The organism is Pseudarthrobacter arbutini (assembly GCF_054510915.1).
Map to the genome: position 1 here is coordinate 53,111 of NZ_JBTNDQ010000006.1, position 113,229 is coordinate 166,339.

Annotated in this window: 107 protein-coding genes, 2 pseudogenes and 1 riboswitch (2 of these 110 only partly in view); of the genes and pseudogenes, 44 read left to right on the forward strand and 65 right to left on the reverse strand. The window is 63.6% G+C overall.

Translation table 11 applies throughout. From position 1 onward, the window contains the following. On the forward strand, positions 1-328 hold the 3' portion of the coding sequence (locus ACX80V_RS08355; protein WP_485842757.1) for a nuclear transport factor 2 family protein. Its footprint begins 110 nt before the window's first position; the window shows 328 of its 438 coding nt (coding positions 111-438); the start codon falls outside the window, past its left edge; the stop codon is at positions 326-328. A 116-nt stretch (positions 329-444) separates the two neighbouring features. Continuing rightward, positions 445-600, forward strand: a pseudogene (locus ACX80V_RS08360) (IS4 family transposase); the annotation flags it as partial. 33 nt (positions 601-633) lie between these two features. On the opposite strand, the pseudogene ACX80V_RS08365 reads toward ACX80V_RS08360, so the two are convergent. Further along, positions 634-879: pseudogene (locus ACX80V_RS08365) on the reverse strand (helix-turn-helix domain-containing protein); the annotation flags it as partial. Between ACX80V_RS08365 and ACX80V_RS08370 the strand changes: the two are divergent. Next, positions 771-1,133 carry a hypothetical protein gene (locus tag ACX80V_RS08370; protein ID WP_485842924.1) on the forward strand — a complete coding sequence of 121 codons (363 nt, stop codon included), beginning with the start codon at positions 771-773 and terminating at the stop codon, positions 1,131-1,133. The pseudogene ACX80V_RS08365 and the gene ACX80V_RS08370 sit on opposite strands and share 109 nt — an antisense overlap. 14 nt (positions 1,134-1,147) lie before the next feature. Here the strand turns inward: ACX80V_RS08370 and ACX80V_RS08375 are convergent, their stop codons facing one another. Genes ACX80V_RS08375 through ACX80V_RS08385 form a run of 3 tightly spaced genes read right to left on the reverse strand, consistent with a single transcriptional unit; the run spans position 1,148 to position 4,925 of the window. After that, positions 1,148-2,596, reverse strand: coding sequence for a dihydrolipoamide acetyltransferase family protein (locus ACX80V_RS08375; protein ID WP_485842758.1), 1,449 nt, complete (start codon positions 2,594-2,596; stop codon positions 1,148-1,150). 2 nt (positions 2,597-2,598) lie between these two features. Continuing rightward, on the reverse strand, positions 2,599-3,711 hold the full coding sequence (locus ACX80V_RS08380; protein WP_485842759.1) for an alpha-ketoacid dehydrogenase subunit beta: 1,113 nt from the start codon (positions 3,709-3,711) through the stop codon (positions 2,599-2,601). Then, positions 3,708-4,925 (reverse strand): thiamine pyrophosphate-dependent dehydrogenase E1 component subunit alpha, encoded by a 1,218-nt coding sequence (locus ACX80V_RS08385; protein ID WP_485842760.1) that lies wholly within the window; start codon positions 4,923-4,925, stop codon positions 3,708-3,710. Before ACX80V_RS08385 ends, ACX80V_RS08380 begins: the two co-directional genes overlap by 4 nt. Before the next feature lie 159 nt (positions 4,926-5,084). Here ACX80V_RS08385 and ACX80V_RS08390 point away from each other — a divergent pair, with 159 nt between their 5' ends. Next, positions 5,085-5,549, forward strand: coding sequence for an Lrp/AsnC family transcriptional regulator (locus ACX80V_RS08390; RefSeq protein ID WP_141141390.1), 465 nt, complete (start codon positions 5,085-5,087; stop codon positions 5,547-5,549). A 43-nt stretch (positions 5,550-5,592) separates the two neighbouring features. On the opposite strand, the gene ACX80V_RS08395 is transcribed toward ACX80V_RS08390, so the two are convergent. From ACX80V_RS08395 to ACX80V_RS08425, 7 genes are all read right to left on the reverse strand, one after another. Then, positions 5,593-6,390 carry an SGNH/GDSL hydrolase family protein gene (locus ACX80V_RS08395; RefSeq protein WP_485842761.1) on the reverse strand — a complete coding sequence of 266 codons (798 nt, stop codon included), beginning with the start codon at positions 6,388-6,390 and terminating at the stop codon, positions 5,593-5,595. Between the two features lie 69 nt (positions 6,391-6,459). Then, positions 6,460-7,644, reverse strand: coding sequence for an acyltransferase family protein (locus ACX80V_RS08400; RefSeq protein WP_485842762.1), 1,185 nt, complete (start codon positions 7,642-7,644; stop codon positions 6,460-6,462). A 143-nt stretch (positions 7,645-7,787) separates the two neighbouring features. Continuing rightward, the gene (locus ACX80V_RS08405) at positions 7,788-7,970 is read right to left on the reverse strand and encodes a hypothetical protein (RefSeq protein ID WP_485842763.1); all 183 of its coding nucleotides are present in this window, start codon (positions 7,968-7,970) and stop codon (positions 7,788-7,790) included. Positions 7,971-7,986: 16 nt separating this feature from the next. Beyond that, positions 7,987-8,619 (reverse strand): hypothetical protein, encoded by a 633-nt coding sequence (locus ACX80V_RS08410; RefSeq protein ID WP_485842764.1) that lies wholly within the window; start codon positions 8,617-8,619, stop codon positions 7,987-7,989. Further along, complete coding sequence (locus tag ACX80V_RS08415; protein WP_485842765.1) at positions 8,616-9,392, reverse strand: WXG100 family type VII secretion target; 777 nt, start codon at positions 9,390-9,392, stop codon at positions 8,616-8,618. Before ACX80V_RS08415 ends, ACX80V_RS08410 begins: the two co-directional genes overlap by 4 nt. A gap of 508 nt (positions 9,393-9,900) precedes the next feature. Then, the gene (locus ACX80V_RS08420; protein WP_485842766.1) at positions 9,901-10,341 is read right to left on the reverse strand and encodes an acyltransferase family protein; all 441 of its coding nucleotides are present in this window, start codon (positions 10,339-10,341) and stop codon (positions 9,901-9,903) included. A 5-nt stretch (positions 10,342-10,346) separates the two neighbouring features. Further along, positions 10,347-11,132 (reverse strand): acyltransferase family protein, encoded by a 786-nt coding sequence (locus tag ACX80V_RS08425; protein WP_485842767.1) that lies wholly within the window; start codon positions 11,130-11,132, stop codon positions 10,347-10,349. A 195-nt stretch (positions 11,133-11,327) separates the two neighbouring features. On the opposite strand from ACX80V_RS08425, the gene ACX80V_RS08430 reads away from it, so the two are divergent. Further along, positions 11,328-11,777: a hypothetical protein gene (locus tag ACX80V_RS08430; protein WP_485842768.1), complete on the forward strand. Its 450-nt coding sequence runs from the start codon at positions 11,328-11,330 to the stop codon at positions 11,775-11,777. A gap of 230 nt (positions 11,778-12,007) precedes the next feature. On the opposite strand, the gene ACX80V_RS08435 is transcribed toward ACX80V_RS08430, so the two are convergent. From ACX80V_RS08435 to ACX80V_RS08455, 5 genes are all read right to left on the reverse strand, one after another. Then, positions 12,008-12,496, reverse strand: coding sequence for a hypothetical protein (locus ACX80V_RS08435; RefSeq protein ID WP_485842769.1), 489 nt, complete (start codon positions 12,494-12,496; stop codon positions 12,008-12,010). A 98-nt stretch (positions 12,497-12,594) separates the two neighbouring features. Further along, positions 12,595-14,169, reverse strand: a complete 1,575-nt coding sequence (locus ACX80V_RS08440) for a hypothetical protein (protein WP_485842770.1) — start codon at positions 14,167-14,169, stop codon at positions 12,595-12,597. 224 nt (positions 14,170-14,393) lie between these two features. After that, complete coding sequence (locus ACX80V_RS08445) at positions 14,394-14,519, reverse strand: hypothetical protein (protein WP_485842771.1); 126 nt, start codon at positions 14,517-14,519, stop codon at positions 14,394-14,396. Further along, the gene (locus tag ACX80V_RS08450; RefSeq protein WP_485842918.1) at positions 14,471-14,785 is read right to left on the reverse strand and encodes a hypothetical protein; all 315 of its coding nucleotides are present in this window, start codon (positions 14,783-14,785) and stop codon (positions 14,471-14,473) included. The genes ACX80V_RS08445 and ACX80V_RS08450 overlap by 49 nt, the downstream gene beginning before the upstream one ends. Positions 14,786-14,984: 199 nt before the next feature. Further along, a complete protein-coding gene (locus ACX80V_RS08455; protein WP_485842772.1) occupies positions 14,985-16,511 on the reverse strand; it encodes a tyrosine-protein kinase domain-containing protein in 1,527 nt (508 codons plus the stop codon). A gap of 543 nt (positions 16,512-17,054) precedes the next feature. Here ACX80V_RS08455 and ACX80V_RS08460 point away from each other — a divergent pair. The 3 genes from ACX80V_RS08460 to ACX80V_RS08470 all read left to right on the forward strand — a co-directional run bounded on the left by ACX80V_RS08460 (position 17,055) and on the right by ACX80V_RS08470 (position 20,735). Next, on the forward strand, positions 17,055-18,506 hold the full coding sequence (locus ACX80V_RS08460; RefSeq protein WP_485842773.1) for a hypothetical protein: 1,452 nt from the start codon (positions 17,055-17,057) through the stop codon (positions 18,504-18,506). Between the two features lie 392 nt (positions 18,507-18,898). Continuing rightward, positions 18,899-20,026 carry an acyltransferase family protein gene (locus ACX80V_RS08465; protein ID WP_485842774.1) on the forward strand — a complete coding sequence of 376 codons (1,128 nt, stop codon included), beginning with the start codon at positions 18,899-18,901 and terminating at the stop codon, positions 20,024-20,026. A 496-nt stretch (positions 20,027-20,522) separates the two neighbouring features. Next, the gene (locus ACX80V_RS08470) at positions 20,523-20,735 is read left to right on the forward strand and encodes a hypothetical protein (RefSeq protein WP_485842775.1); all 213 of its coding nucleotides are present in this window, start codon (positions 20,523-20,525) and stop codon (positions 20,733-20,735) included. Between the two features lie 26 nt (positions 20,736-20,761). Here ACX80V_RS08470 and ACX80V_RS08475 read toward each other — a convergent pair whose 3' ends face one another. From ACX80V_RS08475 to ACX80V_RS08500, 6 genes are read right to left on the reverse strand one after another with little or no spacing between them, the layout of a single operon-like run. Continuing rightward, positions 20,762-22,099: a hypothetical protein gene (locus ACX80V_RS08475; protein ID WP_485842776.1), complete on the reverse strand. Its 1,338-nt coding sequence runs from the start codon at positions 22,097-22,099 to the stop codon at positions 20,762-20,764. 43 nt (positions 22,100-22,142) lie between these two features. After that, complete coding sequence (locus ACX80V_RS08480; protein ID WP_485842777.1) at positions 22,143-23,228, reverse strand: glycosyltransferase; 1,086 nt, start codon at positions 23,226-23,228, stop codon at positions 22,143-22,145. Next, complete coding sequence (locus ACX80V_RS08485) at positions 23,228-23,782, reverse strand: serine O-acetyltransferase (protein WP_485842778.1); 555 nt, start codon at positions 23,780-23,782, stop codon at positions 23,228-23,230. The genes ACX80V_RS08480 and ACX80V_RS08485 overlap by 1 nt, the downstream gene beginning before the upstream one ends. Before the next feature lie 58 nt (positions 23,783-23,840). Beyond that, entirely contained in the window at positions 23,841-24,785 is a 945-nt protein-coding gene (locus ACX80V_RS08490; RefSeq protein WP_485842779.1) for an NAD-dependent epimerase/dehydratase family protein, read from the reverse strand. Beyond that, positions 24,782-25,576 (reverse strand): WecB/TagA/CpsF family glycosyltransferase, encoded by a 795-nt coding sequence (locus ACX80V_RS08495; RefSeq protein WP_485842780.1) that lies wholly within the window; start codon positions 25,574-25,576, stop codon positions 24,782-24,784. The genes ACX80V_RS08490 and ACX80V_RS08495 overlap by 4 nt, the downstream gene beginning before the upstream one ends. Next, on the reverse strand, positions 25,576-26,703 hold the full coding sequence (locus tag ACX80V_RS08500; protein WP_485842781.1) for a glycosyltransferase: 1,128 nt from the start codon (positions 26,701-26,703) through the stop codon (positions 25,576-25,578). Before ACX80V_RS08500 ends, ACX80V_RS08495 begins: the two co-directional genes overlap by 1 nt. Before the next feature lie 515 nt (positions 26,704-27,218). Here ACX80V_RS08500 and ACX80V_RS08505 point away from each other — a divergent pair. The 5 genes from ACX80V_RS08505 to ACX80V_RS08525 all read left to right on the forward strand — a co-directional run bounded on the left by ACX80V_RS08505 (position 27,219) and on the right by ACX80V_RS08525 (position 33,404). Next, positions 27,219-28,655, forward strand: coding sequence for a sugar transferase (locus ACX80V_RS08505; RefSeq protein WP_485842782.1), 1,437 nt, complete (start codon positions 27,219-27,221; stop codon positions 28,653-28,655). Between the two features lie 47 nt (positions 28,656-28,702). Then, a complete protein-coding gene (locus ACX80V_RS08510) occupies positions 28,703-30,016 on the forward strand; it encodes a UDP-glucose dehydrogenase family protein (RefSeq protein ID WP_485842783.1) in 1,314 nt (437 codons plus the stop codon). Between the two features lie 111 nt (positions 30,017-30,127). Then, positions 30,128-31,891 (forward strand): DUF4012 domain-containing protein, encoded by a 1,764-nt coding sequence (locus ACX80V_RS08515; protein WP_485842784.1) that lies wholly within the window; start codon positions 30,128-30,130, stop codon positions 31,889-31,891. Positions 31,892-32,067: 176 nt separating this feature from the next. Then, a complete protein-coding gene (locus ACX80V_RS08520) occupies positions 32,068-32,679 on the forward strand; it encodes an LPXTG cell wall anchor domain-containing protein (protein ID WP_485842785.1) in 612 nt (203 codons plus the stop codon). Positions 32,680-32,999: 320 nt separating this feature from the next. Further along, complete coding sequence (locus tag ACX80V_RS08525; protein WP_485842786.1) at positions 33,000-33,404, forward strand: VanZ family protein; 405 nt, start codon at positions 33,000-33,002, stop codon at positions 33,402-33,404. 22 nt (positions 33,405-33,426) lie between these two features. Here ACX80V_RS08525 and galU read toward each other — a convergent pair whose 3' ends face one another. The 8 genes from galU to ACX80V_RS08565 form a co-directional block, all read right to left on the reverse strand. Then, on the reverse strand, positions 33,427-34,317 hold the full coding sequence (gene galU / locus ACX80V_RS08530) for a UTP--glucose-1-phosphate uridylyltransferase GalU (protein ID WP_485842787.1): 891 nt from the start codon (positions 34,315-34,317) through the stop codon (positions 33,427-33,429). Positions 34,318-34,401: 84 nt separating this feature from the next. Then, positions 34,402-35,184, reverse strand: a complete 783-nt coding sequence (locus ACX80V_RS08535; RefSeq protein ID WP_485842788.1) for an enoyl-CoA hydratase/isomerase family protein — start codon at positions 35,182-35,184, stop codon at positions 34,402-34,404. 7 nt (positions 35,185-35,191) lie between these two features. Continuing rightward, positions 35,192-36,433: a 1,2-phenylacetyl-CoA epoxidase subunit PaaE gene (paaE, locus tag ACX80V_RS08540; RefSeq protein WP_485842789.1), complete on the reverse strand. Its 1,242-nt coding sequence runs from the start codon at positions 36,431-36,433 to the stop codon at positions 35,192-35,194. A 9-nt stretch (positions 36,434-36,442) separates the two neighbouring features. Further along, positions 36,443-36,964 (reverse strand): 1,2-phenylacetyl-CoA epoxidase subunit PaaD, encoded by a 522-nt coding sequence (paaD, locus tag ACX80V_RS08545; protein WP_485842790.1) that lies wholly within the window; start codon positions 36,962-36,964, stop codon positions 36,443-36,445. Then, positions 36,961-37,797: a 1,2-phenylacetyl-CoA epoxidase subunit PaaC gene (gene paaC / locus ACX80V_RS08550; protein ID WP_485842919.1), complete on the reverse strand. Its 837-nt coding sequence runs from the start codon at positions 37,795-37,797 to the stop codon at positions 36,961-36,963. The genes paaD and paaC overlap by 4 nt, the downstream gene beginning before the upstream one ends. A gap of 11 nt (positions 37,798-37,808) precedes the next feature. Next, entirely contained in the window at positions 37,809-38,135 is a 327-nt protein-coding gene (paaB, locus tag ACX80V_RS08555) for a 1,2-phenylacetyl-CoA epoxidase subunit PaaB (RefSeq protein WP_485842791.1), read from the reverse strand. After that, complete coding sequence (gene paaA / locus ACX80V_RS08560) at positions 38,132-39,124, reverse strand: 1,2-phenylacetyl-CoA epoxidase subunit PaaA (protein ID WP_485842792.1); 993 nt, start codon at positions 39,122-39,124, stop codon at positions 38,132-38,134. Before paaA ends, paaB begins: the two co-directional genes overlap by 4 nt. Before the next feature lie 283 nt (positions 39,125-39,407). Next, positions 39,408-41,858 carry an ice-binding family protein gene (locus ACX80V_RS08565; RefSeq protein WP_485842920.1) on the reverse strand — a complete coding sequence of 817 codons (2,451 nt, stop codon included), beginning with the start codon at positions 41,856-41,858 and terminating at the stop codon, positions 39,408-39,410. Positions 41,859-42,382: 524 nt separating this feature from the next. Between ACX80V_RS08565 and ACX80V_RS08570 the strand changes: the two genes are divergently transcribed. The 3 genes from ACX80V_RS08570 to ACX80V_RS08580 all read left to right on the forward strand — a co-directional run bounded on the left by ACX80V_RS08570 (position 42,383) and on the right by ACX80V_RS08580 (position 46,202). Further along, positions 42,383-42,898, forward strand: coding sequence for a hypothetical protein (locus ACX80V_RS08570; RefSeq protein WP_485842793.1), 516 nt, complete (start codon positions 42,383-42,385; stop codon positions 42,896-42,898). A 116-nt stretch (positions 42,899-43,014) separates the two neighbouring features. Further along, a complete protein-coding gene (locus ACX80V_RS08575; protein ID WP_485842794.1) occupies positions 43,015-44,040 on the forward strand; it encodes a COG1361 family protein in 1,026 nt (341 codons plus the stop codon). 65 nt (positions 44,041-44,105) lie between these two features. Then, positions 44,106-46,202: a sensor domain-containing protein gene (locus ACX80V_RS08580; protein ID WP_485842795.1), complete on the forward strand. Its 2,097-nt coding sequence runs from the start codon at positions 44,106-44,108 to the stop codon at positions 46,200-46,202. Positions 46,203-46,238: 36 nt separating this feature from the next. Here the strand turns inward: ACX80V_RS08580 and ACX80V_RS08585 are convergent, their stop codons facing one another. Next, entirely contained in the window at positions 46,239-46,799 is a 561-nt protein-coding gene (locus ACX80V_RS08585) for a WxL domain-containing protein (RefSeq protein WP_485842796.1), read from the reverse strand. A gap of 751 nt (positions 46,800-47,550) precedes the next feature. Between ACX80V_RS08585 and ACX80V_RS08590 the strand changes: the two genes are divergently transcribed. Then, the gene (locus tag ACX80V_RS08590; protein WP_485842797.1) at positions 47,551-48,117 is read left to right on the forward strand and encodes a hypothetical protein; all 567 of its coding nucleotides are present in this window, start codon (positions 47,551-47,553) and stop codon (positions 48,115-48,117) included. A gap of 24 nt (positions 48,118-48,141) precedes the next feature. Here the strand turns inward: ACX80V_RS08590 and ACX80V_RS08595 are convergent, their stop codons facing one another. From ACX80V_RS08595 to ACX80V_RS08605, 3 genes are all read right to left on the reverse strand, one after another. After that, the gene (locus ACX80V_RS08595) at positions 48,142-49,026 is read right to left on the reverse strand and encodes a HepT-like ribonuclease domain-containing protein (protein ID WP_485842798.1); all 885 of its coding nucleotides are present in this window, start codon (positions 49,024-49,026) and stop codon (positions 48,142-48,144) included. 73 nt (positions 49,027-49,099) lie between these two features. After that, the gene (locus ACX80V_RS08600; RefSeq protein ID WP_485842799.1) at positions 49,100-51,634 is read right to left on the reverse strand and encodes an AMP-binding protein; all 2,535 of its coding nucleotides are present in this window, start codon (positions 51,632-51,634) and stop codon (positions 49,100-49,102) included. A 202-nt stretch (positions 51,635-51,836) separates the two neighbouring features. Continuing rightward, positions 51,837-52,235, reverse strand: coding sequence for a nuclear transport factor 2 family protein (locus ACX80V_RS08605; protein WP_485842800.1), 399 nt, complete (start codon positions 52,233-52,235; stop codon positions 51,837-51,839). 156 nt (positions 52,236-52,391) lie between these two features. Between ACX80V_RS08605 and ACX80V_RS08610 the strand changes: the two genes are divergently transcribed. The 4 genes from ACX80V_RS08610 (at position 52,392) to ACX80V_RS08625 (ending at position 54,714) form a co-directional block, all read left to right on the forward strand. Then, positions 52,392-52,532, forward strand: a complete 141-nt coding sequence (locus tag ACX80V_RS08610) for a hypothetical protein (protein WP_485842801.1) — start codon at positions 52,392-52,394, stop codon at positions 52,530-52,532. 129 nt (positions 52,533-52,661) lie between these two features. Beyond that, on the forward strand, positions 52,662-53,087 hold the full coding sequence (locus ACX80V_RS08615) for a helix-turn-helix transcriptional regulator (protein ID WP_485842802.1): 426 nt from the start codon (positions 52,662-52,664) through the stop codon (positions 53,085-53,087). Positions 53,088-53,109: 22 nt separating this feature from the next. Beyond that, the gene (locus tag ACX80V_RS08620; RefSeq protein ID WP_141141424.1) at positions 53,110-53,511 is read left to right on the forward strand and encodes a VOC family protein; all 402 of its coding nucleotides are present in this window, start codon (positions 53,110-53,112) and stop codon (positions 53,509-53,511) included. A gap of 228 nt (positions 53,512-53,739) precedes the next feature. Then, the gene (locus ACX80V_RS08625; RefSeq protein WP_485842803.1) at positions 53,740-54,714 is read left to right on the forward strand and encodes a hypothetical protein; all 975 of its coding nucleotides are present in this window, start codon (positions 53,740-53,742) and stop codon (positions 54,712-54,714) included. Positions 54,715-54,814: 100 nt separating this feature from the next. Here the strand turns inward: ACX80V_RS08625 and ppsA are convergent, their stop codons facing one another. Continuing rightward, positions 54,815-57,214 carry a phosphoenolpyruvate synthase gene (gene ppsA, locus ACX80V_RS08630; protein WP_485842804.1) on the reverse strand — a complete coding sequence of 800 codons (2,400 nt, stop codon included), beginning with the start codon at positions 57,212-57,214 and terminating at the stop codon, positions 54,815-54,817. 153 nt (positions 57,215-57,367) lie between these two features. After that, positions 57,368-58,186, reverse strand: a complete 819-nt coding sequence (locus ACX80V_RS08635) for a pyruvate, water dikinase regulatory protein (RefSeq protein ID WP_252598632.1) — start codon at positions 58,184-58,186, stop codon at positions 57,368-57,370. A gap of 156 nt (positions 58,187-58,342) precedes the next feature. On the opposite strand from ACX80V_RS08635, the gene ACX80V_RS08640 reads away from it, so the two are divergent. Further along, the gene (locus ACX80V_RS08640; protein WP_485842805.1) at positions 58,343-58,543 is read left to right on the forward strand and encodes a hypothetical protein; all 201 of its coding nucleotides are present in this window, start codon (positions 58,343-58,345) and stop codon (positions 58,541-58,543) included. Between the two features lie 93 nt (positions 58,544-58,636). Here ACX80V_RS08640 and ACX80V_RS08645 read toward each other — a convergent pair whose 3' ends face one another. Further along, on the reverse strand, positions 58,637-59,332 hold the full coding sequence (locus ACX80V_RS08645) for a FadR/GntR family transcriptional regulator (RefSeq protein ID WP_485842806.1): 696 nt from the start codon (positions 59,330-59,332) through the stop codon (positions 58,637-58,639). Positions 59,333-59,475: 143 nt separating this feature from the next. On the opposite strand from ACX80V_RS08645, the gene ACX80V_RS08650 reads away from it, so the two are divergent. The 4 genes from ACX80V_RS08650 (at position 59,476) to ACX80V_RS08665 (ending at position 64,371) form a co-directional block, all read left to right on the forward strand. Beyond that, positions 59,476-60,741: an Nramp family divalent metal transporter gene (locus tag ACX80V_RS08650; protein ID WP_485842807.1), complete on the forward strand. Its 1,266-nt coding sequence runs from the start codon at positions 59,476-59,478 to the stop codon at positions 60,739-60,741. A 49-nt stretch (positions 60,742-60,790) separates the two neighbouring features. Next, a complete protein-coding gene (locus ACX80V_RS08655) occupies positions 60,791-62,599 on the forward strand; it encodes a gamma-glutamyltransferase family protein (protein WP_485842808.1) in 1,809 nt (602 codons plus the stop codon). Positions 62,600-62,601: 2 nt separating this feature from the next. Further along, positions 62,602-63,333, forward strand: coding sequence for a YoaK family protein (locus ACX80V_RS08660; protein WP_485842809.1), 732 nt, complete (start codon positions 62,602-62,604; stop codon positions 63,331-63,333). 303 nt (positions 63,334-63,636) lie between these two features. Then, positions 63,637-64,371 (forward strand): GAF and ANTAR domain-containing protein, encoded by a 735-nt coding sequence (locus ACX80V_RS08665; protein WP_485842810.1) that lies wholly within the window; start codon positions 63,637-63,639, stop codon positions 64,369-64,371. Positions 64,372-64,408: 37 nt separating this feature from the next. Here ACX80V_RS08665 and ACX80V_RS08670 read toward each other — a convergent pair whose 3' ends face one another. Both ACX80V_RS08670 and ACX80V_RS08675 read right to left on the reverse strand, forming a co-directional pair. Then, entirely contained in the window at positions 64,409-64,672 is a 264-nt protein-coding gene (locus ACX80V_RS08670) for a type II toxin-antitoxin system RelE family toxin (RefSeq protein WP_252574598.1), read from the reverse strand. Positions 64,673-64,674: 2 nt separating this feature from the next. Further along, entirely contained in the window at positions 64,675-64,932 is a 258-nt protein-coding gene (locus tag ACX80V_RS08675; RefSeq protein ID WP_058932986.1) for a type II toxin-antitoxin system Phd/YefM family antitoxin, read from the reverse strand. A 163-nt stretch (positions 64,933-65,095) separates the two neighbouring features. Here ACX80V_RS08675 and ACX80V_RS08680 point away from each other — a divergent pair, with 163 nt between their 5' ends. Further along, positions 65,096-65,836: a GAF and ANTAR domain-containing protein gene (locus tag ACX80V_RS08680; RefSeq protein WP_485842811.1), complete on the forward strand. Its 741-nt coding sequence runs from the start codon at positions 65,096-65,098 to the stop codon at positions 65,834-65,836. 30 nt (positions 65,837-65,866) lie between these two features. Here the strand turns inward: ACX80V_RS08680 and purU are convergent, their stop codons facing one another. From purU to gcvP, 9 genes are all read right to left on the reverse strand, one after another. Then, on the reverse strand, positions 65,867-66,721 hold the full coding sequence (gene purU, locus ACX80V_RS08685; protein WP_485842812.1) for a formyltetrahydrofolate deformylase: 855 nt from the start codon (positions 66,719-66,721) through the stop codon (positions 65,867-65,869). Beyond that, positions 66,722-68,215: a D-serine/D-alanine/glycine transporter gene (gene cycA, locus ACX80V_RS08690; protein ID WP_498049671.1), complete on the reverse strand. Its 1,494-nt coding sequence runs from the start codon at positions 68,213-68,215 to the stop codon at positions 66,722-66,724. Next, on the reverse strand, positions 68,205-69,035 hold the full coding sequence (locus tag ACX80V_RS08695; RefSeq protein WP_485842814.1) for a methylenetetrahydrofolate reductase: 831 nt from the start codon (positions 69,033-69,035) through the stop codon (positions 68,205-68,207). The genes cycA and ACX80V_RS08695 overlap by 11 nt, the downstream gene beginning before the upstream one ends. A gap of 41 nt (positions 69,036-69,076) precedes the next feature. Then, positions 69,077-70,087, reverse strand: coding sequence for a lipoyl synthase (gene lipA, locus ACX80V_RS08700; protein ID WP_485842815.1), 1,011 nt, complete (start codon positions 70,085-70,087; stop codon positions 69,077-69,079). Positions 70,088-70,100: 13 nt separating this feature from the next. Next, entirely contained in the window at positions 70,101-71,498 is a 1,398-nt protein-coding gene (locus tag ACX80V_RS08705) for an L-serine ammonia-lyase (protein ID WP_485842816.1), read from the reverse strand. Between the two features lie 149 nt (positions 71,499-71,647). After that, positions 71,648-72,973 carry a serine hydroxymethyltransferase gene (gene glyA, locus ACX80V_RS08710; protein ID WP_485842817.1) on the reverse strand — a complete coding sequence of 442 codons (1,326 nt, stop codon included), beginning with the start codon at positions 72,971-72,973 and terminating at the stop codon, positions 71,648-71,650. Continuing rightward, entirely contained in the window at positions 72,970-73,353 is a 384-nt protein-coding gene (gene gcvH / locus ACX80V_RS08715; protein ID WP_058931449.1) for a glycine cleavage system protein GcvH, read from the reverse strand. Before gcvH ends, glyA begins: the two co-directional genes overlap by 4 nt. A 268-nt stretch (positions 73,354-73,621) precedes the next feature. Next, entirely contained in the window at positions 73,622-74,734 is a 1,113-nt protein-coding gene (gene gcvT, locus ACX80V_RS08720) for a glycine cleavage system aminomethyltransferase GcvT (protein ID WP_485842818.1), read from the reverse strand. A 43-nt stretch (positions 74,735-74,777) separates the two neighbouring features. Then, on the reverse strand, positions 74,778-77,630 hold the full coding sequence (gene gcvP, locus ACX80V_RS08725; protein WP_485842819.1) for an aminomethyl-transferring glycine dehydrogenase: 2,853 nt from the start codon (positions 77,628-77,630) through the stop codon (positions 74,778-74,780). Between the two features lie 161 nt (positions 77,631-77,791). Beyond that, positions 77,792-77,889, reverse strand: a riboswitch (glycine riboswitch). Between the two features lie 510 nt (positions 77,890-78,399). On the opposite strand from gcvP, the gene ACX80V_RS08730 reads away from it, so the two are divergent. After that, entirely contained in the window at positions 78,400-80,895 is a 2,496-nt protein-coding gene (locus tag ACX80V_RS08730) for an ATP-dependent Clp protease ATP-binding subunit (RefSeq protein WP_485842820.1), read from the forward strand. Positions 80,896-81,131: 236 nt separating this feature from the next. On the opposite strand, the gene ACX80V_RS08735 is transcribed toward ACX80V_RS08730, so the two are convergent. The 6 genes from ACX80V_RS08735 to ACX80V_RS08760 form a co-directional block, all read right to left on the reverse strand. Further along, positions 81,132-81,800, reverse strand: coding sequence for a DsbA family protein (locus ACX80V_RS08735; RefSeq protein WP_485842821.1), 669 nt, complete (start codon positions 81,798-81,800; stop codon positions 81,132-81,134). A 203-nt stretch (positions 81,801-82,003) separates the two neighbouring features. Beyond that, entirely contained in the window at positions 82,004-82,771 is a 768-nt protein-coding gene (locus ACX80V_RS08740; protein ID WP_058932985.1) for an amino acid ABC transporter ATP-binding protein, read from the reverse strand. A gap of 17 nt (positions 82,772-82,788) precedes the next feature. After that, positions 82,789-83,754, reverse strand: a complete 966-nt coding sequence (locus tag ACX80V_RS08745) for an amino acid ABC transporter permease (RefSeq protein ID WP_485842822.1) — start codon at positions 83,752-83,754, stop codon at positions 82,789-82,791. Continuing rightward, a complete protein-coding gene (locus ACX80V_RS08750; RefSeq protein ID WP_485842823.1) occupies positions 83,751-84,542 on the reverse strand; it encodes an ABC transporter substrate-binding protein in 792 nt (263 codons plus the stop codon). The genes ACX80V_RS08745 and ACX80V_RS08750 overlap by 4 nt, the downstream gene beginning before the upstream one ends. A gap of 274 nt (positions 84,543-84,816) precedes the next feature. After that, positions 84,817-85,548: an SDR family NAD(P)-dependent oxidoreductase gene (locus tag ACX80V_RS08755; protein ID WP_485842824.1), complete on the reverse strand. Its 732-nt coding sequence runs from the start codon at positions 85,546-85,548 to the stop codon at positions 84,817-84,819. Then, positions 85,545-86,951, reverse strand: a complete 1,407-nt coding sequence (locus ACX80V_RS08760; protein WP_485842825.1) for a DUF6421 family protein — start codon at positions 86,949-86,951, stop codon at positions 85,545-85,547. The genes ACX80V_RS08755 and ACX80V_RS08760 overlap by 4 nt, the downstream gene beginning before the upstream one ends. Before the next feature lie 232 nt (positions 86,952-87,183). Here ACX80V_RS08760 and ACX80V_RS08765 point away from each other — a divergent pair, with 232 nt between their 5' ends. The 7 genes from ACX80V_RS08765 (at position 87,184) to ACX80V_RS08795 (ending at position 93,780) form a co-directional block, all read left to right on the forward strand. Further along, entirely contained in the window at positions 87,184-88,413 is a 1,230-nt protein-coding gene (locus tag ACX80V_RS08765) for an MFS transporter (RefSeq protein WP_485842826.1), read from the forward strand. 4 nt (positions 88,414-88,417) lie between these two features. Next, positions 88,418-88,777 (forward strand): ArsR/SmtB family transcription factor, encoded by a 360-nt coding sequence (locus ACX80V_RS08770; RefSeq protein ID WP_058931441.1) that lies wholly within the window; start codon positions 88,418-88,420, stop codon positions 88,775-88,777. 160 nt (positions 88,778-88,937) lie between these two features. Further along, the gene (locus tag ACX80V_RS08775) at positions 88,938-89,252 is read left to right on the forward strand and encodes a heavy-metal-associated domain-containing protein (RefSeq protein WP_485842827.1); all 315 of its coding nucleotides are present in this window, start codon (positions 88,938-88,940) and stop codon (positions 89,250-89,252) included. Positions 89,253-89,320: 68 nt separating this feature from the next. Continuing rightward, positions 89,321-91,474, forward strand: a complete 2,154-nt coding sequence (locus tag ACX80V_RS08780; protein ID WP_485842828.1) for a heavy metal translocating P-type ATPase — start codon at positions 89,321-89,323, stop codon at positions 91,472-91,474. 77 nt (positions 91,475-91,551) lie between these two features. Continuing rightward, entirely contained in the window at positions 91,552-92,025 is a 474-nt protein-coding gene (locus ACX80V_RS08785; RefSeq protein WP_485842829.1) for a hypothetical protein, read from the forward strand. Positions 92,026-92,181: 156 nt separating this feature from the next. Then, positions 92,182-92,802: a DUF305 domain-containing protein gene (locus tag ACX80V_RS08790; RefSeq protein ID WP_485842830.1), complete on the forward strand. Its 621-nt coding sequence runs from the start codon at positions 92,182-92,184 to the stop codon at positions 92,800-92,802. An 81-nt stretch (positions 92,803-92,883) separates the two neighbouring features. Beyond that, positions 92,884-93,780 carry a F510_1955 family glycosylhydrolase gene (locus tag ACX80V_RS08795; RefSeq protein ID WP_485842831.1) on the forward strand — a complete coding sequence of 299 codons (897 nt, stop codon included), beginning with the start codon at positions 92,884-92,886 and terminating at the stop codon, positions 93,778-93,780. 141 nt (positions 93,781-93,921) lie between these two features. Here ACX80V_RS08795 and ACX80V_RS08800 read toward each other — a convergent pair whose 3' ends face one another. After that, on the reverse strand, positions 93,922-94,620 hold the full coding sequence (locus ACX80V_RS08800; protein ID WP_485842832.1) for a hypothetical protein: 699 nt from the start codon (positions 94,618-94,620) through the stop codon (positions 93,922-93,924). 202 nt (positions 94,621-94,822) lie between these two features. On the opposite strand from ACX80V_RS08800, the gene ACX80V_RS08805 reads away from it, so the two are divergent. Further along, complete coding sequence (locus tag ACX80V_RS08805) at positions 94,823-95,464, forward strand: arsenate reductase/protein-tyrosine-phosphatase family protein (RefSeq protein WP_485842833.1); 642 nt, start codon at positions 94,823-94,825, stop codon at positions 95,462-95,464. Between the two features lie 21 nt (positions 95,465-95,485). Here ACX80V_RS08805 and ACX80V_RS08810 read toward each other — a convergent pair whose 3' ends face one another. After that, positions 95,486-95,887 carry a hypothetical protein gene (locus ACX80V_RS08810; RefSeq protein WP_485842834.1) on the reverse strand — a complete coding sequence of 134 codons (402 nt, stop codon included), beginning with the start codon at positions 95,885-95,887 and terminating at the stop codon, positions 95,486-95,488. A gap of 148 nt (positions 95,888-96,035) precedes the next feature. On the opposite strand from ACX80V_RS08810, the gene ACX80V_RS08815 reads away from it, so the two are divergent. Then, on the forward strand, positions 96,036-97,145 hold the full coding sequence (locus ACX80V_RS08815) for an LCP family protein (RefSeq protein WP_485842835.1): 1,110 nt from the start codon (positions 96,036-96,038) through the stop codon (positions 97,143-97,145). A 427-nt stretch (positions 97,146-97,572) separates the two neighbouring features. Here the strand turns inward: ACX80V_RS08815 and ACX80V_RS08820 are convergent, their stop codons facing one another. After that, positions 97,573-97,950: a hypothetical protein gene (locus ACX80V_RS08820; protein WP_485842836.1), complete on the reverse strand. Its 378-nt coding sequence runs from the start codon at positions 97,948-97,950 to the stop codon at positions 97,573-97,575. A 506-nt stretch (positions 97,951-98,456) separates the two neighbouring features. Here ACX80V_RS08820 and ACX80V_RS08825 point away from each other — a divergent pair. Beyond that, positions 98,457-100,697, forward strand: coding sequence for a S9 family peptidase (locus ACX80V_RS08825; protein ID WP_485842837.1), 2,241 nt, complete (start codon positions 98,457-98,459; stop codon positions 100,695-100,697). A 128-nt stretch (positions 100,698-100,825) separates the two neighbouring features. Here the strand turns inward: ACX80V_RS08825 and ACX80V_RS08830 are convergent, their stop codons facing one another. From ACX80V_RS08830 to ACX80V_RS08850, 5 genes are all read right to left on the reverse strand, one after another. Continuing rightward, complete coding sequence (locus ACX80V_RS08830; RefSeq protein WP_485842838.1) at positions 100,826-101,293, reverse strand: SRPBCC family protein; 468 nt, start codon at positions 101,291-101,293, stop codon at positions 100,826-100,828. A 106-nt stretch (positions 101,294-101,399) separates the two neighbouring features. Next, positions 101,400-101,957 carry a GNAT family N-acetyltransferase gene (locus tag ACX80V_RS08835; RefSeq protein ID WP_485842839.1) on the reverse strand — a complete coding sequence of 186 codons (558 nt, stop codon included), beginning with the start codon at positions 101,955-101,957 and terminating at the stop codon, positions 101,400-101,402. Between the two features lie 9 nt (positions 101,958-101,966). Next, entirely contained in the window at positions 101,967-103,133 is a 1,167-nt protein-coding gene (locus ACX80V_RS08840) for an acetate kinase (protein WP_485842840.1), read from the reverse strand. Between the two features lie 101 nt (positions 103,134-103,234). Next, positions 103,235-103,540 (reverse strand): winged helix-turn-helix domain-containing protein, encoded by a 306-nt coding sequence (locus ACX80V_RS08845; RefSeq protein ID WP_485842841.1) that lies wholly within the window; start codon positions 103,538-103,540, stop codon positions 103,235-103,237. After that, positions 103,537-103,980: an MFS transporter gene (locus tag ACX80V_RS08850; protein ID WP_485842842.1), complete on the reverse strand. Its 444-nt coding sequence runs from the start codon at positions 103,978-103,980 to the stop codon at positions 103,537-103,539. The genes ACX80V_RS08845 and ACX80V_RS08850 overlap by 4 nt, the downstream gene beginning before the upstream one ends. Positions 103,981-104,130: 150 nt before the next feature. On the opposite strand from ACX80V_RS08850, the gene ACX80V_RS08855 reads away from it, so the two are divergent. From ACX80V_RS08855 to ACX80V_RS08865, 3 genes are all read left to right on the forward strand, one after another. Beyond that, positions 104,131-105,246 (forward strand): GTP-binding protein, encoded by a 1,116-nt coding sequence (locus ACX80V_RS08855; RefSeq protein ID WP_485842843.1) that lies wholly within the window; start codon positions 104,131-104,133, stop codon positions 105,244-105,246. Between the two features lie 69 nt (positions 105,247-105,315). Further along, positions 105,316-105,438, forward strand: coding sequence for a type B 50S ribosomal protein L36 (gene ykgO / locus ACX80V_RS08860; RefSeq protein WP_058931424.1), 123 nt, complete (start codon positions 105,316-105,318; stop codon positions 105,436-105,438). Positions 105,439-105,534: 96 nt separating this feature from the next. Continuing rightward, on the forward strand, positions 105,535-105,786 hold the full coding sequence (locus ACX80V_RS08865; protein WP_485842844.1) for a hypothetical protein: 252 nt from the start codon (positions 105,535-105,537) through the stop codon (positions 105,784-105,786). Between the two features lie 56 nt (positions 105,787-105,842). On the opposite strand, the gene pta is transcribed toward ACX80V_RS08865, so the two are convergent. Continuing rightward, positions 105,843-107,927: a phosphate acetyltransferase gene (pta, locus tag ACX80V_RS08870; protein ID WP_485842845.1), complete on the reverse strand. Its 2,085-nt coding sequence runs from the start codon at positions 107,925-107,927 to the stop codon at positions 105,843-105,845. Between the two features lie 165 nt (positions 107,928-108,092). Here pta and ACX80V_RS08875 point away from each other — a divergent pair, with 165 nt between their 5' ends. The 3 genes from ACX80V_RS08875 to ACX80V_RS08885 all read left to right on the forward strand — a co-directional run bounded on the left by ACX80V_RS08875 (position 108,093) and on the right by ACX80V_RS08885 (position 110,627). Further along, entirely contained in the window at positions 108,093-108,578 is a 486-nt protein-coding gene (locus ACX80V_RS08875; protein ID WP_485842846.1) for a hotdog fold thioesterase, read from the forward strand. A 6-nt stretch (positions 108,579-108,584) separates the two neighbouring features. Continuing rightward, the gene (paaK, locus tag ACX80V_RS08880) at positions 108,585-109,949 is read left to right on the forward strand and encodes a phenylacetate--CoA ligase PaaK (RefSeq protein WP_485842847.1); all 1,365 of its coding nucleotides are present in this window, start codon (positions 108,585-108,587) and stop codon (positions 109,947-109,949) included. A gap of 72 nt (positions 109,950-110,021) precedes the next feature. Continuing rightward, on the forward strand, positions 110,022-110,627 hold the full coding sequence (locus ACX80V_RS08885) for a TetR/AcrR family transcriptional regulator (RefSeq protein ID WP_056346431.1): 606 nt from the start codon (positions 110,022-110,024) through the stop codon (positions 110,625-110,627). Positions 110,628-110,666: 39 nt separating this feature from the next. Here the strand turns inward: ACX80V_RS08885 and ACX80V_RS08890 are convergent, their stop codons facing one another. Together ACX80V_RS08890 and paaZ are read right to left on the reverse strand one after the other, a co-directional pair. Beyond that, the gene (locus ACX80V_RS08890; protein WP_485842848.1) at positions 110,667-111,062 is read right to left on the reverse strand and encodes a VOC family protein; all 396 of its coding nucleotides are present in this window, start codon (positions 111,060-111,062) and stop codon (positions 110,667-110,669) included. Between the two features lie 401 nt (positions 111,063-111,463). Continuing rightward, on the reverse strand, positions 111,464-113,229 hold the 3' portion of the coding sequence (gene paaZ / locus ACX80V_RS08895; RefSeq protein ID WP_485842849.1) for a phenylacetic acid degradation bifunctional protein PaaZ. 337 nt of this gene lie beyond the right edge of the window; only the last 1,766 of its 2,103 coding nucleotides appear in the window; its start codon lies beyond the right edge, outside the window; the stop codon is at positions 111,464-111,466.

Below are 113,229 nucleotides of genomic sequence, written 5' to 3' on the forward strand. Positions count from 1 at the left end.
CCGAGCCTTTGTTGGACGTGCTCAAATGCATGCCAACTGGCAAGCGATGTTCGCGGGCATTCCCGATTTCCGCGCAGAATTGATCCGTTCGGTGGATGACGGCGACATGACCTGGAGCGAGTGGTCCTGGTCTGGAAATCGCGTTGACGGCGAGAATTTCCAGGTCCGCGGAGTGACGCTCTTTGAGATTAGGAACGGCCAAATCACTGGCGGCAGGCTCTACTTGGAGGATGTCGAGCGTGCAGACGTAAGTATCGAGGAGGCCGTAGAAAGTTTGTCGGGACGCCGACCGGATCGCGACCAGCGGCCGGCGAAGTTGGACGGCTGACCTTCGAGCTCCCTGGAGGCTCCGCGGATCATGAAGCCTGCGTCGGCGCCGACCGACCCGCTCTTCTTCGCACCCTTGGCACCAATGGTCCGCGGCCCCCTTGCTTGTTCACAACGGTCCTGCAGGAAATCTACGGATACCTCTGCGTGTACTACGCGATCCGATCCCTCATCGGCGGCGTCGCCCAACACTTCGAGGAAGGCCCCCTCCGGTTCTCCTTCACACGCACCCGCCGGGCAGCACGGCGTTCCCTCGCCGCGCGCCCGGCTTTTTCCCTGTCCGTCCTGTCCGTCCAGGGTGTCCAGGGGCAGCCGCAGCAGCTCCGAGAGAAGCCGCAGGCGCTTGCTCACGGTGTTGCGGTGGATATAGAGGTCTCGGGATGTGTCGGACGGCTGCGCGTTATGTTCCAGGTAGGTTCTCAGGTCTGCAGGAGCGCGCTGTTGTGGTTGCGGTCGTATGCGACCACTGGAGCCAGCAGCTTGTGGGCGGGCGCACGGGCGCCGCCGCCGGCAAGCTTGAGGCCGGCGACATCGTTCCCGTGGGTCAGGCACAGGCAACCGCCACCGAGGGGCAGGGCGTCTTCGTCACCGCCTGGGTTGCCATCGCGCTGGTCTACATCGCACTGAACTGGAAGAAGCCTCACCTCGTCCCGGACATCCGGCCGGCAAAGTTGAAGGCCGTCAGCCCTGGGGCCATTGCCTGGGTGTACTACGGCGCCTACAAGCTCTCCCCGCCGCAGTTCATTGACGCCTCGCAGACCCTCGATGCTAAAGAAGAGGAATTGGATCCAGCCATCACTGATTAGCCACCCGCGCGATCTCAGATGTCAGCCAGCACCGATGCCGGGTTCTCAATCGCGTCAGCTACGAACCGCAGGAATCCGGCTGCTGTGCCGCCGTCGCACACGCGGTGATCGAACGTGAGCGTCAGTTCGGTGACCTTGCGGACCGCGAGTTCCCCGTCCACCACCCACGGCTTGTCAATGATGCGCCCGACACCCAGGATCGCCACCTCGGGGTGGTTGATGATGGCTGCGGAACCGTCCACCCCGAAAACGCCGTAGTTGTTCAGGGTGAAAGTGCCGCTGCCCAGTTGCTCCGGCGTCGCCTTGCCCTCGCGTACGACGGCGGTGAGCCGGCGGATCTCCACGTCCAGTTCGCGGGCACTGAGTTTGTCCGCGTTGCGGATCGAGGGGACCATCAGCCCGCGGTCCGTCTGGGCCGCGAAGCCCAGGTTGATGCCGGCAAAGCCAACGATCTCCTGGGCGCCGTCGGCAGCAGTTTCGATGCGGGTGTTCAGGTCCGGGAATCGTTTTAACCCGGCCGTGACAAAACGTGCGATGAACGCGAGGAGCCCCGGCGTATTGTGCGGATCAGACTTCTTGAGGCCAGCCCGGAGTTCCACCAGAGCCGTGGCATCCACGTCCACCCAGACGGTGGCCTCGGGGATCTCCGCACGGCTGCGGGACATGTTCGCGGCCACGGCCTTCCGGACACCTTTGACGGGTGTCCGGGAGGAAATTCCCAGCCCTGTGCGCGCGTCCACGCCGCCGGTGGTTGAGCCTGTCGAAACCTCCGGTGATCGAGCCTGTCGAGATTCCGGGCGTTCGGTGGTTGAGCCTGTCGAAACCTCAACCGCCGGATGGATGACCGCTTCAACGTCCCGGCGCATAATCAGCCCGCTGTCACCGGAGCCGTGAATGTCGCCAAGGTCCACGCCGTGTTCCCTGGCCATCCGCCGGACGAGCGGTGAAATGACGGCACCCAGTTTCCCGGGGACCCTAGTCCGGAGCAGCAGCAGGTCATCCGCCGCCTTCTGGGCGTCAGGCTCAATCACCGGCTTGTCGTTGGTTGAGCTTGTCGAAACCACTGTTCGGGGAGCTCTGGTTCGCCGGGCAGCGCCACCGCCGCCGGGCGTTCCATACCCGATCAGCACATTTCCGGACCCGGCCTTCTCCTCTTCGCGGTAGGCATCCGCTGCACCGGTTTCCGCAGGCTTGGTTTCGACAGGCTCAACCACCGAGCCCACCGGAAGCACGGAAATCAGCGGCTTGCCCACGTCCAGCGTCTGGCCGGGCTCGCCGTGGAGCACCGTCACGGTGCCGGCGTACGGCGACGGGACTTCCACCATGGACTTGGCCGTCTCCACTTCGGCGATGGGCTGGTCCACGCGGATCTCGTCCCCCACGGACACGAGCCAGTTGACCAGTTCGGCTTCGGTCAGGCCTTCGCCGAGGTCGGGCAGCAGGAATACTTTCGGTTCACTCATGGTCAGTTCTCCCACTGGAGGTCGTCGACGGCGTCGAGGATGCGGTCCACGCCGGGCAGGTAGTAGTGCTCGAGCTTCGGTGCGGGGTACGGGACGTCGAATCCCGTCACACGGCGGATGGGAGCGGCGAGGTAGTGGAAGCAGCGTTCCTGGACCCGCGCCACGATCTCGGAGGACACGGACGCAAATCCATGCGCCTCGGCGATCACCACAGCCCGGCCGGTCTTACGGACGGAGGCACACACAGTCTCATCGTCGAAGGGAACAATGGAGCGGACGTCGATGACTTCCAGCGAGCGCCCCTCCTCCGCCGCAGCAGCAGCTGCCGCCAGCGCCGTAGGCACGGACGGTCCGTAGGCAATGAGAGTTGCGTCGGTCCCGGCACGGGCGACGGCGGCACGCCCTTCCGAGGACCTGCCCGCCTCGACGTTAAGTGAGTGCTGTGCCCGCAGGTCCCCAAGGTCCACCAGGTCCTTGGACCAGTAGAGCTTCTTGGGTTCCATAAACATGACGGGGTCGTCCGAATCGATGGCTTCGCGGAGCATCCGGTACGAGTCGGCCACGGTGGCGGGCGTGAACACCTTCAGGCCCGCGGTGTGGGCGTAGTAGGACTCGGAGGAGTCGCAATGGTGCTCCACTCCCCCGATCCCGCCGGCGTAGGGAACCCGGATCACCATGGGCAGCTTCACCAAGCCCCGCGTGCGGTTGTGCATCTTGGCCACGTGGCTGACGATCTGCTGGAACGCCGGATACGCGAAGGCATCGAACTGCATCTCCACCACCGGCCGCATCCCGTTCATGGCCATCCCCACGGCCATGCCGACAATGCCGGACTCGGCCAGCGGGGTATCGAAGCAGCGCTGCTCCCCGAAGGTCTTGGTGAGGCCGTCCGTGATGCGGAAGACCCCGCCCAGGAGGCCCACGTCCTCGCCGAAGACCAGGACGGACGGATCGGCGTGCATCGCATCAGCCAAAGCAGTATTGAGAGCTTTGGCCATGGTGACAGCCTGCGGTCCGGAAGCTTCAGCCACAGAAGCGGCGGACGCGGCAGCCCGGGCCGTTGCTGCGCTGACGTTGCCGTTCGCCTCGGACGATGTGGTGATGGTCGGACTCATTTCGGCGACTCCTCTGACGACACTTCACGGGCAAGTTCGTCGGCCAGCATGGCGGACTGTTCCTTCAGCTGTGGTGTGGGCACCGAGAACACGTGTCGGAAGAGTTCCTGGGGGTCCACCGGAACATCCTCACCCAGCCCCTCACGAAGTTGAGTGGCAACGTCCTCAGCGTGAGCAGCGATCCGCGCGGCGCCGTCGTCGTCCAGCAGTCCGCGCCCGGTGAGGTACGTCTTCATCCGGCTGATGGGATCCTTGGCCAGCCACTCGGCCACCTCGCTGTCCTGGCGGTAGCGGGTGGCGTCGTCGGCGTTGGTGTGTGCCTGCATCCGGTACGTGTGTGCCTCCACCAGGAGCGGCCCGGAGCCTTCGCGTGCCAGCTTCACGGCCCGGTCCAGCACGGCGAGGAGGGCAACCACGTCGTTGCCGTCCACGCGTTCGCCGGCCATGCCATAGCCCACTGCCTTATGGGCGAGCGACGGCGCCACGGACTGGTGCGCCAGCGGAACCGAGATGGCGTACTTGTTGTTCTGGACGAAGAAGACAACGGGCAGGTGGAAGACAGCGGCGAAGTTCAGGGCCTCATGGAAGTCACCCTCGCTGGTGGCGCCGTCCCCGCACATCGCCAGGACAACGGTGTCCTCGCCGCGGAGCTTTGCCGCGTGCGCAACACCCACGCCGTGCAGCAGCTGGGTGGTGAGCGGCGTGCACTGGATGCCCACCTTGTGCCTGGCCGGATCGTAGCCGCTGTGCCAGTCACCCCGGAAGATGGTCATGGTCTCCACGGGATCAACTCCCCGGGCCATGACCGCCACGGCATCCCGGTAGGTGGGGAACAGCCAGTCGCCGTCGGAGAGGCAGAGCGCGGCTGCCACCTGGCAGGCTTCCTGGCCGTGGCTGGACGGATACACCGCCATGCGGCCCTGGCGGACGAGCGCCGAGTTCTGGTCGTTGACGCGGCGTCCGACGACGAGCTGCTCGTAAGCGGCCAGCAGTTCCTCATCGGCGGGCAGGGGATACTCGTGGCCGGGTTCCGTGCCCTGCTCACTTTCTGCCATGAGCCGTCCCTCCGGGTCCACCATCTGGATCTGGTGGCGGGCGGGCAGCATGTAGTCCTCCACCGTGATGCCGAACTTCCGCACCGCTTCGGATACTGCATCTTCAGCCGGCAAGCGCTGGGCCTGGTCCGGCGCAGGGTGGTCCGCGGAGATCGTCATTGGTCCGTCCTTCTGTAGCCACTAGTCGGTTCCAGTATGGCCCTCGAGGAAGTTTCGTATCCAGTAGTTCGCCAAATCGTGGAAGGTTCCGCCGGATGGACCTACTCTGGAAGACGAATTGAAATGTGATCTGGACAACGAGCGGGAGCGGTGGACGAATTGGCACGACTTGAAGGAGAGTCCGGGGAGGTGCCGCTAGACGACGTCGACCGCCGGATCATCGCCGAACTCACCCGGGACGGGAGGATGTCCGTGACGCAGGTGGCCGAGAACGTCCACATCTCCCGGGCCCACGCGTACACCCGCATTGCCAGGCTGACCGGCGAAGGGGTGCTGACCAAATTCACGGCCCTGGTGGACCCCATCAAGGCCGGGCTGAAGTCCTCCGCCTACGTGACTTTGAAGGTGAGCCAGCATTCGTGGCGGGAACTGCGCGAGCAGCTGCGCGCGATCCCGGAGGTCCATCACATCGCCCTTGTGGGAGGCGATTTTGATGTGATCCTGCTCGTGCGCGCCATCGACAACACCGACCTGCGGCGCGTGATTTTCGACCAGTTGCAGGCCATGCCGGGCGTCCAGGACACGCAGACTTTTCTGGTGTTTGAGGATGTTGATACGCGTTAGTAGATGGTGTCCAAGAGGCATCGCCGCGTCCGCAGGAGGCGGCTCACTGAGTCAGCGTGGCCCAGGACTCCAGGAACTTCTCGGCAAGATGCGCGTGGCCGGCGGTGTTCGGGTGCGCGCCGTCAAAGTCGAATCCAGGGCTGTTGGCGCCCGTGAACCAGCCGGCCTCGTAGGCGTCGATGAACGGAGCACCGGCGGCTGCGGCCCCGGCGCGGACGGCGCTGTTCGCACCTTGCAGTTCCTCCGCTAACGGCTGGGGGGCCGAGGGCCCAAGAACAATTACCTGGACGCCGGGCCACAACCTGCGGGCCGCCTCGATGGTCTGCGCCGTGGCGGTTTGGATTTCATCAGGGCTGGTGACCAGGGCGTCGTTCTGGCCGCCCTGCAGTATGAGGACGTTGGGGACGAAGCGCGGATCCTCAGCGGCTTCCCGCAACCGGACTTCGTACTCACGGGCCTGGTTGCCCTGCGGACCACCGCCCCACGCGAAGCCGGTTCCGCCCTCACCGTCGATGTTGGTGGGGAATCCGAGTGCGTTGGCAACAACGTACGCCCACCCCTGGCCTGGCTGGTCCGCGCCCTCACCGGCAGTGTACGAATCGCCAAGAATCAGGAGGACGGGCTGGGCGGGAAGCTGGATTTTCAGCTGTTGGGCCGTTGCGGTGGGTGTGGGTGCCGGGGTTGCCGTAGCAGTCGGCGTGGCCACCGGAGAGCTTGCCGTCACAGGGCTGACGGCTTCGCCCGGGCCGCGCGGATTCGTCAGGGCGATTCCTGCTACCCCGAAGGCAACGACGGCCAGCAGAAAGAGTGCACCGTACTTGAGCCAGTCCTGCTTGGTCATGTTGGGTCCCCACCGTTTCTCGTCACCCGGCACATCATACCGGCGTCGGCGCGGAGAAACTCAGTTCGTTCAGGTACGGCCGGCCAGCTCCAGCTCCCGAGCGGGCTCCGGTACTGGCTCCGGGGCGGGACGGACGACGGCGGGTTCCAGCCTTCTGGAAGCCCAGCGGCGGATGGGTGTTTCCACAAATCGGAACGATCCGTAAGCCATCAGCACGGTCAGGGCTGCCGTCAGCGGTACGCGGACGGCCAGTGACGGGACCAGCGGAATCAGCAGGATAAAGACCGGCAAGTGCCAAAGGTACATTCCATAGGACAGGTCCCGGCCCGGGCGGGAAAGCCAGCGGTGGCCCAGGATCCTTGAGACGAGGCCTTCTGGCAGCAGGACAAGCCACCCGATGGCCAGCCCGGCCAGTATTGCCAAGGCAGTTGGACCGGCGGTCCAGAAGATATCAAACCAGGCACCGGATTCGGTGGGCTCTTTGAGCATGAAAACGGCCAGCACCAGGGCGAGCCCCGCTAACGGACCGAACCGGCGCACACCGGCCTGCAGCGAGCCGTGGAGCCGGGAACCCGGGCTGATGGACGACAACACCAGAGCCACCGCGCACCCCAGCAGCAACTCGTCAGCCCGTGTATCCGGTCCGTTGTAAATCCGGGCCAGCGATGCCCCGCCGGAGACCAGGAAGAAGCGTGAAACCAGGAACGCCGCCGCCAGGACGGCCGTGATCCAGGCGACGGTGCGGACCTTCCAGAACCGCAGCATCACCAGTAGGAGCACTGGCCAGATCAGGTAGAACTGCTCCTCGACGGCAAGCGTCCAGGTGGGGCTCAGCGCGTTGCCGCCGGTCGAGGAACCGAAGGCTCCGAAGTTGGACAGGTTCATCACGTAGCCGGCCGCCGGTATGGCATCGGCTGCCTGGCCGCCCCACCCCGACGACGGAAAGACCAGGCCGACCACTACGACGACGGCGCAAAGAACCAGCAACGCCGGCCAGAGCCGGGCGAGCCGTTTGGCGTAGAAGACTCCAACGCGCAGCCGGCCCGTGGAGCGGTACTCCTTCATGATCAGAAGAGTGATGACAAAGCCACTGAGCGTGAAGAAAACATCCACGCCAATGGATCCACCGGGGGCAAACCCGGTTAACGTGTGGAAGAGGAAAACGCCGGCCACCGCGACGGTGCGCAGGCCATCGAGTGAGTGCTGCCGCCCGGACACCAGTCCGGATGCGGGCGCCACCGGGCGTTCTTTCATGTTCGGGATTCCGCTACTTGACCAAAAATTCACCCATCGAGCATATATAACGTTTCTGTAACCCCGCTGAGTGTCCGCTGGATGAAACCTTGCCTCGACGCGGTGGCAACCCCGCAGACCGCCGTCGTGGGACTGCTCGATTCTTAGAGGTGCTTGGAGGTCACGTACGAAACACAGTCGTCTTGGTTCCTGAATCCGTAGGTCAGGTATCCGCCCTTTTCACAGTCCTTCTTGGACGTCGGGGACTGCGCCGGCGGAGCAGGGTTAGGTGCTTCGGTGGTGTCCTGGGCGGACTGGCAGCCGGGATCAGCCGGGTTTAGAGTCACGCAATACGACAATTTCCTAAACTGGGATTTGGGTCTGGTTCAGGAGACGAATGATCCAACCTATGTCCCACTGTTCTGCGTCTCGGGCGCCCACCACGGGACCACCAGCCTTCGGAGCAACACCATGGCTTAGGCGACCGGGCCGGACAACAGATATCGGAAGATCCGGAGCGACCGGAGCGCCGACGTAAACTACCAGGTCCGAAGGATCATCGTCGCCATGAGGTGACCGAAAGACCGATTCCGCGAATATCTGCAGGAGCTGGATCGCACGAGACTTGCTCAGGCCGAGCAGCTCTCGCTGGCCTGTCGCGCGAACAACTTCGACAATGCAGTCCTCACCATCCGGATACAGGTAGATTGCTCCCCCGGCAATTTCGGCAACGTCTTCAGCCGTGCCGACAAATGCGGACACCCCAGGCGAGGAAAACACCGGCCTGAGGCCTCGGATCAACCGCGAGTCGATCGCGATGCGACCGCTGTCCACGTCGGCGAGTCCGCGGGAAATGAGGGAGCGGGTACCGTCCAACACGAATTCCTGGAGAAGTTCCTGGTTTCCGTAATCCAGGCCAATTACCGCGGCGGGCCAGATTTTCCCGGAGTGCGCAGCGAGCGCAACAACCTCGGGGCCGCTCAGTTCAAGTCTCATCGGCTAAACAACCCTAATTTTGCGGGCCAAACATCCATAACGAGATTTGGGAGGAAATTCATTTCTGCTTCTACTACAGCATCTAAGGCATCCCACGGGTTTTGGGTAGCGTAGTCCACTACTTGAAGTCTTGCTTCCTCGGACCAATCGGCCTTGCTGGCTTCGTTGACCACATCAGTCCACACGGAAATGTTCGCGCCGACAAGGTAACCGACGGGACCGAAGTTCTTTATCGTGTCGCCGGCGGTCTTGGTGAGGACACTGGCCGCATCGCCCCACTCGCCGTGGCTGACCGCATCGACCAGATCGGCGGCGTCCACCACATATCCGGCCTTCTCAAGGAAACCACCGCCTATGATTTTCCCGACCATTACCGCCTCATCGGAAATGGTGAGGCCGCCAAGCTTTAGCTGCCTCAAATCGTGGTACATCTCTATCACGGCCCGCTCATCAATCACGCCACCTTGGCTATCGCCGGGCGCACCGGAAGCGGTCATCGACGTCTGGCTACCACCAGGAACAGAACCATGTGAGGATGCGCCGTTGGCTGCGCTGGCTTGTTGCTGTTCCTCGGCATTCCGGGCCAGCGCTGATGCTCCTTCATTGAGAGCTTCTGCGGAACGCATCACCGCGAGCCTGTCGCGTTCGTTCCAGTTGGAGCGGAAGCGTTCGGCGTCAGGCCCCCGCCAAGCATCCGTGGCGTTGATGTAATGGTCCAAAGTTCTGATGACATTCAGCAAGTTGGAACCAGACGTTTCGAAATTCTTCGCCAAGGACCGAAGCTGTTCTACGTCTGCCCCATACATTCCAGCAACCAAAACAATCCTCCTAAATTCGATTCAGGCCTCATTTGTTGTCCGGCCACTATGCGAGAGGACAACAAATGAAAAGAGACACAATTAGCGGCAGGCGCTTCCTACTCCATGGCGTTCTGTTGAGCTTCTTGTGAAGCACTATCACGTAGCTGCATCGTAGTATGCAGATCTACCTAAGACCCACCGCCTCGGCAACAATTTATCCGCATCTGTCACAAATCTTGAGGGGGAGATCTACCCTGCCCGCGCTTAGTCCTGCAAAGCGAAAAAGAGTGGCGCCGTGGAGTTCGGGCAGGCCTTAAGACGCCGCGGGTGGCGCAGCAGAAAGGCAGTGTTTACCCTCCTGAAACTTTGTTCTGCGTACTATTTGCCTATGGGGACAAAACAGCACACGACCTTCTGCGCGCTCTGCGCCAAGGCAACCAACCACGTGACGGTGTATCAAAAGACCGACGACGGCGGCCAGTTAATTGCGACTGTGTGGTGCGCTGAGCACTCGGGTGAAGCCGCCTGAGCTAACTCCGGCGGGCTCCGTGACGGGACGAACGACGTCGGGCGCCAGCCTTCGGGAGGCCCAGCGCCGGATGGGCCGCTCCACAAATCGGAATGACCCGTACGCCAACAGCACGGTCAGGGCCGCTGTCAGGGGCACACGGACTGCCAGTGATGGAACAAGGGGAATCAGCAGGATATAGACCGGCAGGTGCCAGAGGTACATTCCATAGGAGAGGTCCCGGCCCTGGCGGGAAAGCCTGCGGTAGCCGAGGGTCCTGGAGATGAGGCCGTCGGTCAAAAGGACAAGCCAGCCGATGACCAGCCCGGCCAGCAGTGCCAAGGCAGTGGGGCCCACGGTCCAGAAGATATCAAACCAGGCCCCGGGCGTGGTCGGCTCTTTGAGCGTGAACACGGCGATCACCAAGGCGAGCCCAGCGAACGGACCGCCCCGCCGGACTCCGGCCTGCAGCGAGACATGGAGCCTAGAGCCCGGGCTGATGGACGACAACACCAGAGCCACGGCGCACCCAGCAGCAACTCGTCAGCCCGTGCATCCGGCCCGTTGTAAATCCGGGCCAGCGATGCCCCTCCGGAGACCAGGAAGAACCGTGAAACCAGGAACCCAGCCGCCAGGACGGCCGTGATCCAGGCGACGGTGCGGACCTTCCAGAACCGCAGCATCAACAGAAGGAGCACCGGCCAGACCAGGTAGAACTGCTCCTCGACCGCGAGCGTCCAGGTGGGGCTCAGCGCGCCGCCGCCGGTCGAGGAACCGAAGGCTCCGAAGTTGGACAGGTTCATCAGGTAGCCAGCCGCCGGGATGGCATCGGCTGCCTGGCCGCCCCACCCCGACGACGGAAAGATCAGGCCGACCATAACGACGACGGCGCAAAGAACCAGCAGCGCCGGCCAGAGCCGGGCGAGCCGTTTGGCGTAGAAGACTCCAACGCGCAGCCGGCCCGTGGAGCGGTACTCCTTCATGATCAGAAGAGTGATGACAAAGCCGCTGAGCGTGAAGAAAACGTCCACGCCAATGGATCCACCGGGGGCGAACCCCGTGACGGTGTGGAACAGAAAAACGCCGGCCACCGCGATGGTGCGCAGGCCATCGAGTGAGTGCTGCCCCCCGGACAGCAGTCCGGATTCGGGCGCCAACGGGCGTTCCATCATGGTCAGGTGTCGCGTACTTGGCCGAAAATTCACCTATCAAGCATGGATAAGGTTCGATAAGCCCGGCTGACTGCCGGCTGGACGCCAGTTGGACGCGGCGGGATCAACCCTCTACCAAGACAGCCGTGGGCCGCTGGTTGCGACCGACCGGTATCCAGAGCAGGCATCTGCCTTCACCCAGGCGCCGCCGAAGCAGGGAGATGCCCGTCCGGGGCTGGCTGGGGCTGGGTGGCCGGCGGCGCGGGCGTGGTGGCGGTCATCGCCGTTGCAGGTGACGGCGTTCAACGGCCTCGCGGGCGGCAGCAAAGAGCCCGACGCCATTCCCTCCTCCAGCGTCAGCAAATCCGCGGCGCCGGAAGCGACAGCCTCGGCGGCGCCCATTGCCAGTCCTGGTCCAAGAAAACAGTCAAGGAGGGTATGACCAACTACACGAACTCCACAACATACGTCCTTCTGCGCGAGGGCAACAAGGACATCCAACTGCAGGAAGCACTGCTCCGCTTCAAGAAGGACAAAGACGTGGACGTCACCTACCGGATAACCGTGCGCACCACCAACGGCAACATCGGACTCATAGAACTGACTTTGGCATGCCCCGGCAGCCGTGCAACGACGGTAACCAACGGAGGACGTCGCCGGCAATTGCGAGCGGCCCGGTGTGCTGAACACACGGAATGACCCATTTAGCCGTCAAGCGCAGCATGGAAGCAGTCTTCCGCTTTACGACCTACAGTCCGCAATCCCCCGTGCTGACCCCAGACTATGGCCTGCGTGCGGGGAAACCTATAAACTCCCGTCGCGGTCCGCCGACGGTCGATCAACGCGGCGACTTCGCTGCCGTCAGACCGATGGCTGCAACGCAACGTAAGGCCACTAACGAAGAGACCCGGTGCTCTTGTGTCCCGGAGCTAACTTCTCTCTGGATTGTAGGACAGCCACGATCCATCTGGTTGTTGCTCCTGCAAATCGTATTTGTGAACCTGTTTCGCGGCCATTCGCTTAGACGCCTCCCAGGGCGCAACTTCGTAATCGACTGTGAATTCGTCCAAGGCAGCGCCGCTATGCAGATCAAGAATTCTATAATTGCGAACTAAATGTGTTGTGCTCTTGATATGCTCGGTGAGCGCCTTTCTAACGGCGATGACAGCGGCCTCGGCGGCCATCGCATCCTTGAAGTGGGTGGCTCGCAACCCACCGTTGTTCATGGCGGCGGCCATGCCCGCTTCTGCGGCCATTATGTCCGCTAGTGCGCGATCTTCTTGTTCTAGCACGCCTAACAGCCTGCGTGTCTCTTCATTGTGCCTGTCGTGCTCTTCGGATGCCCTCATGGCCACATCGTAACGAACGCAGGACAGATGGTGCGGAAGTTCAACGACACGAATGAATGGAACGGCCATGTCACGCTAATACATGTGTCCATGAGCCACCCAGTTCTCAGCCAGCAACGACCCTAGCGTTCCTTGGGGGTCAGAACTTTGATGTTTGACTTGAGTTTTCAGGCTGCATTTACCATTCTTGCATCGTCAATGTAGCTGCGGACGTGACGGTCGATAGTTGCCAGGGCCTGGCGTAGTGGTGCCGGTGCGGGTGGTTTGTCGGCTTCCAGTAGCGGACGCAGGAGCCGGTTGTGGACCTTGGTGTAGAACAAGGCGACGCGTTGGCCCTCGGCCGTGATGTCGTACGTGTTGCTGTGTGGGCGTCGTTCGATGAGTCCCTTGCGGCGCAGCCGTGCGAGGTCATAGCTCATTTGGTTGGTGCTGTAACCGGTGCCCAGCAGATTGGTCACCCGGGCACGCTGGCTCCGATGGGTGAATCCGAGGGTATTGATGGTTACGCATAAGGCGCCGAGCAGGGCCATGACCCGTGGATCGCCGAACCGCAAGGCCGGGGCCCTCCTGCCATCCTCGGTGAGGGTGGACTGTGCGACCCGCTCAAAGGCTGGGCTCGCAAGGATACAACCCTGCCCGACACGTTCAGTATCGAGCAGGCGGGCATTGATGTCACGGGCTTTGGATTGCAGCTCGGGCAGATGTTCCAGGCGGCGGTGACAACGCAGGTCATCGGGCGAGTTCACGACGGTTTCGATACGCAGCGCACGGCCGTCCTTGAGGTATTGCTTGACGCGGGAGTGTTTGTAGAACGCGTTGACGGTGACGTCGGTATCCCGGGTGACAATTTTAGTCTTGCAGAGTCCGGGATCGGGCGGGCGGCCGGGACGGCTGTGGGGCGCATGCCCGGTGAAGATCAGCTCGACGCTGTCGGGACGGCCGATATCGAGATTGTCCGCGACGAGTGCCTCAAAGAAGCCGCGGGCACGGCGGGGCGCGTCAAAGACCAGGGTGCGGGAGATCTCGACTTGGCGCATGGACAGCTCCCACCAGTACCCGGCGTCCGCATCGTGATCGGTCAGCGGCAGCGGCAGCACGGCGAGCCAGCGCTGGAAGAAAACCTCGATGGTGCCCGGCCCGAGCCGGTCACAGATCTCCTGCAGGGCCTGCGGATCCTGGCAGCCGGCAAATCCGTTGGAGAGGGCCGTGAACCCGACCCCTTCCCGAAGGCACTGGCGCTTGGCCCACTCGTGACCATTGACCCAGACCTTGATCGGATACGGGAAGTACGCGCACACCTTGATGAACGCCGGACCGAAGTCGGTATCCCAGAGATAGAAATAGAAGCACGTCACCCGCCGGTCTGCCTTATGGAAGCCGAAGCACGGGATGCCGTTGGTGCCCTGGCGTTGGGTCGAGGCGAAGACATTCTGGTACTCCTGCGCCACTCCGATCGCGGCGACCCCGGACCGGCCGGTCCTCTCTTGGGTGCCCAGATAGCGGCGAATCACATCGATCTTCCGGTCTTCCTTGGCGAAGCGGATCAGCGGGATGTGGTTGGTCTCGGCGAACGAATTCACCGAGCGGCGAAAGTTGGTGCCGATCTTTTCCAGGATCGCCGGAGAAGGGATCCGGTAGCCCAGATGCCTGGTCATGAACGAAACGACCTGGCCACCGACCTGCAGTGTCGGGACATAGCCGTTGAGATAGATCCGGTCCAGGCACTGGATATCCAGGGCCACGTGGCCTTCGAGGACGTCATTGACATTAACCACCACAATCACCGCATCCCCTCCGAGCCGAGCCTCCGATACCATCAGATTGCACCGCACCGGACGGGGCGTCATCAGCGACAGCCAACCACCCACCTCGGCGGTCAGAGGCGAAGCCTCACTGGATTCTCGTTCAAAATAAGCATCGTACCGAAGGAATCCGGAGCCTTCCCACCGTCACAAACACATGGTGATCATACGTGAGGGTCGGCTACGAGACTTTGCGCACGGCCCATTAGCATCCACGGCTTGTCGATGATACGACCCAGGCCTAGAATCGCCACCTCGGAGTGGTTGACGATCGCTGCCGGACCATCCACGCCAAAGACCGCATAATTAATGAGTTTGAATGTCCGGCGCCCAAGCTATGCCCGACTGGCTTGCCGTCACGAACCGCATCGGTGAGCCAGAGGATCTCGTCATCCAGCTCACGCAAGCTGAGTTTTTCGGCCCACAGGATGAAAGGAACTATCAGCCTGCGGGCCGTCTGGGTTTCTTCAGGCTCGTGCGAAGTTACGACGAGTGCGGTGGTGTCAACATCCGGCCGAACAGTGGCCTCGGGGATCTCAGCATGACTGCGTGACATGTTGTCTGCGACGGCTTTACGCACGCCCTTGATGGGAGTGCGGGAGGAAATGTCCAAACGCTGCAGGCGTCGATGCCACTTCGGTCTCGAGTGATTCAGCCCTTCGGATGCTCGCTAGTAGACGATGAAGCCCGCTATGCCCGATGCGTCTGGAAAATGCAGCCAATGGAATCGGCGGCAGAAGGTGAAGTACTTTATCTCAATACGTCTGCGCGGCACCGTCGGCCTGCTTTCCAGGGAATGCCCGCGCTGGCCTAACCGCGTCATCTAAAGCCGCGGACTCGTAGTTGGCATTGAATGAGCGAGAACCATTTTCGACGGTACGTTGAAGCACCGCAGGTCTTCTCCACTGCCCACCCTTGTCCCCTTGGGAACCTTCTTGGTTCGAATAGTAGGTGTAGGAGTAGGAATCTGGGCCTTTCACTGGCAGTCGGTTCATGACCACCCCTAGCAAGTTGGCACCAACCATATCCAGAGCATTCAAGGACTTTTCCAAGTCTTGGACTTTTAGTTTCTGCGATCCTACGACGACGACAACGCCGCCGACATGCTGGGCTAAAACAGCTGCGTCTGTAACAGGCAAGAGTGGTGGAGCGTCGATAATGATCGTGTCGAACACCTGTTCCAGTCCCACGATCAGTTGTTGCATCTCCTGCGAGCCGAGAAGTTCACTGGGGTTGGGGGGAATCTGGCCGGACGTAAGCACATAAAGACTATCGTCACCCCACAGCTGAAGGAGATCATTTACCTCCGCAAGGCCCAACAATGCAGACGTGAGCCCCGCATTGCGATCAAGTCCAAGATACTCGTTGACCATCGGGCGTCTTAAATCCGCGTCAACTAGGCAGACTGTCTGACCCGCCTGCGCGAGAGCGATCGCGAGGTTTGTGGCTGTCGTGCTCTTCCCCTCGCCCGGCAGGGAGGACGTCACTAGGACGGACTTGGCACGGCCCGAGATGTTAGCAAACTGCAGGTTTGTCCGGAGCTGGCGAAAAGACTCGGCCCGGGGGCTCTGAGGTGCCGCCTGTGTCAGAAGGGGCTTGCGGGAGGCATCTTGATCAAAAGCTATGCCGCCCAGCAAAGGCGCAGGCGTAACACGCCTGAGATCGGCCTCACCCCGAAGGCGGTTGTCCAAAGTTGTTCGGAGTATCGCGGACGTAGTACCTATGGCAATACCGATAAGAAGGCCAAGAAGGACATTCAACCTTGTATTGGGCGCGGATGGGTATTTAGGTGCTTCGGCGGGGGTTACTACGGACATGTTGACGGGAGATGAGCCACCGTTCTTAGGCCGTTCAAGAGTCTCAATTGCTGCGATCAAGCTAGATGCTATCGCCTTCGCAAGTGCGGCAGCTTGGACCGGAGAAGCGTCATCGACGGAGATATTGATAAGAACCGTGTTCAGATCAGACGTTGCCGTAACCTGCTGTGCCAATTCTTCAGCCGTGATTTCGAGGCCCAGGGAGTCTATCGCCGGCTGCAGAACGACAGGCGTGGTAACCGTCTTCACATACGACTGAACTCGCGCTTGGCTAAAGGTGTTTCCCTGCTGCAGCTCCTGCGCTGAGCCAGAATTCTGAATCGCAACGAATAGTTGCGTGGAAGCTGTGTACGTCGGCTGGACTAGTGCGGAAGCTCCTGCAGACACCAAGACGCCAGCTAGCATGGCAGCAACGATTACCATCCAGTTTCGTCGCAGAATGCGTAAGTAGTCGCCGAGTTCCAACCTGGGTCCCCCTGTGTGAGTATCCCGACGCGGGAATGACAGGCATCGGGAACGTAACTAATTTGTGGATCACGGCAATTGTACGCGGCCCCGCGTCCATGCTTCGCCAGGGACAGTCGGAGATAGCGACCTTCCCTGATGAAGGCAAGGCCAGAATTAGTTGAATATTTTACAAACTACAGCTTGCGACGGCCTCAAGCTGTGCAACAAAGGGGGTACCGGCAGCGGCCCCGGCGCTCGCCACGGAAGACCAACATGACGCTTCCGGCCCGACGCCTGACGTCCACTAGTCTGAGAAGAAGGGGGTTGCCGGATGCTGAGCATATATAGTGAACGAGGAACCGGTCGCTGGCCAGGCACTAAACTCACTCGCCCAAGCGTTTACTCGCTTCGTCGGCTCCCTAAGAGCGTAGGCACGCAGCTGACTACGAGTTGCCGGTGGATTTCTCTTGAAATCGAGATGCACACTATACATACCGGCAAATTATCGATGGTCGCTCGCGAAAGCGGGCCAAGGCGGCGAATACCTGGCGTCTGGATGTCGTGGATAAAGTCAAACTGGATTTCGGAGCGTTGTTCTTGAGACCGACTAAGCTATTCCCTGCCACGAAGCAGGGGCTTGTTACAATCATCTTGGTCATCGTCGTAGTGATTGCGTTGAACCTAACCGTCATATTCACAGGGATCAGCACTCTAGTGTTTACTGCGATGGGCGCCTTGGCTTTGCTCGCCTGCACGCTGAGCCTGCCAAGGCACTGGCTCCCCGGAATGGCGCTGGCGTTGTTTGTTCTCCTTCCGATTACATATATGCCGTCTGTTAATCCGGTTTTCGGCCGTTACCTGGCGCCTGCCTTAGGAATGCTGCTTATTTGGATGCTCCGCTCAATCGGCAAGCCCCAAGGAACAATCGGACGCGTCCCTAAACTTTGGACTTGGATTGCATGCTTGCTCCTGGGTCTTTCCACTGCTTCGGCTGCGTGGAGTTTAGATCCTGCGCGTTCTCTCTTCTGGACTTTCACTGTCGGGATTGCGTTCATTGGATTCGCTTGGATGGGTCAGAAGGCAGACCACCGTAGTGTGGCGAGCCTTACCGCAACGTGGTTATCGCTCGGCCTTTTCATTGGAGCGATGGCAATCGCCGAAGGAGTGACAAGTACATCGTTTCTCCAGGCTATCTACGCAAACCAGGATTCTTCAGGTATCGGTTTCAATCAACTCTGGAGCACCTTCCGTGTCACTACGACACTGGGACACCCGCTCATGAATGCCACGTTCCTAGCCACTACATCAGCCTTCGGAATCATGCATGCGGCGAGGACGAATTCGAAACTGGCCTTGGTATCCGGTGTTCTGTGCGGAGCGGGTGCCGTATTGACGGTTTCCAGAAGCGCAGTGGGAGCGCTGGCTGCCGGCCTTTGCTTGGGTCTCATCACTGTGCTGACCACCAAATCCATGTCTTTCGGCAGAAAGGCCTTCTGGACTCTTGGGGCAGTTGCGGCAGCTTGGGCGGTTGCGACCACACCGATTGTCCAGGAGCGTTCCGCATCGGCAGAAGGCGAAGGATCGTCGAGGCTACGATCAATACTCCTAGATCTCGCCCTCGACGCGGCAGCAAGCGACGGCTTTACCGGTTCTGGTGCCGGTTCGTCAGCTCAGCGATCCGTACTCGCTGGCATCACTCTCCCATTTGAGAACTCTTATGCGGGAGTTTTGGTCAGCCTAGGTATTGCAGGACTGGCTCTCATGATGGTCCTCATGCTTGGCCTTCTCATTATTGCTGTAGTCCAAAATAACCCTGCAGGCGCGGCCGCCTTGGCTACATTCTCCATACAGATTTCGGCATACCCTCTTGTAGACAATGTGCCTATTTCAATGATTATGCTTGGGGCGCTTGCATACCTCGTTTTCGGTACGTCCGCATCCAGTTCCAGCAATACCGAGACGCTTGGAGCGATGACAGGACACTCGCCCTTAGCAGCTACCCTTCGGCGGTAACCCATCAAATTACACACTGTCGTTCGCTGGGTGCCACCGCAAGTGCCACACCCGCGGTACGCAAGACTTCATGCACATCCGTATATGACGTGCCCCGCTTACTCGGGCGGGCAAGCGATGCCGGTCCTGTTTCTAAGCCATTACACACCCGAACGCCGTAGGCTCGCCGGCCTGACACACAAGGGTCGCTGCTGGCGAAGGTGAGTAGTTTGGTTCCTCAATCGGCCGGCGCTGTACAATCAATTTCGCCCGACATTCTCCGGTGCGTATGCTGAAGACGTCTTGGGGAAATTTGACTTCCTGGAGAATCAGCCCACATCTCTTGCCTAGATGCGGTGTGCGCCGAATCACACCAGTCAAACATCAATTTTCGGACGTCGGAACGAGGGAATTTGAGCGACGAAGCAGCGCCGAAGAACGGCGAAAATAGATACATACACATTGATGCCCTCCGCGCGTTCGCAGTGATGCTCGTTGTGGTAGCCCACGCCGGCCTTGGCCACTTTGTGCCCGGCGGAAGCGGCGTGACGATTTTCTTCGCCGTTTCCGGATTCATCATTACTTTCTTGTTGCTACGAGAGAGAGGGGAGTCGGGCAGCTTTTCCGTGTTCCGCTTCTATCAAAGACGCGCAATCAAGATCGCTCCGCCTTTTCTGGTTGTTGTCCTTATACCGACGATGATCTATTCGTTATGGATCAGCGTTGATTGGCCCGTAGTAATGTCCCAGATATTTTTTGCCTATAATTGGGTCAAGTACCAAGGACACTTCGAAGTTTTGCCCGGAAGCGAGGTAGTATGGAGCCTTGCAATCGAGGAACAATTCTACATTGTTTTCTCAATTGTCTGGCTCCTTATTGCTAAGGGCAGAAGGGCGATGTTGTGGCTCGGAGTGACGGCGGGATTCGCAATTCTTTACTCCACGACCGTTAGATTCTTACTTGCCTCGTCCCAATCGTCGGAACGGATCTACTACGGTTCGGATACGCGCATTGATGGAATCGCGTGGGGAGTCTTAGCGGCAGTCATTTACTATAGCTGGATCAGCAGCGATCGGGCCCGAGGAAAGTTCGTGCCTTCCTTCTCACATCCTTCGATACTGATCCTAGCGATAGGTATTTACATTCTGAGTCTCGTGATTCGGGACGAATGGTTTAGGGATACCGTTCGCTACACGTTGCAAGCGGTAGCAACCTGCGCTGTCATCCTCTTCGGGCTCGTGCCAGGCGAGGGAACTGTCAGGCGTACGTTCAATGCTATCGCGAGGTTGCCGTTCGTAAACCTGATTGGTGCAGCAAGCTACAGCATCTATTTGGTACATTTGTCTGTCGTTTCGGTGTTACGCCCATACGTAGAAACCCTTCCCTTTGTCCTGAGTGTCTTCTTGCTTACGACTGTCGGCGTGGGAGTGGGGATACTTGTATATTCGCTTGTTGAAATACCAGCCCACAAGTTTGGCAAAGCGCTGAAAATCCGGCAAGCAAAATCTGCCCAGAGCGCGGTCGCTGCGGCGAAAGTGTAATCCGTGTGGCGAAGGGAGGCATGTCGCTGTCCCACCGCAGCGGGGGTCTCCTGTAAGGCGCTGAATGGTGTGCCTAGCTCGGTCGCCGGTGCCGTTGAAGTTCTCTCTGGTCCAAGTACCGCTGGTGCTGCGAGATGTGGCCTCGCCTGCCCGCGGTGTCCTCTTTGAATCCACTGCGAAGATCCCGCGGCACGCCAGGTCCACCGGACGGCTTCGGGTCTGGTCTACCTCGTCGACGCGGTCATTCGTTCCGGACTGGACGGGCCGTGTCGGAGACTGCCTCGGCATTCTCGTGTCCTGGTGGAGGGTCAGCGCGGAGGTGAACGAAGCCTGTGTTGTGACCCTTGTGACGTGGATCGGCTCAGCCCGAGGATGCTGGGCATCGACGAGCATCGCCGCCGGTCGGTGCGCTATTTCCGTGATCCGAAGTCCGGGCCGTGGACCCAGCACGACCACAGGCTGACAACGCTCGTGGACCTTGGACAAAGGACATGTCATGCGTGTCGTCGACGGCCGGGACCACACAGGCGTCGGCGACTGGCCCTTCACCCGCCCGCTGGACTGGCAACTGGCACTGCACTTAGTCGCGATCGATCTGTCCGCCCCGTACCGGAAGTCGTTGAAGAAGCGGCCTCCACGCGCGCTGTCGCGGTCGAGCATATCCATGGGCACTCGCCGCCGTGTCCACCGCAACTACCGGATCAGGTGAGACAACGCTGAACATGCGAGGGGCCGTCAATCATGTATGTGACTCCGAATTGCAGGCGCGTCGGATTTGGGTACGCTCCCCATATCGAAGGGCATCGCCAGCCCTTGTGCGTCGGGCGAAGACGTTTCAGCCTCTCCGAACTGGCCAAGGTCGGCTCCAATTACCGGGACCAGACACCGCCAAGTCACGATGACATATGTTATCGCGGTTAGCGTCCGAATCGAGACAGAAGCGATGGGGATACCAATTGGGCCCATTGCGGCGAAGAGGACCCCGTCAAGGAGCACCGTCAAGAGGGTAATCGTCGCAGCAAACCACAGAAGTATGGACTGACGATCAGCCACGACAAGGAGCCGGGAGCACGCCATTGAGATGACCGTGACCGGCAAAGAAATCAGGAGAAGCTGCGACCAGGCCAATCCCTGTTGCCACGCCTCAGGGATCGGAAACAGCGCAGGCGCCATTTGTAATACGCCAATTGCTATCACCGAAGCGCTACTGGAAAGCACCAAGAGAACGAATAAGTCTCGCCTAAGCAGCCGAAAGCCTTCGTCCATTGGCGTCGAACGTAACTCAGACCACCGACCCACGCGCCGAACTATGTAACTCAGGTTGAAAAATTGGACACCGGCGAAGAAGATCTTGTCTGCAAGTTCATACGCGCTGAGACTTCCGGTCGGAGCGGCCGACAAGAACATCCGGTCAGTGACCGGCGCGAGTTGTACAGTGGCCGTCGAAAGCGACTGTGTAATCAGGCCGCCTGTCTCAAGCCTCAAGTCCGTCTGCGTCCCCAATGAGTCCAAGCGACTTGCCAACGGCAGTAGGGCGGTCAGGCGGATCGCTTCGCCCACCACGATACTCAAGGCGATTGTGATCAAGGGCGCTCCAGGCCATACCAAGACCAGTAGCAACGGCAGCGCAGCCTTCAAAGCTTGGAGCAAGATTGGGATCTCCTGCTTCCCACACGAAATTAGCTGCCCCGATCGGCTGCTGGCTTCCCCGCCGATCAGCGGAAGCATCAACGTCAACACTGCCACCACGAGGAAGTCAGATCGCTGTTCGGGCAGTATGGCAAGGTAGTACGCGCCAATGAGCGCTGAACCGCCCAGCAGTGTCGACAGAAGAGTAAATTTGCGAATAACGCGTCGGTACCTACGCAGTTCGCCTTTTGACACTGTGCCGCTTTGCGCGCGAACGCGCCCGAACTGAACAACCGAATTGACTTCGATAGTGTTTCCGAGAATGTTCGTGAGGACCAGAGCAACAGAGGTAGCCAAAAAAAATGGATCGCTAACGTCTTTGCCCAACACAGCAGTGAGGACGAAGGGTAATGCAAAGCCCGGTAGCATAGCGAAGATCGCCACTATGGGGCTCGCTAGCCTAAGGAAGGTTTGTCTACGCATTCTTCTACTTCACCAGGCGTTTTATCACTGAGAGCAGCTGCGCTCCGCTACTCTCAGCGCTGAATCGGTTCATCCAGCTTTGAACTGTCACTGAGTCACCAGGGAGCAAGGTTTCAGCGGCAAGGACGCCATCAACGTAGTCCGAAACAGCGTCGCCGCTGACCAAGACACCAGTGACGCCGGGTAATACTGCATCAGCCACGCCTAACGCCCGCGAGGACGCCACCACTCGAAAACCGGACGCCGCAGCGTCCAGCAAGACGTTTCCAAACCCCTCAAGCATTGAGGGAAGTAGAACCAGAGAGTTCTCAGGAACCAGCGTCGGCCAATCCGCTGACCAGCTCAGGAAAGTGGCGGTGACGTGCATATTCTCCGCCCTGAGTTTCGTCGCCTCTAAGGCGGGACCATCGCCAATGAAGACGACTTTTGGACGCATTCCCTGGATCTCACCTAGCGAGAATGCCACATCCAAGGCCAGCCCGGGGCGTTTTTGGGCGACCAACCGCCCCGGGACCACTAAGGTCACTGAGTCCGTGGCATCGATGCCACGGCTGCGTTGTGGTAACAACACCGGAGCCGGGAAAACGGGGTTGGGAACTACCCACAGTCGATTGCGGTCAATTCCATATCTTGCCACGGCTTCTGCCGCGACAGCGTGCGAGCTTGCCAAGAAAGCGTCAGCAAACCGGTAGACCGCCCGGGCAATAGCGGTCTGCGCATGGAATCCCCGACTCCGGTTTACTCCATAATTCGACTCAATTGTGTGGCTGCTTACTATGACTCTTGGGCGTCCTCCAAAGGACAAAAATACGCCTGCTAGAGCCAGCAAATTCCAAAACGGCATCAGACCAATAACCACATCCGGGCCTTCAACACGTATAGCCCTTCGAAGCGACCTGACCAGCGAGAACAGGGACGAGGCACCAAGAGGCACGACGCGGAACGAGCCAGCATCGACCTCGACCTCGATAGGCTGAGTGGCAAAAACGATGACTTCGTTTCCGGACTCAGAGAGATGAGAAGCCCACGCCTTGGCCACGTACTCAGCTCCACCACCCGCTAAACGTGGAACAACAAATGCGATCTTCATTAGACTGAGCCTCGCGGGTGATTCACTTGGCTTGGTGCTAAGTGCATCCAGCCAGGCATTGGGGAGTTCGAGCCGACATCACGAATGATTTGGGCCGGTGCGCCGGCCACGACAACATTCGATGGAACATCCTTTGTCACAACGGAGTTTGCGCCGATCACCGAATTATCGCCCACTTTAATATTCCCGAATAGAACGGCGCCCGGACCGATGTAGACACTATGCCCAATTTGCGGTGCAAAATTTTCCGCTTCACCCAGATTCGTACCGGAATGAATGCGGCAGTACCTGCCAACTCGGACTTTATTATTGACGACTATATTGCCGATATGAGCAATAGAAAGTCCCCTACCAAATACTCCTGGCGGGATGGATATACCGTAAAAGGCTCCCAAACGAGCCAGACGCAGGCGGGCCAAACCCCAGGCCAGACGACCTAGTGGATTCTCATAAATTGATAGCAATTCAACTAACCGAAGAGTCCTCTGGTAATGCAGTTCTGGATATTTGAATTTAAGCCAAGGGACCCAACGATTCACATCATGGCTATGCATATCCTCGTCCAAGAAATCCAAATAGTCTTGACGACTATTGATTACGTCGTGTTGGCTATCATCCAAAGTATCGACGTCCCCACTCGAGATGCCTCTTGAGGCCCTCTTCCAGGTCAACACGAGGCTTCCATCCGAGGTCACTGGAGATCTTGTCGATGGAACCAGCTGTCCGCCGAACATCGCCTGCAACAGCGTCGATGTACTCAACGTTCAGCGCGGAGCCACTCAGGTCGGCCAGAATGTCAAGGACTTCGTTCATAGAAACGTTACTGCCGCCAGCAACGTTGTAGACGGCGCCTCCCGCGGCGTCAGAACGAGCAGCGCAGATATTCGCCTCAACGACGTCGTCTACGTAGGTAAAGTCGCGAACCTGATTTCCGTCCCCATATATTTGTATCGTGCCATTAGTTACGGCCGCTTTGACGAATCTCGTGAAAGCCATATCCGGCCGTTGACCGGGGCCATAGACCGTGAAATAGCGGAGAGACACCGTCGGCACGGCAAAGTTCTTGGCGTACAGGGTGCATAGGTGCTCGGCAGCCAGTTTCGTTACACCATATGGGCTCAAAGGTTGGGGTTTGTCAGATTCGTGAGTTGGATACGCCTCAGCATCTCCGTAGACCGACGAGGAGGAAGCGTAGACAAACTTTTTTAGACTCTTGTTGGTACGCGCCCATTCAAGAAGGCGTTGGGTTGCCCCAACGTTCGCCTCGGTGTAAATCTGGAACTCATCCCCCCAAGATCGTCGCACTCCAGGTTGTCCTGCTTGATGAAATACAAGTTCGACATCACCGACCGCGCCGGAGAGGTCTACCGCATTAATGTCCGCGTCCAAAAACGTGAAATTGGGGCCTCGTAGTGCTTCGAGATTCGACTTCTTTATGTCGACATCGTAGTAGTCCGTGAGACAATCCAGTCCTACAACCTCGTGTCCCTCTGCGATGAGGCGCTTGGACAGCCGACTCCCGACAAAACCGGCTGCGCCAGTTACCAGAGCTTTCAACGTATCTTCTTCCTTAGCGTGTTGTACGTAATTGTTGCTATTGCTAGACCCTTGACTAAGTAACGGTGTGCAAGTCGGCGCGGCTCTTGAATGAGACGCCACGTCCACTCCATGCCCAGCGTTTGCAGCCATAGCGGGGCGCGAGACTTCTTTCCGCTCGCAAAGTCGACAGCCGCGCCTGCACCGATGTAGATAGCCGGCGCCAAGACTGCCCGAAGGGCCAGAAAGAACTGCTCCTGTTTCGGGGATCCCAAACACACGAAAACAAGGTCTGGCTTCAAATCCGCTAAGCGGGTCAGCATCGGCTTCAAGCCTACGGAGTCGAAACCCGTGGAATAGGCGAGCTTGACACCTGTAAGAGCCGCCTGTGGATAAGCCTTCCGCAAGTTACCGACGGCTAGATCATTTGCCTCGTCCGCGCCGCCCAGTATTACAACTTGCCATTTACGCTCATGTGATGCCGCGACACATTTCATGAGCATGTCGGCTCCGGTTTGCCGAGTCGCGCCGCTGGCACCGATCATCCTTGCCATCCATACCAGTGGCATACCGTCGAGAGTTCTCAATGAGGCGTTCTTGTAGGCTGTCCAGAGATCTTGACTTCGCCGGAGATCGATCGCCTGATCTACATTTGCTGTGACGACTAATGCCGGTTTCTTGTACTTGAGCAGCTCATCTAGCTCGTCTAGAAGTGTGCAGTCATTCCCCACAAAGACTGGCAGTCCACCCAACAACACTTCGTTGTCAGGCGACAGACTCACAGCCAGATCGGCTCCAGCGAGAAGATCCATCACTGTTTGCCCTCCGCAAACATGACATCGTTTACCACAGCCGGAGCCGCTAGATTTCCAACGCTCTCGCGTGCCGTTTCCGAGCTAAGGTTGATAGCTCGGCTAATGGCCCCCGCAATTGTCACCGGGTCCCTATTTGTGACGAATCCGTTCTTGTCATCTTCCACGATTCCGCCGGTGTCCGAACCCTCGGTCACGACGGCAGGCAGCCCCGATGCGAGTGCCTCCACTAGAACACGTGGATATCCTTCGTACCCTGGGTGCGACGTCATCAGGAAAACATTGCATTGACCCATAATTCGTGCCACTTCGTCCGGTTCAACTCGGCCATGTAGCTGCACCCGAGCCCTCAGTCCTGTCGGAAGAGAATTGAGCCTCTCCTCCAGCGCAGCCAACATCGTGCCAGAGCCTAATACTGACAACGACCAATTGTCCGATGGCCTCAATCGCTCGAGTTCCTCGATGACATCCAATGCCAGCTCTGGGTCCTTTGGAACTTCGAGCCGCCCAACCCAACAGACCGCGTTGGTGCGGCGTTCAGAGGACTGCAAAATTAGTTCGGGGTCCCACCATGTAGGCGAAAATCTCGCTGCTTGATTCCACCCCTGTACCGTTGTGGAGTACTCCCTGTTGAAAACGATGACATCGGCCGCTCGCCTGACCACAAGCCTTTCCAGTGCTTCGTGGAGGGTACCCGCAAAGCGCCAAAAAGAGTCCGAGGTTTTCCCTGTCAATCCTCCCTGTTGCGTATGCACCATATAGACCAAAGGCTTGCGTCTTAACATGGGGATCAGAAGAGCGATATCCATTCTGTGGGCTTGGACGGCCAAAGCGTCCGGCATGCGTCTGAGGAAGCGGGCAAACCCCACGGCCAGTTTGATTGAATGCGGAATAAACCGACGCTGATCGCCTGGATCGACCCTTGCCACCGGCAAGAACCAGACTTCACGATCTTCGAACTTGTAGAGCTCCCAAACTCCGAGCCTCCTTGACTTGGGTCCAGCCCCAGTATCAACTCCGACAAAGGCAAGCGTCATGTTGTCAGGTGCGTACTTGGCGATGCCGCGAAGACATGTATCAATACCGCCTGGAGACGGCCTAGCCAAGTCCGTCTGGTGAATGATCAAGCGATCAACTTTTGGAGGAACGATGCCCAAATGACTACCCCTAGTTAGCAATTCACGACCAAAAAGAATCAGCCAGTTAACCGTCTCTGCGCTGAGGATCAGCCTAAAACGGTACGCGATGCGGGTCTGGACGCGCTGTCAGTCATATTGCAGGACACTGCTTGGTGAACCAATGATCGTGCTAGGATCGCGCCAATAATTTTTCTGAGAGCCCCCAAACCACGGAACCGCGTGCGATCTGCTCCTGGCGTTTCCTGCGCAATCCTATCAAGGGGCCGCCGCGCCACAATCACCACACGTGTGAGATTCACCTCAAACGATTCGGTTGCAACGCACAGGTCGCAATTTGTTACCGTCAACACGACTAAGTTCCTAACCTCGGAGCCTGCAAGTCGGCATGCTGTGAGAACATGGCCTCACAATGGGAAGTGCCATTCACGCTGACGTCGCGAAAATTCCGCCGCAGACTCGGCTGAAGGGCAATACCGGACCACACGACAATTTGGGGATGCTATTTGGGTGCCGACGCTGATTGGCGAGTTCGAACATCGCGCCGCCTGCGAGTAGTAGATGCGTTTGTTATTCTCTGGGCCGTCATGGGAGCGTACGTCGTTCGCTTTGGTATCGATTCAAGGGCAGAGGTCCCCATCTACGAGACGACTTACGGGTCGTTCTCCGTTGCGCTGGCCGTCGTTTGGTGGCTAATGCTTGGAGCTTGGAGCAGCCGAAAGAGTCACATTTTAGGCGCGGGAGCCGATGAATACAAGAGAGTTGCTGCGGCTTCTCTTTGGCTTTTCGGCTTGGTTGCAATCTTCTCGTATGTCCTTCGCGTGGACACCGCCCGGGGGTACGTCGGCATCGCTCTGCCTTCTGGTCTCCTTGGCCTTTTGCTGGCGAGGTGGCTCTTGCGACAGCACCTGAGCGTAGCCCGACAGGGCGGGCGAAGTATGTCGCGGTTACTCCTGCTAGGAGGCCATAGCGCAATCGCGCATTTGTCATCCTCACTCCACAGTTCGAAACATTCCGGGTACAAGCCCGTGGCAGCGTACTCGCCTGGCTCCGCCTCGGCGGAGGCAGTCGAACCTGAGTCGGGGCTACCAATTTTGGGCCATTCACCCGACACTCAGTCCATCCTCGATGCTATTGCTCATTGCGGTGCGGACGCCGTGGCCATATCGGCAGGGGTGCAACTTCACCCGCAGACCCTTCGTCATTTGGGTTGGGAGTTAGCCGCCCGAAATGTCGGGCTGATCATGGCCCCCGCGCTGACAGATATCGCCGGTCCTCGAATCCACACGCAGCAGGTCGCAGGGCTACCTCTGATTCACGTCACAACTCCGACACTTGAGGGCGGTCAACTGGTCGCCAAAAGGATGTTTGACCTCATCGTTTCAGGTCTACTGATTGTCGCGGCCGCCCCGGCCATGCTCATCGTCGCCGTTCTAATCAAGGCAGATGACCGCGGGCCCATAGTATTCAAACAGGAACGTGTCGGTATGGAAGGAATTCCATTCAGGATGCTCAAGTTCCGGTCGATGGTCGTCGACGCTGAGGATAGGCTCGCAGGTCTCGCGCACCAAAGCGAAGGCAATGGTGTGCTCTTTAAGTTGAAAAGTGACCCTAGGGTAACTCGCGTAGGTGGGCTCCTGCGACGATTCAGTCTGGACGAACTTCCACAACTGTTTAACATATTTTCGGGTTCCATGAGCTTGGTGGGCCCCCGTCCTCCGCTTCCTCGTGAGGTGGAGGCATACGAGCATGACGTTCGACGTCGGCTATTGGTAAAACCCGGCCTCACCGGTCTCTGGCAAGTGAGTGGCCGTTCCAACCTTTCTTGGCAAGACTCGGTGCGCCTCGATTTGTACTACGTAGAAAATTGGTCGTTGGCCGGAGATGTCATCATCATGTTGCGGACAGTCAAAGCTGTTTTCGGCAGCACCGGGGCTTACTAGCCTGCATCTCTCCATCACAAAGTGCCCTCCGGGGGAAGGAAACAGTTATGAGAATCTCAGTCATCGGGTGTGGCTATTTGGGTGCAGTCCATGCTGCCTGCATGGCGAAGCTGGGGCACGAAGTTGTTGGCATTGATGTGGACGCACGGAAAATTGAAGAACTGTCCGCCGCACGGGCGCCGTTTTACGAGCCTGGGCTGGAAGAACTCCTGCGAGAAGTCCAGGAAACGGGAAGGCTGTCGTTCACCACTGACCTATCGGCCGCCGCAGGAAGCGCTGTGCATTTCATTTGTGTCGGTACCCCTCAGAAGAAGGGGGAAAACGCTGCGGATCTGACATATGTCGACGCCGCGACAACAGGACTCCTTCCCTACGTTCTCCCAGGCGACGTTGTAGTCGGAAAGTCGACGGTGCCTGTGGGAACAGCCTCACGGCTGTCGGCTCTTCTCCGCGCAGAACAACCTGAAGCGCATTTAGTGTGGAATCCCGAATTCCTCCGCGAGGGCCATGCCGTTGCTGACACGCTTCACCCCGATAGATTCGTATACGGAGTCAGCGATGGTTCCGAGGACCATCCTGCAGTGGCCATCTTGGATGGCGTCTACTCGGCTCCACTCGCATCGGGCACCCCCCGTCTTGTCACCGACCATCCGACCGCTGAACTCGTTAAGGCCGCCGCGAATTCATTCCTCGCAACCAAAATTTCATTCATCAACGCAATGGCTGAAGTATGCGAAGCAGCGGGGGCAGACGTTACGCAACTCGCTGACGCTATCGGCATGGATGATCGGATTGGCCGGAAATTCCTGCATGCGGGCATAGGCTTTGGCGGAGGCTGTCTACCGAAGGACATCCGTGCATTCATGGCCCGTGCCGGAGAGCTTGGGGCCGATCAGGCGCTAACTTTCCTTCGCGAGGTCGATGCCATCAACATGCGTCGCAGAACCCGCGTAGTAGAGCTTGCTCGCGACTTATGCGAGGGGTCCCTGCTGGGTAAACGAGTCACGGTGCTGGGCGCCGCGTTTAAGCCCGAGAGCGACGACGTCCGCGACTCTCCTGCCCTCAGCATTGCTGCGCAACTGCAACTTCAAGGTGCTGTTGTTACGGTGACTGATCCTAAAGCCCTGCCAAACGCCGCCCGTAGATTCCCCGAACTCCACTACGAATCCGACACTACGGCCGCCGTCCAGAAGGCCGACGCTCTCCTCCTACTTACTGAGTGGCAGGAGTATCGCGACCTCGACCCTTACCACTTGGAAGAGTCAGTATCTTCACGCCGGATCCTTGACGGCCGCAACGTCTTGGACCCCGCCAAATGGCGTGCGGCTGGGTGGATCTACCGAGGCTTGGGCCGACCCTGAATGGCGGGCAACCAAGAAATCCAAGACAGTACAGTCACGTCCCGGCGGAGGCGGCTTTCAAAGTCTCGTAAAAGCCCCCTTGGCCGGCCTCTCTTGCTCGCTCTGGCATGTTTGGGACTCCTTATTCTCGTCACCGGGACGGGAGCAGCTTGGCTGGCAAGCAAGGCATCGGCCATAAACTCCGAACTCAAAGCTGCCACCGCCCTGGTCGCGCCACTGAAAGAGGCGATCACCGCTGACAACTCGGGTGAGGCGTCTTCGACCGTCGAACAACTTCGAGCCCACACAGCAGCAGCGAAGGAAGCCGCGAATGACCCTTTGTGGACCTTGGCCTCGAGTGTGCCCGGCCTAGGTTCGAACTTCAGCGCGGTGGCTGAGGTTGCGCGTACGGCAGACGATGTGGCCACCCTGGGTCTCGCACCGCTCGTAAAGGTTTACAGCTCCCTTGATTGGGAAGCACTGCTCCCCAGCACCTCGGGCACTGATCTCGCACCGCTGGAGGCAGCCTCCCCCAGCATTTCGGCTGCGGCGAATGCCGTTCGGCTGTCAGCCGACAGGCTAAATCAACTCGATGACAGCACGCTGTTACCTCAAGTTGCCGACCCCCTGACCCGAGCAAGAGACCAGTTGCGGGACGTAACTGGGGCCCTGGACGCAGCCGCTAACGCCTCGAACGTCGCGCCGGGCATGCTGGGTGCACAAGCGCAACGTAACTACCTCCTCATCATCCAAAACAATGCCGAAGCTCGGGCGTCTGGCGGCATACCTGGTGCCCTTGCCGTTCTTAGCCTCGACAAAGGCAAACTGACGCTGGGCTCTCAGAGCAGCGCTGGAGCTGTAGGCATCATGTCGCCCGTCGTGCCCGTGGACGCCGAGCAGCAACAGATCTACTCCGGTCGCATGGGAAAGTTCATGCAAGATGTGAACCTAACGCCGGACTTTCCAACGGCGGCCGGAACCGCTCAAGCCATGTGGGAAAGAAAGACCGGTCAGCGTGTCGACGGAGTGTTCTCCATCGACCCAGTAGCTCTGAGCTACATCTTGGATGCAACCGGCCCCGTAAAGATCACGCAACCTGATCTCGTGGCACTCGCCAGTGTGGGCTTGCCAACTGAGCTAACGGGTAAGAACGTCGTTCAAACCCTACTCTCTGACGTGTACGGAAAAATCGAGCAGCCACGCCTCCAAGATGCCTACTTCGCCGGCGTCGCTCAGGAGATTTTCGCAGCCTTGTCTGACGGCAAGGGTGACGCGAAAGGCCTTATCGAAGGACTCACGCGCGGAACCGAAGAGGGGCGTGTTCTGGTCTGGTCTGGAATGCCGGCGGAACAGGCTGTCCTAGCCAAGTACGCTTTGAGCGGATCCATGGCAGGACCCAGCGTCGCGCCCGCGCAGTTCGGTGTCTACTTCAACGACGGCACTGGCGCGAAGATGGATTATTACGTCAAGCGAACCGTCCAACTGATCAAAGAATGCCCCAGGGACGGATACGAGCAAACAACCGTTCGGGTCACCAGCACCAACAACGCGCCATCCGACGCAGCCACTTCATTGCCAGCATACGTAACGGGAGACGGCAACTTTGGCGTACCCCCGGGTTCCGTCCAAACAAACATTGTGGCTTACGGGCCTATCCAAGCCAATGCAGAGACTGCCAAGGTGGACGGGCAAAGAACCGACTTCGCTCCATACATCCACAGCAATAGACCCGTAAGCGTTATGGCGATCAAGCTTGCCCCGGGTGAAAGCCGCACAGTGGAGTTCACATTCGGGAAAATCGTGCAACACACCGAACCTAACGTCGTTGTCACGCCCACCGTCCAAGCAGTCAAGGATGTGATCTTGCCCACAGAAAATTCGTCATGTGGACAATAATCGTGGACAGCGCGTTAACACTATGTAAACCGACTGGATTGAGATTGCTGGCCACTGGAAGTGGATGGTAACGTCATGTGTGGGATATACATCCGGGATTTCCGCACAGGTCTCGTGCGGAGGGGAACCTCCTCAATTCGGATACACCAAAACTTAACGTCTCCGGGGGGACAACAATGAAAAAAACGCTCGCAGCATTCGCACTTGCAGGATCTCTCGCGCTCGTCGGCACTGCGCCGGCCATCGCCGCCAACTACCCGCCCATCCCGCCGCAGGCCGCCGTGTCTGACGGCACCGTTGGCCCGGGCGAAACATTCGTCTTCCGGGGCCGTGGCCCCTTTGTTGGCGAATCCCTCACCATCACTGTGACCCCAGGCAACCCGCCCGCAGCCTCCGGCGCCACCATCGGTGGTACTTCGGTATCGGCAAAGATCCCCGTCTTCCAGGCCCCGCAGACCTTGCAGTCTCAGGCTGACGCTCAGGGCAACTACTCCGTACCGATCGCGATAACCGAAGCCGGTACCTACCTGATCACTGCGACTGGTAACACGACCGGCCTGTCCGTTGGCCCGGTCACCGTGGTTGTGGACCCGAGTTTCGCCAGCAACGGTGCACCGCTATCCAACACCGGCGGCGCTCCGCTGGCTAACACCGGTACTGGCCTGGCCAACACCGGCGCGGATTCTGGCCTCATCCTCTGGACCCTGGTGGGCGCCGGTGCACTGGCTGCCGGCGCAGCCTCCGTAGTCGTAGTTCGCCGCCGCGCCAAGACCGAGGCAGCAGCGTAACCGCAACACCCACAAGCACCAAAGAGGGTGGGTGGTACTCCGGGAAACCGGAGCACCACCCACCCTCTGCATTTAAGTTTGAATCATCGCCGAAAGTGATTCCGGCGTGGTATCTATTAGTTCTATGGGGAGACATTGGCGCAGAACACCTTGGCAGTTCGACTTCTCCCTCCGGTTGCCCTGCTCGCGGGCGCTCCCCTACATACTTTTGGGAATGTTGGCTGTGGCTTCACTAACAGCCGCCACGCTGGCCCTGCTGAGAACCACCTGAGGGTGTCTTGAGAGGCCCCGGTAACCCGAGGTTCTGGCGCGTTGTTCTGATGATCATGCTGGTGCCGCTGGCACTCGTCGCTTTCTGGCCCAGCCCCGTCGATCAACCCGTGCAGGGCGAGCTCGCCAGCGTCCTGAAATTCCTCCACGCCCACGGAATTCCTTCGTGGTTCAATTACCAATTCGTCGAAGCATCCGCCAACGTCGTACTTTTCATTCCGCTCGGCGCGGTGGCAGCCCTGGCGTATCCAATAAAATACTCGTGGCAGATAGGAATTTTGGGGCTAATAGTCTCATGCTGTATCGAACTGGGCCAGCTGCTGTTTCTTCACAATCGGTTCGCGAGCCCGCTGGATATTGTCACAAACACAGGAGGGGCTGTAATTGGCGCTCTCTGGGTCGCTGCGGCCCTTAAAAGCCTACATGCCCGCCGCTGGTCGGCGGCGGGCCTGTAGTGCGTTACAGAAGCGTCAGGGTCTAGCCCACGAAGGCCTTTAGCCACGTCTTCAGGTCCTCGCCGAACTCCACGCGCTCGGAAGCCAGCGTAATGACAGCCTTGAGGTAGCTCAGCTTGTCGCCAGTGTCGTAGCGGCGGCCTTTGAACACCACGCCATACACGCCCGAGCCTTCATCCTCGCCAGCGGCCAGGGTCTGGAGCGCATCGGTCAGCTGGATCTCCCCGCCGCGGCCCGGCTCCGTGTTCTCCAGAACACCGAAGACTGACGGGTGCAGCACGTACCGGCCGATGACGGCCAGGTTTGACGGCGCTTCGTCTGCAGCCGGCTTCTCCACCAGGCTGTTCACCCGGACGAAGTCCTCGCCCTCAATGGCGGTGATGTCCGCGCAGCCGTATGCACTGATCTCCGAGGGGTCCACCTCGATGAGGGCGACAACCGAACCGCCGGTCTTCTGCTGCACCTCGATCATGGTGGTGAGGAGAGTCTCGGCCTCATCGATGAGGTCGTCGCCCAGGAGGACGGCGAACGGTTCGTTGCCTACGTGCTGGCTGGCGCACAGCACCGCGTGGCCCAGGCCCTTGGCCTCGCCTTGGCGGACGTAGTGGATAGGACCAAGATCAGAAGCCTCGTGGACCAGGTCCAGGCGACCCTGATCGCCCTTCAGCTCCAGCGCGCGCTCCAAGCCGGGTTCACGGTCGAAGTGGTCCTCAAGGGCTCGCTTGCTGCGCCCCGTGATCATCAAAATGTCGTCGAGGCCGGCCTTGACGGCTTCCTCGACGACATACTGGATGGCCGGGCGGTCAACCACCGGCAGCATTTCCTTCGGCATTGCCTTCGTGGCGGGCAGGAAGCGAGTCCCCAGACCGGCAGCAGGAATGACGGCTTTAGTAATAGATTTCCCCATAGTCATAGGTGAACCTTACAAATCGTTGGGGGAAACTGGCAATTGAGTGATTTGATTTCGACAAGCTCAATCCGGTTTGGGCGGGCGCAATCACCGGCCTTTGAAGACAGGTGCTCGCTTCTCTTGGAACGCCCTGAAACCTTCGGCATAGTCTGCGCTCTTGCAAAGCCGCGCCTGCTCCGCATTTTCCTCGGCCATGGCGTCCCACAGGCCCAGCCGCTGGTCGCGGATGTTTGCCACCAGCTCCTTGCTCGCCGTGAACGCGCCCGTGGCGCCGGCGGCAACCTTCGTCACAATTTCCCGGGTGTTGGCCAACAATTCATTCGCAGGCATGGCCCGGCTGAAAAGACCCTGAGCCACGGCCTCCGTGCCGGACATGAGTTCGGCCGTGTAGATCAGGTCCAGCGTCCGGTGCATGCCCAGCCGCTCGGTGAAGTACCAATGCCCTCCCGAATCCAGCGTGGCGCCCAGCTTGGCGAACGGCGAGCCGAACTTGGCGTTCTCCGCCACGTACACCACGTCCGTGGCGAGCAGCAGGCCCAGCCCTACGCCCAGGCACGCACCCTGGGCGGCGGCGAACGTCGGCGCCGGGAACGCGCTCATCTTCTTCAGCAGCGGCTGCACCAGCCCGCCCAGGTACGCTTCGGCGTCGTCCGTTTCCGGCGTCACGCCCGAAATGTCACGGCCCGCGCAGAAGGCGCGGCCCTCTCCCCTGAGCAGCAATGCCCGCACCTCACCGCGCGAGGCGGCGGCAGCGGCGTCGTCGTACGCCTGTGTTAAACCCGCGAGCGCCTGCTCGTCGAGGGAGTTGAGCTTGTACGGCGCGTCCAGGACGATTTCGGCGACGCCGTTGGCGATGGAGAGGGAGATCATGGGTTCCTTAAACGTCGAAGTCGACTGTTACTTCTTTGCTCGTGGGATGGCTCTGGCAGGTCAGGACGTACCCCTTGTCCAGTTCATCCTGCTCCAGCGCGTAGTTTTCGTCCATGGTCACGGTCCCGGTGACCAGTTTGGCGCGGCACGTGCCGCACACTCCCCCGGCGCACGCGAACGGCACGTCCGCGCGGACCCGCAGCGCCGCGTTCAGGATCGACTCGCGGGCGTGCGTGGGGCTGGCCACGTCGCCCTGCAGGCCGTCCAGCTTGAAGGTGATCTTGTACGTCTCCTGGGACTCGTCCACCACCACGGGGCGGCCGGCGTGCCCCTCCGGGCGGTCCGGCTTGCCCGACGTGAACAGTTCGAACCGCACGTGCTCCGGCTTCACCCCGCGCTCGGCCAGGGTGTCCCGGCACAGCTGCACCAGCTCGAACGGCCCGCACAGGAACCACTCGTCCACATCGTCCGCGTGGATGGCGGTGCCCAGCAGCTGCTGGAGCTTCCCGGCGTCGATCCGTCCACTGAGCAGCGGCGCGATCCGCTGCTCGCGGGACAGCACGTGGTGGATGGCCAGCCGCTGCGGGTACTTGTCCTTCAGGTCCGCCAGCTCCTCCAGGAACATCACGTCCATGGCGGCCTTGTTGGCGTAGATCAGGTCAAAGCGCGTCTCCGGGTTGGCCGCCAGCAGCGTCCGGGCGATGGCAATCACCGGCGTGATGCCGCTCCCCGCCGCGATGGCCACAAACGTGCCCGCCCCCTGGGAGGCTGCCTCCCCCGCCAGCTCCTCCGGGTTGTTCATGGAGTTCATGACGTTCTGCTCCACGGCCTTGCCGTCCCGGCCGTGCTTGGACACAAACGCGCCCATGGGGCTCATGACGTCCAGGGTGTCCCCCGCCTTCAGCTCCGCGTTGGCCCACGTGGAGAACAGCCCGCCCAGGTCCTGCTTCACAGCCACCCGGATCTCGCTGCTGCCGTCCGGAAAGGTGCGCGGCTCCGCGCAGATGGAGTAGCTGCGGCGGATCTCGTGCGGCTCGCCGGTCTCATCCGGCAGCGTGGTGCGCAGGGCCACGTACTGGCCCGGCAGGTAGTCGAACTGGCCGGCGAGCTCCTGGGGGACTCCGAACGTCACCTCGATGGCATCCTCGGTCAGCCGGCGCACCTCCGCCACAGCGAGCGTGTGGAAGGACGGACGACGGCGGCCGCTGGCTAGCGCCGATTCGGCGGCGGTCTGGCGCACAACAGGCATGGGGCTTCCTTACAGGACTTTGAAGTAGTCGAACGGTTCCAGGCAGTCCTTGCAGACGTACAGCGCCTTGCAGGACGTGGAGCCGAACCGGGTGAGCTCCTTGGTGTTCAGGCTGGAGCACTGCGGGCATTTCACGGCCATTTTGAGCCTGATGGGGCCGCTGTGGCCGCCGGCTGCTGCCATGCCCGACGGCGGCGCGATGCCGTACTCCCGCAGCTTCGCCTTCCCGGCCTCTGTCATCCAGTCCGTGGTCCAGGCCGGGGCGAGCACCAGGTCCACCTCTGCTTTGTAGCCCTCCTTGGCGAAGGCGGCCTTCAGGTCGTCGCGGATGGCGTCCATGGCCGGGCAGCCCGAGTAGGTGGGCGTGATGGTAACCCGGACTCTTTGGTCCTCTGTCGCTTGCACGTCGCGGAGGATCCCCAGGTCCTCAATGGTGAGCACGGGGATTTCCGGATCGCAGACCGTGGCGGCGATATCCCACGCCTGCTGCTGTTGTGTCTGCTCATGCGCAGCGGTGGCCACGGCGGTCACCAGCTTGCTCCGGGATGCTCCCGGGCGAGCACCTGCATCTCCGCGAGGAGGTAACCTAGGTTCTCGGAGTGCCGGCCGTGCCGACCGCCGCCGGGGGCAGCCGGGACGTCCGGCACCTCCAACTCGGCTTCCGCCAGGATCTCCCCGGTCAGCCGGTCAAAGTCTGCGCGCAAACTGGAAGGCTCGACGGCGGCGTCCGTTTCAGCCAGGCGCGTGGTCAGCTCATCGTCCTGGAAGAGCTCGGCGACGTACGGCCACATCTGCTTCAGGCCTTGGATCATCCGGGTGCGGGATTCGTCCGTGCCGCCGGCCAGGCGCAGGACCCACTGGGCGCTGTGGTCCCGGTGGTAGTCCACTTCCTTCACTGCTTTGGCGGCGATGGCGGCCAGGGTCGCGTCGGTGGATTCTGTGAGCCGGCGGTAGAGCTCGAACTGGTAGTAGCTCACGATGAACTGCCGGGCGATGGTGGCTGCGAAGTCGCCGTTGGGCTGCTCAAAGATGGCGGCCGACCGGAACTCATGCTCGCGCCGGAAGTAGGCGAGATCATCCTCTGTCTTGTCCCAGGCGCCGCCGGCGTAGGTGAGGAAGCTCCGGGCGTGGCCCAGCTGGTCCAGGGCGATGTTGCCCAGGGCCACGTCCTCCTCCAGCTCGGGGCCGCGGGAGATCCAGTGGCCCAGGCGCTGCGCAAGGATCAGGCCGTCGTCCCCGAGGCGCAGCGCGTACTCGGCCACGTCCTCGGTGGGCCTGGCCAGGCCGGTACGGACCTCCAGGGCGATGTCCTCGGGGCGCAGCGCGTTGCCGGGGGTGATGCGGGTGGCGGATTCCCCGCCCATGGGTGCAGAGTTCACAGGTGCTTCACGCCTTCGCTCTTGGTGTAATACGTGGCGTGCCGGTAGTCCTTGCCCTGCGGGGACTCGAAGAATGCGCCCTTGGAGTCCGGATCGCTGGCCGCGATGGCGTCGGCCGGGACCACCCAGATGGACACACCTTCGTTGCGGCGGGTGTAGAGGTCGCGGGCGTTGCGCAGGGCCATGGCAGCATCCGGTGCGTGCAGCGACCCGGCATGGACGTGGGACAGGCCTCGGCTCGACCGGACAAAGACCTCCCACAGGCCCCACGCCCTTTCGGTGGTTGAGCCTGTCGAAACCTCCGGGCCTTGTGTCTCGCTCATGCTGCGTATTCCTTTGTCTTTATTGACTGTTTTGCTGCATACGCCGCGGCTGCTTCGCGGACCCAGGCGCCGTCGTCGTGCGCTTCCCTCCGGCGCTCAAGGCGCTGGGCGTTGCAGGGGCCGCGACCGGCCAGGACTTCGTGGAACTCGTTCCAGTCCAGCGGGCCGTGCTCCCACTTTTTGGTGTCCTCGTTGAAGCGGATCTCGCTGTCCGGGAGGGTGAGGCCCAGCACGCGGACCTGCTCCACCATCATTCCCACGAAGCGGCTGCGGAGTTCGTCGTTGCTGAAGCGCTTGATGTTCCAGGCCATGGACTGGCGGGAGTTGGGCGAATCGTCGTCCGGCGGGCCGAACATCATCAGCGCCGGGGCATACCAGCGGTTCACGGCGTCCTGCGCCATCTGCTTCTGCTCCGGGGTGCCGTGGGCGAGTTCCAGCAGGATCTCGAAGCCCTGGCGCTGGTGGAACGACTCTTCCTTGCAGACGCGTACCATGGCGCGGCCGTAGGGGCCGTAGGAGGCGCGGCACAGCGGCACCTGGTTGCAGATGGCGGCGCCGTCCACCAGCCAGCCGATAGCGCCCATGTCCGCCCACGTCACGGCCGGGTAGTTGAAGATGCTGGAGTAGCGGGCCTTGCCGGCGATGAGATCGGCCATCATCTTGTCCCTGCTTTGGCCCAGGGTCTCTGCCGCGGAGTACAGGTACAGCCCGTGGCCGGCCTCGTCCTGGACCTTCGCCATGAGGATGGCCTTGCGCTTCAGGCTCGGGGCGCGGGAAATCCAGTTGGCTTCCGGCTGCATCCCGATGATCTCCGAGTGCGCGTGCTGGGAGATCTGGCGCAGGAGGGTCTTGCGGTAGGCGTCCGGCATCCAGTCTTTTGGTTCAATGCGGGAGTCTTCGGCGATCACGCGGTCAAAGTTGGCCTGGCCGTCCGCGTCTTGGCGGTCATTGGCCTGGCTGTCCGCGTTGCGCTGGGCGTTGGCTTCCATGGTTGCTCCTATGCACCTGCCTGGATTGGTTCGATTTATTTACCGACCGTTCGTTCAGGATATGCGCAGGGCGCGGAGGGCGTCAAGGAGGGGCCCTGTGGTTGAGCTTGCCGAAACCCGGACCCGACGACCTCGACCACCGGGCCGCGGCGACGCGCACATTCCTTGTCGACGCGCATTTTCCCTGACGCGGCCCGTATTCCGTGCGCGTCAGAGCGGATGCGGGTCGAGAGTCGAGGTGCGTGTCGACCGTGGTTGCCCGACACATGGGTTTTGGGCCTACTTAGAGCACGGAATGGGTGATGGTGGCGGAGTAGACGCCGGCGATGGCGCTGTCCGGGATGGCCACGTTGATTACCGGGTTCCAGGTTGCGGAGTTGTCACCGGTGATTTCGGTGGCTGTTACAGCACGAACAACTCCGCTCAGATCCCCCGGATCATTCGCTGCGTAGGTGGCGGTGCCCACTTTCGTGATCGGTCCCGCGGTGTAGCCGACTCCCTTGGCAGGGATGACACGTCCAGTGGGTGTGGCGAAGTCGGTGGAAGCGACGCTCGCGACCCACCCTGACCCGGCACCCGCATGGCGAGTGTCGCTCACTTGCACCTGCCCCAAAGCGCCGCTGATGGTCCCCCCGCCAGCCGTGGGCGGACCGGAGCCAAGGTTGCCGGCGTCTGTGGGCACGGTGATCGAAAGACTGCCTCCCACCAACGTGAGGGTTTGGGTTGCGGTGCCGGTGTTGCCGGCGGGGTCCGTTACCGAGGCCGTGACGGTGTGTGGGCCCGCTGTCAGCATTGCCGCCGTGACGGCCCAAACGCCGCCGGATTGGACCGCCGTCGTCAGTGTCTGTCCGGCGACCGTCACGGTCACTGTGGTTGAGGATGCCGCGTCAGTGCTGCCGGTGATGGTGGGGGTTGCGTCGTTTGTGGAGGCCTCCGCGCCGCCGGTAATAGTCACGACGGGGTCCGAGATCGTGGTGACGGTATTGCCGGCCAAAGTGACCGTGTCGCGGGAGAGCGCACGGCCGGCGAGGCTTCCGCCGGCGCCGACGGTGATGGCCCCGGCCGCCATGATCGTGCCGGAGAAGGAGGATGATGCGCCTGTTCCCGCGGCGCCAAGGACCTGCCAGAAGACGTGTTGAGACTTGGCGCCGTTGATGAGGTTGATCCGGCTGGTGGCAGCGGTATTGAGGGCGGCGCCGACCTGGAAGATGAAGACCGCGTTCGGATCCCCCTGCCCGTCCAGGGTCATGGTCCCCGTCAGGGCGAAGGCGGCAGAAGTGTGGTGCACTCCGGGGGTGAAGGTCCTGCCGTTGTTGTCCCCGGCGAAGCTGGCCGTCGGGACGCGGGCGCCAGCGTTGTTGTACGCCACCAGCAAGTCCGCCTGAGCCTGGGCCGCCTGGCCACCGGTGCGGATGGACCCGTTCACCATGCCCGGCGGGAACCCAACCACTGCGGTGCCCGGACTGACCCCGAGGTCCCCGCTGACGACCGACACTCCCACGCTGGTGACCATCGTTCCGGCCAGTACCGAATACGTCCCCGCAGCACCCAAACCCACCAGGGCGATGGTTGTATCCACAGTGAGCGCCTGGGCTGCGGTCCCGGTGTTCCCGGCCATATCGGTTACTGAAACCAACACAGAATGCGTCCCATTGACCAAGGTTGCCGTGGTGACCGCCCACGTCCCACCGGACTGGACCGGTGTGGTCAGCGTTTGCCCTGCAACCGAGACCGTCACTGTCGTCCCGGCCACTGCATCTACAGTCCCCGCGATGGTGGGCGTGGCCGTGTTCGTGGCACTCGCGGCACCGCCGGTGATGGTTACCACCGGGACCGAGGTGTCGACGGTGAGGGTTTGGGCTGCAGCGCCGGTAAATCCTGCCAGATTTGTTATTGAGGCCATTACCGTGTGGGCGCCGTCCGTCAGTGTTGCGGCCGTGATTGCCCAGGTGCCGCCGGGTTGGACGGTTGTTGTCAGTGTCTGTCCGGCGACCGTCACGGTTACTGTGGTTGAAGTGGCCGCGTCCGTGGTGCCGGTAATGGTGGGGGTCGCGTCGTTTGTGGAGGCCGCCGCGCCGCCGGTGATGGTCACGACGGGGTCCGAGATCGTGGTGACGGCATTGCCGGCCAGGGTGACCGTGTCGCGGGAAAGCGCACGGCCGGCGAGCGTTCCGCCGGCACCGATGGTGATGGCTCCGGCGGCCATGATAGTGCCTGAGAAGGAGGATGATGCGCCTGTTCCCGCGGCACCGACGACCTGCCAGAAGATGTGAGGAGCCTTGGCCCCGTTGATCAGGCTGATCTGGCTGTCTGCGGCGGTGTTGAGGGCGGCGTCGACCTGGAAGATGAAGACCGCATTCGGATCCCCCTGCCCGTCCAGGGTCATGGTCCCGGTCAGCGCGAAGGCTGTGGCGGTGTGGTGAACGCCGGGGGTAAAGGTGCGGCCGTTGTTGTCGCCGGCGAAGCTGGCCGTCGGTGTGCGGGAGGCAGCGTTGTTGTACGCGGCCAGCAGGTCCGCCTGGGCCTGGGCTGCCTGGTCCCCGGTGCGGATGGCCCCGTTGACGATGCCCGGCGGGAAACCCACGACGTCGGTCCCGGGGCTGACGCCAAGATCACCGCTCAGGGTGGTCGCGTCGGTGCTGGTCACCATGGTTCCGGCCAGCACCGAATACGTTCCCGCAGCACCCAAACCCACTGGGGCGGCGGCAAAAGCGAGAGAGGGATTGGAAAGCATGCTCACAAACAGCAGCGCGCAGGTTAGGGCCGCAGTCCGGGCGACCGCCGGCCACCGGGCGGCGAGAGATCCTGCGACGCGTGGAGTCTCGGCTGGCTTCTTTCGCACTGTTTCGGATGCCTTCCACAACATTAAATGTTGGAAGGCGCCCATAAAGAGCAGAGAACCGTCCCCCAAGGAGGAACCTAGCCGTTTACCCCCACCTCCGCAATGTCCGCGGATAACAGTGAACGCAATTCCGGTAAACATGCACCGAAGAATCCATTGTGACTGGATCAATTGACTTTCAGCTGAAACAAGCACACAGTGACGCCATACACCACGTCGTTGGTGATATCCGTTTTGGTGGGGGCTACAGCACGGATTACTTATTGCTCTCACGCGATGAGCCGGCCAGCAGGCCGGAAGCGGGAAAACCAGCAAATAGCTGAATTGCTTTCTAGCTCACCGTCAATGTCGACACGCATCAAGCGATTCACCCTGGTCCAACACTCATCTTGTCTCAACTAATGGGGTCTCAACTCATGGGTTCAATCACCCGCACCGTACTCGTCCTTGCCTGCTCCGCAGCCCTGGCCGGAGGCATTGCCCTGCCGGCTTCTGCCGCTGACACAACCACCACGGTCACCATCACCAGCGGCTTCCTCACACTCACTGCGCCTGCCAGCGCCGCTCTTTCGACCGGGACGCCGGGCGCTGACTCCACTGTCACGCTTGGGGACACCACAGTGACCGACGCCCGCGCGGGAACCACTAACTGGATAGCAACGGTGAGCCTGCCAGCACTGACGGCTTCTGGTCAGACCATCCCCACTACAGGGGCCAGCTACCTCGCGTCCACGGCAGGTCTCACCGGCGGCCCGACGCTCAACGCCCCAGCAACCCGGCTCGATCTGTCAACCACTCCAAAGGTCTCTCAGGCCACGTCAGTTGTAAGCGGCAACAACACTGCGGTCTGGACCGCGCTCCTAACGGTGCCGATCCCGGCCCAGGTGTTGGCAGGCACATACTCAGGGACTTTGACGCAGTCCGTCTCCTAGGCAAGCCAGAAAACTGTGTCCGGAGTCCGACGTCGGCCATCATTTTAATCTGTTGGCCCCATGTTCGTCACTCAACCAGCGGTGCCAACAAACAAGGGTTTTAGGTTTTGCGTTCTGTGATCACAGCTTTCTGTCTGCTCATCCTGGCCCTGGTGCCGGCCTCTCCGGGGACGGCCCAGGCTCTGCCCGAATCCCATGTTTCGTCCGCCAGTACGCCGCCGTTGCCCCAGCCGTCAGGGATCGGGATCCGTCTGTTGGACGTTCCGGCCGCCACCCAGACGGATCCGCGTGCCCGGTCCTATATCGTGGACAGGCTGGCGCCTGGCACCGGAATACACCGACGAATCCAAGTGCAAAACAACTCCACCGCCGCGCAGTCGGTGCGGATCTACACCGGGGCGGCCCAAATCCAGGAGGGCTCTTTCGTCGGTGACAATGACCCGGCCGTGAATGAGCTGACCACCTGGACCTCAGTCGATCGCCCGCAAGTGGAACTGCCCGCCGGGGAATCAGCTGACGTTCTGGTGACCATCGATGTTCCCTCGGACGCCTCCGAGGCTGAGCAGTATGCCGCTGTGTGGGCAGAAGTGCGGAACGCGCCGGCCAAAGGGAGCAACGTTGTCCAGGCCAGCAGGGTGGGAATCCGCATCTACCTGTCGGTCGGCCCGGGAAACGGCCAGCCGGCTGACTTCCGCATCACATCTCTCACCGCTGCCCGGGACGCCCAGGGCAACCCACAGGTGACCGCAGTTGTTACCAACACCGGAGGCAGGGCCCTGGACATCACCGGTGACTTGACCCTCTCCAAAGGCCCTGGCGGAATTTCCGCTGGCCCCTTCAGCGCGCAAAAGGCGCTGACCCTTGCTCCTGGAAAGGACGGGACCGTTGTCACCACCCTCGATCCCGCACTTCCCAACGGGCCTTGGAACGCCCAGCTGCAGCTCAAAAGCGGACTAGTGGAACACGAAGCCGCAGCCAGCATTACCTTCCCGGACTCCGGCCAGGGAGAAACCGTCGAACCTGCACCGGAAGCAGGCTTCCCCTGGATAGCTCTAGGTACCGGGGCAGCATTCCTGTTCATCGCTGCGGCGTTGCTGTGGTGGTGGCTGCGAAGGCGGAACACGGCCGACATCAAGGCCTGAACACAAGCAAGCTCTTCCCCGTGAATTTCCCATGCGCCACAATCCAGATCTGCAGGATCCGGCCGATGAAAGAGGTACCGATGATTCCTCATACGCCGGCCGTCCCCGAGGCCCGCATCAGCGGTGACCTGAACGGAACAATCACTGCCTGGAATGCCGGTGCCACCGAAATGTTCGGCTTCAGCGCTGGCGAAGCAATCGGCCGGAACTATGACCTGCTGACCACCACGAACGGACCCATTCTGCATCGGGAGGCTTTGGAACATCTCCTGGCCGGAAAAGGCTCCAGCGAGGTCCGGACCCGCTGGCGGCGCAACGACGGCCGCGTCGCCGAGGTTTCACTCACGCACTCACCCCGGTTCGACGCCGACGGAGTACTGATCGGCAGCTCCACCATCGCACGGGACGTCACAGCGGTGTCGCAGCTGCAGGACGAGGCAGGCAAGGAACGCGAACGGCTCATCGAAGCCCAGGAGATGGCCCATGTGGGAAGCGCCGAATACGATTTCTCATCGGGCCGGTGGTGGCATTCGGAGGAATTTGGCCGTCTTCTGGACCTCACCACGGGCGAGAAAGTCTCCGTATCCATGCTTCTGGAAAAAATCCATCCCCAGGACCGGGACGGTGTCAGGACCGACTGGCATTCTCTGGACCGGGCCGGTTCCCGGCATCTTGACCGCGAGCTGCGCCTCATCCAACCAACCGGTGACGTGCGCTGGATTCTGGCCAGCGTCAGGGTCACCGGCACCGGTAGCCGGACCAGGGTGCTCATCACCGCCCTGGACATCACCGCCCGTAAACTGGCCGAAGCGGTCCTGACACATCAGGCATCCCATGACGCGCTGACTGGACTACCCAACAGGATCCTGATCAACACCATCCTCCATGACCTCCTGGGCCGCAAAGCATCCAGTGTTGTGGTGTTCTTCCTGGACGTTGACCGGTTTAAGACCGTCAACGACGCCGTCGGCCACGCCGCCGGAGACGCCATCCTCACTCAACTCGCGGCCAGGCTCCGTCCTGCCATCCGGCCCGGCGACACCGTTGGCCGGTTCGGCGGCGACGAATTCATCGTGATCTGCAAAAATCTGCACGCCACGGAGGCTACTGCCGTGGCCGAACGGCTCCGCGCCGCTGTCAAAGAGGCCTTCACCCTCGGCGGCCGCCGGATTTTCCTGAACATCAGCATCGGCATTGCCCCTGCCAGCCCGGGAGACACCGCCGAGACCATCCTCGACGCAGCCGACCTGGCCATGTACCAAGCCAAAAACGCCGGCGGCGACCGCATAGCGGTCCGCGACTCCCGCACCCAGGCCGCCGCCACCGCCCGGCTCAACCTCGAATCCGACCTCCGCCTCGCCTTGGACCGGAATGAGCTCAGACTCCACTATCAACCCGTGATCGACGTCAAAACCGGGATGCCGGTCGGTCTCGAAGCCTTCCTGCGCTGGGAACACCCCACACTCGGCCTGCTCCAGCCCGCAAGCTTCATCAGCCTCGCCGAAGACAGCGGCCTGATCGTTCCCATTGGCAGCTGGGTCCTCAACCAGGCCCTCCAACAGACCCAACATTGGCGCAATACCCTGCCCGGCGCCAAGGATCTCACGATCTTCGTCAACGTCTCCGTGCGCCAACTCCAGGACCTGCGTTTCGTGGACACCGTCCGGGACGCTATCTGCACCACCGGCATCAGCCCGGCCGCCGTCACCCTGGAAATCACCGAATCCGTACTCATGGATCAACGCGAACTGCCCACCGCCATCGTCCAAGGCCTGCATGCCTGCGGCGTCGGCCTGGCCATCGACGATTTCGGCACGGGCTACTCATCCCTGAGCCAGCTCCGGTGGCTATCCGCCCACACCCTGAAAATCGACAGGTCCTTCGTATCAGAACTCGGCTATAAAGATCCCAGCAGCGCCTCCATCATCCAACTCATCCTCGGCATGGCCCGCGTCCTGAACCTCAGCGTCATCGCCGAAGGCGTCGAAACACCGACGCAGTTGAACGAACTACGCAGGCTCGGTGTCCGCCACGCCCAGGGCTACCTCTGGTCCACGCCCCTTCCGGCCAACGAAATACCTAAGCAGCTACAAGCACATGCACCGGAACCCCCACCGCGCAACGCCCAGCCCCGCAAACTCCCCCGTCGTTCGGATCGTTGAACACACGAAAGTGCAGCGGCGGGACTGTCTGGTTGGTTAAGAGATGGAGTAGGTCAGCGTTGCAGTGTAGGTGTCCACCACGGCATCGTTTGGCACCGGAACGGTCAGGATTGCGTTCCAGGTTGCCGTGTTGTTGCCGGAGACACCCGTGGCGGTCTGAACAATCCTGGGCGTGGTCGGATCGGTTGCCGTGGATGCCGTCACGGTTACGGTGCCTGTCGTCGTGGCCGCCGTCGGGGTGTACGTGGCGCCGGTGGAGGAAAGGGCCGCTCCGGTCGCACTACCTGTGAAGTCGGTGAGGGCAAGTGAGGCGCTCCAGCCCGCGGTGCCGGCGCGGTTGTCGTTCACCGTGATGCCTTGGAGGGCCATGGCGACGGCGGCGCCCGGGTCGTCCAGATCGAACGAGACTGACGCGGGAGCTGAACTGAAGCCAAGCGAACCTGAAGACACCACGAGAGTGGACAGGGTATCCGCGGCGGTGGCAGGTGGCGCCGCCGCCCCTGCGAGGGCAGCCGAGAAGGCAAGGGCCGCCGCCGGGACGATCCTTGTGGCCGTCCCTGCCGGAGTCCGCACGGATGAGCCAGCGCGTGTTTCCATTAGTGCCCCCAAATTAGTGAAACCAGAGCTGGCAGCGCCAGACAGAGTGCTTCACAGATTTCTCATCTGCGGACTCTGATAGTTAGACCTATGGAGACCGATTGCCTCAGGCTGTCATGCGGGAATCCGCCGCGACAACACTGGCCAGTACTCGTCTTTCATCGAAACGGGCGGCTAAATTACTTGGGTTTCGGGCCGGGACCGGGTCTCGACAAGCTCGACCACAGGGGGCGGACATGCTCAATAACCGGGGCCGGGTCTCGGATTTCGACCGGCTCAATCAGCGTGGACCACCGTGGCCGACGCATCGCTGACGACGCACATATTCCCGCAGGACAGAGAGGGAGGGTTCGGGCGGGACAACGCCTAGGCCTAGGTAACTACGGCCGGATTCAACGTGGTGAGGTGGGTCTGGGCCGATCTGAAGGAGCCGGGGAAGCTGGAAGGCAAGCTGGCAGCGGCCGGCGTGCCCCGCCGTCGTGCGCGTTCTGCGGAACTCGACGCGCGAAAGACCCTATGACGCGCACACGCCCTCTCGCTACCGGTATTCCGGTAGCGACAGGTCATGTGCGTAGCGCCACGCTGCTTCCGTGTCGCGGCCAGGACACCAAAACCCGGAGTGCCCCGGGACTGACGGTGGCTTTATTGGAGAGCCCGCCGCTATTTCGGTCTGTGCACTTAAGGAGCAGTTCATCAAAGTGAGCAATACTCCACTCGGCGCTAGACCTACGCCCGGAGCAAGGAGATGCAAATGCAGGTAGCACAAGACACGGTTGTCGAACGAGAATCGTCGGGTCCACCCGCTGCCGGAAAGGCGACGCGTCCGGAGGCAAGCCGAACACCTGCGGCGCGCCCGTGGGCTGTACTCCGGATCCTGTTGGGTTCAGTTTTCCTGTGGGCCTTCCTGGATAAGATGTTTGGCCTCGGATTCGCCACGCCTCCAGAGAAAGCCTGGATCGCCGGCGGTTCGCCCACCGCCGGATATCTGGCCAGCGCGAAAGGCTCATTGGCAGGCGCGTTCCAGGCTCTTGCGGGGGCGCCGGTTGTTGACTGGGCCTTCATGGTTGGGCTCCTGTGCATCGGGTCAGCCCTCATCCTTGGCATAGCGCTTCGTGCCGCCGCGGTGGGCGGAACAGCACTCATGGCCCTGATGTGGCTGTCAGCTCTGCCGCTGAAGAGCAATCCCGTCATCGACGAACACGTCATATATGCGGCCGCAATGATTGCCTTGGCGGCTTCACGGGCAGGCGACACCTGGGGCCTGGCCCGGCCATGGTCGGCACTGACAGCGGCGCCGGCCCTTCGCTGGCTGAGGTAGCCGATTGCCGGGATGGATGCCGGCCTAGGGCCAGCGTTCGACGTCGGCACGCATGTGGGCAAGCTGGGCCCTGAGCTCCGGCAGACTGCGGGCCGCCGTTTGCCACACGGTGTCGTTGCGAATGGCCGCGTAGTCGTGAGAGAGCACATTCCGGAGTCCGCGCATCTGACGCCAAGGTATTGCGGGATACTGCTCACGTACCGGCTCGGGGATCCGATCCGCGGCAGTGTTCAGGTCAATGAGGATGGACTTCATTGCCTCGCGCGACCGCCAATTTCCCGGATCGTTGAAGGCAGGCTCACCTTCATCCACGATCTGCTGCGCCCAACCCAGCCGCTCCTCCATGTCTCCTATCAGCTGGAGGACCCTGCCCTTCGGGGCCGTAGCGAGGGAGAAGGTCGGATCCTTCTGCTCACGGGGCACGAACTGACCGCCCACGGAGACATCCTCGGGGTGCCCGCTCACAGGGGGGACTGCTTCACTGAGGATGCGCTCCATGATCGGGCCCCCTGAACCCGATGGGACGATGTCCACTTCCACGCCGAGCAGGTCAATCATGTCCAGGCGGAAGCCGGACAGATCGAAAAGCGTGGCGCCCGGTTCGAGGTCAACCAGAAGATCGACGTCGGATTCCGGTTTGTCCTCGCCTCTTGCCAACGATCCGAAAACGCGGACGTTATGTGCTTTGTACCTGTGGGCGATCGCGAGCGTCTCGCCGCGGTGTTCAGCGAGGATCTCCGATGGCCGGCGCCTCAATGCTTTCATGATCCTGTCAAGGGTTTCGGGGCGGGGGATGCGCTTCCCGGATTCATATGCCGAGAGATTTGGCTGGCTGACATGCGAGAGTTCCGCTAGCCGCTTCTGGCTAAGCCCGGCACGAATCCTCTTCTCGGCGATCTCGCTGGTCATGGGTCAAGTATATCGGGGCGATATAAGTCTGGCGGGGTGGGGCGACGGCCGCCGTCGGGCGTTCCTCCCCGACTCACCGGGGTCTCAACGTGCTAGACAACCGCGTTTTAGCGCGGCCGATGACCGTTGGCGCATAGCTGCAGAGCGCCCAGTACGCGGAGCCTGCGGCCAGTGAGGCCACCACGGCGAGCGCGGGGCTGAGCTCAACCAGCAGCGGGTAGACCAGCCAATGCACCAGATAGATGTGCAGGGACGCGCTGGCCAGCTGAACGGTGAGGCGCCGGAGTCCGGCCGGGACGGGAATGCTGGGCAGCCACAGGAGCAGGAGTATCCCGGCCAGGACAGTCAGTTCACGGGCGGGGTTGTCGAAGAACCCCGGGATGGTCAAAGCGGCAACGACACTGACGGCGCCTCGCTGAAGGATATGGCGGGCCCGGGCAACCGCCCATCCCAGCGCGAAAAGCCAGAATATGGGTGGTGTGTGCGGAATTCCCGGCTCAAAAAGCTCATAGCGGGTGAGCAGCCCGGCGGCGAGCAGCACCAGCGGAAAGAGGAACGGGAAGCGCTTTTCGGCCCGGCTGACCCAGGGCAGGGCGAGCAGGGCCGTCATGCTGACCAGCAGGTAGACGAGCACCTCGATGAACCAGAAATGCGACCGGGTGGTCACCTCTTCGGGCCCGATAATGGCGTGGAGGAGGACGATATTCGCCGGGCTGTATCTGTCGGTGATCAGGTAGGCGAAGCCGATGAAGGCCATGCTGGGGATGATGACCCTGGCCAGGCTGGCGGCTTGTTTCCGCAGCCGCGGCACACGTTCCCCGGACAGCTGGAAGCGGGCGAAGTTGAACCCCGCCACAGCCATGAGCACGTGGGCGGCACCCTGCCAATGCAGGAATCCGATGTGGGTGCTGACGATCAGGAAAATGGAGACCGCCCGCAGCACGATGCTGGTTTCAAGCCGGGCGAACAGGCGGCGCTTCCGCGGCTGTTCACGGCGGGCCCCCAGCACCCCCACCGGGGTGATGTGCCAGTCCGGGGGCAGATGCCCCAACGCCTGCTCAAGCCGCACCGACGCTGCCACATACGAAAGCGAGTCCCCGCCGAGCGAAACGAAGGTGTCGTCGTCGGAAATGTCTTCCAGCTCCAGTGTGTCTTGAAAAATCCGCACCACACTGTCCTGCGGCTTAGCTCCGGAGTTCGCGCTGGAAGGCGCGTCTTGACCTGTGTGACCGCCCTGGTTGGCGAGGGCCAGGACGGCCGGGTAGTCCAGCTTGCCGGACGCCAGGCGCGGAAGCTCCCGGACGGCATGGACTTCCAGGGCAGCGCGTGGCAGGCCTATGCCCTGGGCGAGGAGCTTGCCCAGCAGCGCTGGGTCGTGTTCACCCTCGACGGCGACGACGAGTCCCTGGTCCGTGCCGGCGCTCGCGGCCTGAATACCTAGGTCGGCAAGGATCCGTTCCACCTGTCCAAGGTCGACGCGGAGGCCGACGATCTTGACGAACCGGCTGCGCCGTCCCACTACCTCGTACAGTCCGTCTGCGTTCTGGCGTGCCAGGTCTCCGGTGCGGAGTTCATCCACCGTCCGCCCGAGGCCGAGGTCCTCCGGCGTCTGTGCGTAACCCAGCATCACGTTGGGTCCGGAATAGACCAGCTCCCCATGCTCCAGTCCAGGGACCGGGTCTATCCGGAAGGCGCCGCCGGGGACAGGAATTCCGATGGCCCCGGGCGCCGTACCCGCCAGCCGCGGAGGGAGGTAGGCCATGCGTGCGGTGGCCTCCGTCTGGCCGTACATCACATAGAGATCCCAGCCGCTCCTTGCGCCCAGTCCGGCGTAGCGCCTGACCAGGTCAGGGCCGAGCCTGCCGCCAGCCTGGGTCACATACCTGAGCGTGGGCAGATTCATCGCCGTGAACCCCACCCGCTCGAGCAACTCGAAGGTGTAGGGAACGGCTGCGAACGATGTGGCACCCTCGCTGCGGAACAGATCCCAGAAACAGGGGTCCACCACGGACAGATCCGTCAGGACCAGGCTGGCACCGCGCAGCAGGTGGCTGTTGATAACTGACAGTCCATAGCAGTAGGACATGGGCAGCGTGGTCATTGCCCGGTCATACTCCGTGATGCCGAGGTATTCCGCGATGGACTCTGCGTTCGCCTGGAGGTTTTCATAGGACAGCCGCACAAGCTTGGGTGAACCGGTGGAACCTGAGGTGCTCAGCAGAAGGGCCAGGTCCGGGTGCAGAGTGTGTCCGGTGCCAGGCCGTCGTTCTTCCAGGACTGTCCGGCCGTTCGCGGAACTCAGGATAACGTCCGGGTCATAGGCCGCGACCAGGGACTCCAGGGCGGCAGGCTTGTCCGCGGGCAGGAGGATCAGGGGATGACCGGCGGCCATGGCCGCCAGGTACCCCACCAGGGATTCCACATCGTTACTTGCCGTCAGTGCCACCAGACGTCGTTCGGCACCGAGTCGCCGGCCCAGCTCCTCAACACGGTCGGCCAGTTCCCGATACGTCAGGACACCATTGCTGGTGGCAACGGCAGTCCTGTCACCGTTGCTCGCGAGGTTCGAGGCAAACGACAGGCGTTGAAGGTCAAGTTGGGTGCTCATAGCGTGTGGTCCATAGGTGTCTTCGGCGATTTAGGGAAGCCTAACCTTGGAAGAGTACACCGGGCGTTGGTGAATTAAGAAAACAAAATGTACCCTATTTCTCCAGCTTCTGGCGTAAAGGGCCGCGTCCCGTCCGTACCTAACTGCGGTTCGACGCCCGACAACGGATAACTACCCGGTTCACGCGACGCGCCTGGCACGGTCACTCGACAACAGTGTCGGCATGCCGATGGGCCACCTTCCATTCGCCGCCTTCTCGGCGGTACACCTGCGTGGCACGCAAGGTGTAGCTTCGCGGCTGACCGTTGACGGAGGCGGAGGTGTGCTCCAGTCCGGCGGTGTAGGCCATGTCATCCAAGACGTCATACGCCTGCAGTTCGAACGTGTACGACGTGCAGTCGGAGAAACTCTTCGCGAGGTCGGCGAAGAGCCCGTCCAGCTCATGCTGGCTATAGGCGTTGCGCCACGCACCCAGGATGCTCACGGGTTCGTTACGTGACCAGATTGCCCGGCGCGGGGCCGAATCGCCGTTGTGAAGGGCTAGTTCCGCTTCGTAAAGCGCGGACTTTACCCAGGCTAGGAAGTCGTCGCGATCAGTCATGCCTCAGTATGCTCCATGCACAGCTGTCGATCTGGCACGGCCGCCCGAGCATTTTCACGGCATATGCGTAGCGCCACGCTGCATCGTGCCACGAACCGATAGACACAACGATGCCGTGGCGGGAAGTGTTCCGCATACACAGAATTATTCAGAAACATGGTCGCCCACGGCCGCGTGGACGTCCTCAAGTCCGGCAACAACCTTCTGGTCTCCACTGACTCCCTGAACCGCGCCTACCAGTCTGCCGGCCGGGCCGTTCTGGAGAAGCTCCTCGACGAACAGTTCAACCGTGGCTGACGGTATTCGGGTGTCGCCAGGCCGGTTCCGTAGCGCCACGCCGTTTCCGCGTCGCCGGGATTTCGACAAGCTCAATCACCGGGCGGACACGCTCGACCACCGGGAGTGGAGCGCTACTAGACTTGCCTCATGACACCGCAGGAGCTGGCCAACCTGGCCCATTTGCGCCGGGCCCGTGACCTGATCGACCGCGAGTACGCCCGGCCACTGGACGTGCCCACCATGGCCGCCGGTGCCCTCATGTCAGCGGCGCACTTCTCCCGCCAGTTCAAGGCCGCCTACGGTGAGACGCCCTACAACTACCTCATGACCCGGCGGATCGAACGCGCCATGGCGCTGCTGCGCGCCGGCGCCAGCGTGACCGACGCGTGCATGGAGGTGGGCTCCACGTCCCTGGGATCGTTCAGCTCGCGATTCACTGAGATCGTCGGCATAACGCCCAGCGCCTACCGGGCCCGCGAACACCACGCCGTGAAAGCGATGCCCACCTGCATCGCCCGGCAGCACACCCGGCCCGCGCGCAAACCGAGCAGGATTGAAGAAGCCTCTTCATAGCCGCTCCCCTAGCGTGGGAGACATGAACATTTCATTGAAGTACGCACACGTCACCGTCAACGATCTCGATGAGTCCCTCGCCTTCTACCGCGACGCCCTTGGCCTGGAAGTCCGGAACGACGTCGGCTCGGACGGACAGCGCTGGGTCACACTCGGCAGTGCCGCCCAGCCCGACCTTGAGATCGTCCTCTCCCCTCCCCACGCCGGCCGCTCCCAGGCCGACGGGGACGCCATCCAGGAGCTCCTCACCAAAGGCGTTATGCCCATGCTCGTGTTCAACACGGACGATCTCGACGCCACGTTCGAAACCCTCCGGGCGTCAGGCGCCGAGGTGCTCCAGGAACCCATCGTCCAGCCGTGGGGCCCGCGCGACTGCGCCTTCCGCGACCCGTCCGGCAACATGATCCGCATCAACCAGGGCTGACGTTAAAGAACGACGTCGGCACCCAAACCGGGTGCCGACGTCGTGCGTTCCTCCCCGGTTCTGCGACGCGCAAATTCGTTTTCGACCCGGATATTCCATTACGCAGTCCATATTCCGGGTGCGCCCGTGGAGGTGCGGGTCGGAAACGCACAAGCGCGTCGCCAGGACTTCTCCACATAGCGGCACCTACCCCTCGCGTCGAGGGCGCGCAGCTGGCATCTTCGCTACATGACGGATCTTCCACCGCTTCTCTTGGCCCGCGACCGCGCCCTTCACGGGTTGACCCCGAATGACCTTGCCAAGCGCGTAAAGGCCGGTTCCTTGGTCCGCGTCCGGCACGGCGTCTACACGGACGGGCAGGTCTGGAAGGGGCTGAAGCCGTGGGAGCAGTATCGCCTCCGCGTCCAGGCAGCTGCGGAAACGTTCGAGAAACCCACGGTCTTCGCCCGCCACTCTGCCGCCAGCGTGTGGGGAATACCCACCATCGGCCTGAACCACCCGGTCCAGGCCCTCACCATGAAGAACGACGGCGGCCGGTCACGTGCTGGAGTCCGCCGCCACTTTGCTGCGCCGGCGGGTCTGATGGTGGTCCGGCGGGAGGGCCTGCTCGTCACCGGCCGCATCCGCACTGTCCTGGACCTGGCGGCGTTTGCGCCGTTCACGGAGACGGTAGCGCCGCTGGACCACGTGTTGAAACCGGACCGCGCCCTGCGGCTGCCTGCCGTGACCAAGAACGAGTTAGTGGCGGGCCTCAGCACCAACTACTCGGCGGCCGCCGGGCGAAGGGTGCTGACCGCCGTGGCTTTCGCGGACCCTTTGTCCGGTTCCGCAGGGGAGTCCTACAGCCGCGCCCTTATCCACGTGGCCGGCTTCGAAGCCCCGGTCCTGCAGCAAGCCATCCACGACAGGGACGGCCTGGTGGGCTACACCGACTTCTATTGGAAGCAGGCCAAGGTTGTTGGCGAATTCGATGGCGAGGAGAAGTACCTCAAACCCGAGTACCTCAAGGGCCGGACCGCGTCGCAGGCGGTGGTGGAGGAAAAGACGCGCGAGAACCGAATCCGGGCCACGGGGTGCAACGTGGTGAGGTGGGATTGGGCCGATCTGAAGGAACCCGGGAAGCTGGAACGCAAGCTGGCAGCGGCCGGCGTGCCCCGCCGTCGTACGCGTTCTGCGGTTTTCGACGCGCAAACCCGACCGTGACCCGCATATTCCTTGGCGCCACCGATATATAGGCGTCGACAAGGAATCTGCGTAGCGCCAGAACGACGTCGGCACCCAACCGGGTGCCGACGTCGTGCGTTTAGCCGATTTCGACAGGCTCAATCACCGGGGTGCCGGCGAGCCGGAGCCAGGTGTCCACAACGGTGTCGGGGTTCAGGGAGACGGAATCGATGCCTTCCTGGACCAGCCACTCGGCGAAGTCGGCGTGGTCGCTGGGACCCTGGCCGCAGATGCCGACATACTTGCCGCGCGCCTTGCAGGCCTTGATGGCCATGCTCAGGAGCTTCTTGACGGCAGGATCGCGCTCATCGAAGCCGCCCGAGACAATCGCGGAATCCCGGTCCAGGCCCAGGGCCAGCTGGGTCATGTCATTGGAGCCGATGGAGAAGCCGTCGAAGTAGTCCAGGAATTCGTCCGCGAGCAGCGCGTTGGACGGAATCTCGCACATCATGATCACTTCGAGGCCGTTCTCGCCACGGACCAGGCCGTTCTCCGCCAGCAGCTCGATGACGCCGCGGGCCTCGTCCAGGGTCCGCACGAACGGGATCATCAGCTTGACGTTGGTCAGCCCCATCTCGTTGCGGACGAAGGACAGGGCCTCGCACTCGAGGTCGAAGCAGTCCCGGAAGGACGGCTCCAGGTACCGGGAGGCGCCGCGGAAGCCGAGCATCGGGTTCTCTTCGTGCGGCTCGTAGGCCGGTCCGCCGATGAGGTTGGCGTACTCGTTGGACTTGAAGTCGGACATGCGCACAATCACCGGCTCCGGCGCGAACGCCGCCGCGATGGTGGACACCCCTTCGGCCAGGCGCTTGATGTAGTAGTCGCGCGGGCTGCTGTACGCGGCAATCCGTTCCCGGATTTCCGCGGCCACGTCCGCCGGCTGGCTGTCCAGGTTCAGGAGCGCCTTGGGGTGGATGCCGATCTGGCGGTTGATGATGAATTCCAGCCGGGCCAGGCCCACGCCGTGGTTGGGCAGCTGGGCGAAAGTGAACGCCTGCTCCGGGGTTCCGACGTTCATCATGACCTTGACCGGGGCCTCCGGCAGCTCGGTGATGGCGGTTTCCTCGACGCTGAAGTCCAGGAGCCCTTCGTAGATGGTCCCGGTCTCGCCGTCGGCGCAGGAGACGGTCACCTCGAGGCCGTCGGTAAGGGAATCCGTAGCACTTCCGGTGCCGACGACGGCGGGGATCCCCAGTTCGCGGGCGATGATGGCCGCGTGGCACGTACGTCCGCCGCGGTTGGTAACGATGGCGGAGGCGCGCTTCATGATCGGTTCCCAGTCCGGGTCGGTCATGTCCGCGACGAGGACGTCGCCCGTCTTGAAGGCGGCCATCTGGTCGATCGATGTGAGGATGCGGACGCTGCCGGCACCGATGCGCTGGCCGATCGCACGGCCCTCGGCCAGGACCCGGCCGGTCGCGTTGAGGCGGAAACGGCTCAGGCTGCCGGCGGCACGGCGGGACTGCACCGTCTCCGGGCGTGCCTGCAGGATGTACAGGCCGCCGTCGGTCCCGTCCTTGCCCCATTCGATGTCCATCGGACGGCCGTAGTGGTTCTCGATGGCGACGGCGTGCCGGGCGAGCTGCTCGACGTCGGCGTCGCTGAGGCTGAAGCGGCTCCGCAAGGAGGCCTCCACCGGTACGAAGTCGATGGTCCGGCCGATCTCCTGGCTGTTGGTGTAGGTCATCTGGAGGGCCTTTTCGCCCAGTCCACGCTTGAGGATGGCGGGCCGCCCGGCCTGCAGCGCGGGTTTGTAGACGTAGAACTCATCGGGGTTCACGGCGCCCTGGACCACTGCTTCGCCGAGGCCGTAGGAGGACGTGACGAACACGGCGTCCTGGAACCCGGACTCGGTGTCCATGGTGAACATCACGCCGGAGGCCCCGACGTCGGAGCGCACCATCCGCTGGATGCCCGCCGAGAGTGCCACCTCGGCGTGTTCAAACTTGTGGTGCACGCGGTAGGCGATGGCCCGGTCGTTGTAGAGGGACGCGAACACGTCCTTGATGGCGATCAGGATGTTCTCGATGCCGCGGACGTTCAGGAAGGTTTCCTGCTGCCCGGCGAAGGAGGCATCCGGGAGGTCTTCCGCCGTGGCGCTGGAACGGACGGCCCAGGACAGGTCCTCGGAGCCCTCGTGCTTGTCCACCAGCTGCTGGTAGGCGTCACGGATCTGCGCCTCGAAGTCCGGCAGGAAGGGCGTCTCGCGCATCAGCGCGCGGATCTCCTTGCCCGCTGCTGCCAGGGCCGTCACGTCATCGGTGTCCAGGCCCACCAGCCGGTCCGCGATCTTCTGGTCCAGGCCCGAATCAGCCAGGAAGCTGCGGTAGGCGTCCGCCGTCGTGGCAAAGCCGTCAGGCACCTGGACGCCGGCGGAGGTGAGGTTCTGCACCATCTCGCCGAGGGAGGCGTTCTTGCCGCCTACCCGGTCCAGGTCCTTGAGTCCGAGTTCTGAGAACCACAGGATGTCTGTTGTCATATTTGCTGCTCCTTTGCAGGGATGATGGCATGCCGGGGCGCTGCCCGCTCGCGGCTGTGGCCGGTTGGTGGGCGCGGATCCTGTCTACAGTGACAGGTCTAGGCCACTCTTTCCAACATGATGTGCGCCACACCGGGCTTGTGAAAATTTTCCCTAATGTTTGAGGTTCATCCGCTGCAGGATGGTGGCGGCCATTTCCTCCACGGACACGGTGGCCGAATTCAAGTAAGGGATCCGGTGGGAGACGTACAACTGCTCGGCGCTTCGCAGTTCGAAGCCGCACTGCCGCAGCGACGCGTAGGGTGAGCCGCGGCGCCGCTCGGTGCGGATCTGGCTCAGCCGCAGGGGGTTGGAGGACAGCCCGAAACACTTCTCAACAAAAGGCCGCAGCGGCTTGGGCAGCCCTTCCCGCTGGAAATCCTCGTCCACCAGCGGGAAGTTCGCGGCGAAGATGCCGTGCTGGAGCGCCAGGTACATGGTGGTGGGCGTTTTTCCGCAGCGGGACGGTGCCACCAGGATGACTTGCGCCTTTTCCAGCGCCCGTAGGCTCTGGCCGTCGTCGTGTTCCATGGCGTACTCGACGGCGGCCATCCGGGACTGATACCGCTCCGCGTTGCCGAGGCCGTGGGCCCTGCCGGGTTCCGCGCTTGCCGGGGAGCCGAGGGCTTCCTCCAGCTGTCCCACATGCGTCCCGATCAGATCCACGATGATCCCTTGGCACGTTGCAATGGCCTGTCTGATGTCGCTGCTGACGGCGGTGGAAAAGACGATGGGCCGCGGGCCGGTGGCGACCAGTTTGTCGATGGTGCCCACCACGGTCCTGGCCTGTTCGGCGGTGGTAATGAACGGGACCGTGATGCGGTCAAAGTTGTTCGCGGGGAACTGCGTCAACAAGGTGTTCCCAAGCGTTTCCGCGGTGATGCCGGTGCTGTCCGAAAGGAAGTAGACAGGCCGAATCTCGTCATTGGTCATGAAGGCATTCCACCATCCGGTGGTTGAGCTTGTCGAAACCGCCGGACCTTCCGGTGGTTGAGCTCGTCGAAACCCGGGCTTTTACCCGGCAGAAACACTGCGGCAACCTGGCCGGGGCATGCTGGGCATACGGGGACAACCAGCAGGGGGCACAACATGATCACTGACAAGGTGCAGACGGTAAGAATCCAACCCGGCGACCACATCGAGGCGTGGCACAACGGCAAGTTATTCCACAAAGGCCGGGTGACCGACGTCGTACATTCCCTGGAACTGATCTGGATCCGGGACGCGCGGACCGGCGCGCGGAAGCTGCTGGATCCTGACGCCCTGGAGATCATCCGGGTGCGGGACTAGCGTGGCGCCTGGTGGGCCGCCCGGCTGCGGCGGCCCGCCAGGACAGGCATGAGCCGCGAGGCTGGGCAGCACGTTGGCACCTTTGGAGTTACGTCATGCCTGTGCGGGCCGTATTTCCGCCGGGCCCGGCTCGGCAACCGGCGCGATGAGCTCCTGGATGCCACCGATATGATCGCGCATGGCCTGCTCTGCGGCCGGGCCGTTCCCTGCCTTGAGCGACTCGACGATGGCCCAGTGTCCCGAGAGCGAGGCGGCGTTGCGGCTGGCGCCCTGGAATCCGAGCCGGCGTGAAGAGCGAGCCCAGTCGCTCACGATGCGAATGAGCATGGACAGCAGCGGGTTGCGCGCGATGTCAGCCACCATGACATGGAATTCGACGTCGAGCTCGAGCAGCTTTGCGGAGCTCGTCTCCTGCTCTGCGGTGCGCAGAATTGCCTCAAGCTTCCGCAGGTCTGACGGCGTCGCCTTGGCCGCCGCGAGCGCCGTGACTCCGGGTTCGATGGAGCAGCGCATCTCCATGATCTGGTTGAAGTCCTCCTGCGCCGCACTGAATACCGAGGAGAGCTCCTCCGCCTGTTTGGGGGTCGAGGATTCGAGCACGATGGTCCCTCGGCCCGGGCGGCGACTCACGAGACCGCGAAGCTCCAGCTCCAGCAGCGCCTCGCGTAGCGTCGTCCGTGAGACTCCGAGTGTCTCGGCCAGGACGCGCTCGGCCGGAATCTTCTCGCCGCGCGGGAGTTCGCCGCGGACGATCATGAGTTCCAGCTCGGCAGCGAGATTGCCGCCCATGGAAACCCAGCCATGACTCACTCCGGACCAGTCGACCACCGTGCACCTCGTATCTACCGTTTCGTTTGCGATTACAGTCTAGCCGTGGCATATTGGTCGGACCAATAGACCAATGGTGGTCTTGATCACAACTACGGAGTGAAATGGAAAAGGTACTTACGCAGCAGACAGAGCAAGTCGGCGGCATGTCCCGCTGGCGTCGGGTTGCCGGCGTCGCGGGTCCAGGGTTCATCGTGGCAGCTGCCGGCGTCGGCGCCGGAGACCTCATCGCTTCCCTTAACGCCGGTGCCAGCTTCGGGCTAACCCTGGCGTGGGCCGTCGTCGTCGGCTGCTTCATCAAGTTCATCGTGACGGAGTGCATCGGCCGCTGGTCGCTGGCGACCGGCATCAGCCCGCTGCGCGGTTTTCACCAGCTCAGCAAGATCTTCACCGGCTACTTCGGCATCTACTCGATCATTCTGGGCTTCTTCTACGGCGCGGCCATCGCCGGGGCGCTCGGACTCACGGTGCACGCGATGTTCCCGGCGGTAGACATCAAACTGGGCGCCATCGTCGCTGTCCTGCTCGGCCTGGGCATCCTGTGGATCGGCAAGTACAGCTCCTTCGAGAAGCTCATGTCCTTCTTCGTCGCGGTCATGTTCATCTCCATCGTGGGCGCCGCAATCCTGACCAAGCCGGACCTCAGCATCCTGCTGAGCGGCCTGACACCGCGCGTCCCGCAGGACGGAACCTTCTACGTGCTGGGCGTCATGGGCGGGGTCGGGATGTCGATCGGCCTGCTGTCCTACGGCTACTGGCTCCGCGACCGGGGCTGGAATGGTCCCAGCTGGATCAAGACGATGCGCCTTGACCTCGTCATCGGCTACGGCATGACCTTCATCTTCATGTTCGCCATGATGATTGTCGGCGCGGCCTTCCTGCAGGGCAGCGGCACCGAGGTCGGCGGACTGAGCGACCTCAACGCCCTGGCCAACCCCTTCGCCGAACGCTTCGGCGAGCCCGCCAAGTGGCTCCTGCTCATCGGCATGTTCTCCGCCGTCTTCAGCTCGCTCATCGGCGGCTACAACGCCCTGGCCAACGTCTTCAATGACATCTTCAACATCTACCGCAAGACCGACAAGGAGCGGGACGAGAACGCCGTCCGGTCCGTGCCCTTCCGCGCCTACATCCTGTGGATGTGCCTGCCGCCCCTGGCCATGCTGTTCCTGGACAAGCCGGTCACGCTTGTCCTGATCTACGCCGCACTGGGCGCACTGCTCATGCCCGTCATGATCGGCGGGCTGCTCTGGCTCATGAACTCCAAGCGCCTCGACAAGAAGTACCGTAACGGCTTCGTCATGAATGCATCGCTGGTGCTTGGCCTCGTCATGTTCATCGGCCTGGGCCTCAACGAGCTCGTCAACCTCTGATCCGGGGCTCCTACGACTCCCGCACGCACAGCCTAGAAAGGCAGCTGCAATGAATTTCTCCACCCGCCCCGAACTTGCCGGGACGTTTGGTATGGTCTCCTCCACGCACTGGCTGGCATCCCAGGTCGGCATGGGGGTGCTGGAGCGCGGCGGAAACGCCTTCGACGCGGCGGCTGCGGCGGCCTTCACGCTGCAGGTCGTCGAGCCCCACCAGAACGGCCCCGGCGGCGACCTGCCGCTGATCTTCGCCCGGGCCGACGATAAGAAGCCCACCGTCTTGTGCGCCCAGGGCCCCGCCCCGGCCGCCGCGACACCGGAGGCCTTCGCGGAGCTGGGGCTGGATATGGTGCCCGGCACCGGGCCGCTGGCCGCGGCGATCCCCGGTTCGACCCTGGGCTGGATGATCTTTGTGCGGGATCACGGAACCCTGAGCCTGCGCGAGGTCCTGTCGATGGCCGCGTCCTACGCCGAGAACGGCTTCCCCGCCGCGGCCAAGGTGGTCGAGTACATCAAACGAATGGCGCCGCTGTTCCGCGAACACTGGACGCCGTCCGCCGAGCTTTACTTGCCCGGCGGACGGGTTCCCGTAGAGGGGCAGCTGCTCGTCAACAAGGCCCTGGCCCGCACCTACGGGCGCCTCATGGACGCCGAAGAGACCGTACTGCTCGACGGCGGCACCCGGGCGGAGGGCTTCGACGCCGCGATTCGGGCCTGGACGGAGGGCTTCGTGGCCGAGGCCATCGCCGAGTTCGTCAAGACACCATGGCGGGACTCGAGCGGCGCCGATCACGCGGGGCTCCTGACGCGTGAGGACCTGGCGTCCTGGCGCCCGCACTACGAGGCGCCCGTGACCCTGGACTTCCGGGGCCACACGGTCTGCAAGACGGGCTTCTGGAGTCAGGGTCCCGTCTTCCTGCAGCAGCTCGCGCTGCTGGACGGGATGGACGTCGAACCGGGCACGGCGGACGGCATCCACACGATCCTGGAGGCCACCAAACTGGCCTTCGCGGACCGGGACGCCTGGTACGGCGACGCCGCCGACGTGCCCTCGGATACCCTTCTGTCCCCCGAGTACACGGCCGAGCGCCGGAAACTCATTGGGGCCACGGCCTCCATGGAAATCCGGCCCGGCAGCCCCGACGGCCGCGAGGCGATCCTACCGGAACTGCGCGTCACGGGAGACTTCGACGCGAGCGGGCTCAGCGGCGTCGGCGAACCCAACGCCGTCGCGGCCCTGCTCGACTCCGGCCCGCAGGCCAATGGGGAGGCCCGCTCGGACACGGTGCACGTCGACGTCGTCGACCGCTGGGGCAACATGGTCTCGGCCATGCCCAGCGGCGGCTGGCTGCACTCCTCCCCCGTCATCCCGGAGCTCGGCTTCCCGCTGGGCACCCGGCTGCAGATGGCCTGGCTCGAGTCTGGCCTGCCCAACACCCTGGCGCCGGGCAAGCGCCCCCGCACTACGCTTTCGCCGACCCTGGTACTGAAGGACGGGGAGCCCGTGCTCGCCTTCGGCACCCCGGGCGGCGACCAGCAGGACCAGTGGCAGCTGCATTTTCTGCTCAATCACCTGCTCGCCGGGATGAATCTACAGGAGGCCATTGATGCGCCGTCGTTCCACAGCACCCATTTCCCCAGCTCCTTCTTCCCGCACGAGCATCAGCTCGGCGTCGTCGTGATCGAGCGACGGATCGGCGCGGACGTCGTGCGCGAGCTGCGGGCGCGCGGGCACCTGGTCGGTGAGGCGGGCGACTGGGAGATCGGCCGAATGTGCGCGGTCTCGCGGGATCCAGCGACGGGCATGGTGCGCGCAGCCGCCAACCCGCGCGGCATGCAGGGCTACGCGGTGGGGCGCTGACCATGACCGTGACGGATACGGCCCCGAGCCGTCTACGGCGGGCGCCGGCCCGCGTACCCGAGGCGCGGCTTCAGTTGTGGCTCATGCTCATCCTGACCTTTTCGACGGGCGTCATCGACGCCGTGGGCTATCTGGGCCTGGACCGGGTCTTCACGGGAAACATGACGGGGAACGTGGTCATTCTGGGGATGGCGCTGACCGGCACGACCAACCTGCCCGTCCTCGGCCCCGCGCTGGCGCTGGTCTTCTTCTTCGGCGGCGCTATGATTTCCGGGCGTATGCTGCGGGGCAAGTCCGAGGGCTGGTCCGGGCCGACCTCTTTGGCCCTGGGCCTGGTCAGTCTCCTGCTGTTGGCCGTCTCGACCGCCCTGTTCTTCTTCGGCACACACGCCTTGCCGCACATGGCCGAGGCCGTCACCTCCGTCCTAGGGCTGGCCATGGGCATCCAGGCGGCCGCGGCACGGCACGTCAAGGTCGTGGATGTCACCACGGTTGTGGTGACATCCACCCTGACGGGACTAGCCGCGGACTCCCGTTTCGCGGCCCGCAAGGGGCAGGACTGGCCCAAGCGGCTGCTCGCCGTAATGCTGATCCTGCTCGGCGCCCTGGCCGGCGCGGCGCTCCTGACCGTGGCCATGTGGCTGCCCATCCTGCTCTCCGGCGTCCTCACTGCAGGCGTGGTTGTGGCGGGCCATCGCCGGGTCCGGGCAGACGCCGTCAAGGTCCTGAGCTAGGGCATGTCTCGTACCGCCGTTCTGACGGATTCGCGGTGGACCGGATCGAGTCGTTTGTCGAAGTCGGACGGGAGCCGAGGCCGGCCGTTCCGGCATCACCGGTTCCTGGCGGAGGGCATCGTTTACCGTTTTCGTGCAGGGCCGCGTGGCGGGATCTGACGGCCCGCACTACATGCACTGGACGCAGTCCAAGGAGATGGCGACAAGGATTGATGTGTTCCTGGCCAGGACGCCGTTATAGGCCGAAGGTTCTGCGCTGCCGGATAGCTTGTGGGCCCTCTTCTATTCGGCCTAGATTTGGGCATGACCAATTCGCCCGAACATGAGCTGCTCATTGAGCTGCAGGACCTGATTATCGGCACTGGATCGGTGGCTGACTTCCTGGGCGGGCTCTCGATCATCGCGGCGGCCGCCCTGAGCCGCTCGGCCGGCGCCACGGTGGAGTGCGGGGTCACGCTTAAGCACGCCAGGAAAACCACAACGGTGGGCGGGAGCACCGAGCGCGCCGTCCATCTGGACCGCATCGAACAGGCCGTTGGCGACGGGCCCTGCCTCGCAGCGTTGAAGGCAACGACCCCCGTCCTGCTGGCCGATGTCCGCACCGACCCGCGCTGGCCCACCTACCAGGAACGCCTGATCCAGGAGGGCATCCACAGCGTCCTGGGCGTACCCCTTGAACTTGGTGAAAACGCGGCCGCGGTCCTGAACTTCTTCGCGCCGGCCACTGGCGTGTTCACCGAGGCGACCATCAGTGAGGCCGCCAGTTTCGCCGACGTCGCCGGCAGTGCCGTCCGCCTGGCCGTCAGGGTGGGAACCGCAGAGAGCGCCGCTGATGACCTGAGCGCGGCGATGATGAGCCGTACTGCCATCAACCTTGCCTGCGGCATCATCATGGCCCAGAACCGCTGCAGCCAGACCGAGGCGATGTCCATCCTGATGAAGGTTTCCAGCCACCGGAACCAGAAGCTCCGGGACGTGGCCGACGAGATCGTCCGGAAGGTCTCCGGCGAGGAAGCCAGCACGTACTTCGACATGTAGCACTGGCTTAGGGTTGTCCGCGCCAGCCAGGCGGGCGTCACCTCTTGTAGACCTCGCGTCGGTGCGCGACCCGCACAACGAGGACGGTCAGAACGTCGTCATGGATTTCGTAGAGAACGCGATAGTCAGCAATGCGGACCCGCCAGGCGGTCTCTTCGCCAGCAAGCTTCTTGCATCCAGCGGGTCGCGGATCATTTGCCAGCCCCGCGACAGACGCCAGGATTCGCTTGCGCGTACCAGTCTCCAGTTTGCGGATTTCCTTGGCTGCTCCGGCGGTGAATTCGACCGCGTAGCCGGCCACGTTTAGAGTTCGGCCTGAAGTTCAGTCAGGCTCACTCGACGGCCATCGTCGTCGGCTTTGGCGGCCCGGAATTCGGCGAGATCCACGGCGTCTTCGAGTTCCTCCAGGCGTGCGAAGTCCTCGACGCCGATGAGGAAAGCCACAGGCTTACCGTGGCGCGTGATCTGGACTCTCTCATGCCCGTAGTTCGCCCTATTGACGACGTCGGGCAGATGCTCACGCAGAGCTCCGACAGTGACGGAGCTGGGTTCAGTTTCCATAGTCACAGTCTAGCGCCTGTTTTGTATAGAAGTATAAAAACGTACGAAACGTAAGAAACGTAAATCTTCGGCGGGCCCGCAAAAAGCGAGTACTCACTACTCGTGTGCCACCCCGGCAGGGCCTTTTACGATGAGGGCGTACCGACACATGGGGGACTGGGGCATGATGATCGATCAACTGGTGGACTGGCGTGTCTCGGGGGTCCTGCTGGATATCCGCGGACACTCGGAAGCGGCATCGGCGTGCGCGCTGGCCCGGATTGCGGCGTCCGCCGTGAGCGAGATTGCCGGCTACCCCGTGGAGAGCACGGTGACGCTCGTGCGGCCGGACGGGACGCCCTTCACAGCGGCAACCACCGACGCCGCCGGCGGCCTATCCCGGTGGGACCAGCTCGCCGGACGGGGTCCCACCTCGCGGGCACTGGGCGGCCGCCTGACCATCATTCTCAATGATCACTGCCTGGACAAGCGCTGGGACGAGTACCCGGCCAGTCTCAGGTCAGCCGGCTTCCGCTCCGCTGTCGCCGTGCCCTTGCCGCTGGAACGCGGCTACCGGGCCGCACTGACGTTGTATTCGGCGGAAAAGAACGTGTTCACCCCGGTTGTCGCCAGCCAGGCGCTGGCGTTCTCCGACGTGGCGGCCACGAGCCTGGTCCTGGCACTGCAGGTCCGGGCTGGCCTGGCCCAATCCGCGGATCTCCGCGCAGCCATGGCCAGCCGCACCGCGGTCAACGTCGCCTGCGGTGTGATCATGGGCCAGAACGGGTGCTCCTACGAGGCGGCGTTGCAGATGCTCACGCTCGCATCGAGCCATCGGAACCTGACCATCCGCGACGCCGCCGAAGGGATGCTGCGCACGCTCCCGGGCGGGGTTCCGCCCACACACTTCCAGCAACGCGCCTGAGGCAGCGCCCCGCCGTCGACGCAGGAACGGTCAGCGCAGAACCACTGTGCGCCCGCCGTCGAGCATTACCCGGCCTTCACAGTGCCACCGGACCGCGTTGCTCAGCGCCTTGCACTCAGCGTCGCGGCCCACGCGGACCAGGTCATCGGCCGTGTACGTGTGGTCCACGTCGATGACCTGCTGGGCGATGATCGGTCCCTCATCCAACTCCGCGTTGACGTAGTGCGCCGTGGCGCCCACGGTCTTGACGCCGCGGTCGTAGGCCTGGTGGTACGGCTTGGCGCCTTTGAAACTCGGCAGGAACGAGTGGTGGATGTTGATGGTCCGGCCCGTCAGCTGGGCCGACAGCTCATCGCTGAGGACCTGCATGTAGCGGGCCAGGACCACCAGTTCCACCTCGAACTCATCCACGAGCTCCAGCAGGCGCGCTTCCTGCGCCGGCTTGGTCTCCTGAGTAACCGGGAGGTGGAAGAACGGGATGCCGTGCCACTTCACCAGTTCCTCGTGGTCCGTGTGGTTGGAGACCACGGCCACGATTTCCACCGGCAGATCGCCCGTGCGGGCCCGGAACAGCAGGTCGTTGAGGCAGTGCCCGAACTTGGACACCATCACCAGGACCCGGCGCTTGCGGCCGTGCGGCTCCAGCTGCCAGTTCATGGCCCACTCAGCGGCCAGCGGCTCGAAGTCCCGGCGCAGGTCCTCCGTGGTCAGCGGCTGCTTGCCGGATTCGAAATGCACCCGCATAAAAAACTGCTGGGCCTGGCGGTCACCGAAGTGCTTGGTGTCGATGATGTCGCAGTCGTGATCCAGCAGGTACCCGGTGATCGCGTGGACGATCCCCGGCGACTCGGCGCAGTTGACGGTCAGAACATGTTCGGTTGCCACTTAGTTCTCCCGCGATGCCTTCGCGTCGGCCAGCTCCGCGTCGGCCAGGGCCTTCTCCTCGGCCACTTCCTTCTCGCCGGCGAGGTCCTTCTGGAACTCCGCGTAGCGGGCCAGGTGAGCCGGACGCTTCCGCAGGATGACCCAGGCGACGCCCAGGATGACGAACCAGATGGGCGTAATCAGCAGCGCCAGGAGGGTATCCGGCTGCGTGGTCAGTGCCCACAGGACGAAGGCGAAGAACGCGAAGACCACCCAGACCATGGGGATGCCGCCGGGCATCTTGAACTTGGACGCCGCGTGCAGGTGCGGACGGCGTGAACGGAACTTCAGGTAGCTGGCCAGGATGATGGACCAGACAAAGACGAAGCAGACGGCGGCCACGGTGGTGACCATGTCGAAGGCCTTGCCGATGTCCTTGCCGGCGTACATCAGGACGATGCCGGAGAGCAGCAGGATGCAGGAGAGGAACAGGGCGTTCTGCGGGACCTTGCGGGCGGACAGGCGGCTGAAGACGGTGGGGGCGTCGCCCTCCTGGGCCAGGCCGTACACCATGCGGGAGGTGGAGTAGATGCCGGAGTTGGCAGAGGACATGGCCGAACTGAGCACCACCAGGTTCACGATGGTGGCCGCGGCGCCGAGGCCGGCCAGGGAGAACATGGCGATGAACGGGCTGTGGCCGGCCTGGAACTGGGTCCACGGCGTGACGGACATCAGGATGATGAGGGCGCCTACGTAGAAGAGCAGCACGCGGATGGGGATGGAGTTGATGGCCTTGGGCAGGTTCTTCTCCGGGTCCTTGGCCTCGGCGGCGGTGGTGCCTACAAGTTCAATACCCACAAAGGCGAAGACGGCGATCTGGAAGCCGGCCACAAAGCCCATGAATTCGTTCGGGAACAACCCGCCGTGGCTCCACAGGTTCGTGAAGGTGGCCGGGCCGGCGTCGGACTGGAAACCGCTGAAGATCATAAACAGGCCAACAATGATCAGCGCCGCAATGGCGATGATCTTGATCAGCGCGAACCAGAACTCGGTCTCACCGAACGCCCGCACCGTTGCGAGGTTCAGGACCAGGAGGATGATCACGGTGGCGATGCCCGGGATCCACAGTGGCACCCCCGGCCAGAGTTCCTCCGAGTAGGCGGCTATGGCGATGACGTCCGCGATGCCGGTGATCACCCAGCAGAACCAGTAGGTCCAGCCGGTGAAGAAGCCGGCCCAGGGGCCCAGCAGGTCGGCGGCGAAGTCGCTGAAGGACTTGTAGTTCAGGTTGGACAGCAGCAGTTCGCCCATGGCCCGCATGACGAAGAACAGCATGAAGCCGATGATCATGTAGACGAAGATGACGGACGGGCCGGCGGCCGAGATGGTTTTGCCGGAGCCCATGAACAGGCCGGTGCCGATGGCCCCGCCAATCGCAATCAGCTGGATGTGCCTGTTGCTGAGTTGCCGCTCAAGGTGGGGCGTTTGTGGGGAAGTGACGGTTTTAGTGCTCACGTACTGCTCCTCGAATCGATGCTGGCTGGAGTGCCGTTGGGGATGACGCGGGGCCCACTTCGTTGGGGACCGCATCGAGGTTGTTGAAGCTGTAGAGATGGATCCCGGCGATGCCGGGCTGGCTTTGCAGCCCGGCCACCAGGGTGTGTGGTGAGTAGCGGTCACCGCTGAGCAGCTTGCGCGCCAGCGGGCCTTTGCGGCTAAGGAACTTCAGGGAACTTCCGACGCCGATCTGCGTGGCCAGTGCCACCAGTTTCGTCCGCGGGACGGACCCCGCCACGCCCGCCCAGACGGGCAGGTCCACGCCTTCACGGCGCAGGAGCGCCGCGAAGTCGAGAATTTTGGGGGCATCAAAGCACATCTGGGTGACAACGTGCGTGGCCAGGTGCTGCTTGTCCTGCAGGGCATCCAGCAGGTCCAGGGCGGCCACCGACGGGTGGCCTTCCGGGTAGCCGGCCACGCCCGCGCGCATCCGGCCGCCGGTGTACTGGGCGATGTCCTCGAGCAGCGGGAGCGCCGAATCGTACGGGCCCGCGGGCTGCTTCCGGTCGCCGCCGATCACAAACACCTCGCCGATGCCGGCGCTATCGCACTCCCGCATGATCCGGGTCAGTTCGGCCCGGTCATGGATGCTGCGTGCGGCCAGGTGCGGGATGACGGTGTAGCCGAGGGTGCTCAGCTCCACCGAGGTGCGCATGGTCCGTTCGATGCCGTGGTGCGGCAGGCACGTCATGGTCAGCGTGGAGGTCAGCGGAACCAGGGCCTGGACCTGGTCTACGATCCCGGTTGAGGGGATGATTTCGATTCTTGTAGGGAACATCTTCGGTCCTTTCCTGATATCGGTTCTGAATACCGGCGGGCTCAGCTGGCGCGGGCTGCCAGCAGTGAGCTGGCTTCCTGGCGGGTGCTGCCGGAGGACTCGATGTGGGCGAGTTCGGCGGGGATTTCCCAGCCCTTCTTGCGCATCGCGGTGGCCCAGAGCCGGCCGGCCCGGTAGGAGGAACGGACCAGCGGGCCGGACATGACGCCGAGGAAGCCGATCTCGTTGGCCTCGTCCTGGAGGTCCACGAACTCCTGCGGCTTGACCCAGCGGTCCACCGGCAGGTGCCGTTCGGAGGGGCGCAGGTACTGGGTGATGGTGATCAGGTCACACCCTGCCTCGTGCAGGTCCCGCAGGGCTTCGGAGATTTCCTCGCGGGTCTCGCCCATGCCCAGGATCAGGTTGGACTTGGTCACCATCCCGAGCTTGCGGCCCTGGGTGATGACATCCAGGGACCGGTCGTACCGGAACGCGGGCCGGATGCGCTTGAAAATCCGGGGCACGGTCTCGACGTTGTGCGCGAAGACCTCCGGCTTGGATTCGCAGATCGCCGCGATGTGCTCGGGCTTGCCGGAGAAGTCAGGGATCAGCAGTTCGACGCCGGTGCCCGGGTTCAGCTCGTGGATCTTCCGGACCGTCTCGGCGTACAGCCAGACCCCCTCATCGGCCAGGTCATCCCGGGCCACCCCGGTGACCGTGGCGTAGCGCAGCTGCATGGCCAGGACTGACCGGGCCACCTTCGTGGGCTCGAACATGTCCACCGGGGACGGCTTGCCCGTGTCGATCTGGCAGAAATCACAGCGCCGGGTGCATTCGGACCCGCCGATCAGGAACGTGGCTTCCTTGTCTTCCCAGCACTCGAAAATGTTCGGGCAGCCGGCCTCCTCACACACCGTGTGCAGGCCTTCCTTCTTGACCAGGTTCTTGAGCTGGACATACTCCGGACCCATCTGGACCTTCGCCTTGATCCACTCCGGCTTCCGCTCCACGGGTACTGCAGAGTTGCGCTGCTCAACGCGCAGCAGCTTCCGGCCTTCTGGTGCCAGTGTCATCAGTTCTCTTCCCTTAGCATTCCACTACGTTGACGGCGAGGCCGCCCATGGCTGTTTCCTTGTACTTGGAGCTCATGTCCCTGCCGGTTTCCCGCATGGTCACGATCACCTCGTCCAGGGAAACGCGGTGCGTACCGTCCCCCCACAGCGCCATCTTCGCGGCGTTGATGGCCTTCGCCGCCGCGATCGCGTTGCGTTCGATGCACGGCACCTGGACCAGCCCGCCGATCGGATCGCAGGTCAGGCCCAGGTTGTGTTCCATCGCGATCTCCGCCGCGTTCTCCACCTGCTGGGGTGTGCCGCCCAGCACCTCGGCGAGGGCGCCGGCCGCCATGGACGACGCCGATCCCACCTCTCCCTGGCAGCCCACCTCGGCGCCCGAAATGGACGCCTGTTCCTTGTACAGCACCCCGATGGCACCGGCCGTGAGCAGGAACTTGACCACAACGTCGTCGCGGTCTTCCTGCGTGGCCTTGTCCATGCCGGGTGCGAAATGCAGCGCGTAATACAGGACTGCCGGGATGATCCCCGCGGCGCCGTTGGTGGGTGCCGTGACCACCCGGCCGCCGGACGCGTTCTCCTCGTTCACTGCCAGGGCGATGAGGTTTACCCATTCCTGCCAGTACTTCGGGTCCCGGTCCTTGTCCTCCTTTTCGAGCCGCTCGTGCCAGTCGGGCGCACGACGGCGGACCTTCAGTCCGCCGGGCAGCAGCCCCTCGCGCTTGAGGCTGGTTGCCACACACTCCTCCATCACGGAGTAGATGTGCAGCAGGCCTTCGCGGATTTCCGCCTCGGACCGGGAAGCGCGTTCGTTGACGAACATGATGTCGCCGATGGACAGGCCCTTGGACTGGCACCGGCCCAGGAGCTCCGCCGCGGTGCGGAACGGCAGCGGCAGTTCCTTCTTGGACTCGTCGAGTTCCTTCAGGGCCGCGTCCTCTTCACCTTCGCGGACAATGAAACCGCCGCCCACCGAGAAGAACGTGGCCTTGTGGAGGACTTCGCCTGCCTCGTCAGTGACCGTGAAGGTCATGCCGTTGGTGTGCCGCGGCAGGACAGTGAGCGGTCGAAGGACCATATCCTTGACGCCGTACGGCAGGGGCACGGAACCGGCGAGCTGGAGGGCGCCCGTTTCGGCGATGGCGGCGAGCCGCTCCTCCACCTCAGCCGGCAGGATCTTTTCGGGGTGGAAACCCTCCAGGCCCAGCAGGATGGCCGTCATGGTGCCGTGGCCATGGCCGGTTGCCGCCAGCGACCCGTACAGGTCCACCCGCAGCCCGGCCACCTTGTCCAGGCTGCCGGAGCCCTTGAGCTCCTCGGCAAACACTGCGGCAGCGCGCATCGGCCCCACAGTGTGAGAGCTCGACGGCCCGATCCCGACGGAGAACAAATCAAAGACTCCAACGGCCATGTGCGTTTCCTAACTAACTAATTCTTCAGAGATGTGCGCCCGAACACGGTGCTGCACGAGGGGCCGGCGGAGCCGGGCTTTTCGAAAGCGTGCGTCAAAGCGAGGAACGAGCAGCACGCGTGAAAAGTCCGGTCCGCCGGTCCCGGACGTTACCCGAGGTCGGCGACAGACGGGTACAGCGGGTGGGCCTCGGCGAGAGCTTCGACCCGGTGACGCAGGCCGGAAAGGTCCGCGTCGGCGTCGGCAATCAATGCCTCGGCGATGATGTCCGCAACTTCACGGAAGGCTGCCTCGCCGAAACCACGGGTGGCCAGCGCGGGAGTGCCGATCCGGAGGCCGGAGGTGACCATCGGCGGGCGCGGGTCGAACGGCACGGCGTTGCGGTTGACGGTGATGTCAATCGCGGCGAGGCGGTCCTCGGCCTGCTGGCCGTCCAGCTCGCAGTTGCGCAGGTCAACCAGGACCAGGTGCACGTCGGTGCCGCCGGAGATCACGTTGATGCCCTTGGCGGTGACGTCCGGCTGGACCAGGCGGTCGGCCAGGATGCTGGCGCCGGCCAGGACGCGCTCCTGGCGTTCCTTGAACTCCGGCGTCGCTGCGATCTTGAAGGCCACGGCCTTGCCGGCGATGACGTGCTCCAGCGGGCCGCCCTGCTGGCCGGGGAAGACAGCCGAGTTGATCTTCTTGGCGATCGCGGGGTCGTTGGAGAGGATGATGCCGCCGCGCGGACCGGCGAGGGTTTTGTGCGTGGTGGAGGTGGTGACGTGGGCGTGCGGCACCGGGCTCGGGTGCAGGCCAGCTGCCACCAGACCGGCGAAGTGCGCCATGTCCACCATCAGGAAAGCACCCACCAGATCGGCGATCCGGCGGAACTCGGCGAAGTCCAGCTGGCGGGCGTATGCCGACCAGCCGGCAACGATCAGCTGCGGCTTGGTCTCCAGCGCCAGGCGCTCCACCTCGGCCATGTCAATGGTGTGGGTGTCTTCGCGGACCTGGTACGGGACCACGTTGTAGAGCTTGCCGGAGAAGTTGATCTTCATGCCGTGGGTCAGGTGACCGCCGTGGGCCAGGTTCAGGCCCATGATGGTATCGCCCGGCTTGATCAGCGCGTGCATGACCGAGGCGTTGGCCTGGGCGCCGGAGTGCGGCTGGACGTTGGCGAACTCGGCACCGAACAGGGCCTTGACGCGGTCGATGGCCAACTGCTCGATGACGTCCACGTGCTCGCAGCCACCGTAGTAGCGCTTGCCCGGGTAGCCCTCGGCGTACTTGTTGGTCAGGACCGAGCCCTGCGCCTGCATCACGGCAACGGCCGTGTGGTTCTCGGAGGCGATCATTTCCAGGCCATTCCGCTGGCGGCGCAGTTCGTCGTCGATCTTGACGGCGATCTCGGGGTCCAGCACCGACAGGTCGGTGTCCAGGCTCGCGGAAACTACCTGCTCAAAAACTGCGGTGCCTGCTGCAGCGGCGCTCACAGTTCGCCACCGTTTACTTCGGCGTATTCCTGAGCGGACAGCAGGGGGCCCTCGGACTCGACGGTCACCTTGAACAGCCAGCCGGCACCGTACGGATCGGAGTTGATCAGTGCGGGATCGCCGACGGCGTCTTCGTTGATTTCCGTGACCTCGCCCGTCACCGGGGAGTACAGGTCGGAAACGGACTTGGTGGACTCGATCTCGCCGCAGGTCTCCCCCGCGGTGACCGTGGAGCCAACCTCGGGCAGGTCCACGTAGACGATGTCGCCCAGCGCCTCAGCGGCAACAGCGGACACGCCAACAACGGACGGACCAGAGCCATCAAAGGCGATCCACTCGTGCTCGGCGGAGTACTTCAGTTCAGCGGCAACCTTAGCCATTTGTGTTCCTTAAGTTTCGAAGTCAGTTGTGGTCGGGTTGGGAGGCTGGTGACCGAATTCCTCCGCGTGCTGGCTCGTTCCTCGCCTCTGACGCACGCTTCCGGAATCCGCTCACCGCCAGGGTAGGCGGCACTTCCTAAGCACCTAGGGGGACGGTCAACGCCAACCCCCGGGGAGGTTCCGTTGTGGGTGGCATCCGGCAGCGTGCGTCAAAGCGACGAAGGAGCAGCACGCAGAGGATGTCAGCCGCAACGGAACCCGTAGCACCCTATTTTTGGCGCTTGTAGAACGGCAGGGCGACAACCTCGAAAGGCTCTGCCTTGCCGCGCAGGTCGATGTCCAGGGCGGTGCCAATCTCGGCGTGCTCGACGTCGACATAGGCCATCGCGACCGGGTAGCCAAGGGTGGGGCTGGGCTGGCCGGAGGTGACTTCGCCAACCACGGCGCCGTCCTTGAGCACCGGGTAGTGCCCGCGGCCGGCGCGACGTCCGAGTCCCTTCAAGCCCACAAGCTTACGCTTTGATCCGGCTTCCTTGGCAGCTTCGAGGGCGGAGCGGCCCACGAAGTCGCCTTCCTTGCTCTTGAGCGCCACAACGCCACCCAGGCCGGCGTCGAACGGTGACCGTTCGAGGGAAAGCTCGTTGCCGTAGAGCGGCATGCCGGCTTCAAGGCGGAGCGAATCGCGTGAGGCGAGGCCGCACGGAACGATGCCGAACTCAGCCCCTGCTTCGGCGACGGACGCCCACAGGGAGGCGGCGCCGTCGTTCGCTACGAAGAGCTCGAAGCCGTCCTCGCCGGTGTAGCCGGTGCGCGCCAGGATGACGTCGTGGCCGGCCACGGTCAGCTCGTTGAACGCGTAGTACTTCAGGTCCGTGACCAGCGCGTGCTGGGCCTCTGGGGTCAGCTTGAGCAGGATGGCCTCGGCCTTGGGACCCTGGACCGCGATCAGCGAGGTGATGGCGGAGGCGTCCTCCACCTTCACGTTGAAGGCCACGGCGCGTTCGGCCAGGGCGACGGCGACGGTGGGGGCGTTGCCCGCGTTGGGGACCACAAGGTACTTCTCGTCGCCGAAGCGGTACACGATGAGGTCATCGATGATGCCGCCGTCGGCGTTGCAGATGAGCGAGTACTTGGCCTTCCCGTCCGCGATGGCCGAGAGCTTGCCCACCAGCGCGTAGTCAAGGAACGCGCCGGCTTCCAGGCCGGAGACCCAGACTTCGCCCATGTGGGAGAGGTCGAACAGTCCGGCAGCGTTGCGCACCGCGTGGTGTTCGGCCAGCTCGGAGCTGTACTTGAGCGGCATCTGCCAGCCACCGAAGTCGGTGAAGGAAGCGCTGAGTTTCTTGTGCTCTTCGTAGAGAGCGGTGTAGTTCTCAGTCATTGTGAAAGCCTTTCATACCTAAAGGAGATCGAGCCTGTCGAGATCAGTTCGCGAATTCTTCGATGGGCGGGCAGGAGCAGATCAGGTTGCGATCTCCGCCTGCGCCGTCGATGCGGCCTACGGGCGGGAAGTACTTGTCCTGCTTGAGGTGGTGGACCGGGAAGGCGGCCTGCTCACGCGGGTACTGACGGGTCCAGTCGGAGGATACGACGGCGGACGCGGTGTGGGGTGCGTGGCGCAGCGGGCTGTTCTCCACGCTGAAGTCGCCGTTGGCCACCTGGTCGATTTCCTTCCGGATGGTGATCATGGCGTCGATGAACCGGTCGATCTCCACCAGGTCCTCGGACTCGGTGGGCTCCACCATCAGCGTGCCCGCAACCGGGAACGCGAGGGTGGGGGCGTGGAAACCGTAGTCGATGAGGCGCTTGGCCACATCTTCCGCGGTGACGCCGGTCTTCGCCGTCAGGTCACGGAGGTCCAGGATGCACTCGTGCGCCACGAGTCCGCCTTCACCGGTGTAGAGGACCGGGAAGTACTCGTTCAGGCGGGCCGCCACGTAGTTCGCCGCCAGAAGCGCCGACTTCGTGGCCTCGGTCAGGCCCTCGGCACCCATGAGCTTCACGTAGGCCCACGAGATGGGCAGGACGCCGGCGGAGCCGTAGTTGGATGCGCTGATGGCCACGCCGTGGCCCGCTTCGTGGGCTGCCTTGTTGGCGTCACCGGGCATAAACGGTGCCAGGTGGGCCTTGGCTGCGACCGGGCCAACGCCGGGTCCGCCGCCGCCGTGCGGGATGCAGAACGTCTTGTGCAGGTTCAGGTGCGAGACATCGCCGCCGAACTTACCCGGCTGCGCGAGGCCCACAAGGGCGTTGAGGTTGGCGCCATCCACGTAGACCTGGCCGCCGGCCGCGTGCACGGCGTCGCAGATTTCGGTCACGTCGGCGTCGTAGACCCCGTGGGTTGAGGGGTAGGTGATCATGATGGCCGAGAGGACGTCCTTGTTGGCCTCGATCTTGGCGTTCAGGTCCGCGTGGTCGATGCTGCCGTCCGCCGCGGTGGCGACCACAACGACCTTCATGCCCGCCAGGACGGCGGAGGCGGCGTTGGTGCCGTGCGCCGAGGCCGGGATCAGGCAGACGGTGCGCTGGGCATCCCCACGGGACAGGTGGTAACCGCGGATCGCCAGCAGGCCGGCGAGCTCGCCCTGGGACCCGGCGTTCGGCTGGAGCGAGACCTGGTCGTAGCCCGTGATCTCGGTCAGCTGGTCTTCGAGATCGGTGATGAGTTCGCGCCAGCCCACGGTCTGGGAATCCGGGGCGAACGGGTGGATCGAGGCGAACTCCGGCCAGGAAATGGCTTCCATCTCGGCCGTGGCGTTCAGCTTCATCGTGCACGAACCCAGCGGGATCATGGTGCGGTCCAAGGCGAGGTCGCGGTCACTCAGCCGGCGGATGTAGCGCAGCAGCTGGGTTTCGGAACGGTGCGTGTTGAACACGGGGTGCTGCAGGTACTCGGAGGTGCGGAGCACCGAGTCGGGCAGTTCAAAGCCCTTCGCGTCCACAACCGGACCGGCGCCGAAGGCGACGGCGATGGCGGAGAGGACATCCGTCGTCGTGGTTTCATCGGCTGAGACGCCGATGGTGTCCTCGTCGATGTGGCGCAGGTTGATGCCGCGTGCTTCGGCGGCGGCGATGACCTTGGCGGCCTTGCCCGGGACGCGGACGGTGACGGTGTCGAAGAAGGTCTCGGTGACCAGTTCGCGGCCGGCGACCTTCAGCGTGGTGGCCAGGGTGCGGGCGTTGTGGTGGACGCGCTCGGCGATTGCTTTGAGGCCGTCCGGGCCGTGGTAAACGGCGTAGAACGAGGAGACGATGGCCAGCAGTGCCTGCGCGGTGCAGATGTTGGACGTGGCCTTCTCGCGGCGGATGTGCTGCTCACGGGTCTGCAGCGCCAGACGGTACGCGGGGACACCGGCGTCGTCCTTGGACACCCCGACCAGGCGGCCCGGCATGGACCGCTCCAGGCCCTTCGCCACCGCCATGTACGCCGCGTGCGGGCCGCCGAAGAACAACGGCACACCAAAACGCTGGGTCGAGCCGACGGCGATGTCCGCACCCTGCTCCCCCGGAGGGGTGATCAGCGTCAGCGCCAGCAGGTCGGCGGCGACCGTGACGAGGGCGCCGCGCTCCTTGGCGGCGGCGATCACGTCGGTGTGGTTGAAGACCCGGCCCGACACGCCCGGCTGCTGCAGGACAACACCGTTGATAACGCCGTCGGGCAGGCCCTGGGAAAGGTCAGCGACCTCCACCTCGAACCCGAGGGCCTCGGCGCGGCCCTTCACGATCGCGATGGTCTGCGGCAGACAGTCAGCATCCAGAACGGTCTTGCCGTCATGGGCTGCCTTGTTCTTGTTCGCGCGGCGCATCATCAGCACGGCCTCGGCCACCGCGGTGGCTTCATCCAGCAGCGACGCGTTCGCGATCGGAAGTCCGACGAGGTCCTGGACCATGGTCTGGAAGTTCAGGAGCGCCTCGAGCCGGCCCTGGGAAATCTCGGGCTGGTACGGGGTGTAGGCGGTGTACCAGGCCGGGGCTTCCAGGATGTTCCGGCGGATCACAGCCGGGGTCACGGTGTCGTAGTAGCCCTGGCCGATCATCTGCACAGCGGTCTTGTTCTTGGAGGCGAGCTTACGCAGCTCGGCAAGGACCTCAACCTCACTGAGGGCGTCCTTGAGGGCCAGCGGCTTGGCCTGGCGGATGGAGTCGGGGACGGCAACGTCCACGAGGCCGTCAACGCTGTCATAGCCAACGGCCTTGAGCATGGCGTCGATATCGGCCTGGCGGCGCGCACCAATATGCCGATCGGCAAAGGTGGAGGGGGACGACTGGATGGTCATGAAGGAACTCCATAATTCAGGTGGCGCGCTGGGTACGCCACATTGATTCGGGTTCCTCCCCGCTCTGTATTGGACCTGAGAGTTTCCGCACCCACCTGCTTGCCGCAGGGTGACGCTTGCACCGTCGGTGAGCCCGTTGCCGGACTACTTTCCAGAGTTGCCTAACCGCGGCGGTACGTGGGCCTGAGAGATTCCCGGAGAGGATTTGCTCCTACGGCGCCTGCTGAACGTACCGGCAGGACTCTCCCGCCGCAGATCAAAAGCATGTGCCACTTTGTCCGTGACACGTCTCACAGGTTAGTCGGACTTTGGGCCGCGTGCAAGATGTCCGCTGGCTCCGGCGTCACTATTCGGTGATTTTCTCCGCGCCCGGCCGCCGCCGTATGTAGTCGGGGCCGGTCAAAGCCACGCGGGGAGGTGGAGGCCAGTGCCACGTGGACGGCGGTTCCGCCGAGGACGCTCACCATTGGTTGATGCCCGCCCATTCCGCCCCAGCGTTGGCACCTGGCGCCGTAGACGGAGTCGGTCCCGCAGGTTTGCAGATAATGCGCATCGTAATGCGCATCGATTTTCCGCTCGGCGACTGCGGGTGCCTCTGCGCCCACACGGTGACACGCGGTGACGTGGCGGATAGCGGTGCGAAAACCCTGCCGCTTACATGGGAAAGTCACGGGAACCCGGCTCTCTTTATCTTGCGTCTCGACGAACACCCCATGAGGGCTTGCGGCGACGTAGCATCAAAGTAGGCGGCAGCCAGGAGTGTGGCGAAATGTTTGAGCGATTTACGGACCGTGCCCGTCGCGTAGTTGTGCTTGCCCAGGAAGAGGCACGCACGCTGAACCACAATTACATTGGTACCGAACACATCCTCTTGGGTCTGATCCATGAAGGTGAGGGCGTTGCCGCCAAAGCTCTTGAGTCCTTGGGCATTTCGCTCGACGGCGTGCGCGAGCAGGTGCAGGAGATCCTCGGCCCGGGCCAGCAGTCCCCATCCGGCCACATCCCCTTCACCCCGCGCGCCAAGAAGGTGCTGGAGCTGGCCCTGCGCGAGGCCCTGCAGTTGGGCCACAACTATATCGGCACCGAGCACATCCTGCTCGGTCTCGTCCGCGAGGGTGAGGGTGTTGCCGCGCAGGTGCTCGTCAAGCTCGGCGCGGACCCGGACAGGGTCCGCCAGCAGGTCATCCAGCTCCTCTCGGGTTACCAGGGCAAGGAGACCACCGGCGCAGACCTAGGCCCGGGCCAGCCGGAAGGTACTCCTGCCGGTTCCGTGGTGCTGGACCAGTTCGGCCGCAACCTGACGCAGGCTGCGCGGGAGAACAAGCTGGATCCCGTGATCGGGCGCGAATCCGAGATGGAACGCGTTATGCAGGTCCTGTCGCGGCGTACCAAGAACAACCCTGTCCTGATCGGTGAGCCCGGCGTCGGCAAGACCGCCGTCGTCGAAGGCCTCGCCCAGGCCATCGTCCGCGGCGACGTGCCGGAAACCCTCAAGGACAAGCAGCTGTACACCCTGGACCTGGGCTCCGTGGTGGCCGGTTCCCGGTATCGCGGTGACTTCGAGGAGCGGCTGAAGAAGGTCCTGAAGGAGATCCGCACCCGCGGGGATATTCTTTTGTTCATTGATGAGATCCACACCCTTGTCGGTGCCGGTGCGGCCGAGGGTGCGATCGATGCGGCTTCGATCCTGAAGCCGTTGCTGGCCCGGGGCGAGCTGCAGACCATTGGTGCCACGACGCTGGATGACTACCGCAAGCACATCGAGAAGGATGCCGCGCTTGAGCGCCGCTTCCAGCCGATCCAGGTTCAGGAACCCTCCGTGGCCGACGCGATCGAGATCCTCAAGGGCCTGCGTGACCGGTACGAGGCGCACCACCGGGTCACCATCACCGACGGCGCGCTGGTCGCCGCGGCGAACCTTTCGGAACGTTACATCTCGGACCGCTTCCTGCCGGACAAGGCGATCGACCTGATCGATGAGGCCGGTGCCCGGCTGCGCATCCGCCGGATGAGCGCTCCCCCGGAGCTGAAGGCCATGGATGAGCGGATCGCCAAGCTGAAGATGGAGAAGGAGTCCGCGTTGGATGCGGAGGACTACGCGGGTGCCGCTTCGCTGCGCGACCAGGAGCAGAAGCTCGTCGCGCAGCGTCGAGAGAAGGAACGCCACTGGAAGACCGGCGGCATGGACGATATCTCCGAGGTGGATGAGGATCTGATCGCGGAGGTGCTGGCGAATGCCACCGGTATTCCGGTGTTCAAGCTGACCGAGGAGGAGTCCAGCCGTCTGCTTAGGATGGAAGACGAGCTGCACCAGCGCGTGGTGGGCCAGGATGAGGCGATTAGGTCGGTTTCGCGGGCCATCCGCCGTACCCGTGCAGGCCTGAAGGACCCGAAGCGTCCCGGCGGTTCGTTCATCTTCGCCGGCCCCACGGGCGTCGGCAAGACCGAACTCGCCAAGGCTCTGGCCGAATTCCTGTTCGGCGAGGACGACGCACTGATCACCCTGGACATGTCCGAGTACTCGGAGAAGCACACAGTGTCGCGGCTATTCGGTGCCCCTCCGGGCTACGTCGGTTACGACGAAGGCGGCCAGCTGACCGAGAAGGTCCGGCGTCGTCCGTTCTCCGTGGTCCTCTTCGACGAGGTGGAGAAGGCGCACACGGACCTGTTCAACTCACTCCTGCAGATCCTGGAAGACGGCCGCCTGACCGATAGCCATGGCCGGGTGGTGGACTTCAAGAACACGGTGATCATCATGACCACCAACCTGGGCACGCGGGACATCTCCAAGAGCGTCACCACCGGCTTCCAGTCGGGCACGGACACGCAGACCGGCTACAACCGGATGCGCGCCCGGGTCACGGAGGAGCTCAAGCAGCACTTCCGCCCCGAGTTCCTGAACCGTGTTGACGACGTCATCGTGTTCCCCCAGCTGACCCAGGAGGAGATCATCCAGATCGTGAACCTGATGATCGGCCGCCTGGAGCAGCGCCTGGCAGACAAGGACATGGGTATCGAGCTCACCACCGCAGCCAAGGTGCTCCTGGCAACCCGCGGGTATGACCCGGCCATGGGTGCCCGGCCGCTACGCCGCACCATCCAGCGCGAGATCGAGGACCAGCTCTCCGAAAAGATCCTCTTCGGAGAGCTCCACCCGGGCGACATCGTTGTGGTGGACGTGGATGGCGAGGGCGAGGACGCGCAGTTCACCTTCGCAGGAAACACGAAACCCCGGATCCCGGACGCACTGCCGGCCGCGAGCTAACCAGGAAAACCACGTCTGACTACCGTCGAGGCGGGCTGAAGTCCGGTGTCACGGCCCGGAGAATCACCGGTCGCCTGGCGGCCGGTATTGGCTGGCTTGCAACTCCCAAAATCTTCGGCACGATTGACCGGACCTGGGAACGCGCGTTTCCAGTTGGTGCGGGCCCGCATGGAACGGATTGACCGGGAGCTGCGGGCGTAGGCCCGGCGCCACCTCGGGGCCGCTACGTGACGGCGCTACTTGACGGCGTCGTCGAGCAGCTGCCGGAACTGGGCTTCGGTGTTCAGCGTGAGTTTTTCGCCGTTGAGGAAGAACGTCGGGGTGCCGGTGACGCCGAGGGTTTTGCCGTCCGCAATGTCCCGGCGGATCCGTTCCTTGGCGTCCTCGGCCGTAACGTCCTGATCGAACCGGGCCATGTCGAGGCCGAGCCCTTCGGCGTACGTCCGGAAGAGGGCGGCCTGGGAGTCCTGCTTTCCGCCCCACTCCGGCTGGGTCGCGAACAGCTTCGTCACCATGGCTTCGTAGTGCCCCTGGCGCGCGGCGGCTTCGACAGCGAGCGCTGCGGTGCCGGAGTTCAGGTGTCCGGGCAGGGGGAAGTAGCGGTGGGTGAACGTGATCCTGTCCCCGTACTCCTCCTTCAGCTCCGCCACCAAGGGCTCGGCGGCGCGGCAGGCCTCGCATTCGAAGTCCAGAAACTCGACCAGCTGGGCTTTTTCGGCCGGCGGGCTGGTGAGCCGGTGACTGTCTTCCCTCGCCACCTGGGAATCAGCGGACGCCGGCGGCGCGGGCGTGGCAGGTTTGTTTGCGGTAAACACGGCGAACCAGATCACACCCCCAGCCACAAGGACCGCCATGACAGTCCAGATAGCGACGCGGACGTTGCGCGCGACAGTAACGGCACTCATCGGCCAGTGTTCCCCCTCAGCTCAGAACCTAGTACCTCGATCATAGCCAGCGCGCCACCGCGCCGGAGTCTTTGACCTGCGGCTACTCCGATTCGCGCGACGCGTCGCCGAGGCGTGGCTCGAGTGACCCGGCCGTAGACACCAATGCCGGTCCGGGCATGATCCGCTTCGCACATCACGCCCGGACCGCCTGGGCTGAGCCGTCAGAGAACTTTGGAGAGGAACTCCTGGGTGCGGGCCTGCTGCGGGTTGGCGATGATGTCGCGCGGGTTGCCGCTTTCGACGACGACGCCGCCGTCCATGAACGTCAGGGTGTCTCCGACCTCGCGCGCGAAGCCGATCTCGTGGGTCACCACGATCATGGTCATGCCGGACTTGGCCAGGTCCTTCATCACGCTGAGCACTTCGCCCACGAGTTCCGGGTCCAGGGCCGAGGTCGGCTCGTCGAAGAGCATCAGTTCCGGTTCCATGGCCAGTGCACGGGCAATGGCCACGCGCTGCTGCTGGCCGCCCGAGAGCTGCGCGGGATAGTGGTTGGCGTGGTTGCCGAGACCGACACGGTCCAGTAGCTCCATCGCGCGTGATCTGGCCTTCACCTTGGATTGCCGCTTGACCTGGGTGGGCGCCTCGATGATGTTCTGCAGCGCCGTCCGGTGCGGGAAGAGGTTGAAGCGCTGGAAGACCATGCCGATCTCCCTGCGCTGGGCGGCGATCTCTTTGATGGTCAGGTCATGCAGGCGGCCGCGGGTCTCGCGGTAGCCGATCAGTTCTTCGCGGACGTGGATCCGGCCGGCGCTGATGGTTTCCAGCATGTTGATGCAGCGCAGCAACGTGGACTTCCCCGACCCGGACGGCCCGATCAGCACGGAGACCTCACCCTGCCGGACCGTCATGTCGATCCCGCGGAGCACATGGTGCTCTCCGAAGTACTTGTGGACCCCGTCAATCCGGACGAGGGTCTCCTTCGTCATGAGGTCGTTGGTGATGGTCACGGTAGCTCATCCTCTATTTTGGGTGCTTTGGCTGCGGCGGCCGCAGGGGTCGGCTTGACCGGGGCAGGGACGATGTTGTCCACGCCCTTTCCGAAGTGGCGCTCAACGTAGTACTGGCCCACCATCAGGATGCTGGTGATCACGAGGTACCAGAGGGCGGCCACGATCAGCAACGGAATCGGCAGATAGCTGCGGTTGGCGATGCCGTTGGTTGCGAATGTCAGGTCCAGGGTGAACGGCACCGCGAGCACCAGCGAGGTGGTCTTGAGCATCCCGATGGTCTCATTGCCGGTGGGTGGCACGATGACGCGCATGGCCTGGGGCAGAATGATCCGCCACATGATTTTGGACTTGCGCATCCCCAGGGCCTCGGCGGCTTCCATCTGGCCGGAGTCGACGGACTTCAGGCCGGCGCGGAAAATTTCGGCCAGATAGGCTGACTCGTTCAGCCCCAGTCCCAGGATTGCTGCCATGAAGGCGGTGATCACGTCCTGGGTGCTGAAGCTGAACAGTTCCGGTCCGAATGGAATCCCCAGGGCGATCTTGGGATAAAGAACGGAAATGAGGCCCCAGAACACCAGCTGGGTGTAGACCGGTGTGCCGCGGAAGAACCAGACCCAGGTCCAGCTCACGCCGCGGAACAGAGGATTGTCCGACTGGCGCATGAAGGCCAGGAGAATGGCCAGCATGATGGCGATCGCCATCGAGAGGACGGTCAGCAGCAACGTCCAGCCGATGCCCTGGATGACGAGCACGTCCATGAAATAGGTGCCGACGATGTCCCAGCGGAAATTGGTATTGGTGACCAAGCTCTGGCCCAGCAGCGCGGCGAACAGCAGGATGAGGAGGGCGCCAGCCCAGCGGCCGGGATGGCGGACCGGAACGGCGTCGATCAGTTCCGGTTTCCGGTGCGCGGCACCGGTCCTGCGGTCGCTGGTATCGGTGGGTGCGAGCGTGCTCAATTGCCTACCGCCGGGTTCACTTCAGACTTCGTGACCGCGCCCTTGGTGTTGCTCCAGGTGTCCAGGATTTTCCCGTAGGTCCCGTCGCTGATGAGTTTGTTCATGACGTTTTTCATGAGCTCGGACAGGGCGGCGTCGCTCTTGGCGACCGCGATACCTTGCGGCGCCGCAGCATAAACATCGCCCAGGGCCTCCAGCTTGCCGCCGGTCTGCGAGAGGGCATAGCCGATGATGGGGGAATCGGCGGCCATGGCGTCGATGCTGCCGTTCACCAGACGGGTGGTCACATCTGTCTGCGTTTTCAAAGTGACGACATTGACGCCCGGTTTTCCGGCATCCGTGCATGCCTTGGACCGGCCGGAGACGTCGGGGTCCTCTTGGGTGGTGCCGGTCTGCACCCCCACGGTTTTGCCGCAGATGTCATCGACGCTGAAATTCTTCGGGTTGCCCTTCTGGACGGCCCACAACGTGCCGGCATTGAAGTAGCTGACCATGTTGACGGCCTTCAGACGCTCCGCGTTGATTGTGAAGGAGGAGATTCCCAGATCGTACTTGGCACCGAGAGCGGGCAGGATTCCCGTGAATTCCGACGTCTGGACCCTGACCTTCAGGCCGAGGGTCGCACCGATGGCCTTGGCGAAATCCACGTTGTAGCCCACCGGCGTCTGGCCATCGGCGCCGCCCAGGGATTCGGCAGGTGCGTACGTTGTGTCGGCACCCACCGTGAGGGTGCCCTTGCTCCTGATGGCCTCAGGGACGCTCGCGGCGAGGGCATCGTCCCTGGCCACAGAGGCGGGATCAAAGCCAGTGGAACCCGGGGCAGCTCCCCCCGAGGTCTGTGATGCATTGGTGCAACCGGTCAGAGAAAGAAGGCCGATGGCGAGACTCGCCAGTGCCTTTGTCCTCTTGGACGGAGAAAACGACATTGTTTACCTCTTGGTTGGTGTGGCCCATGAATGGGATTGTTTTCTGACTGCCTGCACGCAGGTCGGCGTGCGGGCGCGCCTGTACTGGCGCTTGGTCGATCTCCCTGCCTGCTTCCCGGTCGGGATAGGTGAAAGATCAGACCAGGGGTAGGCGGGAACCGTTGACTTCGGCAGCGGACCTGCTGAACAGGGCGGCCGAAGCGGCTCCGAGATCCTTCACATGGGTGAATCCCGGGAATTTGCGGTCGGGCTGGGAAGCCTTCATCTTGTCGTCGACGAGGGCCTTGACCACGAACACGACGGCAGCTGACCGCTGCGGCTGCCGGTCGTTCGTGCTGCCGGATTGTGAGCTGCGGAAGCCGTCGGCCACCGCCAGCGTCCAGGCCTCGGAAGCGGCCTTGATCGCTGCGTAGGCGGCACCACTTGCTGAGGGATTGGCAGCTGCCTGGGCAGACACGATGGCCAGTCGTCCCGCCGGGGACTTTTCGAGGTCGTCGTAGAAGGCGCGGCTGGTGTTTCGCAGTGTCGTCAGGACGCTGGTGTGCAGAAAGTCCCAGTCGGAGTCCTCCTGCCCCGGTATGCCGTCGCCGCCGCGCCAGCCGCCCACCAGGTGGATCAGGCCATCGAGGGGTCCAAGGTCCCGGCGGACCGTGGATGCCAGTTCCCGGACGGCCGCGGGTTCTGCCAGGTTGCAGGTGTAGCCGGTGACGTTGGGCCAGGACTGTGCGAGGTTCTGCACTCGTTCAGTGTCCAGGTCCACGGCGGCGACGCGGAATCCGGCGCCGCTGAGGGCCGACACGACGGCGGTCCCGGCCTCGCTGGTGGAGCCGGCCACCATAACGGTCCTGGGTCCGTCGGGAGCCATCATGCCGCGTCCCTGCGGCTGTTGCCGCCGTTGGGCTGGCCGGTGATTCCGGCCGTCGATTCGATGACGTTTCTCATCTTTTTCTCCAGTGCTTCGTAGAACATTGAAAGTGGGAACTCGTCATCGAGCACCTGGTCGGTCAGGCCCCGAGGAGGGCCGTCAAGGGCCAGCGCCTCGGGCCCCTTGGCCCAGAGGGATGCGGGGTTCGGGGTGACTGTGGCGCTGATGAATTCATAAGCCGCAAGCCAGTGAGCGGTTTTCGGGCGGTCAATTGAACGCCAGTACAGCTCCTCGATCCGCTTCCCAAGTTCGATAACTACTTCGGGCGCTTCCGACCAGTCGATAGACAGTTTCGAGTCCGTCCAATGAAGCACCTTGTGCTGGTGCATCCAGGCGAAAAGGAGCTGGCCGCCAAGGCCGTCGTAATTACGGACCCGGTTTCCTGTCATCGCGAACCGGAAAATCCGGTCGAAGATGACGGCATACTGGACGAGTTTCGCGTGGTTTCGCGCCTCCGGCGGCGCGTTCTCATCCCTCTCGATACGGACGGATTCGCGGAATGCCGTCAGATCGCACCGCAGCTCTTCCAGGGTGTAGAGAAAGTACGGCATCCTCTGCTTGATCATGAACGGATCAAACGGCAGATCCCCGCGCATGTGCGTTCTGTCATGGATCAGATCCCACATCACGAAGGTTTCCATGGCCAGCTGAGGGTCTCCAAGCAGCCGCCGCGCTCCGTCGGGGAGAGTGAGGGACGTGATGTCGCTGGCTGCGGCCACCACCCTCCGGAACCGCTCAGCCTCGCGATCCGCGAAAATACCACCCCAGGTGAACTGCGGCGTTTCACGGACGGCTACGCTCTCAGGAAACAACACCGCCGAATTCGTGTCATAGCCGGGTGTGAAGTCGATGAAGCGGATGGGTACGAACAGCTGGTTCGAATACTCTGCACCTTCGAGTTCAGCGATGAACTCCGGCCACACTACTTCGAACAGCACGGCCTCCACGAAGCGGTTCGGGCTGCCGTTCTGCGTATACATAGGGAAAACCACCAGATGCGGCAGACCGTCGATTCGGTGCTGCTGTGGCTGGAATGCGAGCAGAGAATCCAGGAAGTCCGGGACCCCGAACGAGGAGGCGGCCCACCGCTCGAAGTCAACTTCGAGCCGGGCCAGATACTCCGCATCGTGCGGGAACGAAGGGGCCAAATCCCTGAGTGAAGCCGTGATCGTGGCGACCTCGTACAGGGCGCGGTCATGGTCCTCCGGATCAGGTATCGAGCCGTCCCTCACCTGGATCTGCTGCAGTTCTCCGGCGGCCCGTTTCAGCTCGGTCCAGGACGAGTTTGAGGCAAGCAGGGCCCCTGTTGAGGAGCGGGATACGTTTTGTGCTTTTGTTGCAGTCATTGCTACGGCGTCCTTCCTTCTCTGTGACCCGCGTAACACTAGTGAACAGAAAGACATCTTTATCTAAAAACAGGGGCACAGTAAGCAAGTCTTAGTCTAGATTCGGGAAATAGAGCTGGTGACCAAGAGTTTCCTGTGCCCCCGTTCGAGGTTGGCCTGGACGTCACCTCCCGGCGTTGTGTCTACAATAGGTGCAAAGGTACGCACGTATTGTTTCAATTGAGGGGTTGTCGTGATCGAAGTTCTGGCCGTCCGCGCCTACCGGAAGCTCTTCTCAGCCCAGATTGTGGCGCTGCTGGGGACCGGCTTGCTGACCGTGGCCCTCGGACTGCTGGCGTTCGACCTCGCAGGAGGGCAGGCCGGGGCCGTGCTTGGGACGGCCCTGACGATCAAGATGCTGGCCTACGTCTTCGTCGCGCCCGTCATGGCGGCACTGGTGGAAAAGCTGCCAAAAAAGCCGGTCCTGGTTGCCGCGGACCTGATCCGTGGAGGAATCGCCCTGATGCTGCCCGCGGTGGATCAGGCCTGGCAAATCTACGTGCTGGTCTTTGTCCTTCAGAGTGCTTCGGCTACGTTCACGCCGGCCTTCCAGTCCCTGATCCCGGTGGTGCTTTCCGATGAACGGCAGTACACGCGGGCCTTGTCACTCTCCCGTCTCGCGTATGACCTGGAATCCCTGGTCAGCCCGGCCCTGGCCGCAGGACTGCTGTCTGTACTTTCCTTCCACGAACTTTTCCTCGGCACCGTGGCAGGCTTTATGTTCTCCGCGGCCTTGGTGGTGACCACCAGACTGCCTGCAACACCGGCAGCCCGTCAGGAAGGATCACTCTGTCGGCGGACCACGCTCGGTGCACGGATCTTTGCGAAGACGCCGGAACTGCGCGGCCTCCTCGCTTTGAATCTGGCCGTTGCGGCCGCTACAGCCCTGGTGCTGGTCAACACGGTGGTATATGCCCGGGACCTGTTCGCAGGTTCCAACGCCGACGTCGCCATCGCCCTGGCCTGTTACGGCGCCGGCTCGATGGCTGTCGCGCTCAGCGCACCCAGGGCACTGGACCGAATAGCCGACCGTTCGTTGATGATGTCCGGAGCTGCGCTGATTGGCATTGGCCTCGCCGGCACGTTTGTCCTGCTGGCGACAGCCGGGCCGTGGCTCATGCTGCTGGGGCTCTGGGTTGCTCTGGGGGCCGGGACCTCGATGATCAGCACCCCTTCGGCCCGGCTGCTGCGCCGCTCCGCATCGGAAAGCACCCGGACCTACATCTTCACTGCCCAGTTCTCCCTCTCCCACGCGTGCTTCATCATCACTTACCCTGTAGCTGGCTGGATCGGCGCGTCCGCTGGCCAGCCCGCGGCCGCAGCAGTCCTGGCTGTGGTGTCTATGATCAGTACAGCAGCGGCCTTGAAATTCTGGCCGACTGCCTCCAGAACCGGCTCAGAACCGGCCATCAGGAAAGGGTGATCCGGTGCAAGAGGCCCAGGGCGTCAACACACCGAGCCTTCACCACCCCAGGCTCCCCGATGCCCGCCGGCTGGATGCCGCGACGGCCACGTTCCGGATGCTCTCCGATCCCACCCGCCTGCACGTTCTCTGGCTCCTGACCCAGGAACCGGCGGACGTCACCACCCTGGTGGAACGCACCGGAGCCTCCCGGACCTCAGTCAGCCAGCACCTGGCCAAACTCCGCTTCAGCGGCCTCGTCAGCACGCAAAAGGTCAGCCGCAGGGTGGTCTACAGCATCGCGGACGGCCACCTGGCCCGGCTTGTCCTGGAAGGCTTGAACCACGCCGACCACACCGTCACCGGGGAACCCAGCCACGGCTGACTGAAGTGTGGGCATCGGCACATTGCAAGATATACCCCATGGGGGTATTCTCGGGGTGTTGCCAGTGAAGTGGTTTGTCCAGGCCAGCGCCATTCCGGCCCTTACAGCCGTTCAACCCCAGCACCTCATCACGACCTCTCTTGCAAAGGACAGAACTGATATGCGTGCATCCGAGATTCGGACCGAACTGCCCATCGTTGCAGCTGAAAACGCAGGGTGCAGCTGCTGCTCCACCCCTTCGACGGAGCAGCCGTCACCCCAGGCAGAAGGGACGGACTACTCCGTCACCGGCCTGACGTGCGGGCACTGTGTCCAGACCGTTGAAAAGGCAGTCACCGCGCTCGACGGCGTGACGTCGGCCTCCGTCGGACTTGTCGCCGGAGGGACTTCACGCCTGAGCGTCTCCGGACCCCACACGGAGGCATCCGTCCGGTACGCCGTCACCGCCGCCGGGTACAGCCTCAGCGGCAGATAGTCCACCTCCAGCCCTGAGGACAGCTTTGCTGACGCCGTCAGGGAACACTTCCACACCGGAGGGCAATAATGGAAAATCACAACGAACACCACGGCGGGGAAGACCACGCCGGCCACCAGGCACCGCAGACCCTACCGGGCCAGGCTACGTCGGTGGCAAGCCCGCCCACAGATCACGCCGGACACGCCCACCAGCAGCATGGTGCTCACGACGATGACCATGCAGTCCACAACCACGGGCAGCACGCCGGGCACAGCACCGCCATGTTCAAGAACAGGTTCTGGCTCACCCTGGTCCTGTCCGTGCCGGTGGTCTACTTCAGCCCGATGGTGGGCCACCTGCTTGGCTACATGCCACCGGCATTCCCCGGCTCAACCTGGATCCCGGCTGTGCTGGGAACGGTGATTTTCCTCTACGGAGGACAGCCATTCCTCAAAGGCGGCGTCCAGGAGTTGAAGAACCGTCAGCCGGGGATGATGCTGCTGATCGCCATGGCCATCACCGTGGCCTTTGCCGCGTCCTGGGTCACCACCTTAGGCATCGGCGGGTTCGACCTGGACTTCTGGTGGGAACTGGCGCTGCTGGTCGCGATCATGCTGCTGGGCCACTGGATCGAAATGCGGGCCCTCGGTTCCGCGCAAGGGGCGCTGGACGCACTCGCGGCACTGCTCCCGGACGAAGCCGAACGTGTCACCGGCTCCGGCACGGAGACCCTGCCCGTGTCCGAACTTCGTGAAGGCGACATCGTCCTGGTCCGCTCCGGCGCCCGGATGCCAGCCGACGGCACCGTCGTCGAAGGCCAGGCCGAGTTCGACGAGTCCATGATCACCGGCGAATCCAAAACCGTTCCCCGCGCCCCCGGGGACTCCGTGGTGGCCGGTACCGTCGCGACAGACAACACCGTCCGGGTCCAGGTGACCGCCGTCGGGGAAAACACCGCGCTGGCCGGCATCCAACGCCTGGTGGCCGAGGCGCAGGCATCCTCGTCCAGGGCCCAGGCGCTGGCCGACCGTGCCGCGGCGTTCCTGTTCTACTTCGCGGCCGGCGCGGGCCTCATCACGTTCATCGTCTGGGCGCTGCTGGGCAGCGTCCCGGAGGCCGTCACCCGCACCGTCACTGTCCTGGTCATCGCGTGCCCGCACGCCCTGGGCCTGGCCATCCCACTGGTCATCGCGATCTCCACGGAACAGGCCGCGCGGGCGGGGGTGCTGATCAAGAACCGGATGGCCCTGGAACGCATGCGGACCATCGACGTCGTGCTCTTCGACAAAACCGGGACCCTGACCACCGGCGAACCGGACGTGAAGGACATCGCCGCCGTTGCGGTCGAAGATACTGACCGTCTGCTGGCCCTGGCCGCCGCCGTGGAGTCCGACAGTGAACACCCCGTGGCACGGGCCATCGTCCGTGCCGCCCGCCAGCGGAACCTGACCATCCCCGATGCCACCGGATTCTCCTCCCTCACCGGCCGCGGCGCACGTGCCACCGTAGAAGGACGTACCGTTCACGTCGGCGGGCCCGCGCTCCTGCGCGAGCTCGGCGCCGTCGAGCCTGAACCGCTGGCTCGCTCCACCCGGACCTGGATGAACCGCGGCGCCGCCGTGCTGCACGTGATCGACGGGAACAGTGTCCTGGGCGCCGTCAGCCTCGAAGATTCCGTCCGCCCTGAATCCCGCCAGGCCGTGGCGGCACTGCAGAACCGGGGCATCAAGGTGGCCATGATCACCGGTGACGCCCGCCAGGTGGCCCAGGCCGTCGCCGAAGAGCTGAACATTGACGAGGTTTTCGCCGAAGTCCTTCCGGCGGACAAGGACAAGAAGGTCGCCGAGCTCCAGGGCCGCGGGCTGAAAGTGGCGATGGTGGGCGACGGCGTCAACGACTCCCCGGCGCTGGCCAGGGCTGAAGTCGGCATCGCGATCGGCGCCGGCACGGACGTGGCGATGGAATCAGCGGGTGTGGTCCTGGCCGGCAATGACCCCCGCGCGGTGCTGTCCATGGTGGACCTGTCGCGGGCCAGCTACCGGAAGATGTGGCAGAACCTGATCTGGGCCACCGGCTATAACGTCCTGTCCGTCCCGTTGGCCGCGGGCGTGCTGGCCTTCGCCGGCGTGGTGCTGTCCCCCGCGGCCGGCGCCGTGCTGATGTCAGTGTCCACCATCGTGGTGGCGTTGAACGCCCAGCTGCTGCGCCGCGTGAAACTCAATCCCGCACAGGTACGTTGAACCAGCGAACCACCCGGCAAAGGTCAACCCGGTACGGTTAAACCAAAAGGCCCGCCCACACGAGCAGGAGGAACGCCATGGCAGCAACAGCACCCGGCCCCTTCATGGCGCTCCTCCGGCGTGCAGGGCTGCTGACCGGGCTGCTCGCTGTCATCGCCGGGATTTTCGGGATGCACATTATGTCCGGCGCCCACACCATGCCCACGGCGGCCTCTGCCGGCACGGACATGACCCTGACGCAGATCCAAGGCTCCCATGCTGTACATGGGGGCCACCCGGTAGCCCAGTCCTCCACTGCCGACGCTCTGGTGGCACCGCTGGATCCGGCGGCACCGGTGTCCGGGACGGCGTCTCCCGGCAGCTGCCCGGCGCTGGCCGCGGGGGACGCTGCCTGCGTCCTGTCCCCGGCGAACACTTCCCTCTCGGCGCCGCTGCCCGGCACCACGCCGTTCCCGGCCTTCAACGTCACCGGTGCCGCCGTGGCCACTACCACCTATGCCTATCTGCCGGGAAGTCCTTCCCCTGGCGACCTCTGCATCAGCCGGACGTAAAACTGCCCTGCGCCGCGTCCTGTCCGGCGCACCCTGCGCAGCCACTGACGCTGCCCAGCCACCCCGCATACGCCGGGGCCGGCCACCCGGCCCCACCACCGCACGCATCCGCAACGGCGCCTGACGCCGCTGATACTTCGAAGGACCCTGATTTTGATGAAAAAGACCCTGACCATTTCCGCCCTCACCATCGCTGCGGCGATTGCCCTGGCCAGCTGCTCCACCGGTTCCGCCGGTTCCGACGGAGGCAGCGTGCCGGGCATGAACCACGGCAGCTCCGGAATGTCCTCCAGCTCTGTCCCGGCAGCTGCCGACTTCAACGCAGCCGACGCCGTGTTCGCCCAGATGATGATCCCGCACCACGCCCAGGCCGTGGAAATGTCGGACCTGATGCTGAAGAAGGAAGGCATCCCGGCGACGGTGTCCGACCTGGCCACCAGAATCAAAGCCGCCCAGGGGCCCGAAATCGAGAAAATGACGAGCTGGCTTAAGAGCTGGAACCAGCCCACGGAAGTGCCGTCTGCGATGGCTGGCGGACACAGCATGTCCGGCATGATGGGCGACGAGGACATGACCGCCCTCGGTGCAGCCCAGGGCACCGAGGCAGCCAGGCTGTTCCTGACCCAGATGATCGCCCACCACGAGGGAGCCGTCGTGATGGCCAAGACCGAGGGCACCGACGGGAAGAACCCCGAGGCGGTCCAGCTGGCCAACGACATCGTGACCGCCCAGGAAACCGAAATCCAGGAAATGAAGGACCTGCTGGCCACCCTGTAGCCAGCAACCCCCAGGCACCGGCCCGGCCACGGGCCGGTGCCTGACCACCCATACTTTTCGTTCCGCCACCTGGAGAATCCCATGCCCGCGCGCACATTCAACCGTTACCGTCCCGCTTCGGCCGCCGCCGCGGCGACCGCATTTCTGCTCACTGTTGCCGCCTGCACGCCCGCTTCGTCTCCCACGACGGATGCCGGTTCCACCGGCGCGTCCTCATCAGGGGCAGGATCGCCCCTGCCCAGCAGCCACATACACGGCCTCACCGTGAACCGCGAAACGGACCAGGTTCTCCTGGCCACCCACGATGGTCTCTACGACGTCACCGCACATCCCGCCACCAAAATCGGCAGCACCAACGACCTGATGGGATTCACTGCGGGCCCTGACCAGGGCGTGTTTTACGCCTCGGGCCATCCCGGGCCAGGCTCAGAACTGCCTAACCCAATGGGCCTGATCAAATCCACCGACGGCGGCAAGACCTGGGAGCAGCTTTCCCGCCAGGGTGAATCCGACTTCCACGCACTCACCTCGACCAAGTCCGGCATCGTGGCCTTCGACGGGACCCTGCGCACCAGCCCTGACGGGAAGACCTGGTCTGTTCAGGCCGCCGGGTTCAGCCCGGCGGCCTTGGCCGCGGACCCAAACAGCGACACCGTCCTTGCGACCACCCGCGACGGGCTCCAGCGCTCCACCGACGGCGGCAAGACCTGGTCACTGATCCCGGCCGCACCGGTGATCCAGTTCGTGACCTTCGCCAGCCCCACCGAAGCGGTCGGCGTGGAACCGGACGGTTCCGTCCATTATTCGGCCGACGGCGGGGCCACCTGGTCCCGGACAGGACGGATCAAAGGGGCGGTGCAAGCGATAGCGGCGGTGGAGGGTTCGGGCGCGAACCCTTGGGTCTGGGCCGCCACCTCTGCCGGACTGGTCGTATCCACGGACGGCGGAGCCACCTTCCGCGCCTCGGACGTCGTCTGACCCGGTCACGGGAAGGCAGCAGGAAGGGCCGGCCCGCACTCCGCGGACCGGCCCTTCCTGTTGCCGTTCATTGCCATCTTCAAGCCGAGCACGGCACTGGGGTAAGCCTTGCTGGGGCCCGAAGAGCGGGGAAATGCGCGTTCAGTGCAGGACGCCGCAGACAGCGGGGTCAGTGGCCTCTGCCGGGAGGCTCGGGTTAAGCTCACTGGCACCTTCAGGGTCGCTGAAGTTGTAGGTTCCGTTGCCGTCGTAGTCCTGCCCGTGAATCACCAGCACTCCCTCGCCGTCGCGGACGGAGTCGGCGATCTGCTTGGCGGTACCGAGCCCGCCGGCTCCGGGGTAGCCGGTCCCGGCCACATCCGTGAATTCGATGTTGTCCCGGCTGTAGTCATAGCTGCCGTCATGGGAGACGGGGAACCGGGAAACGTCCAGGAAACTGGCGGGGGTGGTGTCGCCGGTGGTGTTGAGCGAGACCACAACAGGGCCGTAGGCCGGAACACCCTCGATAGTATTCAGCCGTCCGTCACTGTTGCTGTCCAGCGCCAGCGTGGGGCATTCGTTCAGGGCCTGCTCGCCGTAATGGATGTGCTGGGCGTGCGGGGCATTGGGCGTCAACCCGGTGGCGTGGACCTCGATGTGCTGGATCTTCTGGTTACGGACAACAGCGGTGGCTGTGCCCGAAGCCCCGGAGCCATTAAGCTCCGTGAGGTTGGCTCTCAGCGTGACTGTCTTCTCCTCGGACTTTGGGCTCTGAGCCATCACCGGTATGGCACCCAGCGACGCAGCCGCCAGCAGTGCCACACCGGCACCACCCAAAACCAACTTTGTATTCCGTTTCACGATTCACTCCTTGGTCAGCGCCCACGGGGAATCCCGGTGGTCAAGTGTGATTCGAACCACCATGCCTTCACGGATGGGTCGTCACCCGAAAAAGCACGACGGCGGCATCCGGTGCTCGGCGGCGGCGGCACCAGCACGTGTTAAGTTGAAAGGTACGACGGGCCGCACCGGGTCCGGCGCATCGGCTGGAAAGAGAAGTTCCGTGGAATCCCCCGCATCTGCCCCCGCACCCGTGAGGATCCTGACGGTCTGCACCGGCAACATCTGCCGTTCTCCCGTGGCCGAACGGCTGTTGCAGGCCGGGCTGGAGCAGGTGATGCCGGGCGGATTCGAGGTCACCAGCGCCGGAACACGGGCCATGGTGGGCGACCCCATGCAGCCGCTGTCCGGCGACATCGTGCGCACCTTCGGCGGGAACCCGGACGGTTTCGTCTCGCGGCAGCTGACCGGCAAGATCCTGCGCGGCGTGGACCTGGTCCTCACCATGACCTCGGGCCACCGCGGCGAAGTGCTCCAGCTGGACGCCTCCCTGCTCAAGCGCACCTTCACCATCCGCGAGTTTGCCCGCATGCTCGACGTCCTGGACGAGCGTGCGGACAGTGCCGCAACCGTTCCGGTAACGGCCGACGGCGGCAGTCCCCTCAGTGCCAACACCGCCTTCTGGCGGGGGCTGCCCGCGCGCGCCGCGTCCGTCCGGCACCTGTCACTGCCCGCGGATTCTTCCGAAAACGACATCATCGACCCCTACCGGCGCAGCCCCGAGATCTACCACCAGATGGAGGACGAACTGGCCCCGGCCATCGTTTCCATTCTGCGGCACGCGCGCCTGAACACTCCCGCCTAAACGCTCCCGGGCAAGCCGGCGTTAGCGAGGGGCAGGCGCGGCCTCGGGAGTAACTTCACGCACTTCCACGAACGTGCCGTCTGCCTTCAGCCCCAAGGCAAGATGAGCCCGGCGCACCAAATGCCGGTGAAGAAAGCCGTTCCCGGCGTAGAGCACGAAGGATATGGCGCCGATCAGCAATGCCGTGTCGCTTGCCGCGCGGTACCAGTAGTAGCCCGGGTGGCCAAACGCAATGTCCCCTGCAACCAGGGGGAAGAGCACACCTGCCAGAAACAGCAGGCTGGCCAGGAATGGGATGAAGAGCAGCCCCTGGACCGTATTCAGCCGCTTGCCCATTCGTTTGTAACGCTCGTACTGCTTCTCCCAGGCCGCCCGGCTGGTGACAAGCAGAATCGGCTTCGTATTTTCCATCAGATCCCCCACAGATATCCCATTCCTGACCAAGAGCCTAGTCCGCCCCGCACTGCGGGGCTTCCCACTGAACCCGGCGAGCCGCCGTCGTACGTTACGGCTCGGAAACGACACGCTCCGCGTTGTAGCCGGAACCGGGTCCGAGGGCGGACACTAAGTCATGGCGAGCACCCCAAGCGGTCCTGATCCGATCGGCCCGGCCCCTTCCGGCCCCGAGCCTGCTGCGCCTGCCGCGCTGAAACGGCGCCGCTTGATCGCGGTGGTGCTGTCGCTGGTGCTGGTGGCCGTCGTCGCCGTGTCCGCCCTGCTGTTCACCAAGCCTGCCGCGGAAGTTGCGGCCCCGGTGCCCACCATCACTGACACCGCCACCCCCACTCCGTCGGAGACGACACCGCCACCGCCCCCGGCACCGGCCCCTCCCCCGCCGCCCGAACCCATCGCGGAACTCCCCGCCGCGCCCATGAACATCCTGGTGATCGGCAGTGACAGCCGCGCGAACGCCCGGGAGCAAGCAGCCCACACCGCGGCCACGGGCGAATCGCAGGACCACCGCGCCGACACGCTCATGCTGGTCCACATCCCGGCCGACCGCCGCAGTGTGCACGTGGTCTCCCTCATGCGGGACCTGTACGTAAGCATCCCCGACTACGGCTTCTCCAAGATCAACGACAGCTTGCAGGTGGGCGGCATCCCGCTGGCCACGCGGACGGTGGAGTCCCTGATGGGGACCCACATCGACCACACCCTCATGCTGGACTTCCACGGTTTCAAGACGCTCACCGACGGGCTGGGCGGAATTGACGTGAACGTCACCCTGCCGTTCCAGTCCACTCACGAAACGCAGCACGTCTTCACACCGGGGGTGAACCACCTCGACGGCCAGGCGGCACTGGAATTCGTCCGCGAGCGCTACGCCTTCGTCGACGGCGACTTCCAGCGGGTCAGGAACCAGCAGACGTTCCTCCGCGCCATCCTCGCCCGGCTCACCAGCGACGGCGCCCTGCACGACGTGACTGCGGTGCGGGCCCTGGTGAATTTCGCATCCGGCTACCTCACGGTGGACCAGGGCTTTGATCCTGTGGGCGTCGCGATCCTGGCCTACGGCATGCGCGGCATCGACCCCAACGCCGTTGTTTCGCTCACGCTGCCGACAGCCGGTGTGGGCACGGCACCAGGAGGGGCGTCGGTGGTGTTCCCGGACTATGGCGGGATCGCCCAGGTGGCGGCTGCCATGCGCGAAGGCCGGCTGCCCGAGTACGCGGGCGGGTAGTACGCCGGGCAACACGGTCCGGGTACTAGCGGGCACCAAGTGAAACGGCCCCCGGCTGTGCCAGGGGCCGTTTCATTGGTGACTTAACTCCGGGTGGGGTCCGGGCGCAACGGTGCCGGCCCCGGATCCGGGACGGGCAGCGGGCCTGGCGGTTCCGGCGTCGGGATGGGGCTGGGCCTGTCCGGTCCCGGGTGGCCGGGATGGGTGGGCTCCGGATTGAAGGGGTCCGGCCCTGGTTCCGGCGGGAACGGCTCTGGTTCGTGCACTGGCGGGATGGTCATGAAACTTCCCCTCTCACGCTTGGCGGGTGCGCCTTTGCGTGATCAGGATACGCCCGCGCGCCCACCAACGCTCTCTAACTTCCTGCAGAAATTTCCCGAACGCTCTCTCAATCCCTGCAGTGAGTGCGTTCTTGTTTGGCCTGCTTCTAGGCCGGACGGCGCAGTCGGACCGGGCGGGAAACCGGCGCCTTGGCTGCTTCGCCGGCTTCCCGCATCAGCGGGACGGCGAAGGTCACCACCAGGCGCGCGTTGGCGTCGTCCGTGGACCTGATGGTCAGGCTTCTGGTGCCGGGCGGCACGGACGGGGTGAAGACCTGCAGGTTCCGCGAGCCCACACTGGCCGAATCTCGCAGTGTGTAGAGCGTGCCCCAATGGTCTTCGATGGCAATTTCCGGGATGGCCCTCCCGGCAGCGGATTCCACGTGGATGTTGACCACCAGGCACGTGCTCCAGACTTCGACGGAGAGCACCGTGAACTCAGCGCCCCGTGTCAGGTGCAAGCCGTACGTGGGTGGCAGGAGCACCTTCCGGAGGATGCCTTTCGGAATTAGGTTTCGCATCATCGCCCCCAAAAATTACTAAGAGTGCTTTCAATTAGCCCGCGATTATGACGCCCTGTCAAGGTCCCGCTCAGCCTTCTGTGGCAAGCCACAACAGCATTGCCAGGGGCGCAAAAAGTGGTCCCCGGCGAGGCCGGGGACCACCGTATCGGAAGGGTCGCCCGCAGACTGCCGATGCGCTGGCTGGCGCTGTGGCGTGCCGAAACGGCTAACCGCCCTATGAGGCAGATGAAAAAGAACGCGTCCGGATCCTCCCGGTAATGCCGTTCTAGCACCCGGCGGAGGACGGTTCAAGGGGTTCCGGCCGGTAACTTAGCGGCCCGTCCGGCCCGGCTGCTCCGTTGATCTATCACCTACAGTCGCTTTGCCCCGGTTTAGGGCCCATAAGTGATAGATCAACAGGGCAGGAGGGCGCTACCCCGGTAGCGAACGGCGGCCATTTTGTCCGCCCGGCTCTATATATTGAAGGCATGACCCAGACTCCGCTGCAGGATTCCGCCACTTCGTCCACCGCTTCCTCCCCCACGCCCCCAGTGGCCAAGAAGGTGCCGCACGAGCGGACGCACCATGGCGACACTTTCGTGGACAACTACGAGTGGCTGCGCGAGAAGGAATCCGCCGAGGTGGTCGAGCACCTAAAGGCCGAGAACGCCTACCAGGAGGAGGTCACCGCCCACCAGGAGCCGCTGCGCGAGGCCATCTTCCAGGAAATCAAAGGCCGCACGCAGGAGACAGACCTGTCTGTCCCAAACCGCAAGGACGGCTGGTGGTACTTCAGCCGCTCGGTAGAGGGCAAGGAGTACGGCATCCAGTGCCGCGTCCGTGCCCAGGACTCCGGCAACCCCGTGGCCGACTGGACTCCCCCCGCAGTGGAGGCCGGCGTCGACATTCCCGGCGAGGAAGTGCTGCTGGACGGCAACATCGAGGCCGAAGGCAAGCCGTTCTTCTCGGTGGGCGGTTCGGCCGTCACGGTGGACGGAAACCTTTACGCCTACGCCGTGGACAACGCCGGCGACGAACGTTTTACCCTCCGCATCAAGGACCTCCGCACGGGTGAACTCCTGCCGGACGTCATTGAGAACATCTTCTACGGCGTCAGCTTCTCCCCCGACGGCACGCGCATTTTCTACACTGTGGTGGACGATTCGTGGCGCCCATACCAGGTCAAGTCCCACGTCCTGGGCACACCGGTCACCGACGATGAGGTGATTTACCAGGAGGACGACGTCGCCATGTGGCTGGGCTTTGAGCTCTCCTCTGACAGGCGCCACCTCGTGCTAGGCATCGGCTGCTCCGAGTACAGCGAGACCCGCCTGCTGCGTTTCGATGACCCGACGGCGGCCCTCACCACCGTGATTTCGCGGGACGAGCGCGTCCTCTACGAGGCCGAGCCGTTCCTGCTCACCGGTCCTGACGGCGAAAAATCAGAACGCATTCTGCTCACCCACAACCGCGGTGCCATCAACTCCATGGTCTCCCTGGTGGACCCCGCCGAGCTCGCCAAGCCGTTGGCCGAGCAGCACTGGAGTACCGTCGTCGAGCATTCCGACGACGTCCGCGTCAACGGTGCCGGCGTCACCTCGACGCACCTGATTGTGTCCATCCGCAAGGACACCATCGAGCGCGTCCAGGTGATGGGGCTGGCCGCCCTCGGTACGCCCGCGCAGGAAGCTCCGGTGGAGCCCGCGTTCGACGAGGAGCTGTACACGGCCGGCGTCGGCGGTTCGGACTACGAGGCCCCGGTCATCCGACTGGGCTACACGTCCTACTTCACGCCGTCGCGCGTCTACGATTTTGCGCTGCCCACCCCGGCGCAGCCCGCCGGCGAACTGCTGCTCCGCAAGGAAAGCCCGGTGCTGGGCGGCTACGACGGCAGCGATTACGTGGCCACCCGCGAATGGGCCGATGCCTCGGACGGCACGCGGGTCCCCCTTTCTGTTCTGCGGCACAAGGACGTGAAACAGGATTCGACGGCGGCGGGCCTGGTCTACGGGTACGGCTCCTACGAGCTGAGCATGGATCCGGGTTTCGGCATCGCGCGGCTGTCGCTGTTGGACCGCGGTGTGGTGTTTGTGATCGCGCACATCCGCGGCGGCGGCGAGCTGGGCCGGCACTGGTATGAGGACGGCAAGAAACTCACCAAGAAGAACACCTTCACCGACTTTGTGGACGCCACCGACTGGCTCGCCAACTCCGGCTGGGTGGATCCGTCCCGGATTGCGGCGCTGGGCGGCTCTGCGGGCGGTCTGCTGATGGGTGCCGTGGCCAACCTGGCACCGGAAAAGTACGCCGCGGTGGTGGCGCAGGTGCCGTTTGTGGACGCCCTCACCACCATCCTGGACCCGGAGCTTCCGCTGTCCGCCCTGGAATGGGAGGAGTGGGGCAACCCCATCACGGATCCCGACGTGTACGCCTACATGAAGTCCTATTCGCCGTACGAGAACGTGCATTCCGTTGCGTACCCCAAGGTGGCCGCGGTGACGTCCTTCAACGACACCCGCGTCCTGTACGTGGAGCCGGCCAAGTGGGTCCAGGAGCTGCGGAACAAGACCACGTCCGCGGAGCCTGTGGTGATGAAAATCGAAATGGACGGCGGCCACGGCGGCGCGTCCGGGCGCTATGTCCAGTGGCGCGAGCGGGCGTGGGACTATGCGTTCATCGCCGATTCCCTCGGCGCCAAGGACCTGTTGCCGGGGGCCGGCCTCAAGTAACCCCATCGGTTGCTCCGTAACCGCCGTTTTCACCTCTAAAAGGGCCGTGGGCCCACGCCGGCCGGGTTCCCTGGCCGAGCTTGCGAGGCTAGGGGGCCGGTGGGGAGCAATCGATCGGATCTCGCGGCTCAGCCGTCATCCCTGCCGTATTCGGGGTGCTCAGTGAGCAACTCGGCGAGGGTCTCGAGATTGGCGCGGACAGTCCGGGCCTGGGCTTGTTCCACGAACCGGTCGGCCAGCTTGCCGAACACCCCGCCCAGGCCAGATGCCGCATCGATCCGGAAGTTCAGGCGGGTCCCGTCACCTTCAGGTTCCAGGACATTGGTTACAGTGAATTCCAGCTTTCCTTCCACCGAGCGGGATACAAAGCGGGTTGGAGGCTGGAATTCGATGACCTCCGTTGTCCAGTCGAATTTCCTGCCCACCACCTTGCTGGCGCCCTTGACCCGGGTGCCGACTGCAACAGGCTCGGTCCCGACCGTTTCGGCATGGACCGCCGAGGAGTCCCAGACTGGAATGTTTTCGCCCTTTGACAGGAAATTGAAGACTTCCTGTGGCGGGCGGGCAATGTAGACGTTTTCTTCTACGGTGGGCATCGGATTCTCCTTGGACACGCCTGTTGCCAGCGCGGCATGGCCGGCAGCTAAGCACAGGAAAAGTCTGTGCCCGGCGCTTGAGGCCGTCAATGGCCATTCGTTTCACCTACGGGCGCCGCGCCCGCCATTCGTCCTCGAGGATCCCGTAGAACACCTCGGTGGCCCACTGGCCTTTGTAGTGCCACTTGTCCACCAGCCGGGCTTCCAACCGCATGCCCAGCCGTTCGCACAAGGCGGCGGAGGCGGTGTTCAGGGCGTCGAGCTTTGCCTCGATCCGGTGCATCCCCAGCTCCTCGAACCCCAGCTTCAGCACCGCATCCGCGGCCTCTGCCCCGTAGCCCTTGCCCCGCGAGGCCGGCGCCAGGGTCCATCCGACTTCGCCCTGCCCGCGACCCGGAAGCCACTTCAGCACCACTTCGCCCAGCAGCCCCGGCGATCCCTTCGCCTCGATGGCCAGGCACACCCAGTCGTTCTCCTTTTCGAAGACGAAGTTGGCGTACTTGCCCACGGACTCCATGCACTTGGTGTAGCTTTTGGCCTCCCCCGGCAGGAAGCGGGCCGTTTCGGGCAGCGAATGGTAGGCGTGGAAGGCGTCCAGGTCCGCAGCATCGAACCGGCGCAGGATCAGCCGCTCGGTGCTGATGGGCAAAGTGATCTCAGGCATGGACTGAGGCTATGCCATGTTCCCGGAGTTCACGACGGCGGCAGTCGCCTCTGCGATGGCGCGCTCCTCGTCGGTGGGCACCACCAATACGGGAATGACGGACGCTGCCGAGGAAATCACCCGCGGTTCCTTGGACCGCTGACTGTTCAGGCCGGCGTCGAGCTCTATGCCCAGCGCATGCAGCCTGTCAGTCACGAGGGTGCGGAACTGGTGCGAGTTTTCGCCGATCCCCGCCGTGAACACGAGTGCCTTGGCACCCCCGACGGCCACGTGGTAGCCGCCGATGTACTTGGCCAGCCGGTAGGACGTGACCGCGAGCGCCATCGAAGCCTTGGCGTCGCCGGCCTCTGACGCCTCCACCACCGAGCGCATGTCGTTGTTCCCGGCGAGCCCCTTCAGCCCCGATTCGCGGTTGAGCATGGCGTCGATGTCCTCCGGCGTCCACCCGTTCCGGCCGAGGAATACCAGGATGGAGGGATCGAGGTCGCCCGAGCGGGTGCCCATCACCAGGCCCTCCAGCGGGGTGAAGCCCATGGACGTGTCCACCGAATGACCGCGGCGGATGGCCGTGACGGAGGCGCCGTTCCCCAGGTGGGCGATCACGCCGTCGAACTCGTCCACGGGCAGATCCAGCAGCGCTGCGGCCCGGTGCGTGACGTACTCGTGCGAGGTGCCGTGGAAGCCATAGCGGCGGATGCCGTGGTTCGTGTAGAGCTCGTCCGGGACGGCGTAGCGCCAGGCGTGCTCGGGCAGGGTGCGGTGGAAAGCGGTGTCGAACACGGCCACCTGCGGCAGGTCCGGCCACTTCTTGCTGATGGCGCGGATGCCCAGGACATTGGCGGGGTTGTGCAGCGGCGCCAGCGGATTGAGGCGCTCGATGGCGCGGGTGATCTCGTTGTCGATCAGCACCGGCTCGGCGAAACGTTCGCCGCCGTGCACCACGCGGTGGCCCACCGCAGCCAGCTCAAGGTCGCCGAGCTCGGCATGGATCGCGGCATCTACCAGTTCCAGCGCCTCCGCATGGTCCCGGGGGCCCTCGATTTCGCCGTCGCCATCACCGCCGTTGCCCATGCCGATCTTCTCGATCAGCCCCTCGGTCAGCACAATGCCGGCGGCCACGTCACGGACCTGGTACTTGAGCGAGGACGAACCGGAGTTGATGACGAGCACAAGCATGGGGGCCTCCTGAAGCCTTGGTACCGCGGGCACAGCTGACGAGGAGTGATGCCGGAGCCTGGCGCAGCGCTCCCCTGGGTCCCACTCTATAAGTTGCAGCGTCAGCCGCCGGCGATGTCCCGCAGGGTCTGCAGGTGCCCGTCCCAGGCCTTCCGCCCTGCAGCGGTCACGCTCGCCGAGGTCCGCGGCATCTTCCCCGCGAATCCCTTCTTGATCTTCACGTACCCGGCCTTCTCCAGGACGGTGAGCTGCTTGCTGAGCACGGAATCGCTGACCTGGATGGCGTCCCGCAGGTCCTTGAAGTCCATCGACTCCGCGCCTGCCAGCGCCGCCATGATGGAGAAACGGACCGGCTGGTGGATAAGGTCGTCGAGCCGGTGGCGGGGATGCTCCGCTGCGGTGCTCATGCGCGCAGCTCGCGGAAGGCGGCGGCCAGGCCAACTCCGGCAAGTACGACGGCGGCGCTCACGTAGAACCAGATGTTCCCGTCGCGGAAGAGGCTGGCTCCCACCACCAGCGCGACGCTGTACAGAAAGAAGTAGGCAATCAGTGACGTCAGGAACCGCCTGGTGTACCCGGCTTTGGTGGACGTCTGGAACATCGGCCAGATGCAGGCCGTTGCCGCTCCCCAGATGCCGACGGCGGTCGCCAGCAGCGGGGCGCCGTACCCGGTGTGGGACACGATCTGCATGCCGATCATCAGCATCGATCCCAGGATGGCCAGGCTGGTGAAGACCATGGCAACCGGCCACGACGCTGCGTTGATGGAGGTGGCGCCGATCGACTGGGCCTTCGCCAGGAGCTCCTGTGCCTGGGCGGGAGTGGGACTTTCCGTTGTTTCGTCCATGGTGTTGCCTTTCGCCGGTGCTGGTATTGAACTCATCTTAGGAAAGTACTTTCCATTGCGTCAAGTACTTGCCGCCATGGAGAACCGGACCTCGGGGCCCTTGAGCTTGGCGACTTGTTTTTGCGAATGATTCTCATTAGAGTGATCGGCATGCATATCACTGTGATCAGCTCCCTGGACGCCCTGTGCCGCCAGCAAGCCTGCCAAGACGCGGCCGCGGCCAATCCCGGCGCCGTGGTGGTCCTGCACGACCTGTTGGAGAACGGCGTGGTCATCCGCCGGATCTCCAGCCAGTCCGGGCTTGTGGAGCGCGCCGAGACGCAGCTGGAACACGGCTGCCTGAGCTGCACCGTGCGGCTGGACCTCGTGCCCACCATCGAGCGGCTGCTGGAACGCGGGGAGACCCAGGCCATCATCGGGCTCCCTCCGGCCGTGTCCGCGGAGGCAGCGATCGGCGCCCTGCGGCGTGGCCTTTCCCGCCCGGTGACGATTGATTCCGCTGTCCTTGCCTGCGCCCCTGACACGCTGGAGGACCACATTTGGGACCACCACACCCTGTTTGAGTCCGGGTTCACGCCGGTCCCGGAGGACCAGCGAACTGCGGGTGAATTCCTTATCGGCGAGCTGTCGTTCAATGACACCGTCCTGCTGGCGGAGGTGGACCTGTTTCCGGCCGACCCCGCCCTGCGTGTTCGCGGCGTGCAACTGGTCAGGGAACTGGCCCCTCACGCTGACGTGGCGGAAAACGCCCGCCTCATCCGCCCAGGCCGCCACAACTACCACGACGCCCTGAGCCGGACGGTCCCCGGTTCGGTGCGGATCCCGGCGTCGTCCTCAACGTCACCGTTCACTACCGTCACCCACCGGGCCCAACGGCCGCTGCACCCTGAGCGGTTCCGGCACGCCCTGGCGTCCCTCGCGGAAGGGTGCTGCTGGTTGCGGGGACGCCTGTGGATCGCCGCCGCACCGCAGTGCCGGATCGCCATCCAGGGCATCGGCCCGCGTGTCTGGCTCGAAAATACCGGACCGTGGCTGGCAGACCAGGACACCGGTGCGGCGCCCGATCCCCTCAACCATGTGGACGCGCACCTGGACTGGCATCCGGAACACGGGGACCGCGGAAGCGTGCTGGCCGCGACCGGAGAAGGCATGGACCCGGCGGAAATTGCGCAGCTGCTCTCCGCCTGCGAACTCACCGACGCGGAAATGGAGGCCGGGTTCGCCGGTCTGACCGACCCGTTCCAGCTCGACCCCGCCCCGTCCTGAACGGCCCCGGCTTCACACTGCACCTACCCGCAACCGTCAACACCGCTACTAATTACAAGGAGCAAGCCCATGAAAGTCAGAAATTCCCTCCGCGCCCTGAAGAAGGTTCCCGGCGCCCAGATCGTCCGACGCCGGGGCCGCACCTTCGTCATCAACAAGAAGAACCCGCGGATGAAGGCCCGTCAGGGCTGAGGCTGCGGACCGGCTCACCCCGCGCCTGCCGTTGCGTCAGCCGCGGCAGGCGCCTAGAGTCGGCGGACACGTTGCACTACGCAGAGAGGGACTTTCATGCCGAACGACACCACTCAGCCCGACAACACCGAGCCCGGGACAGCAGGCTCCGGCACCAAGGACCCTACCGGCGTCGAGGGTGCCAACCCGGCCCTGGACGATACCGGAAGCCCCAAAGCCGAAGAGGTGGGCGAGGCCGCTGAGCCGCCCGAAGATCTGCAAAACCTGGACCTCACGCCCGAAGGACTCTCCGACGAGCCCGCCAAGGAAGAAGACCCAGACAGCCTGGCCAAGCCGGAAAACAGCTAAGACAGCGAGCTGATGTCGGCGACGGCGGCACCCAACCCGGGGGCCGCCGTCGGACGTTAACTCTGAGGCGCGGGCACCTGCGCCTGGATGGCGGTGATGGCCACCGTGTTCACGATGTCCTCCACGGTGCAGCCGCGCGAGAGGTCGTTGACGGGCTTGCGCAGGCCCTGCAGGACGGGCCCGACGGCGACCGCCCCGGAGCTCTGCTGCACCGCCTTGTACGTGTTGTTGCCGGTGTTCAGGTCGGGGAAGATGAACACCGTCGCCTGCCCTGCAACCGACGAGCCGGGCATTTTGGACTCCGCGATGGAAGCGTCCACGGCGGCGTCGTACTGGATGGGGCCTTCGACGGCGAGATCCGGGCGGCGTTCACGCACCAGTTCGGTGGCCTGCCGGACTTCGTCCACGGCCTCGCCGGAACCCGAGCCGCCGGTGGAGTAGGACAGCATGGCCACCCGCGGCTCCACCCCGAACTGCACCGCCGTTTCGGCCGAGGCGAGTGCGATGTCCGCGAGCTGCTCCACATTGGGATCGGGGTTCACAGCGCAGTCGCCATAGACCAGCACCCGGTCCGGCATGAGCATCAGGAACACCGAGGACACGATCTTCACGCCGTCGCGCGTTTTGACGAACTCCAGCGCCGGGCGGATGGTGTGCGCGGTGGTGTGGGCGGCGCCGGACACCATGCCGTCCACCACTCCCAGCTGGACCATCATGGTGCCGAAGTAGCTGCCGTCCTGCATGATTTCCAGCGCCTTGGGCAGGTCCACGCCCTTGTGCGCGCGCAGCTCGGTGTACTTCTCCGCGAAGCCCTGCCGCAATTCCGAGGTGGCCGGGTCCACGATGTTGATCCCGGCGAGGTCGACGCCGTTGGCCGCCGCCAGCTCACGGACCTGCGACTCCGGTCCCAGCAGGGTGAGATCGCAGACGTCGCGGCGGTGCAGGATTTCGGCGGCCTGCAGGATCCGGACGTCCGTTCCCTCCGGCAGCACCACGTGCCGGCGCTGGCCCCTGGCCCGTTCGATGAGGTCGTGCAGGAACCGCAGCGGGGTCATCCGCTCCAGGCGCGGCAGGTGGAGACGTTCCACAAGTTCGGCCTCGTCCACGCGCTTGGACCACAGGCCCAGGGCGGAGGCCACCTTGCGGCGGTGCCCGGACCAGATCTCGCTGCGGACCTCGGAGACCCGCTTGGCGGTGGTGTAGGTGTCCTGGCTGGCGGCGAACACGGGGAACGGTGCCTGCGCCAGGAGCGGGTAGATGTTGGCGTCCGGGGACAGGCCGCCGGTCAGGATCAGCGCGGACGGCACCGGGAATTCCGGCGAGAACGACGACGCCAGGCAGGCCACCATCACGTCCGCGCGGTCGCCGGGAACGATCACCAGGGCCCCCTCGTCCAGCACGTTCAGGAAGTTGCCCACATTCATGGCGGCCACCTTAATGTCCCGCACGTCGCGTTCCATGTCCGCGAGGCCGGCGATCTGCCGCACGCCCAGGGCCGTGGCAACCTCGCCGGTGGTGGGCCGGGCGATCTCCTCCAGCTCCGGCAGGACGTACACGGGCCGGTTGGATGCACCCGGCTTGATGGCGGCCGCGATTTCCTCCACCAGGTCCGGGTCAGCGCGGTTCACCATGATGGCCAGCAGCGTGCACTTTTCCGCCACCAGCTCCTTGCGGGCAACCTCGACGGCGGCCGCGGCCTCCGCGACGCTGAGCCCCTTGGCGCCCACCACGGCAACCACCGGCGCGGCCAGGTTGTTGGCCAGCCGGGCGTTGAGGTCAAACTCGACGGCGGCGTCCTGGCCGGTGAGGTCCGTCCCCTCCACGATCACCACGTCGCAATGCTTGGCAATCTCGGCGAAGATCTCCACGCAGCGCGCATCGATGTCGGCGCGTTTTCCGTCTGCCAGGAGGGCACGCACTTCGGTGGACGTCAGGCCGCCACGGCAACGGTCGTCGTCGAGCGCGAAGCGTGATTTCATCAGCGCCACCATGGGGTCGCTGGCGGCGTCCGGGCCGTGGACCACCGGTTTGAAGAAGCCGATCCGGTCCGCGTGCCGGTGGAGAGTGTCCGCGAGGCCCAGGGCCACGAGCGATTTGCCCGACCCCGGGGTGGTCGCGCTGACGTAGATGCCTTTGGCCATGGTCCGCCCTTTGCTGTGCGTGGTGCCGGTCCCTCCATCCTTGCACTTCCGTGCCGGGGGTCCCACCGATCAGGGGTACCCACAGACCGGTCTGCCCTTGACACCGGACCCGCATCTGGGATTACCTAATGAACATTCGGTAAATAAAGCTGGAGGCAATGACGCATGGCTGAAGCAGCACTCTCCGGGGCCACCCACCCCATCCTGGAAAACGACTACGCCTCCGAATGGATGGGCATCGAGGTCCTCGCCGTCAGCGACGGGCACGCCACCATCCGCATGACACTCCGGCAGGAAATGCTCAACGGGTTCGGCATGGCGCACGGCGGAATGATCTTCGCCTTCGCCGACTCCGCCTTCGCCCTGGCCTGCAACCCGGTCAATCCCACCCCGGAAGAGGCCGACAGCATCACCGTTGCCGCCGGCGTCGACATCAACTTCCTCAAGCCCGCCTACCGCGGCCAGGTGATCACCGCCGTCGCGGACCGCCGTTCCAGCTCTGGGCGCAGCGGGCTCTACGACATCCAGATTTTCGCCGCCGACGCCGACGCGCAGCTCGTTGCGCAGGCCGATTCGTTACCCAGCTCCGGCAACCCTGGGGAACTCATCGCCGAGTTCCGCGGACGCAGCCGCACCATTCCCAAGAAGTAGGAAACCATGACCCTCCACGCCCCCGAAACCCCCATGCCGCAGTCCACGTCCCAGGGCACAGATCCCATCCTGGACCGCGAAGAAACCATCTCCCGCGACGAACTCGAGGCCCTCCAGCTCACCCGCCTGCAGCACACCGTTGCCTACGCCTACGACCGTGTGCCGCTCTACAAGCGCAAATTCGACGACGCGGGCATCCACCCCACGGACCTCCGCGAACTGGCCGACCTGGGCAACTTCCCCTTCACCACGAAGGAAGACCTGCGCGCCGAGTACCCGTTCGGCATGTTCGCCGTGCCGCAGAGCGAAGTAGCCCGCATACACGCGAGTTCGGGCACCACAGGCCGGCCCACCGTCGTCGGATACACCAAGCAGGACCTGGCCGACTGGGCCAAACTGGTGGCGCGCTGCCTCCGCGCGTCCGGCGTCCGGCCCGGCATGAAGGTCCACAACGCCTACGGTTACGGCCTGTTCACCGGCGGTTTAGGCGCGCACGCCGGCGCTGAAGCACTGGGCTGCACCGTCATCCCGATGTCCGGCGGGCAGACCGAACGCCAGATCCAGCTCATCCAGGACTTCCAGCCGGACGCCATCCTGGCCACGCCCACGTACTTGCTCACCATCGCCGACGCCATGGCCCACATGGGCATCGACCCGACGTCGACCTCGCTCAAGTACGCAGTCCTGGGCGCCGAACCGTGGACGCAGGAGATGCGGCACGAACTCGAAGTCACCATGAACATCAAGGCCTGCGACATCTACGGCCTGTCCGAAGTGATGGGCCCGGGCGTCGCCGGCGAGGCCGTGGAAACCCAGGACGGCAGCCACATCTGGGAGGACCACTTCCGCCCGGAAATCATCGACGCCTTCAACCCCGCAATGGGCAAAGAGAACGTGCTGCGCGACGGCGAACATGGCGAACTGGTCTTTACGTCGCTCACCAAGGAAGCCCTGCCGATCATCCGCTACCGCACCAAGGACCTCACCCGCCTGCTGCCCGGCACCGCCCGCCCCGCGCACCGCCGGATGGGCCGCATCACCGGCCGCAGCGACGACATGATCATCCTCCGCGGCGTGAACCTGTTCCCGTCCCAGATCGAGGAAATCGCGCTGCGCATCCCCGAACTCAGCCCGCATTTCCAGCTCGAACTCACCCGCCCCGAGGGCCAGCGGATGGACCAGCTGACGGTCAAGATCGAGCGCCGGGACGCGGTGACAGTTGAGCAGAGTACGACGGCGGCGCGCACCTTGCAGGAGCAGATCAAGATCCACGTGGGTTCTTCGTGCGCCGTTGACGTGGTGGAGCCGGGTTCACTGGAGCGGTCAAACGGCAAGCTGCGCCGGATCTACGACCTCCGTCCCAAGGCGTAGCGCGAACGGACACTTGAGGCCCCAGCTGCGCCGCTGCAGGGATTACCGAACGTTCGTGGGAAAATAGCCGGTATGCCAACTACAGCAGTCCCCAGCAAGCGCGGCCGTCCCGGTTACGACCAGCAGTCGGTGCTGCTCATCGCCGTCGACGTCTTCAACAGGCACGGCTACGACGCCACCTCCATGGGCATTCTGGCCGAGAACCTGGGCATCTCGAAATCGGCCATCTACCACCACGTGCCGTCCAAGGGCGACCTCCTAAAGCTCGCCCTGGACCATGCGCTCGGTGGCCTGGAATCAATCCTCGAACAGCCCGGGGCGCAAAGCGGCGCGGCGGACGCACGGCTGGAATTTGTCCTGCGTCAGACCGTGGCCGTCCTGGTGGAGCGGCTGCCGTTTGTCACGCTGCTCCTACGGTTGCGGGGCAACACTGACATTGAGCGCGACGCCCTGGAACGCCGTCGCGCGTTTGATCACGAGGTGGCCGCCCTGATTTCCGCAGCCCGCGACGAAGGCTCGCTGCGCCAGGACATCGATCCGCGCACCGTCACGCGCCTGCTGTTCGGCACCATCAACTCAATCGTGGAATGGTACAAACCGGGCGGCTCCCTCACGCCGGAAAAACTGGCCGACGACGTCATCACCATCGCGTTCGACGGGCTCCACGCGCAGCACTAGGGAATGCTGCGGCCTGCTGAGTGCGACCTGCCGAGGCGGTCAGAGCTGGTATTCGGCCTGCATTCCCAACGTCTCGTGAACGCAGAGGATGTTGTGCTCCGTGTCCATGAACCAGGCGCATTTCTCGGAGTCCGTGGTGCAGATGTGGTTCTCGGTCTTGAGGTTGGGCAGGTCGTAATCCTGGAAACGGACGCCCCTGGCCTCCATGTCCTGCACGATCCGCTCAATGTTGCGCACCTCAAAACTAAGGGCGGTGTGCTCGGAGTGCTTCCCGTCCGAGACCGGCAACAACTGCAGCATCGGGCCGCCGTCGCTACCGAGTAATTCGCTTCCATTGTCTGTCATTCCGCGGTGCGGGAGGCCCAGTTTTTCGGTGTAGAAACTGCGGGCGCGCGCTGCGTCATCGACGGGCAGGATGGTTGTGGCTGTGTTCATGGCTAGGTTCATTTGGCCACCTCCTACGGTGGAAATTTTACGCCGCAGCAACCCGGAAAGATCCAAACGCTCTCTCACATAATGCGGGAAAAACCCCGACGCTCTCTCACCTGTGCGAGAACGTCGCCGGAAACCGTACATTAAGCCTGTATGCCCCTTGCGGGGCGCCCGTTCCGGGCTGAAAATGTGCCTGTGGTCGCCTGCCGACGCCGTAGTCACTATGGTTCTTTCAGTCCGTCATTAAGCCGGGCGTCGGGGATCACGCCGTGGGCCCTTCACCCCCTACCCGTCTTCATACCAACACCAACACCCGCCAGACCACGACGGGGTGCACCAGTGCGCACCGACCGCGGTCACGTCCCCTCCATTTTCGGACTAGTGAGAGAGCGTCCGGGGTGGGGCTACTTTTCGACGAGGGTGAGGACGTCGTAGGTGGCCACGATGTCGTCGTTCTGGTTGGTCAGGAGCGCGTCCCAGGCCACCTCGCCGTACTCGTCGGTTTCGCGCGGCGTGATCTTTTTGGCCGTCAGGGTGACCCGGATGGAATCCCCGGCAGCCACAGGCGTGATGAAGCGGAGGTTCTCCAGGCCGTAGTTGGCCAGGACCGGGCCCGGTGCCGGTTCCACGAACAGCCCGGCGGCCCAGCTCAGCAGCAGGTATCCGTGTGCCACGATGCCCGGGAAGAACGGGTTGGCTTCGGCCGCTTCCTGGTTGGTGTGGGCATAGAAGGTGTCGCCCGTGGAGTTAGCGAACGCCGAAATGTCCGACAGTGACACTTGACGCAGGTCGGACCGGACGGCGTCGCCGATCCGCAACGAAGCAAGCGACTTCCGGAACGGATGCGTTCCCTCGGTCTCCACGGTAAAGTTCCGGTCCGCCCCGGCGTGCCAGAGGCCGGTGACGGCGGTGAGCATGTTGGGCGAGCCCTGGATGGCGGTGCGCTGCATGTGGTGCATGACCGAACGGATGCCGCCGAGCTCCTCGCCGCCGCCGGCGCGGCCGGGACCGCCGTGGACCAGGTGCGGCACGGGTGAGCCGTGCCCGGTGGAGCTGCGGGCGTCCTCGCGGTTGAGCATCAGGACACGGCCGTGGTGCGCGGCGATCCCGCTGACGAGTTCGCGGGCTACGGCCGGATCGTTGGTGCACACCGATGCCACGAGGGAGCCGCCGCCCCGGGCGGCGAGGCGGACGGCGTCGGGCAGGTCCTTGTATCCGATCACGGAGGCTACCGGGCCGAACGCCTCCAGCGAGTGGATCGCGTCAGTCTCCGCGTCAGCCCAGCTCAGCACCACCGGCGACATAAAGGCGCCAGCATCCACTACGCCCGTGGCGCCGCCGGCAGAGGTGACCGACGGCGAATCCAGCGTTCCGTACGCGAGCTCACCGCCGGCGTCGAGCATTGACTGCACCGCGGCGCGGACGTCGGTGAGCTGCTCGAGCGACGCCAAAGCGCCCATCGTGACGCCGTCGGCGCGGGGATCCCCCAGCACCACACGCTCATCCACGCGCCTGCCGACAGCGGCGATCACCGCCGGCACCAGCTCCTGCGGGACGATGGCGCGGCGGATGGACGTGCACTTCTGGCCCGCCTTGACCGTCATTTCGGTGACCACTGACTTGATGAAAGCGTCGAATTCCGGCGTGCCCTCCACCGCGTCCGGACCAAGGATGGCGGCGTTGAGGGAGTCCGTTTCGGACGTGAACCGGACGCCGCCCTGCACCACGTTGGGATGCGATTTCAGGGACAGCGCGGTGGACGCGGAGCCGGTGAAGGCCACCAGGTCGCGGTAGTCCAGCACGTCCAGAAGGCCGCGGACAGAACCGGAAATCAGCTGCAGCGAGCCCTTCGGCAGGATGTTGGATTCAATGATCGCCTTCACCACGGCCGCGGCCACATACCCGGTGGGGGTGGCCGGCTTGACGATGGTGGGGACGCCGGCAAGGAAGGCGGGCGCGAGTTTCTCCAGCATGCCCCAGACCGGGAAGTTGAACGCGTTGATCTGCACGGCGACGCCAGGGATGCGCGTGTAGATGTGCTCGGCCACGAACGAGCCGTCCTTGGACAGCACCTCCATGGGACCGTCCACCACTACCTGCGAATTGGGCAGCTCGCGCCGGCCCTTGGAGCCGAACGTGAAGAGGACTCCGATGCCGCCATCGATGTCGA

What these genes read in the sequence shown, in the direction of transcription:
- ACX80V_RS08375 (WP_485842758.1), bottom strand. Translation starts at nt 2,596, where the DNA reads ATGAGTGAACCGAAAGTATTCCTGCTGCCCGACCTCGGCGAAGGCCTG.
- ACX80V_RS08380 (WP_485842759.1), bottom strand. Translation starts at nt 3,711, where the DNA reads ATGAGTCCGACCATCACCACATCGTCCGAGGCGAACGGCAACGTCAGC.
- ACX80V_RS08385 (WP_485842760.1), bottom strand. Translation starts at nt 4,925, where the DNA reads ATGACGATCTCCGCGGACCACCCTGCGCCGGACCAGGCCCAGCGCTTG.
- ACX80V_RS08395 (WP_485842761.1), bottom strand. Translation starts at nt 6,390, where the DNA reads ATGACCAAGCAGGACTGGCTCAAGTACGGTGCACTCTTTCTGCTGGCC.
- ACX80V_RS08400 (WP_485842762.1), bottom strand. Translation starts at nt 7,644, where the DNA reads ATGAAAGAACGCCCGGTGGCGCCCGCATCCGGACTGGTGTCCGGGCGG.
- ACX80V_RS08410 (WP_485842764.1), bottom strand. Translation starts at nt 8,619, where the DNA reads ATGAGACTTGAACTGAGCGGCCCCGAGGTTGTTGCGCTCGCTGCGCAC.
- ACX80V_RS08435 (WP_485842769.1), bottom strand. Translation starts at nt 12,496, where the DNA reads ATGGCCGTTCCATTCATTCGTGTCGTTGAACTTCCGCACCATCTGTCC.
- ACX80V_RS08450 (WP_485842918.1), bottom strand. Translation starts at nt 14,785, where the DNA reads ATGTCACGCAGTCATGCTGAGATCCCCGAGGCCACTGTTCGGCCGGAT.
- ACX80V_RS08470 (WP_485842775.1), top strand. Translation starts at nt 20,523, where the DNA reads ATGCGTGTCGTCGACGGCCGGGACCACACAGGCGTCGGCGACTGGCCC.
- ACX80V_RS08480 (WP_485842777.1), bottom strand. Translation starts at nt 23,228, where the DNA reads ATGAAGATCGCATTTGTTGTTCCACGTTTAGCGGGTGGTGGAGCTGAG.
- ACX80V_RS08485 (WP_485842778.1), bottom strand. Translation starts at nt 23,782, where the DNA reads ATGCATAGCCATGATGTGAATCGTTGGGTCCCTTGGCTTAAATTCAAA.
- ACX80V_RS08495 (WP_485842780.1), bottom strand. Translation starts at nt 25,576, where the DNA reads ATGGATCTTCTCGCTGGAGCCGATCTGGCTGTGAGTCTGTCGCCTGAC.
- ACX80V_RS08510 (WP_485842783.1), top strand. Translation starts at nt 28,703, where the DNA reads ATGAGAATCTCAGTCATCGGGTGTGGCTATTTGGGTGCAGTCCATGCT.
- ACX80V_RS08520 (WP_485842785.1), top strand. Translation starts at nt 32,068, where the DNA reads ATGAAAAAAACGCTCGCAGCATTCGCACTTGCAGGATCTCTCGCGCTC.
- ACX80V_RS08525 (WP_485842786.1), top strand. Translation starts at nt 33,000, where the DNA reads ATGATCATGCTGGTGCCGCTGGCACTCGTCGCTTTCTGGCCCAGCCCC.
- galU (WP_485842787.1), bottom strand. Translation starts at nt 34,317, where the DNA reads ATGACTATGGGGAAATCTATTACTAAAGCCGTCATTCCTGCTGCCGGT.
- ACX80V_RS08535 (WP_485842788.1), bottom strand. Translation starts at nt 35,184, where the DNA reads ATGATCTCCCTCTCCATCGCCAACGGCGTCGCCGAAATCGTCCTGGAC.
- paaE (WP_485842789.1), bottom strand. Translation starts at nt 36,433, where the DNA reads ATGCCTGTTGTGCGCCAGACCGCCGCCGAATCGGCGCTAGCCAGCGGC.
- paaC (WP_485842919.1), bottom strand. Translation starts at nt 37,797, where the DNA reads ATGGGCGGGGAATCCGCCACCCGCATCACCCCCGGCAACGCGCTGCGC.
- paaB (WP_485842791.1), bottom strand. Translation starts at nt 38,135, where the DNA reads ATGAGCGAGACACAAGGCCCGGAGGTTTCGACAGGCTCAACCACCGAA.
- paaA (WP_485842792.1), bottom strand. Translation starts at nt 39,124, where the DNA reads ATGGAAGCCAACGCCCAGCGCAACGCGGACAGCCAGGCCAATGACCGC.
- ACX80V_RS08565 (WP_485842920.1), bottom strand. Translation starts at nt 41,858, where the DNA reads ATGCTTTCCAATCCCTCTCTCGCTTTTGCCGCCGCCCCAGTGGGTTTG.
- ACX80V_RS08570 (WP_485842793.1), top strand. Translation starts at nt 42,383, where the DNA reads ATGGGTTCAATCACCCGCACCGTACTCGTCCTTGCCTGCTCCGCAGCC.
- ACX80V_RS08580 (WP_485842795.1), top strand. Translation starts at nt 44,106, where the DNA reads ATGAAAGAGGTACCGATGATTCCTCATACGCCGGCCGTCCCCGAGGCC.
- ACX80V_RS08585 (WP_485842796.1), bottom strand. Translation starts at nt 46,799, where the DNA reads ATGGAAACACGCGCTGGCTCATCCGTGCGGACTCCGGCAGGGACGGCC.
- ACX80V_RS08590 (WP_485842797.1), top strand. Translation starts at nt 47,551, where the DNA reads ATGCAGGTAGCACAAGACACGGTTGTCGAACGAGAATCGTCGGGTCCA.
- ACX80V_RS08595 (WP_485842798.1), bottom strand. Translation starts at nt 49,026, where the DNA reads ATGACCAGCGAGATCGCCGAGAAGAGGATTCGTGCCGGGCTTAGCCAG.
- ACX80V_RS08600 (WP_485842799.1), bottom strand. Translation starts at nt 51,634, where the DNA reads ATGAGCACCCAACTTGACCTTCAACGCCTGTCGTTTGCCTCGAACCTC.
- ACX80V_RS08605 (WP_485842800.1), bottom strand. Translation starts at nt 52,235, where the DNA reads ATGACTGATCGCGACGACTTCCTAGCCTGGGTAAAGTCCGCGCTTTAC.
- ACX80V_RS08610 (WP_485842801.1), top strand. Translation starts at nt 52,392, where the DNA reads ATGGTCGCCCACGGCCGCGTGGACGTCCTCAAGTCCGGCAACAACCTT.
- ACX80V_RS08615 (WP_485842802.1), top strand. Translation starts at nt 52,662, where the DNA reads ATGACACCGCAGGAGCTGGCCAACCTGGCCCATTTGCGCCGGGCCCGT.
- ACX80V_RS08620 (WP_141141424.1), top strand. Translation starts at nt 53,110, where the DNA reads ATGAACATTTCATTGAAGTACGCACACGTCACCGTCAACGATCTCGAT.
- ACX80V_RS08625 (WP_485842803.1), top strand. Translation starts at nt 53,740, where the DNA reads ATGACGGATCTTCCACCGCTTCTCTTGGCCCGCGACCGCGCCCTTCAC.
- ppsA (WP_485842804.1), bottom strand. Translation starts at nt 57,214, where the DNA reads ATGACAACAGACATCCTGTGGTTCTCAGAACTCGGACTCAAGGACCTG.
- ACX80V_RS08635 (WP_252598632.1), bottom strand. Translation starts at nt 58,186, where the DNA reads ATGACCAATGACGAGATTCGGCCTGTCTACTTCCTTTCGGACAGCACC.
- ACX80V_RS08640 (WP_485842805.1), top strand. Translation starts at nt 58,343, where the DNA reads ATGATCACTGACAAGGTGCAGACGGTAAGAATCCAACCCGGCGACCAC.
- ACX80V_RS08645 (WP_485842806.1), bottom strand. Translation starts at nt 59,332, where the DNA reads ATGGGCGGCAATCTCGCTGCCGAGCTGGAACTCATGATCGTCCGCGGC.
- ACX80V_RS08650 (WP_485842807.1), top strand. Translation starts at nt 59,476, where the DNA reads ATGGAAAAGGTACTTACGCAGCAGACAGAGCAAGTCGGCGGCATGTCC.
- ACX80V_RS08655 (WP_485842808.1), top strand. Translation starts at nt 60,791, where the DNA reads ATGAATTTCTCCACCCGCCCCGAACTTGCCGGGACGTTTGGTATGGTC.
- ACX80V_RS08660 (WP_485842809.1), top strand. Translation starts at nt 62,602, where the DNA reads ATGACCGTGACGGATACGGCCCCGAGCCGTCTACGGCGGGCGCCGGCC.
- ACX80V_RS08665 (WP_485842810.1), top strand. Translation starts at nt 63,637, where the DNA reads ATGACCAATTCGCCCGAACATGAGCTGCTCATTGAGCTGCAGGACCTG.
- ACX80V_RS08675 (WP_058932986.1), bottom strand. Translation starts at nt 64,932, where the DNA reads ATGGAAACTGAACCCAGCTCCGTCACTGTCGGAGCTCTGCGTGAGCAT.
- ACX80V_RS08680 (WP_485842811.1), top strand. Translation starts at nt 65,096, where the DNA reads ATGATGATCGATCAACTGGTGGACTGGCGTGTCTCGGGGGTCCTGCTG.
- ACX80V_RS08695 (WP_485842814.1), bottom strand. Translation starts at nt 69,035, where the DNA reads ATGTTCCCTACAAGAATCGAAATCATCCCCTCAACCGGGATCGTAGAC.
- lipA (WP_485842815.1), bottom strand. Translation starts at nt 70,087, where the DNA reads ATGACACTGGCACCAGAAGGCCGGAAGCTGCTGCGCGTTGAGCAGCGC.
- ACX80V_RS08705 (WP_485842816.1), bottom strand. Translation starts at nt 71,498, where the DNA reads ATGGCCGTTGGAGTCTTTGATTTGTTCTCCGTCGGGATCGGGCCGTCG.
- gcvH (WP_058931449.1), bottom strand. Translation starts at nt 73,353, where the DNA reads ATGGCTAAGGTTGCCGCTGAACTGAAGTACTCCGCCGAGCACGAGTGG.
- gcvT (WP_485842818.1), bottom strand. Translation starts at nt 74,734, where the DNA reads ATGACTGAGAACTACACCGCTCTCTACGAAGAGCACAAGAAACTCAGC.
- gcvP (WP_485842819.1), bottom strand. Translation starts at nt 77,630, where the DNA reads ATGACCATCCAGTCGTCCCCCTCCACCTTTGCCGATCGGCATATTGGT.
- ACX80V_RS08730 (WP_485842820.1), top strand. Translation starts at nt 78,400, where the DNA reads ATGTTTGAGCGATTTACGGACCGTGCCCGTCGCGTAGTTGTGCTTGCC.
- ACX80V_RS08735 (WP_485842821.1), bottom strand. Translation starts at nt 81,800, where the DNA reads ATGAGTGCCGTTACTGTCGCGCGCAACGTCCGCGTCGCTATCTGGACT.
- ACX80V_RS08740 (WP_058932985.1), bottom strand. Translation starts at nt 82,771, where the DNA reads ATGACGAAGGAGACCCTCGTCCGGATTGACGGGGTCCACAAGTACTTC.
- ACX80V_RS08755 (WP_485842824.1), bottom strand. Translation starts at nt 85,548, where the DNA reads ATGATGGCTCCCGACGGACCCAGGACCGTTATGGTGGCCGGCTCCACC.
- ACX80V_RS08760 (WP_485842825.1), bottom strand. Translation starts at nt 86,951, where the DNA reads ATGACTGCAACAAAAGCACAAAACGTATCCCGCTCCTCAACAGGGGCC.
- ACX80V_RS08775 (WP_485842827.1), top strand. Translation starts at nt 88,938, where the DNA reads ATGCGTGCATCCGAGATTCGGACCGAACTGCCCATCGTTGCAGCTGAA.
- ACX80V_RS08780 (WP_485842828.1), top strand. Translation starts at nt 89,321, where the DNA reads ATGGAAAATCACAACGAACACCACGGCGGGGAAGACCACGCCGGCCAC.
- ACX80V_RS08785 (WP_485842829.1), top strand. Translation starts at nt 91,552, where the DNA reads ATGGCAGCAACAGCACCCGGCCCCTTCATGGCGCTCCTCCGGCGTGCA.
- ACX80V_RS08790 (WP_485842830.1), top strand. Translation starts at nt 92,182, where the DNA reads ATGAAAAAGACCCTGACCATTTCCGCCCTCACCATCGCTGCGGCGATT.
- ACX80V_RS08795 (WP_485842831.1), top strand. Translation starts at nt 92,884, where the DNA reads ATGCCCGCGCGCACATTCAACCGTTACCGTCCCGCTTCGGCCGCCGCC.
- ACX80V_RS08815 (WP_485842835.1), top strand. Translation starts at nt 96,036, where the DNA reads ATGGCGAGCACCCCAAGCGGTCCTGATCCGATCGGCCCGGCCCCTTCC.
- ACX80V_RS08825 (WP_485842837.1), top strand. Translation starts at nt 98,457, where the DNA reads ATGACCCAGACTCCGCTGCAGGATTCCGCCACTTCGTCCACCGCTTCC.
- ACX80V_RS08830 (WP_485842838.1), bottom strand. Translation starts at nt 101,293, where the DNA reads ATGCCCACCGTAGAAGAAAACGTCTACATTGCCCGCCCGCCACAGGAA.
- ACX80V_RS08835 (WP_485842839.1), bottom strand. Translation starts at nt 101,957, where the DNA reads ATGCCTGAGATCACTTTGCCCATCAGCACCGAGCGGCTGATCCTGCGC.
- ACX80V_RS08840 (WP_485842840.1), bottom strand. Translation starts at nt 103,133, where the DNA reads ATGCTTGTGCTCGTCATCAACTCCGGTTCGTCCTCGCTCAAGTACCAG.
- ACX80V_RS08845 (WP_485842841.1), bottom strand. Translation starts at nt 103,540, where the DNA reads ATGAGCACCGCAGCGGAGCATCCCCGCCACCGGCTCGACGACCTTATC.
- ACX80V_RS08850 (WP_485842842.1), bottom strand. Translation starts at nt 103,980, where the DNA reads ATGGACGAAACAACGGAAAGTCCCACTCCCGCCCAGGCACAGGAGCTC.
- ACX80V_RS08855 (WP_485842843.1), top strand. Translation starts at nt 104,131, where the DNA reads ATGCATATCACTGTGATCAGCTCCCTGGACGCCCTGTGCCGCCAGCAA.
- ykgO (WP_058931424.1), top strand. Translation starts at nt 105,316, where the DNA reads ATGAAAGTCAGAAATTCCCTCCGCGCCCTGAAGAAGGTTCCCGGCGCC.
- ACX80V_RS08865 (WP_485842844.1), top strand. Translation starts at nt 105,535, where the DNA reads ATGCCGAACGACACCACTCAGCCCGACAACACCGAGCCCGGGACAGCA.
- pta (WP_485842845.1), bottom strand. Translation starts at nt 107,927, where the DNA reads ATGGCCAAAGGCATCTACGTCAGCGCGACCACCCCGGGGTCGGGCAAA.
- ACX80V_RS08875 (WP_485842846.1), top strand. Translation starts at nt 108,093, where the DNA reads ATGGCTGAAGCAGCACTCTCCGGGGCCACCCACCCCATCCTGGAAAAC.
- paaK (WP_485842847.1), top strand. Translation starts at nt 108,585, where the DNA reads ATGACCCTCCACGCCCCCGAAACCCCCATGCCGCAGTCCACGTCCCAG.
- ACX80V_RS08885 (WP_056346431.1), top strand. Translation starts at nt 110,022, where the DNA reads ATGCCAACTACAGCAGTCCCCAGCAAGCGCGGCCGTCCCGGTTACGAC.
- ACX80V_RS08890 (WP_485842848.1), bottom strand. Translation starts at nt 111,062, where the DNA reads ATGAACACAGCCACAACCATCCTGCCCGTCGATGACGCAGCGCGCGCC.